Below are 114136 nucleotides of genomic sequence, written 5' to 3'. Positions count from 1 at the left end.
GGTCGACCTCCTTGATCAGTTCGCCGTGTCCGACGGTCGGGTGTCCGACCGTCGTGTCAGCGTGCCCCGTCGCCACCACCACGCACAGCACCAGCCTCTCGCTTGCCCGCTCCTGTGCCCTTCCTGTGAGACGCGACAATACGAGGTCGGATGCCCGGCGGACCCGGATTGTGACGCAGATTCCAGTCACGTGACAGGAAAACCCGCCGGACCTGCCGATACGTGGGGTATCGGCGGGTCCGGCGGGCTCGTTTGGTCCGTACTATCGGCCCGTCAGGGGCAGTTCCGGCGCGGGTGGGACCGGGCTCAGAAGCCGAGGCTCCAGGAGTCGATCTTGCCGATGTCGCCGCCGGCGTTGTCGTTGACGCGCAGCTTCCAGGTGCCGTTCGCGACCTCGGTGGAGGCGTTGACGGTGTAGGTCGTGGCGATGTTGTCGGCGCTGCCGCCGGTCCGGTTGTGCACCGTGTAGACGGTGCCGTCGGGGGCGACCAGGTCGACCTTCAGGTCACCGATGTAGGTGTGGACGATGTTCACGCCGACCTTGAGGGTGGCCGGGGCGTTGCCGGTGACACCGGTGACGGTGATCGGACTCTCCACGGTGGTGTTGTCACCGATCGCGAAGTCCGTGGTGTTCTCGAAGCCCGGGGTGGGCGGGGTCGAGGTCACGGCGGCCACGGTCGCGGCGGCGTCGGCGAGGCCGGTGCCGCAGCCGCCGGTGCAGGTGCCGGCCAGCGGGCGGGCGTTCGTCTTGATCGCGGACTCGATCTGGGCCGGGGTCAGCGCGGAGTTCGCCGACTTCAGCAGGGCGGCGAGGCCCGCGACGTGCGGGGCGGCCATGCTGGTGCCCTGGTAGGGCTCGTAGTTCTCGGCGCCGGGGGTGGTGGCGCCGGTGTTCAGGGTGGACCAGATGCCGTTCTCGGGCGTGGTGATGGTGCCGGGCGTGTCGGTGGCGCGGCGGGTCTCACCGCCCGGGGCGGCGACGTCGATGATCGCGCCGTAGTTCGAGTAGAAGGAGCGGTCGCCGGTGCGGTTGCTGGAGGCGACGTTGATCACGTTGTTGCAGCTGGCGGGCGAGAAGCCGGCCGCGTCGGAGTTGCTGTTGCCGGCGGCGACGACGACGGTCGTGCCGCGGCCGACGGCGGCGTTGATGGCGTTCTGGTACGTGGCGGTGCAGGCGCCCGAGCCGCCGAGGCTCATGTTGATGACCTTGGCCGGGGTGGCGTTGGCCGGGATGCCCGAGACGGTGCCGCCGGAGGCCCAGGTGATGGCGTCGACGATGTCCGAGGTGGCACCGCCGCACTTGCCGAGCACGCGGACGGGCTGGATCTTCGCGCCGTACGCGATGCCGGCGATGCCCTTGGAGTTGCTCGTGGCGGCGGCGATGGTGCCGGCGACGTGCGTGCCGTGCCAGGAGGAGTCACTGGCCTTGGAGCCGGTGCCGCACTCGCCGGCCGCGCTCCAGTCACCCTGGTCGGCGGGGTTGTTGTCGCGGCCGTTGCCGTCGCGGGCGGCGGTGGAGCTGGCGATGAAGTCGTAGCCCGCGACCACGTTGGCGGCCAGGTCGGAGTGGGCCACGTAACCGGTGTCGATCACGGCGACCGTGACGCCGGAACCGGTGGTCTTGTCCCAGGCCGCCGGAACGTTCATGCCGGCGGTGGGCTCGAAGAGGTCCCACTGCTTGGCGTACTCGGTGTCGTTGGGGGTGACGGCGAGGGCGTACGCGCGGGAGTCGGCCTCGACGTAGGCGACGTCGGGGTCGGCACGGAACTGGGCCATGACGGCGGCCGCGTCGGCCGGGGCGCCGAGGTTGACGAGGGCGGCTCCGGTGCCGAGGCGGCGCTCGAACTTCGCCTTCTTCGACGCCTTCTTGCCCTTGGCCTCCACGTCGGCGGCAGCGGCGGAGTTGGAGCCCGCCTCGGCGGCCGAGGCCTTGTACCCCACGATGAGGTTCTCGACCGGGGCTGCGGCGGCGGGGGCGCCGGCGGCCGGGAGGGTCTGCGAGCCGGGGGCGGGATCCGCGGCGGACAGCGCCAGGGAGGTGGTGGCGGTGCCGGCGAGCAGGGTGACGGACATCGCCACCACGGATATGAGCCTGCGTCGACTGGATGCGTGCACGGTGTTCCCTTTCGCGGGCCGCCACAGAACGCTCCGGGACGGCCGGTTGGTGCAGTGTGGGAGGTTGACCGGCGGCCGCGGGACCGGAACAGGCTGGTCAAGCCCGCCCGGCCACCGCTGCTGCACACCACGTCGTCGCCCGCCGCAGCGTCGGGGCTGGGCAACGGTGGCCCCGGCGAAGGACCGACCCAGAGCTTCGCGCCATGTGGGGTTGGCGCGGGGGCTGTTCGGACGGGGAGGATCGCCGGTGGGCAGACAGTAGGCAAAGCGGGGATGAACGCGATACGGGGAAAACCCTTGTCCGGACCCTGGCGAGGGCGCCGTAGGGTGGCCGGAACCCGACGGACCCCGACGGACCGCCGGCAAACGGCCGTCCGGGACGAGGGAATGAGGAGGTGGGACGTGGGAGAGCTCCATCCGCCGGTCGAGCCCTACGACAAGGGGATGCTCGACGTCGGCGACGGAAACGCCGTCTACTGGGAGGTCTGCGGCAATCCTGACGGAAAGCCCGCACTCGTCGTCCACGGCGGTCCGGGATCGGGCTGCACCGAGCACGCCCGACGGCTCTTCGATCCGGCCCGCTACCGGATCGTCCTGTTCGACCAGCGCGGCTGCGGTCGCAGCACCCCGCACGCGAGCGATCCGGCGACCGACATGCGGCACAACACCACCGGCCACCTGGTCGCCGACATGGAGCGGCTGCGCGAGCACCTCGGCATCGGCAGCTGGCTGCTGTACGGCGGCTCGTGGGGCTCCACCCTGATCCTGGCCTACGCCGAGCGGCACCCGGAGCGGGTCTCCGAGATCGTCATCGCGGCCGTCACCACCACCCGGCGCTCGGAGATCGACTGGCTGTACCGAGGCGTCGGCCGGTTCTTCCCCGAGCAGTGGGAGCGTTTCCTCGCCGGCTCCGGCACCACCGCGCGCGACGGCGACCTCGTCGGGGCCTACGCGCGCCTGGCCGCCGACCCGGACGAGGAGGTACGGGCGAAGGCCACGGCGGACTGGTGCGCCTGGGAGGACGCGGTGCTGTCCGGCGAGACCAAGGGCGCCTCCCCGCCGTACACCGGGCGGCCTCCGGCGGCCCGGGTCGCCTTCGTCCGCATCTGCTCGCACTACTTCTCGCACGGTGCGTGGCTGGAGGAGGGCGCGCTGCTGCGCGGGGCCCACCGGCTGGCAGGGATCCCGGGCGCCTTGATCCACGGCCGGCTCGACATGGGCAGCCCCCTCGACACGGCGTGGGAACTGTCCCGCGCCTGGCCGGGGGCGGAGCTGACCGTGGTGGAGGAGGCGGGTCACACCGGCGGCCCGACCACCCTCGACCACGTGCTGCGCGCCCTCGACCGCTTCGCGGCCGCCGGCTGAGGGGCGGCCCCGGACCGGGCGCCGCCCCGAACGGCGCGGCCCGGCACGGCGCCGAGCTCAGGCGCCCGGTCCGTCCACCGGCGGGTTGAGGCGCCGGAAGTACGTCCAACTGGTCTCGTTCGGCTCCGTCCACTTCTCGGGGGCGTGGGCGAACTCCGGGTGGCGGGCGGCGACGTACGCGCGGGTCCGCTCCGGGGCCTCCGCGTAGGAGGCGAGTTTGCGGCCCCGGCAGTGGAAGGCCAGCCCGCCGGGGCGCGGCCCCTGTTCCATCCAGGGCAGCCAGGGGGACATCCGGCTCCAGGACATGGTGGACGGGACGCTGGGCGCGTCGGTGGCGAGGACCGATGCTGGGGCGAAGAACTGGAAGAGCTCCAGGGCCCGGTAGGTGTCGTCGGCCGAGTTCGCCGGGTACTGCGCGATGGGCAGCGGGGAGGGGTAGGCGAGCGGGATCTCCAGGCTGAAGCAGACCTGGTCGCCCAGTTCGGTCATGGGGACGGGGAAGGGACGCCACCTCTGGTTCGCGGGGTCGTTCCAGACGTGGACCACGGGCTTGTCCTCCCAGGTCTCCAGGATCTCGCGGGTCAGCGGGTCCAGGTAGAACGCGGCCTCGCGGGTGAGGAGCTGGTAGGTCCCCGGCTCCTCGCCCTCCACCAGCCGTGCCACGTTGAGGCCTTCGAATCCAAAGAGCCGCCGGTAGGGCTCACCGGGGGCCCAGGAGTGGACGTCGCCCGTCCACCAGAAGGTGACCTCGGTTCCGTCGAGGGAGGCGCGGGTACGGGCGAGGGCCTGCAGGAGGTCTTCGGGTGTCATACCGGGCCACTCTGCGCGGTCGGCGCGGACCGGGCAAGGACCGGACCGGCCATGCGGGGCGGAACGGCCGGGCGGGCAAGGGCCGGTGGGTGGCGGGTTGGGTGGGTGGCGGATGGAAAAACCTTTCCGCCGCCCACTCCGGTCGATCTAGTCTTCGGCCCATGCCATCGACAGTTCGACTCCTGATCCTCATCTCCACCCTCCCGGGCCGCGGCCGGGAGCAGATCAACACCTACGAGCGCCTGGCGCCGGTCGTGCGGGCCGAGGAGGGTTGCGTCCGCTACGACATGCACGCGGTGGGCGGCGATCCGGACCGGTTCGTCCTCATCGAGGAATGGTCCTCGCGGGCTGCCCTCGCCGCGCACGATGCCACCCCGCACATGATCGAGGCGGACGCGGCGAGCCCCGCGTTCCGCGTGGGCCCCGCGGAGGTGATCGAGCTCGACGCGGGCCCGCTGGCCTGATCCGGGCCGGCGGAAGGTTTCGGCCCGCACCCCGGGATCACCGGGGATGCGTGCCCGGTCCGAGGAGTTCGATCTCGCGGGCCGCGCGCGGGGAGTGGACGCCCCGGTTGAGGGCTTCGGCGTACCGCAGTTCGGCGGCGGCCTCCCGCTCCTGGCCGCCCAGCCGGTACAGCCTGGCCCGTTCCACGTGGGTGAGCATGATCGCGCGCTCCTGCTGGGCGGGACGGGAGGCCAGCGAGGCGTCCAGGGCCGCGTGGGCCGCGGGGTGGTCTCCGAGCAGACCGAGGACCACCGCGCGCTTGAACTCCAGGGCGGCCGGGCGGTAGGTGTGGAAGGGATCCGGCTCGCCCACGGCGCCGCCCTGCGCCCGGTCGGCGGCGTCCAGCCAGGCGATGGCCTCCGCCCGGTGCCCCAGGGCGGCGTGCACCTGGGCCGCCTGGGCCGCCACGAAGGCCCGTACGGCGCCAGGGGCGTTCGGGGCGGTCTCCAGCGCCTGGCGTACGTAGGCGAGCGCGACGGCCGGCTGCTTCTGATCGAGGGCGTCCTGGCTGAGCATGCGCAGGGCGATGGCCCGGGTGGAGGGTTCCCCGGCCAGCTCCGCGAGGGCGGCGGCCCGGCTCAGGGTCCGCCGCGCCTCGGCGAAGGAGCACTGGTCGGCGTAACTGCGGGCCAGGAGCAGCACCGTGCGCGCCGCGTGGCCGATCTCCAGGGCGGACAGGGAGCCTTCGTCCCCGGTGGCGGTGAGGGCCGTACGGAAGGTGCTCTGGAGGTACGCGAGGAGGACCGGCGCGGTGGCGTCCCCGCCGAGGGCGTCGACCTGGCCGGTGAAGAAGCTCTCGGCGGCCCGGCGCAGTTCGGTGTGGGACAGGGCGGGTACCCGGCCGGCGTCGGGCTCCGGCTCCGGGCCGTCCCCGGCGCGGGCGTCCCCGGGCGGGGCTCCGACGCGGTCGCGCTGTTCCGGGACCCGGTGCGCCCCGCCGGCGCCGCGGGGCCTGCGGTGCGGGTGCAGACCGGGCACGCCGGCGAGGAGTTCCGCCGCCAGGGCGTGGAGTCCGGGGGCCGGTTCGCGGCCGGACGGGGCGGTGCCCGGATGCCGCGAGTCGGTGTGGTTCACGCCGGCGTGGTGCAAGCCGATGTGGTGCATGCCGATGTCGGCCGGGCCGACGGGCCGGTTCAGCCGGCCGGCGAGGATCTCGCAGAGGAGGCCGGGCACCGGGTCGCGCGGGGTGCTGCCGCGCAGCCAGTGGGCGACCGAGGTCCGGTCGTACCCGGTGGTGAGCCCGGCCGCCCGCGCGCTCGTGTTGAGCCGCCGGGCCAGGGCTTCGTAGGTCCAGCCGGTTTCCCTGATCAGGCGGTGCAGGAGGTGGTTGGCAGCGGGCACGGCGGTCGTCCTTCCTTGCGATGCGGGCCGCTCGAGAAGGTTGCTTTGCCGTATGAACAGCCAAACGGGGGCAAAGGTTGCGGGCGCCTGGGCGCGGGGCCCGCGCGTGCAACACCTTCAACGGATCCGGGCGCCGCGGCCGGGCGGTGACCGCCCTGCGGACGCCCGGTTGACTCAGGCGGGGGTGGGCGGGAACCGTGACCCGCATGGGGAACGAACGCCGACTGCTCACGCTGCTGATCTGCCTGGTCCTGGGCACCGGGCTGACCGCCGCCGTGCTGGGGGCCGCGCGCGCGGGCGGGCCGCACCCGGCGGCGGGTGCGGCCGGTCCCGTGCCCGCAGACTTCGTGGACATCCGGGAGGTCCCGCCCGGGCCCGCCGAGCCCCCCGCGGCCGGTCCGCAGGCCTCCGCCGGCCGGGTGTCGGTGGATTGCGGCCGCAACGAGGAGGGCCACTTCAACGAGGACAACCTCGTCGTCTCGCCGGGGCTGCGCTCCGGCGCCCACCACACGCACGGCTACGTGGGAAACCTGTCCACGGACGCCTTCTCCACCGAGGCCTCCCTGGACGCGGCCGCCACCAGCTGTGCGGGCGGGGACCGTTCCACGTACTACTGGCCGGTGCTGCGCCGCACGGACCGGCCGGGCGACCGGCCGCACGAGGGAGCGGCGGGCCACGGCAACGCGGGCGCGATCCTGCCCGAGTCGGCGGTGTCGGTGGAGTTCCTCGGCAGTCCGGTGAGCAAGGTGGTGGCGATGCCCCGGTTCCTGAACGCGATGACCGGCGACGCGGTGGCCTTCACCGCGGACTCCGACGAGGACGTGCGGGCCCGCTGGGGCTGTTCGGGCTCCCCCGACCGGTCCACCACCCGCTATCCGCGCTGCCCGCGGGGCGAGCGCCTCACCCGTACGCTCACCTTCCCGAGCTGTTGGAACGGTCTGGACACCACCAGCCCCGGACACCGCTCGCACCTGCGCTTCCCGGCGGCGAACGGGGTCTGCCCGCAGGGCACGTTCCCCGTGCCGCGCTTGCGGATCTCCCTCGCCTACGACGTGCCCGCGGGGGCGCCCATCTCCCTCGACTCCTTCCCCGAGCAGCGGCACAGCCCCAAGACGGACCATGGGATGTTCGTGAATGTGATGACCGGCCCCCGGATGGACGAGGTCGTGGCCTGCCTCAACCAGGGCCGCACCTGCCGGACCTGAGCGGTACCGCGAGCCGCGATCTCCCGGGTGACGCAGGTCACGTGAACCCGGTGCCCGTGCGTCGCGTGTTGTGACCGCACCACGTAAGCGAGGAAGACGGAGAGGGTGAGATGGCCGGACCACTGTGGCCCCGCACTCGGCGGGGCTCGACCGACGAGGCACTGATCAAGTCCGTGTACGAGGAGCACGGTCACGCCCTGCTCGCGTACGCGACCCGGCTGACCGGGGACCGCGCCGCGGCCGAGGACATCGTCCAGGAGACCCTGATCAGGGCCTGGCGCCACTCCGAGGTCCTGGTGAACGGGAAGGGTTCCGTACGCGGCTGGCTGCTCACGGTGGCCCGCAACATCATCACCGACCGGTACCGGGCGAAGGCGGCCCGCCCTCCGGAGGTGTCCGGATCCCCGGCCCATCCGCCGGTGGAGGCGGACCACGCCGACGCGGTGGTGGACACCATGACCGTACTGGGCGCCCTGGATCAGCTGTCACCGGAACACCGGGACGTGCTGACGGAGTTGTACTACCGCCAGCAGAGCGTCGCCGAGGCGGCGGACGCCCTCGGCATCCCGGCCGGCACGGTGAAATCGCGCTCGCACTACGCGCTCAAGGCGCTCAGAGAAGTCTTCAGGGAAAGCTCACGCACGGGCGGCCCGTCTCCGCGGCCCGGCGGACTGCAGGAGGTGGTGGCATGAACGGGCAGCGGCACGAGGAGGAACTGCTCGGCCCGTACGTTCTCGGCGTCCTGGACGACGCGGAGGTCCGCCGGGTCGAGGAACACGTGGACGGCTGCGTGCAGTGCCGTCAGGAGGTGACGGCTTTGCGCGAGATGGAGGCGGCGCTGGGCGAAGTGCCCCCCGAGGCGTTCCTCGACGGTCCGCCGCAGGGCGGGGACCTGCTGCTCCAGCGCACCCTGCGCCAGATGCGCCAGGAGGTCGACGGGGCGCGCCGGCGCCGGACCGTGTTCACGGGACTGGCCGTGGCGGCCTCGCTGACCGCCGTCTTCTGGGCCGGTACGCAGCTGGGCGGCGGGAGCACCGGCGTCGAGGCCCGGCCGCGGCCGACGGTCTCGGCCGAGCCGTCCGCGCCGCCGGCGGGGACCAAGGTGGCCTCCGCGACGGATGCGGGCACGGGCGCGCGGATGACCGTACAGGTGACGCCCGCTGCCAAGTGGGTGCGGGTGCACGCCGCGGTGACGGGGATCCCGCCGGGCGAGCGCTGCCGGATCGTCGTGGTCTCCCGGGACGGCACGCGCACCACGGCGGGCGGCTGGGTGGTGGGCACCGCGGAGCACGGCGAGGGCAAGGGCGCTGCCCTGGACGGCTCGGCGGCGGTGGACCCGGCGGACGTCCAGTCGGTCCTGGTGGAGAACGAGTCGGGCACCGCGTTCGTGTCCGTACCGGTGCCCACGTAGTTGAACCGGCGCCGCGTCGCCCCGGCACCGCGCCGCGCGGCGGACGTCGGGAAACGTGACGGAGCCCGGGAGCATGTCCAGCTCCCGGGCTCCAGCTTGCCACCCATTTGCGCACACCGGCGGCGTTTAAGAACCGCGGGTCATCTTGAGATCGACGTGTTCTGCCGTTGAACTACAGCGCCACGGAAGAGGCGCCGAGGGGACTTGAACCCCCATCCGTCGATGTTCGCCCGCGCTCGGTCGATCCGGTGTTCGGCGGCGAATACTGAGACTGGAGCGAGAATCTGAGTGTGACGGGGCCGCCTCTGCCGGGCTTGGGCCACCCCCGCACGTGGTGCGGGGGGAGGGATTCGAACCCCCAACTGACACCCCGTGATCAGCTTCAACATCAGTTTCAGCTTGCGCTCATCGCGCACCCCCCGCTCGCGACGGGGGGCGAATGTGGGGGGCTACCCGAAGAGGTAGCCGAATACCGCGTCACCGGTCCGCTGGTCGGTGACCTCGGTGTTGTTCGCCTCCTCGCGGGCGAACTTGACGGACTGCTGGAGCTTCTCGACGCGGTCGAGGAGCTCGTTGACCCGCCGGGCGGGCAGCGCTCCGGAGAACTTCACGGTGGTCCAGTAGCCGACCGCGACGTCCTCGTAGTACACCTCGACCTGCGCCGGGTGCTTCTCCGTGGCCTCGGCCTTCACGTGGTTGCGCGGGACCTTCTTCGTGCGGATGGTCCGTACCGCGTCCGTCTTCCACGCGTCCGTCGAGGGGTCGAGGTTCCACGACTCGGAGGCTTCGAGCACCGGCAGCTTGCGCACGAAGGTGTGCAGGTCGGTGAGCTGCTTCTCCAGGAACAGCAGGTACGGGACGGGCACCTGGGGCAGCAGGACCGTGCCGTCGACCACCACGTCGGCGACCGCGGACCGGTTCGCCCAGTCCTTCGTCGCGGTCACGTCGAAGAGCCGGGTGAGGGTCGAGGCGGTCGCCCGCAGGGCGTCCTCGGCCTTGATCTGGACCCGGGTGGACTCGGGCGGGAGCTGCTCGCCCTCCTCGTCCTTGGGCTGGTAGGTCCGGGAGATGCCGGCCAGCAGGGCGGGCTTCTGCACGTCCTGGTGAGCCTGGGTGAGCTCCTGGAGGGCCTTGGACTTGACGCCCTTTTCGACTGCGATGATCTGATTCAGCTTCGGCACACCGCGAACCTAACAACCGTGCTCCGTCAGCACATCCGATTAAAACGGCGGCCCCGCCCCCCTGTCGGGTCGAGGGGGCGGGGCGGCGGAGGTCAGGCCAGGCGGACCGGGAGGTCGAAGAGGTCGTTCTGGGTGAGGATCGGCTTGTTGCGGAGTTCGGCCGGGGCGACGGCCAGGGTGAGGTCCGGGAAGCGGGCGTAGAGGGCCGGGAGGGCGACCAGGGCCTCCAGGCGGGAGAGGGCCGCGCCGGGGCAGACGTGGGGGCCGTGGCCGAAGGAGATGTGCCGGTTCGGGGTGCGGGTGGCATCGAACTCGCCCGCCGTCTCGCCGAACTGGGCCTCGTCGCGGCCGAGCGCGCCGAAGGAGACGATCAGCCCCGCGCCCTTGGGCAGGATCCGGTCGCCGACCTCCACGTCCTCGGCGGCGAAGCGGATCAGGACGTGCGAGGTGGGGCTCGACCAGCGCAGGGTCTCCTCGATGACGTTCTCCCAGGAGACCTCGCCCTTGAGGACGAGGTCGCGCTGCTCCGGGTGGGTCTCCAGGGCGACGACCGCGTTGACGATCAGGCTGATGGTGGTCTCGTGGCCGGCGGCGACGATCAGCTGGAGGGTGTTGGTGATCTCCTCGGTGCTGAGGTGGTCGCCGTCCTCCGAGGCCTCGATGAGGGCGCTGGTGAGGTCGTCGCCCGGGTTCTCGCGCTTGGACTCGACGATGCGGGAGAACAGCGCGCCGAGGTCCTCCATCATCTGCGGCACCTCCTCGGGCAGGGTCTGCGTGGAGAAGAACTTCTCGAACAGGGCCTTCAGGCGCGGGTGTTCCTCGGCGTCGACGCCCATCAGGTCGCTGATGACGTTCATCGGCAGCGGGTACGCGAACTGCGCCTTGAGGTCCACCGTCTCACCGGCCGGCAGCCCGGCCAGCTTGTCGAGCATGCCGGTGGTCAGCGCCTCGATGCCGGCGCGCAGCTTTTCCACCCGGCGTACGGTCAGTGCCTGCGCGACCAGGGTGCGCAGCCGGCGGTGGTCCTCGCCGTCCACGGTGAGCATCGAGCGGCCGGGGTTGGCGAGGCCGATCAGCGGCCAGTCCATGGGGATCTCGCCGCGCTGCCAGGCGCCCCACACGTTGATGTCCTTGACGATCCGGGGATCGGTGAGCAGCTTGCGGGCCTCGGCGTGGTGCGTGACGGCGTACACGCCCACGTCACCGGGGAGGACCACCTGGACCAGCGGCCCGGCGGCGCGCAGCGCGGCGCTCTCGGCGTCGAGGTCGGCGACGAAGGGGTCCAGGACGATGGCCGCGGGGCCGGAGTGGTCGATCGGGCACGTCATCGGTTGGCTCCAAGGGCGGGGGTCGGGGTGTAGGTCACGGGAAGGGCTGTGAGGCCGCGCAGCCAGGGCGAGGGGCGGCGGGCCAGGTCCCCGGCGGGCCCGGCGAGGTCCACGTCGGGCAGCCGGTCGAGGAGCACCTCGATGCCGGTGCGCGCGATGACCTCGGCGACTTCCTGGGCGGGGAAGGGGCAGCGGTGTTCGCCGTGCCCGAAGGAGAAGAAGGCGTTGTTGCCGCCGGTCAGCGCTCCGGCGTCGGTGCGCACGTGCGGGTCCGTGTTGGCGGCGCCGATCCCGAGCAGGACGAGGTCGCCGCGGCCGATGCGCCGGCCGCCCAGGTGGGTGTCGCGGGAGGTCCAGCGGCCCGCCACGTTCTGGGTGGGGGTGTCCTCCCACAGCACCTCGTTCATGGCCTCGCCGACGCTGTGCCGGCCGCCCGCGAGGGAGGCGGCGAAGCGGTCGTCGGTGAGCATGAGGCGCAGGGAGTTGCCGATCCAGTCGGCGGTGGGCTGGTGGCCCGCGGCCATCATGACCATGAGGTCCTGGGCGACCTCCTCGACGGTGAAGCCGGACCGGTTGGCGAGCATCCGGGAGACCACGTCGGGTCCGGGCTCGGCGAGTTTGGCGGAGAGCAGCGCGAACATCGACTCGGCGAGGTGGCGCTGTCCTTCCAGGGCGCCCTCCCGCCCGTTGATCATGTCGTTCATGGCGTGGACGAGGCCGGGGCCCTGTGCGTCGGAGAACCCGTAGAGCCGGGCGAGGACGCGCAGGGGCAGCAGCATGGTGTACTCGCCGACGATGTCGCAGGAGCCCTTGCCGCACAGTTCGTCGATCAGCTCGTCGGCGAACCGCTCGGCGTGCCCCTTGAGTTCGAAGGGGTCGACGGCTTCGAGGGCGTCGGAGATGACGGCGGCCCGCTCGCGGTGGCGTTCGCCGACGGTGTAGAGGATCGACGGCTGGCGGCGGCCGATCATCGGGAGCAGCGGCCAGTCGGCGGGAATGCGGTCCCACTGGTTCCACAGCTCGGAGTCCCGGGAGAAGAGCACCGGGTCGCTGGTGACCTGGTGCAGTTCGCGGTAGCCGAGGACCAGCCAGGCCGGTACGTCTCCGTCGAGGACGACCGGGGCGACGGCGCCGTGGTCTCGGCGCATCTCGCGGTACAGCTCGCCGGGGTCGGTCTGGAACCGGGGGCCGCCGAGGTAGACGGGCTGGTGCTCGGGGGCGGCGGGGCAGGTCACGGGGTGGGCTCCGGGGTCTGGGACAGGGGGCTCGGCTGGAGGCTCGGCTGGAGGCTCGGCTGGAGACTCGCCTGGAGGCTCGGCCAAGTGCTCGACAGGGCGGCCGTCTGGAGGTGCTGGACGAGGGAGATCAGGACCTGCTTGCTGGACTCCCGGGAGCGGGCGTCGCAGAACACCAGCGGGATGCCGTCGGGCAGGTCGAGGGCGGCTCGGATCTGCTCCGGGGTGTGCTCGGGGCCGCCGAAGTCGTTGCAGGCCACGACGAAGGGCGTGCCGTGGTGTTCGAGCCGGTCGATGGCGTACCAGGAGTCCGCCAGGCGCCGGGTGTCGACGAGGACGACGGCGCCGAGGGTGCCGGAGAAGAGCCGGTCCCACAGGAACCAGAACCGCTCCTGGCCGGGAGCGCCGAACAGGTAGAGCACGTTGCGGGCGTCGAGGGTGATGCGCCCGAAGTCGAAGGCCACGGTGGTGGCGCTCTTCCCGGCGATCCCCTGGGTGTCGTCCACGGCCTCGCCGGCCTTGGTCATGGTCTCTTCGGTGTTCAGCGGGCGGATCTCGCTGACCGAGCGGACCATCGTGGTCTTGCCGACGCCGAAACCGCCCACGATGACGATCTTCAGTCCGTTGTCGGCGGTGCTGCGCAGTGCCTGGCGGGGCCGTAGCGGTTCGGCCGCGCCAGGCGCTGCGCTCGCCGGAGACGCGGCTTCGGGGATCGTCGCGTCAGAGATTGCGGAGTCCAACGAGCACCTGCTCCAGGATGTCGGGGTCGGTAAAGCTGTACGCGGAGTTCGCCGTACGCGGGTGCCGGGCGCGGATCTGCCCGGTGGCGAGCAGGTCGGCCAGCAGGATCCGTACGATCGACACCGGCAGTCCGAGATCGGCCGCGATCTCCACCACCGCCGTCGGGAACTGACACATCCGCAGGATCGCCGCGTGCTCGGACTGCATGCCGGGCACCGGATCGCTTTCGGCGACGACCAGGGTGACCAGGTCGAAGACGTCCGAGCCGGAGCGGCTCCGGCCACCGGTGAGGGTGTAAAGCCGGTCCGGCGAATCGTCCCGGCCCGGCCGGGTCCGGCTCATCCCCGGGGCCTGGCGATGAGGTGTTCGCCGAGCTGCTCGACCAGTTCGGACATGTTGTGGCCGACGAGTCCGGCGTCGGCCTCCTCGTTGGCGACGAGCGCGAGGTGCGCCCCCTCGCCGGCCTCGACGATGAAGAGGATCCCGCCGTAGAACTCGGCCATGGCCGAGCGGACTCCGCCGGTTCCGTCGCCGAACTCGACGGACGCCCCGTGGGAGAGGCTCTGGATGCCGGCGGCGATCGCGGCGAGCTGGTCGGCCTGGTCGACGGAGAGCTCGGGCGTGCGGCACAGCTTGAGGCCGTCGCGGGAGAGCACGAGGGCGTGGCGGGCGCCCGGTGTGCGCTCCAGGAGGCCTTCCAGGAGCCAGTTGAGCGTCTCGTCGGTGGTGAAGCCGGTCATGATCGCGTGTTGCCTTCCGAGTCTGGGGTGTGCGCGGGCTGCTGCTCGTCGCCGGGGCCGCCGGAACCGCCGGAGGCTGCTTCGCCCGGGGCCGCGGCGCCGCGGACGGCCTGGCGGAAGCTGCCGAACCGCGCGGCCGACCGGGAGGCCCCACCGGGCGCGGAGGCCGTGGCGGAGCCCGTACGGGTCTCGGTGCCCGCGCCGTCCGTGCCCTCGGGGTGCGCCGCCGCCAGGGTCCGGCCACGGCGGCGCTGGGGCAGGCCGCTGTCGCCGAAGTGCGGGTGCTCGCCGGTGGATTCGGACTCGGAGCCGGTGTCGGTGCCGGCGGGGCCGGGGCCCGCTTCGCCGGTTGCTCCGGTCCCGCGGTCCTTCGTCGTACGGTCCTGCGCGCGGACGGAGTCGTCCCGGCCCGCGGCGGTGTCGTGCACGGCCTCGGGCTCGGACTCGGGCGCGGCCGCAGCTGCGAGCGCCGCGGGAGCCTCCGGCGCGACCCGGGCGGACGGCTGCGCCGGGATGGCGAGCGGCGCGGCGGGGGCTTCGGCGGGCGTGCGGCTGATGAGCTCCTGCGGGAGCATCATCAGCGCGCCCGTACCGCCGCGGGCGGAGGGCCGGAAGGAGACGGTCAGTCCGTGCTTGCGGGCGAGCCGGCCGACGACGGCGAGGCCGAGCCGGGTCCCGGACAGTCCGGCCAGGTCCAGGGAGGCGGCGGTCACGGCCTGCTCGGCGCGGCGCAGTTGGACCTCGCTCATGACGAGGCCGCTGTCCTCGACGGTGATGACGATCCCGGACGGCACCTCCTCCACGTAGACGTGGACCTCGGCGGTCGGCGGGGAGAAGTTGGCCGCGTTGTCGAGGAGTTCGGCGAGTGCGTGCATGACGCCCTCGGCCGCGTGCCCGGCGACGGCGGCGTCGCTGGTGGAGTGCAGCCTGACCCGCTGGTAGCCGCCGATGCGGCCCATCGCGCCGCGCAGGATCGACTCCATGACGATCGGCTTCGCCCAGCGGCGACCCGAACGGGCCCCGGTCAGCACGGCGATGGAGTCGGCGAGGCGGCCGGCCTGTGCGGTGCGGTGGTCGAGGTGGAGCAGGTCGCCGAGGACGTCCTCGTCGGCGTGCCGTTCCTCCATGTCGCGCAGGTCGGCGAGCATTCCCGTGGCCAGGGCCTGCATCCGGCCGGCGGCGTTGGCGGCCGCGGCCATGGCGGCGGCCCGGCCGGACTCGGCTCGGCGCAGCTCTCCGCCGAGCCGCTCGCGGGAGGCGTTCTGGGCGGCGGCCAGTCCGTCGAGTTCGGCGGCGTGCACGCCCGCCAGGTGTTCCAGCGTGGCGGCGTGGTCGCCCGTCAGCTGCTCCAGCACGGCGGTGTGTTCGCCGGTGAGACGGGAGCGTTCGGCGGTGCGCGCGGCGGCGTCACGGGTCGCGTCGGCGATCAGCCGGGCGATGTGCCCGTCACGGGCGGCCAGTTCGGCGGTGAGCCCGGTGATCCGGGCACGCTGGATCCGCGAGGTGCGCGCGCACCAGGTCACGGCGAAGGCCGCGACCGCGAGCAGCAGGACGCCCGCGCCGGCGAACCAGCCCAGGGCGGTGGCGATGGACGACGGGGCCGCGGCCACCGCCGCCGTGGTGAGCGCGCCGCCGGCGACTGCGGTGATCAGCAGGGCCAGCGCGGAGGGGCGAAGGGGGGAGGGCGACGCCGTCATCAATCAAAGCCTCATACCGGGCGTAAATGGAGGAGAAGGTTCCTGGCAACGAGGCATCACTATAGGAGAGTTGTTGATCGCTTTGGGCAGCCTCTGACAAGTTTTCCGCTCAACCGCGACCGGTAAGTCGCCTTCTGTAGCGCTTTGGCCGGAAGGGAAATCGGCGGCTCGCGACATCCGATCCGCCCCGTCTCGGTGGCCGGACGGCGGCCCGACACCAACCGGACGGCGACCGCGGGCGAATCCCGACCCGGCGGCGCCGTTGCGGATGGCTGCGTACACGGACCGATCATCACATTGGGGCCCATGACATCCTGTGACGTCACAACTCGCCGGACGGGATCGGCGGACGTCCGGGGAATATGGGGAAGGTCCATGAAGCTCTGCTTCCTGGTGGAGGAGCACTACCGCCACGACGGCATGCCGAACGAGGTGGTCCGGCAGCTGAAGGCCTGGGGCCACCGGGTAGAGGTACTGCGGCCCGGGGGCTCGCTGCTGCGGATGAGCGAGGCGGTGGATGCCGGCGCCCATGACGCCTGGGTCCTCAAGACGGTGTCCGGCGGGCCGGGGCTGACCCTGCTCGAAGCCGCCGCCGCGGCCGGGGCGACCACCGTCAACGACGCCCGCTCCATCCGGGGCGTACGGGACAAGGCGCTGGCCGCGGCCATCGGGCGCGGCCGGGGGCTGCCGCTGCCGCCGACGTACGCGGCGGCCCGGCCGGAGCTGCTGGAGCAGATCCCGGCGTCGGACTACCCGCTGGTCGTCAAACCCGCCGACGGCAGCTCCGGACGGGCCGTACACCTGGTCCCCTCGCCGGAGCGGCTGGCCGCGATGCTGCCCGAACTGGCCGGCGAGGGCATGCTCGTCGCCCAGCCGTACGTACCGAACTCGGGCACCGACCTCAAGGTGTACGCGGTCGGCGGGGAGCTCTTCGCCACCGAGCGCCGCTCCCCCCTGCATCCGGACAGCCCCGTCCCGGAGCGCCTCGTCCCGCTGTCCGCCGAGATCGCGGAGATCGGCGCGCGGGTCGGGGAGGTGTACGGGCTCGACCTGTACGGGGTGGACGTGCTGCTGGGGCCCGACGGGCCGGTGGTCGTGGACGTGAACGACTTCCCCAGCTTCCGCCAGGTCCCCGACGCGGCGGCCCGTGTGGCCCGCGCGGTACTGGACCTCGCACGGGGCGCCCGTTCGGGACCGGGCACCGGAGCGGGGGCCGGGTCCGCCCTCCCCCGCCCGCCCGGGCCGGCGATGTCGATCCCGCTCCAGGCCACGGCTGCCACGGTGGCGGCCGCGGCCGTGGCCGTCGCCCCGGCCACCCCCACGGGAGAGCCCGTATGAGGGTCGGCCTGATCACGGACAACCCCGGGCATCCGCTGCTCTCGGCTACGGCCGGACACCTGCGGGCGGCCGGACACCGGGTGGAGCTGCTGGATCCCGGCTCGCCGGACGCGGCCGCCGGGGCACCGGCCGACGTGTACCTCCTCAAGGCGCACACCCCGCGCGGCCTGGAACTGGCCCGGCGCCTGGAGCGGCTCGGGGCGCCCGTGGTGAACTCCGCCGCGGCCACCACGCTCTGCCAGGACCGCACCCTGATGGCGGAGCTGGCGGTACGGGCCGGGCTGCCGTTCGCGGGAACCCGTACCGTGGGCGCGCTCGCGCCGTGGGCGGCCGGGATCTCGCTGGGCTCCCCCGTCGTCGTCAAGAGCCGCCACAACCGCCGCGCGGACCTCGTGGCCCGGGTCGACGACACCGCGCTCCTCGCAGAGTTGGCACAGGACTGGCCCGACGAGCCGGTGGTGGTACAGGACTTCGCCCCGAACAGCGGCTGGGACCACAAGCTCTGGGCGATCGGAGACCGGATCTTCGCCGCCCTGCGCCGTTCGGAACTCTCCCCGGAAGGCCGCGGCCCGACCCTGCCGCTGCCCCGGCTCCCGGAGGGATGGGCCGACCTGACCCGCAGGGCCGGCGAGGTCTACTCCCTGGACGTCTACGGCGTGGACATCATCGCCACGGCCGACGGCTCGCCCCTGATCGTGGACGTCAACGCCTTCCCCGGCATCCGCGACCAGCCGGGCGCCCCCGAAGCCCTGGCAGAACTGACCCTGCGCCGGGCCAAGGGCTAGGGGGTGTGCCCCGTGTACGGCGCAGCGGTGGCGGCCGTACGTCATGGGCGCGTCACGGAACCGCCACAGCGGCGTGTGGCGGGAACCTGCTCGGGTCAGGGTTCCGTGTTCCTGCACGCAAGTGCCGGCGCGGGACCGGTCGTGAACCTCGGGGAGCACCCAATGCAGTACACAGCAGGCACCGGTCGGACCGCGGCGGCTCTGGCGACGGCCCTGGCGGCCGCAACCCTGATGACGGGCTGCACGCCGACCGGCGACGGCGGCGGAGCCGCCGCCCCGTCGGCGCCGGCCGCGGCCTCTCGGCCGGCCGAGCCGGCACCCACCGGCGGCGACAAGGGTGGAACGACCAGCGGCGGCGGGAGCGGCGGTTCCACGGGCGGCGCGTCGCCCTCGGCCGGCTCCTCCTCCGGCGGCACCGGCGGCGTGACGAAGAAGCCCTGCACGGCCGCCGACATCAAGGTCTCCGAAGGGCACCAGGCCGACGTCCGCCCGCCGGGCACCGGAACCGGGGCCGCCGTCGTCTCCGTCACCAACACCTCCGCGTCCCCCTGCAAGGTGTACGGGTACCCGACGGTCGCGGCGGCGGGCAACGGCTCCCCAGAGAAGAACAAGCCTCTGGCCACCACCCACACCGGCCCCGACGCGGCCAACGTGATCCTGGCCCCGGGCGCCCGCGCCTGGACGAAGCTCACGTTCGTCCAGGTCCAGGGCGAGGCGGACGGCTACTGCGCGTCCGGCGCGACCCCGGGCTCCTACCCGACGGTGGTCATCGGCGTTCTCGGCGCCGGGAAACACCAGATCGCCATGGACGACGGCGTGTTCGCCTTCTGCGACGACAAGGTGACCGTCACCGCCTGGTCCTCCGTCAAGCCGTCCTAGTCAGAGGGGATTCAGGCGCGTGCGCAGGAGGCAGAACTCGTTGCCTTCCGGGTCTGCCAGGGTGTGCCAGCTCTCGGCGCCGGTCTGGCCGACGTCGGCCGGGCGGGCGCCGAGGGCGAGCAGGCGCTCCAGCTCGGCGTCCTGGTCGCGGTCGACGGGGTTGACGTCGATGTGCAGGCGGAGCTTCCCGGCCCGCGGGTCGCTGCTCGGACTGAGGACGAGGGTGGGCTGCGGACCTCCGAAGCCGGCGCCGGGCGGGCCGATCTCGATGCTTCCGTCGCCCTCCCGGGAGAGCTCCACGTAGCCGAGGGCCTCGCTCCAGAACGCGGCGAGGCGCTCGGGGTCGGCGCAGTCGATGACCAGCTCACTGATGCGGCTTACCATGCCCGCCAGTGTACGGAGAGCGCCCGGGAGGTCTTGCGGGTCACGGGTCCCCCTGATGGTGTGTGGTGGTCGTCCCGGCAGCTTCGCATCCGGGCCCGGGGCCGACAAGGGAGCCCGGGGCGGACCAGGCAGGCGAGTGGAGGCGGTCGGCGTGCGCGCGGTGGTGTTCGAGCGGTACGGGGAGCCCGGCGAGGTGCGGGACGTGGCCGATCCGGTGCCGGCCGCCGGTGGGGTGGTCGTACGGGTCGAGGCGACGGGTCTGTGCCGCAGCGACTGGCACGGATGGATGGGGCACGATGCGGACATCACGCTCCCGCACGTGCCCGGCCACGAACTGGCCGGTGTGGTCGAGGCGGTGGGACCGGGAGTCGCCAACTGGCGCAGCGGGGACCGGGTGACGGTGCCGTTCGTCTGCGCCTGCGGAAGCTGCGCCGAGTGCGCCGCGGGGCAGCACCAGGTGTGCGCCCTCCAGACGCAGCCGGGATTCACCCACTGGGGGTCCTTCGCCGAGTACGTGGCGCTGGAGCACGCCGACGTCAACCTGGTGGCCGTGCCCGAGGAGCTCTCGTACGACACCGCGGCCGGGCTGGGCTGCCGGTTCGCGACGGCCTTCCGGGCCGTCGTCGCGCAGGGGCGGGCGGCGCCGGGCGAATGGGTCGCCGTACACGGCTGTGGCGGCGTGGGGCTGTCGGCCGTGATGATCGCGGTGGCGGCGGGAGCCCGGGTGGTGGCCGTGGACACCGCGCCGGCGGCGCTGGAGCTGGCACGGGCCTTCGGGGCCGCGCACTGTGTGGATCCGCGGCGGGCCGACGCGGCCGAGGCCGTACGGGAGTTGACCGGAGGCGGTGCGCACCTGTCGCTCGACGCACTGGGCTCCACGGCCACGGCGGCGGCGTCGGTGGCCGGGCTGCGCCGGCGCGGGCGGCACGTACAGGTCGGGCTGCTGCCCGCGGCGCGGGGGGCCGTGGCGCTGCCGATGGAGCGAGTCATCGGGTGGGAGCTGGAGATCCTCGGCAGCCACGGGATGGCGGCGCACGCGTACCCGCCGATGATGGAACTGGTCCGCTCCGGGGCGCTGCGGCCCGACCTGCTGGTCACCTCCACGATCCCGCTCGACGCGGCGCCGGCCGCGCTGGCGGCGATGGGCACGGCGCCGGGATCCGGAATCACGATCATCCGGCCGGGGGCCGACGCGGGGAACTGACCCGGACGGCCGGGCTGCTGGGCCCGCGGGGCTTGTGGTGGGGGGAGGGCATGGCTACATTCCTTGATTACACGTGTAAGCACGCGATGTGGCCACACCGCGATCGGCCACACCTCCCTGCACACGCCGCTCTTTCCCCACACCCTCCCTTCCCCTCGTCACCCCTCTTTTCCCCCGCCGCGAGAGGCAGCACAGCCATGTCCACGATCCCCGTCGACCCACCCCTCGAAGCCGGCGCACCCGCGTCCGCGCCGGACCGGGGCAGCCGTCGCACCGGCACCCTGACCCTCGGAATCGCGCTGCTCGGAGCCGCCGCCGCGCTCGCGTTCGTCGTGCGCAGGGACGTCACGCAGCCGCCCTTCCAAGGGCTCGACGACCGCTGGCTGTCCTGGATGGGCGGACCGCACGAGGGGTTCCCCTCCGTGGTCGCCACGCTGCTGAACTGGTTCGGGGGCCCGGTGGGCGCCATCGTCCCGCTCGCGCTGCTGACCTTCCTGCTCGTCCGGCGGCGCTGGGTGTCGGCAGGGTTCCTCTTCGGCGTCTACATGGCCGGAAACATGCTCGTCATCCAGGGCCTCAAGCAGCTGGTGGACCGGCCGCGTCCGGAGAATCCGCTGGTCCGGGTCGACCACGGCTCCTTCCCCTCCGGCCACGTGGCCAGTGCGGCGCTCCTGGTCGTCATCGTCGGCGTGCTCCTCGTCCCGGCCGCCCGGCGGCGGGCGTGGTGGATCGGCGGCGCGGTGTTCACGCTGGCGATGATGTGGAGCCGCACCTGGCTGCACGCGCACTGGCTCAGCGACACCGCCGCCGGGGCAGTGGCCGGTGCGGGTGCCGGGCTGGTCGCCTGGTGGCTCTGCGCCCCGGCCCTGGCCCGGGAGGCCGGACGGGCCGCGGAGCGCACGCACACCCGCCGACGGGCGGCCGAAGCGGCGTCCCCCGCCCGCTGACGGCAGGGCCGCGCGGTTACACGTGCGGGGCGCCCCGGTACGGCCCTCCGTCCGCGGCGCATCCGCAGCGCGGTCAGGACGGCCGCCAGGGCAGCCGCCACCAGCGCTCCCCCGAGCGTGAGGATCCAGACCGGGACGCCGCCGGCCGTGAGCAGCTCGTCGGAGTACTCGATCCGGCGGTACGGGGCGTCCCCGGCGGCGGCGCGCAGTTCGTGGTCTCCGTCGATCCGGGACGGGTCCGGGAAGCTCTGGTCGATCGCCGTCAGGAACAACGGCTCCGCGCCCGCGAATTCGGCGACCGGACCCGTCGGGGTGATCCGCCCGGCGAAGGTCACCTCGGGCGCGTTGCCGCCGATCGCGGAGACGGGCTCCATGCGGTGCTCCGCCAGGACGTACAGGCCCAGGGACTGGGCGGTCGAGGCCAGTCGCGACAGCCGCATCGGGTAGACGAGCCGGTCGCTCTCGAAGCTGATCAGGAGCGGGTCCAGGGTGCCGCGCAGGGTGGCTCCCGGCTCCCGGGGGGCGAGCCGTACGGCGACGTACTCCCAGCGCTGGTCCACGTACGGCTTCAGCTCGGCGGAGAGGCGGTCGGGGAGCACGAAGCCGTTGGCCTCGAGCCAGTCGCCCAGCGCCTCGGGGTCGGTCGCCGTCAGGCGGGCGACGTCGAAGTCCCCGAGCCGCTCCCGGCCGATGACGCCGACGCGGGCCTCGCCGCTGCCGGGGGGCGCCGCTCCGGCCGCGTCCCCCCGGCCGGAGTCGAAGGGCCAGTCCCCGTGGCGGGGCCACAAGTAGCCGCGGGTGCGGTACTCGGGTCCGGTCAGGTCGACCAGCTGCGAGAACAGCCCCGCGTCGCCGAGGCGCACCGTGGCCCGCCCCGGCACCGGCATGATCCAGGCGGCCCGCTTGGCATCGCCTCCGACCGTGAACCGCATCGTCACCTGTTCGGTCCGGCCGTCCCAGCGGACCACGGAGGCCTCCCGGGAGACTCCGATCCGGGAGCTGCCGTCGGGGACCATCGCCCCGCAGCCGCAGGCGTGGGCCGGGCTGACGAGGGACCCCACCTGGGTCGCGAACAGCGCGAACAGCAGGAGTCCGACCCTTCGCCTGATCCACCGTGCCGTCCGCGCCAGCGGCGTCCACACCCTTGCCGTCCGCACCGTCTCCCCCACACCCCTCGCTCGACCGCCCGCGGGCCCATTCGCCGGCGGGCCCGTCCAACCAGGGCGTTCACCCCGGTCTCAGACGGCCCGCGCCGCGATCCGGTTCCGGCCACCTGTGCGCCACCTGCCGGTCACCTGCCCCTGTCACGCTCCGGGCATCCCAGAGTTGTATATACAACTTCCCCAGGATTTGCAGGAGCCACGATGTCCGTACCGGCGATCACCCGCCCGCCCGCGCCCTGGCTGCGCGACAACTGCCCCTGCGCCGAGTGCCGTGACCCGCGCACCGGCCAGAAGCTGTTCCAGATCACCGAGCTGCCCGCCGGCCTGGCCGTCGGCTCCGTGCGCGAAGCGCCCGCCGCCGACGGCGGGCCCGGCTGGGAGGTGGTGTGGCAGCCGGACGGCCACCGCTCCGTGTACCCCGCCGGGTGGCTCGAAGCCCACGGCCCGGACGGATCGGCGTACCGCGCGGCCGGGGACGGGCGGACCGAGGCGGACAAGGAGCTGTGGGCGGCGGGGGACCTCGACGGGCGGATCCCGCAGGCCGGCTGGGACGCGTACATCAGCTCCCGCGAGGTCCGCGAGCAGGTCCTCCACAGCGTGGTCCGGCTGGGCTTCGCCCTCCTGCGGGAGGTTCCGTGCCGGGACCGGATGGTGCTGGACGTGGCCCGCACCTTCGGCTTCGTCCGCGAGACGAACTACGGGGAGCTCTTCGAGGTCCGCGTGGAGGCCGACCCCAACAACCTGGCCTTCACCGGCGCGCTGATCACTCCGCACACCGACAACCCCTACCGGGATCCCGTACCGACCCTCCAACTGCTGCACTGCCTGCGCAACGAGGCCCGGGGCGGCGACTCCGGGCTGGTCGACGGCTTCCACGCGGCCGCGCTGCTGCGCGAGCGGGAACCGGAGGCCTTCGGGGTGCTGACCCGCGTGCCGGTGGAGTTCGCCTTCGCCGACGCGCACTGCGAACTGCGGGCCCACCGGCCGCTGATCGACGTGGACCCGCTCGGGCGGATCCGCGAGGTCCGCTTCAACAACCGCTCCATCTCCACGCTGCACCAGCCGGCGGCGGTGCTGGACGAGTTCTACGCGGCCTACCGCCTCTTCGGCGAGCTGCTGGAGCGGCCGGAGCTGCGGCTCGACTTCCGGCTCGCGCCCGGCGACTGCGTGGTCTTCGACAACACCCGGCTGCTGCACGCCCGTACCGCCTTCGCCGAATCGGGCGGACGCCACCTCCAGGGGACGTACGCCGATCTCGACGGGCTGCTCTCCACCCTGGCCGTCCTGCGCCGCGAAGGAGCCTCCGCGTGAACGCCTACGACACCACGGGCCCTGTCGGCGCCATCGACGCGCTGGCCCGCCTCTTCGAGGGCGAGGGCAGCGCCGAGTACTTCGGTGAGGCCGTCACCCAGGCCGGGCACATGCTCCAGGCCGGGGCCCTCGCCGAGGCCGCCGGGGCCCCCGCCCACCTGGTGGCGGCCGCGCTGCTGCACGACATCGGGCACTTCCACGGAACCGTGACCGGCCGCGACCTGATGGAGGGCGGGCAGGACAACCGGCACAGCCACACCGGGGCCGACTGGCTGGCCCGGTGGTTCGGGCCGGAGGTGACCGAGCCGGTCCGGCTGCACGTGGCCGCCAAGCGCTACCTGTGCACCGCGGAGCCGGGGTACTTCGACCTGCTCTCGGAGGCCTCCGTACACACCCTGCGCGTCCAGGGCGGCCCGATGACCGCGGAGCAGGCCCGCGCGTTCGAGGCGCTGCCGGGGGCGGCCGACGCGGTGGCCGTGCGGCGCTGGGACGAACAGGCCAAGGACCCCGGGACGGCCACCCCGGACTTCGACCACTTCCGGCCCCTGCTGGGGGCCCTGCTGATCAAGAACGCCTGATCAGGGGCCGAGCAGGCGGCCCAGCGCGCTGGCGGCGGTGGTGTGCACGGTGAAGGCGACCGTGCCCGGCAGGTAGCGGTCCTGCGACCACTCCACCGGGATCCCCGCCGGGTCGGTGGAGCGGCGCCGTTCGCGCAGCAGGGCCTCGCCCTCCGGGCAGCCCAGCAGCCGCGCGTCGTCGGAGTCGGCCGCCGCGAGGTCGATGGTGTGGTGGGCGTCGGCGAAGAGGACTCCGTGCCGGGCGAGTTGCTCGGAGTACGAGACCGTGTCCGGCGGCATGTCCGCGACCAGGGCGCCGACCGGCTCCGGGTACGTCGTACGCTCCACCATCACGGGGGCTCCGGACAGGGTGCGCCGCCTCAGCACGCGGTACACGGGGGCTCCCACGTCGATCCGTAGCTGCTCCGCCTCCTCGGCGTCGGCCTCGCCCCGGTCCACGGCCACGGTCCGCCCCCCGGGCTCCTGGCCGAGCGAGCGGGCCCACCGGGTGAAGCTGCGGAGCTCCGCGACTCCTCCGGCCTCCCCGGCGCCGCCGCCGAGGACGACCCGGCGGGTGCCGCGCCGCGAGGTGATCAGCCCGTCGGTGCGCAGGGCGGCGAGGGCCTGGCGCACCGTACCCCTGGAGACCCCGTAGCGGCGGGCGAGCTCGTCCTCGGCGGGCAGTCGCGCGCCGGAGCCGTACTCGCCCGCGGTGATGGCGGTCCGCAGGTCCCCGGCGACCTTCAGGTAGAGCGGGGTCCTGGGTGCTGGGTCGCGCGGTGCCTCGTTCACGGGGCCAGCCTGTCACGGCCCGGCCCGGGCGAGGCGAAAGGCCCGGGAGGTCGGGACGTTCCGCCCGGTATTGAGATGATGTCCGTCGTCTAAATTCGAAGCGTGACCGGAAGGACCGGTGGCCGTGGCCCGGCCCGCGCGGCGGGAGCCGCACACCAACGCGTAGAGGAACCACCCATGTTCGGCATGACCATCGACACCGCCCCCGACACGACCACCGGCGGCCCGGTGCTCCGCCTCGACCCCGAGGGCGGTCCGTTCCGCGCGCTCGCGGCGGTCCGGATCCAGGTGCCGGCGGGCGGAACGATCCCGGCCCACGCGCACGGGTCGTCCGAGCTGCTGCTCACGGGCGTCGCCGGGACGGTGGAGGCCTCGTGCGGGTGCGGGGCCGAGACGGTGGCCCCGGGCACCTTCGCGATGCTGCCGGCCGGCAAGGAGATCACCCTGGCCAACCACGGCACCGAGCCGGCGACGGTCCTCGCGGTGTTCTCGCAGAGCGAGTTCACGGAGGGGCTGCCGCGCGCCGCGGCCAAGGGCTGCGGCTGCCACGGGCACGGCGGCTGACCTCGCGGTCCGCTTCGGGCGGGCCGCTCTGGACGGGCCACCGGCTTGATCCCATACTTCTCCCGTGAGAACGACGGAAAAGCAGCCCCGCACCAGCCCGCTGGTGCCCGACGCGGTGGCCCGGGAGATCGCCCGGCACGACTGGAACGCCGTCGAATGCGGCTGCGGCCGCCCGGCCGGTCACCTCGGTCATCTCCCGGACACCTTGTGGGACGCGGCCGAGGGACACCCGGCCGCGTTCCGCGCCCTGGAGGGCCACGCCTTCCACACCGGAGTGCTGCGACCGCCCGCCCCGGCGGTGTGCGGGGTCCTGATGGCCGTCTGGTTCGCCGGCCCGCCCCGGCAGTCGACGCGCGAGGCCCTGCTGTGGGCACTGCTGCGCCTCCTCGGCGCCGAGGACGACGGTTCCTCGCACGAGGCCGGCCTGTACGGCCAGTGCGCCGCGCACATCCGCTCCGGCCTGCCCGGACTGCGCGAGACGGTGGCCCGGTGCCCCGGCTCCGAATCGGCCGCCTACGCGGACGGAATCCTGAACCTGCTCGACCTGACAGCCTGACGGCCGATGGCCCGGCCGCCTCACGGCCCGACGCCGATGTGGCCGGAGAAGACATGTTCATCCGGCTCCAACTCCCCCTAAAATGCGCCAACTTACGTGGTGCACGCATGCTTGGGGGGAGGCTGGTGACACTGACAGCGGAACAGCTCGTCCTGATCTTCTTGCTCGTCCTGGCGGTGCGCGGGCTGTTCACATGGGCCCGCGGGGCGGTCCACGGAGCGCGGCTGCCCGCGCCCACGCTGACCTCGGGGCAGGTGGACACGTACCAGAAACAGGCGTTCCGGGAGCTGTGCCGGCGGGTCAACGATCACGGGCACGCGGTGGACATGGCGGACTACTTCGCGGGCCGCGGTTGGAACAGGGCCGATGCCCGGGCCGTGCTCGGAGAACCGGTCAGGCTCGGGCTGGTCAAGGTCCGCGGCTGGCGCTTCGGCGTGTACAGCGTGACGAAAAGGGGCTTCACCGAGTACCGGCAGAACTTCATGTGGTCAGGAGGGGGTGACGGGGTGAACATCTCCGCGTCGCAGGGCGGTTTCGTGGTGGCGAACGTCAACAGCCCGCAGGCGGTGGCCCACGGGGGCATCGGCAACCGCGGGGACCAGCACGACGTCTCCCACCGGCAGCTGATCGACGCGCTCCGGACGGATGCCCTCAGCGCGGAGCCCGCCGAGGCCGTCCGGGCGCAGGAGTACGCCGACGACCTGGCCTCGGCGGTCGGGGCGCAGGACTCCGACAGGGCGGAACGGGTCCTCGCCAGGATCAACACGTTGCTGTCGACGGCCTCGGCGGCCTTCGCCCTGACGCGGTCCCTGCTGTCTCCCGGGCCCTGACTCCGGGCCGTGACTCCGGGCCCTGACTCCGGACCTGGCTCCAACCCCGGTGCCGGGCCCGGCCGGGCCCGGCACCGGGGCACTTCAGGACCTCGGTGCGGGCACCAGGCAGCCCCGGAGGGTGGCCGGGGTCACCTCGGCGAGGGAGGGCGCGAAGGTGCGTACCGGCGAGGCCGGGACGGGGAGCAAGGAGGGGACCACCAAGAGTCCGCAGCCCGCGGCCTCCGCCGAGGCCGCGCCGTCCGGGGAGTCCTCGACCGCCACGCACGCCCCGGGGGCCGCGCCCAGCCGCTCCGCGGCCGCCCGGTAGGGGTCCGGGTGCGGCTTCGTCAGGGTGGTGTCGTCCGCCGACAGCGTGAAGGCGAAGGGGACGTGGGCCAGGGAGCCGCCGACCACCGAGTCCACGACCACCCGCGGTGAGGCGCTGACCAGGGCGAACGGTACGCCTTCCGCCTGCAGGGCGGTCAGCAGGGCCTGTGCGCCCGGCCGCATCGGAGCGCCCTCCTCGACGCGGCGGAAGAAGTTCCCGGTCAGCGCCTCGGCCACCTCCGCCGGGTCCCCGGCGCGGGAGACCCGTACGAGGTGTGCGGCGGTGTCCTCCACCGCCCGGCCGACCACCTCGGGCGCGTCCTCCTGGGTCAGCGCGTATCCGAGGTCCGCGGCGATCTCCTCGGCGGTGGACCACCACAGGACCTCGGTGTCGACGAGGGTGCCGTCCATGTCGAAGAGGACGGCGGCGAGTTCTGTCATGAAGCTTCCCCCGGGTCTGAGGCGGTGGCCGCGGCCGTGGCGGCCGCGGTGGCGACGACGAGGACGGGGCGTTCGGCCAGGCCCACGGCCGCCCGCGCGCCCGGTGCGAGGGCTCCGGCCTCGCGCGAGGGCAGGTCGGCCTTGATCCGGGTGCCGTCGGGCAGATCCAGGTGGAGCCGGGTCACCGAGCCGAAGAACGAGGCCGATACGACGGTGGCCGCGCCCTCGGCGCCCTCTGCGGCCGCCGTCACCGTGATGTTCTCGGGGCGTACGAGGACCTCGACATCGGAGGTCGAAGGCACCGGGCCGTCCACCGGCAGCCGGGAGCCGGCCACCTCGACCGTGCCGGAGCCGGCCAGGCGTCCGGGGAGGCGGTTCATGGTGCCGACGAACTCGGCGACGAAGGGGGTCGCGGGCCGTTCGTACAGCTCGGCGGGGGCGGCGCACTGCTCCAGGCGGCCCGCGTTGAGCACGGCGACCCGGTCGGCCATGGACAGGGCCTCCTCCTGGTCGTGCGTGACGAACACGGTGGTGATGCCCAGGGAGAGCTGGAGCCGGCGGATCTCCTCGCGCAGGCTGACCCGTACCTTCGCGTCGAGCGCGGAGAGCGGCTCGTCGAGCAGCAGGACCCGGGGGCGCAGGGCGAGGGCGCGGGCGAGCGCGACGCGCTGCTGCTGGCCGCCGGACATCTGGTGCGGGTAGCGGTCGCCGTGGTCGGGCAGGCCGACCAGGTCGAGGAGTTCGGCGGCGCGCTCGCGGCGCGCGGCCGCGCCGACCTTGCGGACGCGCAGGCCGAAGGAGACGTTGTCGCGGGCGTTGAGGTTCGGGAAGAGGCTGTACGACTGGAACACCATCCCGGCGTCACGGCGGTTGGCCGGGATCCGCGTGATGTCCTGTCCGTCGAGCAGCACTTCGCCTGAGTCGGGCTGTTCGAAGCCGGCGACCACGCGCAGCGCCGTGGTCTTTCCGCAGCCCGACGGGCCGAGCAGGGCGACGAGTTCGCCGGGCTCGATGGTGAGGTCGAGTCCGTCGAGGGCGACGGTGGAGCCGAACGCCCGGCGCAGGCCACGGAATTCGACGCGCGCTCCGCCGGGGGCCGCTTCGCTTTCCGCGGGCTGCCTGGCCTCGGGAAGGGTGAGGGACATGCGGGTCAGGACTCCTTGCCGGAGGTGCGGGAGGTGCGGGAGGTGCGCGAGGGGCCGGGAGACACGGTAGCGGGGGTGGTACCGGCCCGGGAGAGGAGGAGCAGCAGCAACCAGGTGATGAGGAGGCTGAGGACGGAGACGGCCACCGACATGCGGGCGTGCGCTCCGGAGATCGACACGATCCACACGGCGAAGGGCTGGAAGCCGAGCAGCGAGGCGATCGTGAACTCGCCGAGGACCAGGGCCAGCGTGAGGAACCCGGCTCCGGCCAGGGCGGCCCGCAGGTTCGGCAGGATCACGCGCAGGACCACGTACGGCCAGCTCGCGCCACAGCTCCGGGCGGCTTCGACCAGGGTCGGGACGTCGACGGCGCGCAGTCCCGCGTCGAGGGAGCGGTAGACGAAGGGCAGGGCGAGCACGGTGTAGGCGAGGACCAGGACGACGGGGAAGTCCGGGTTCTGGACCGCGAGGAAGGTCTGGTAGAGCGCGGTCCTGGAGAGGTGTTCGGGACCCCAGCGCAGCACCGTGGTGATCCCGGTGACCAGCGCGATCGGCGGCACGACCAGCGGCATCATGCACATCACCTCCACGACCGGGCGCAGGCGCGGCGAGCCGATGCGTACGGCGACCAGCGCGGGCACGGCGAGGAGCAGCGACGCGGCGATGGTCGCGGCGGCGAGGCCCAGCGAGAGCAGCAGGCTCTCGGTGAACCCTTCGGCGGAGAGCAGTTGGGTGTACGCCTCGAAGCTGACGCCCTGGCCGGGGACGTGCACGGTGAACACGAAGGAGGCGAGGAGCGGGAGGACGAAGTACGCGCCCGCGAGCGCGAGCACGGCTCCGCGCCATACCCGGGGCCGGGAGCGGGGGCGCGGCCGGCGCGGTGCGCGGGCCGGGGGTTCCTGCCGGTCCCGCTGCCCGTCCGGGCCCGCGGCGGCCGGACCGGCGGCCGGGGCGGCGGCCGCGGGAGCCGCAACGGCGGTGGCGTTCGCAGCCGCCGGGGCGGCCCTGTCGTTCGGGGCGGGCGTCGGGGTCATCGCAGCCATCGGGCGCTCCGTCGCTGGAGGGGCAGGTAGACCGCCATGACCAGGCCGGCGATCACGATCATGTCGAGGCCGAGGGCCAGGGCCACGTTCTCCTGGCCGGTCAGCACGTTCCCGGACAGGGCGTCCGCGATCTTCAGCGTGACCAGCGGGACGGAGCCGCCGACGAGTGCGGCGGCCGTGGCGTGCGCGGCGAAGGCCGTGCCGAAGAGCAGCACGAACCCGCCGAGCAGGGAGGGCGCGAGGACGGGCAGGCCGACGTGGCGCCAGAACTGCCATGTGCTCGCCCCGTTGTTCTGGGCGGCCTCGCGCCACTGCGGGCGCAGTCCGTCCAGCGCGGGGACGGTCACCAGCACCATGAGCGGGGTCAGGAAGTAGAGGTAGACCACGGTGAGGCCGGTGAAGGAGTACAGGTTCCAGCCGAGGCCGGTCAGGTCGGCGAGCTGGGTGACGACCCCGGAGATCCCGACGGTGGCGATGAACGCGAAGGCGAGCGGGACCCCGCCGAAGTTGGCGAGGACGCCCGAGGCGGTCAGCGTCGCTCCGCGCAGGGCGCGGGAGGGAGAGGTGACGACGGCCTGCGCGATGAGGACGCCGAGCACCCCGGCCACGAGTGCGGTGAGGGCGGAGAGCTGGACGCTGCCGACGAGCGAGCCGAGGTAGGGCCCCTGGAGCGAGCGGGCCAGGTGCTCGCTGGTCGCTTCGGTGGCCCCGCTGACCGGGTTCGTACGGGTGACCGCGCCGAAGGCGATGGCGCCCAGCGGGACGCCGAAGCACAGTCCGGTGAAGGCGAGGAGCGGGAGGGCGGCGAGCCAGGTGCGCGGGCCGCGCCGCCGGCGGCGGGTGGCGAGGCCGCCGGCGGTCCCCTTCGAGTGGGGGGTGGTGGTGGAGGCGGACATCAGCTGAGGGCCTTGTCCCACTTCTCGGAGAGGGTGGCCTTGGCCTTGTCCAGCTCGGTGGAAGCCGGGAAGGTCGGGGTGCCCTGGACCTGCGGGAGCTTGGTGACGGCTTCCTTGTCGACGGTGCCGGCCTGGGTCATGGCGGGCAGCAGCACGGGGCGGGCGTAGCCCTTCAGCCACAGGTTCTGGCCCTCGGTGCTGTACAGGAACTCCATCCACAGGCGGGAGGCCGCGGGGTGCGGGGCGTCCTTGTTGATGGCCTGCGAGTAGTACTGGGCGTAGACGCCGTCGGTGGGGATGGCCACCTGCCAGTCGACGCCCTTGCCCTTGAACTGCTCGGCGTAGCCGGCGTTCAGGTAGTCCCAGTCGATCGAGATGGGGGTCTCGCCCTTCTCGACGGTGGCCGGGGTGGACTCGACGGGGATGAAGTTGCCGCTCTTCTTCAGCTGGCCGAAGAAGTCGATGCCGGGCTGGATGTCCGCGAAGGAGCCCTTGTTGGCGAGGGCCGCCGCGTAGACGCCGCCGAAGGCGGAGCCGGACTTGGTCGGGTTGCCGTTGAGGGCGACCTTGCCCTTGTACTCGGGCTTGGCCAGGTCCGCGAAGGAGTTCGGGCAGTTCGGGATGCGGGCCGCGTCGCAGCCGATGGAGACGTAGCCGCCGTAGTCGTTGTACCAGCGGGCGTCCGCGTCCTTCTGGGCGGCGGGGATCTGGTCCCAGGCGGTGACCTTGTACGGGGCGAAGAGGTTCTCGGCGGCGCCGCTGCGGGCGAAGGCGATGCCGAGGTCCAGGACGTCGGGGGCGCGGGTCTGGCCCTTGCGGGACTTCACGGCGGCGATCTCGTCGGCGCTGGAGGCGTCCGGGTTCTCGGCGTTGATCTTGACCTTGGGGTACTTCGCCTGGAACGCCTTCTGGATCTCGCCGTAGTTCGCCCAGTCGGCGGGCAGCGCGATGACGTTGAGCTCGCCCTCCTTCTCGGCGGCCGCGACAAGGCCCTCCAGGCCGCCGAAATCGGCGACCGAGGTGGCCGCGCCGGGCTGGATCTTGTTCTTGCCGTCGCCACCGGCGGAGCCGGCGGACTGGTCGGGTGCGGCGCCGCACGCGCTGAGCGTGGTGAGCACGGCGGCACTGAGCAGAACGGCCGCACCGCGACGGGCGGAGGAACTGAGCACGGTCTCTCCCGGAGACGAAAACGCATGAAGAACGCTTGGAGGGTGGGTTCACTTGTCTGAACAAGTTGGCTCCAGTTCGCCCTGGGTCGCTGTACGGACGGTGAACGGCGGCTGTCCCGTGGAGCACGTCTCGACGAAGACCGGAGACCGGCCGGGCACAACCGTGCCGGACAGCCCTCAAGATGATCTTCAGGACCGGAACGGCCTAGGCTTGAGCGGCCGCGACGGGCACCGGGCAGCAGGGCCGGTGCACACATCCACGCAAGGGGGAACAGGACAGCATGGCTACAGTGCGGTATCTGGAGATCGCCGAGGCGCTGCGCCGGTCGATCCTCTCCGGCCAGTACCCGGTGGGCGCCCAACTGCCCTCGGAGAGCGATCTGGCGGCGCGCTGGTCGGCCTCCCGCGGCACCGTCCGCCAGGCCGTGGCGACGCTCGCCGCCGAGGGGCTGATCGGTTCCCGGCAGGGGGCCCGCAGGATCGTCCTGCGGCACGAGCGCAAGCACAGCTTCGGCGAGTTGAACAGCTTCGCCCAGTGGGCCGAGGGGGTCGGCCACCAGGCCGCGAGCCGGTTCCTGTCGCGCACCCGCCGCCCTGCCACCGCCGAGGAGGCGGACCGGCTGGCCCTGCCGGAAGGCACGGAGATCCTGGCCGTGCTGCGGCTCCGGCTGCTCGACGGGGAGCCGACGATGGTCGAACGGACGGCCTACGCCGACTGGGTCGCGGCGGCGGTGGAGGCGATGCCCGAGGACTGCCGCTCGGTGATGGACGGGCTGGCCGACGGCTCCGGCATCGTCGCCCATTACGGTGAGCACCTCATCGACGCACTCCCCGCCGGCAGCGAGGACGCCCGGCTGCTGGAAATCCGCCGCGGCAGCCCGCTGCTGCGCCAGCGGCACGTCTCCGCGACCCGGACGGGTCGCCCCATCGAGTGGTCCGACGACCGCTACCGGGCGGGCAGCGTCACCTTCAGTGTGAACAACTCGGCGGTAGCAACTCCCCTGGAGCGCCGCACCGGGGACCGTTAGCCGCCGGGGGCCGCGCACGGGGAACGGCGCTGGTGGCGCACGGTACGGCAGCAGGGCCCGGACCGCGCGTCGCGGTCCGGGCCCTGCCCCGTGCGGTGCCGCCCTGCGGCGGCGGTGCGTCAGCTCTGTGCGGTGTCGTCGCCCGTCTGCCCGGCGCCCTCGGCCGCGCCCGCCTTCTCGCGCATCTTGCGCAACAGCTCTGCCCGCTGGTCGGCCGCGCCCTGGCGGTCGAGGTTGCGGTGGGGGCCGTTGTTCTGCCGTTCGGCGCGGGACTGCCGCTTGCGCTGGCCGCCGCCCTGGCCCACGGGGTTGTTGATGTTCTTGCTCACGGTCACGGGTTCTCCCGGTCAATGATGTGAAGTGATCTACGGATGCGTCGGTGGGGGACGGGCGGCGACGTCGAAGGACGTCAGCAGGGGCCCGTCACGCTCTCACTCGTAAATCGGCGTCTGGAAGAACATGACAAAGACGTTACCCGGTCCCCTCGGCCCCGCGCACCAACCTTTTCGCCGCCCCGGCACCGGCGGGGCCTTCGGCGCCGGCATGAGAGACATCTCACGTGCGTCCGGTCGTTACGGGACGACCTCGAAGGGCCAGTCGGCTGCCCGGAGCACGGCCTCGGCGGTGGCCCGGACCGGAGTGTCCGTGGCGTCCACGACGAAGTCCTCGACCCGGGCCCGTTCGAGGATGCCGTCCAGTTCGCCGGACCTGTCCAGGTGCCAGCGGAGCCCCTCGGGGTCCTCGGCGTGGCGGCGGGCCAGCCGTTCGCGCACCGTGGGCATCGCCACCCGGAGCCGGCACACCGACAGGTCGATCCCGACCGCCTCCTCGAACCGGAGGCGGTCCTCCCGGGACTCCGCCACTCCGGCGAGGACGAGCCGGCCGGCCCCGGCGTCGAGGTAGTTGCGGGCCACGGCGCGCAGGTTGCGCAGCAGCAGGCCGAAGTTGAACGGATCGTCCGCGGGGGCCGGCCAGGACTGGCACAGCCAGTCCAGGTCCACGACCGCGGTCGCCGTCCCGGCATCGCCGAGCCGCGCGCCGATGGCATCGGCGACCGAGGTCTTGCCGGCGCCGACGGTGCCGGTGATCAGCAGGGCGCGCGGGCCCGGGCGGGTCTCTGAGTGCATGCCGATGATCATAGTGAGATCCCCACGAACGGCCGCAGGACGGCCGGGGCCCCTACGCCCGGAGTGCGGCGGCGCTCTCCCCGATGGCCTCCGGGAGCCAGTCCGTGAGCCTCCCGAAGCGGAAGCCGAGCGCGGCGGCCCGGCCGTTGTCCATCGCGTAGGCCCGGTCGAAGGAGAACGGCGAGGCCTCGGAGCCGGCCGCGACGGTGCGCAGGAGCGGCGCCCGCCCGACCCGCTCGGCGACGGCCCCGGACAGCCCGAGCACGTCGAGCTCCCCGTGCGAGGCGGCGTTCACCGGCCCGGTGAACTCCCGCTGCCCGGCCCAGTGCAGGAAGCGGGCGATCTCGTGGTGGTGGATGAAGGAGGTGGGGTACGGGGCCTCGTGCACGGCCACCGGGATCCCGGCGCCGATCCGCTCCACGTAGTGCGCGAGGCGGCCGGTGAACTCCGCCCGGCCGCCGCCGAGTACGTGCGCGGCGCGGACCGCCACGTGGCCGAAGGCGGGCTCCGCCCCCAGCACCTCCTCGGCCCGCCGCTTGCCCTCGGCGTAGGCGCGCGCCTCGGGGGTGGGCGGCGCGGGGTCGTGGACCTCCATCGTCGAGGTCATCACGTACCGCCCGGTGCGGCCGGCGAAGACGCGGCGGGCGATCTCCGCCTGCCGGGGCGTGTAGCAGACCTGGTCGAAGACCACGTCGAAGGTGCGCTCCCCCAGCGCCGCCCGCAGTCCCGTTTCGTCCTCCCGGTCGGCGGTCAGGTGGCCGACGCCCCGGGGCGGGGCCGCGGAGCCCCGGTTGAGGACGCTCACCTCGTTCCCGGCGTCCCGCTCCAGGGCGACCAGGTGCTTTCCGAAGTAGCGGCTGCCGCCGATGACGAGGATCTTCTTCATGTCCGGGACTCTGCCGCTGTACCGTCCCCAGCGGAACTACCGGAATGCTGATCGCGTTGTAAGGGAAACTGATGATCGATGTGCAGCGGCTGCGCATCCTGCGCGCCGTGGCCGAGCACGGCAGCTTCAACAAGGCCGCCGGGGCGCTGCGCCTGACGCCGTCCGCCGTCTCCCAGCACATCGCGGCGCTGGAGCGCGCCCTCGGTCACCCCGTCGCCGTGCGCAGTACCCGCGGGATCACGCTCACCGAGCCGGGCCGGCTGCTGGTGGAGGCGGCGGAGGCGGTGTCGGCCGAGCTCGACCGGGTGCGGCACGAGATCGACCGGGTCACCGCCGAGCGGCCGCGGCTGACGGTCGCCACCTTCGTGAGCGGCGGCCGGAGGCTGCTGCCGGGCGCGCTCGCCGCGTTCGTCGCCGCGCATCCGGAGGTGGAGCTGACGGTCCTGGAGGCCGAACCGGAGGAAGCGGTGCCCATGGTCCGCTCGGGCGCCGCCGATCTGGCGCTGACCTACCACTTCGACGGGCCGCTGCCGCTGCCTCCCGGGGCGGCGCTCGACTGGCTGCCGCTGATGGAGGATCCGCTGGCGCTGGTCCTGCCGCCGGGGCACCGGCTCGCGGGGCGCGCGTCGGTCGCTCTCGCCGAACTCGCCGCCGACCGCTGGGTGCTGGGCTGCCTCAAGACGGAGGCGTACCTGCGCCGGTACGCGGACCGGGCCGGCTTCGGCCTCCGGGTGGCGGCTTCCACCACGGACTACTTCTTCGCGCGCTCCCTCGTCGAGGCGGGCGTCGGCGTCGCGCTGATCCCCCGGGTCGCCCTGCCGCCGGGGGACGGGGATCGCGAGGGAGATGCCGACCGCGTGACCGTCGTACCGGTCGAACGCCCTTCCCCCGCACGGCACGTAGGGGTGCTGTCGCCACGACGGCGCCGTCCCCACCCCTACGCGGCGGCCCTGGCCGAGGCCCTCACCGCGAGCGCCTGACCAAGCCCGGGAGGGGGCCCGGGAGGGGGCCCGGCAGGGCCCGTCAGGTCAGGGAGCGGCGGTCATCGTACCCTCCAGGGTCGTGGGCCGCTCGCCCTTCGTGACGGTGACGGGGATGCCCCCGGTGGCCTTCTCCAGCCGCGCCTTGAACGCCGCCGACGCGGCGCCCTCCTGCGTGGAAGTGACCTCCACCGCCGCGCCCCGGCTGCCGGAGACGCTGTAGACCGGGAATCCCGCGTCCAGCCCGATGAGCTTGTCTCCGGCGGCCTGGAGGGTCCGGTGCGCGTACCTGCTCAGGTACAGGTCGACCCGGGCCGGGTCCGCTTCCGGGTGCGCCGCGTGCGCCGCTGCCACGAGCAGCCGGCCGCGGGCGAGGTCGGTGACGCAGAGGGCCACCCGGCCCGCCGGGTGGTCGACGATCTGGGTGGAGTAGACGTCGGCGAAGGCGCCGTCGCCCTGTTCCCCGACGGCCTGCGAGAGCCGTTCGCCCTCCGGGGTGTTGGCTGGGGTGCCGTCGATCAGCACCGGCGGCGACTGCGGTGCGGCGGGGTCGGTCACCGGGCAGGACGCGGCCGGCACGGGCCGGGCGGCCGCCGCACCGGGATCCACCGGGTCGGCCACGACGGCCTTTTCGCAGCCGGTGAGCAGGGCTGCTGCGGCGCCCGCGCTCACGGCGAGGGCCACGGCGGCGTTCAGGCCGGCCTTCCCCTTCGCACTCGGGCTCGCGTTCACGACGCGCAGGCATCGCTGGGTGGTTCGACGCACCATCGGTTCCCCCTCTTCTCCGGCACGGCACGGCACGGCTGTGACGCGTGCCCGGCTCCGCCGGTTCCCCCGGGCCGGGGCCCCACAGCGGGGCGGTCCGGTGTGTGCCCGGCCGCCATGGCCAGGGCGGGCCGGCGGTTCCTAGGGTCGGTCGGGCCGGCCCGGCCGCGCGCCGGCCCGTTCGGGGTGGACGGCGGCCCGGGGCCGGGCGGAGGAGGGTGTGCGATGGGGCTGGACAAGGAGGTCGCGAGCGCGGCCGGGGCGGTGGCGGACATCCCCGCCGGAGCCTCGCTCGCGGTGGGCGGCTTCGGCTTGTGCGGGGTGCCGGGCGTGCTGATCGGCGCGCTGCTGGAGCGCCCGGAGGTGCGCGGCCTGGAGGTGGTGTCGAACAACTGCGGGGTGGACGACTGGGGTCTGGGACTGCTGCTGCGCGAGGGCAGGATCGCCCGGATGACCAGCTCGTACGTGGGCGAGAACAAGGAGTTCGCACGGCAGTACCTGAGCGGCGAGCTGGAGGTGGAGCTGGTCCCGCAGGGCACCCTCGCCGAGCGGATGCGGGCCGGTGGCGCGGGCATCCCGGCGTTCTACACCCCGGCCGGTGCCGGTACGCAGGTCGCGGAGGGCGGCCTGCCCTGGCGCTACCGCCCCGACGGGGGCGTCGCCGTGGCCTCGCCGCCCAAGGAGCTGCGGAGCTGGGGCGGCCGGGAGTACCTCCTGGAGGAGGGCATCACCACCGATTTCGCCCTGGTCCGGGCCGCGGCCGGGGACCGGCACGGCAATCTCGTCTTCCATTCCTCGGCCCGCAATTTCAATCCGCTCGCCGCCATGGCGGGGCGCATCACCATCGCCGAGGTGGAGGAGCTGGTGGAGCCGGGCGCACTGGATCCGGACAGCGTCCACCTGCCGGGCATCTTCGTCCAGCGGGTGGTCCACGTACATCCCGGCGATCCGGCGGCGGAGCGGCGCGTCGAACGCCGCACGGTCCGGACGGGCCTCCTCCCCGACGAGCAAGGCGGCGTGTGACATGGCTCTGACACGTGAGCAGATGGCGGCCCGCGCCGCCCGCGAGCTGACGGACGGTACGTACTTGAATGCTCCCCTCCCTGAAGGGAGGCATTCTCTCCTTCAGGGTCGTTGGGGGATTTTCGGCTCACGCTGCCTTACGAACCAGCGGTTCGTCGGGTCTTCCACGATCAACACCGACCGGGTTCAGACCTGCCCGGACGAGCATCACGCGCGCGGAGTTCTTATCCCGGGGAGATACGGCTCCGCACGCGGTGCAAGTGTAGGTGCGCATACCTAGCGGCAGTGCGTGCTTGGCTCTCGCTCCGCAGTGCGCGCAATCCATCGTGGTGTACGCGGGATGTACCAGGTGCACGACCCGGCCGTGCTTACGACCCATCTCGACCAAAGCCGTCTTGGTGGCGCCGATGGCGGCGTCAGCGGCCTTCCTCGCCATGCTGGACCTGGCGAGAAACTTGGGGCGGAAGTCCTCGACGGCCAGCGCATCGTGATCGCGGACCACACGCTTGGCCCACTTACGGGCGGTGTCCTGCCGCTGCCGGGCGACCTTCTTGTGCAGCTTCGCCGCCTGCCGCCGTGCAACCCGGTACCCCTTGGACTGCTTCCTGCCCCGCGGGGCACGGCGGCGCGCCATCATCCGCTGGTACCGGGCCAGCCTCACCGCGACCCTCTTGCCGTGTTTTGGGTGCGGCAGATCATGGGCATCGCTGGTAGTCGTCGCGGTCTCGGCCACGCCCCAGTCGATACCGATCACCCGTCCTGTGCCGGGTAGGGGTTCAGTCTGTGCGGGAGCGACGAAGGAGCAGTACCAGTGGCCGACACTGTCCCGGTAGACGCGCACGGACGACGGATCGGAGGGAAGATCCCGCGACCACACCACCGTCAGCACGATCCCACCCGCCAAGTGCAGGCGTCCGTCCTTTAGCCGGAACCCGCGCTTCGTGTAGTTGAGGCTCGGATCCGCATCGCGCTTCTTCTTCCACCCCGGCATACCGGCCCGCTGCCGCACCGGAACCCTGTCCTTGACGTCCTTCTGCGCCTTCGCCCGCGACTTCCCGAAATCCCGAATCAGCTGCTGCTGCGGAACACTCGCCCCCTCCCGCAGCCACACAGCGTGGGTGCGGGCCTCGGTCAGCATCCGGTCGAGCTGCGCCGGACCACACGTCCGCCGCTCCTCACCCTCCGCGCGTGCCCGGTTCAAGGCGTGGACCTGCTTCGACTTGGCCACGCACTCGTTCCAGACCCACCGGCACCGGTCCCACTCCGCCACCAGCGCGGCAAGCGCGGTCGACGACACACGGAGCCGATAGGTAAACCGGGCACGCCCGGCTTCCTCCGATATCGCTGTCCCCAATGTCGTCACCACGACAACGTAGAACCACAACCCGCCCCACGGCCCAGAACGCGGACACCCCACCCGAACGAGTGACCGACCACCCCCACACCGACCGGCACACCATCAACGCCGGGAACCCACACCCTCGGCAGATGGTCGCCTACGCCTAGGCACCGACCCCGCCCGCACCTTCGTCACGGGCCTGTCGGCCGGCGGCGCCATGACGTCCGTGATGCTCGCGGCCTACCCGGACGTGTTCGCGGCCGGGGCGGTGATCGCCGGGCTGCCCTACGACTGCGCCCAGGGGACCAGCCCCTACACGTGCATGAACCCCGGGGTGGACAAATCCCCGGCGGCCTGGGCCCAGTTGGTCCGAGAGGCGTATCCGGCGTGGTCCGGCCCCTGGCCCCGGGTGGCGATCTGGCAGGGGGACGCGGACACCACCGTCGTTCCCCGCAACGCCGATGAACTGCGTGACCAGTGGACGGCGTTGCACGGGATCCCGCAGACCCCTGCCCGCACCTCCGTCATCGGACCGAACGCGACCCGCCAGGAGGAGTACCGGGCCGCCGACGGCACGGTGGCCGTCGAGGTGGACCGGGTCCCGGGCATCGGGCACGGCACCCCGGTCGATCCGGGCACGGCTCCCGGGCAGTGCGGGCACACGGGGGCGGCGTACTTCCTCGCCTCGATCTGCTCCGCCCACTGGATCTCGGAGTTCTTCGGTCTGGACGGCTCCACGACCGGCCCCGGCCCCGGCCCCGGCACCCTGCCCGCGCCCTCCGGCCTGGCCGCCTCCGCCGTCGGGGACACCAGCGTCACCCTCACCTGGGACCCGGTGCCCGGCGCCGCCGACTACTCCGTCCACCGGGACGGGATCCTGGTCGCCACCCCGACCGGCCCACCTCACACGGACGGCGGCCTCGCCCCCGGTACGGGTCACACGTGGACCGTGGCGGCCCGCGACGCGGCGGGGGCGGCCGGGGCCCGCTCCGCACCGCTCACGGCGAGCACGACCGGCGCGCCCGCCACCTGCTGGAAGGCGAACAACTACCAGCAGGTACAGGCGGGCCGGGCCACGACCGACGGGAGCTACGCGTACGCCAAGGGCTCGGGGCAGAACCTCGGCCTCTACAACCTCTACGTCACCCACACCCTCAAAGAGGCACCCGCCGGCTACTTCGTCATCGCCGACGCCGGCTGCCCCTGAACCCCCCTGCCCCGTCCCGACGCGCCCTGGAGCCTCCCCCATGCCACCGGCCATCCGTTCCGTCACCCTCACCGCCGCCGCGGCCGTCGCCCTGCTGGCCTCGGTCCTGCCGGCGCTCCCCGCTCCCCCGGCCGCCGCCGGCGGGAGCGACACGCACTGCGCCCGCCTGGCCCGCCTTCACGTACCGGGGGCCGAACACCAACAGGCGGACTGTCTCGAAGAGTTGACGACGGCCGGCACCGCGGCCTCCGGGCACACCGATCCGGCCGACTGGGCCGGGCTCACCCCCAGGGACCTGGCCGTCCCCACGGGTGTGCCGGGCATCCAGATCGACGGCTACTTCCCCGACACCGCCGCCCCGGCCGCCGTTCCCAACACCAACCACGGCTGGAACCACGACGCGCAGTTCGTCATCCGGCTGCCCGACCGCTGGAACGGCGGACTCGTCGTCGCCGGCTCCCCGGGCGTGCGCGAGCAGTACGCCAACGACCGGGCCATCGGCGACTGGGTGCTCGCGCGCGGCTACGCCTTCGCCGCCACCGACAAGGGCAACACCGGCGCGGCCTTCCACCGCGACGGGCGGGCTCCGGGCGACGCCGTCGCCGAGTGGAACACCCGGGTCACCGAGCTGACCCGGGCCGCCCGCGCGGTCGTCGCGCAGCGCTACCACCGGGCCCCGGACCGCACCCTCGCCACGGGCATGTCCAACGGGGGCTACCTGGTGCGCTGGCAGCTGGAGAACCATCCGGAGCTGTACGACGGCGGGGTGGACTGGGAGGGCACCCTGTGGCGGGCCGACGGCCCCAGCCTCCTCACCTTCCTGCCCCCGGCACTGGCCGCCTACCCCGCGTACGCGGCCGGCGGCCCGCAGGCCGGGCAGGCGCACGAGGCGATGCTCGCAGCCGGATTCCCGGCCGGCTCGGAGTTCCTGTGGCCCTTCCACCACAGCTACTACTGGGACCTCACCCAGCGGATCTACCGCGAGGAGTTCGATCCGGGCTTCGACGGTCCGGCCGAGGCCGGAACCCCCTTCTGCGCGCCCGGCACCCCGGCCTGTGACGCCGACTACGCCTACGCCGACCGGCCCGCGGAGGTCCGCCGCGCCGTCCAGCGGATCGCGCTCACCGGCCGGATCGGCAAACCGCTGATCACCCTGCACGGCACCCTCGACGTCCTGCTCCCCATCTCCCGGGACTCCGACGTCTACGCCGAGATGGTCCGCCGGGCCGGCCGCGGCGCCTTGCTGCGCTACTACCGCATCGAGGGCGGCACCCACGTGGACTCGCTCGTCGACGCCTTCCCCGACCGGCTGCGCCCCCTCACGCCCTGCCATCGCGCCGCCTTCACCGCCTTGGAGGACTGGATCGGCCGCGGAGTGCGGCCGCCGCTCGGCCGCACCGTCCCCCGGGACCCGTCGGCCACCCCGGCGACCCTGCTGACCAGTTGCCCGCTCGACGCTTGAGGACGCGGCCGCCCCCGGTCGCGTACGCCGTCGGGGCGCACGGTGACCGCATGGTGACCGCCTCCATACCGGCGGGTCCGGGTATGGGGTGCGACACCGTGGGCGCCGCCCGCGGCCCTCCCTACGCTTCCGGACATGACGAGCGAACTTCCTTCCCCCTCCGGCCCCCGGGGGCGTGTCGCCCTGGTGACGGGCGGCGGCAGCGGCATCGGCCGGGCGTGCGCGGTGGCCCTGGCCGAGGCCGGGGCCGTCGTGCACGTGGCCGATGTCGACGCGGCGGCGGCCGAGGCCGTCGCCGGCCTCGTCGGCGGCCACGCCCACGTCGTCGACCTGGCCGACCCCGGCGCCATCGGGGGGCTGCCCGCCGCCGTCGACATCCTGGTCAACAGCGCCGGGCTCCAGCACGTCGCCCCGATCACCGAGTTCCCGCCCGAGCGCTTCGCGCTGATCCAGCAGGTGATGGTCACCGCACCCTTCCTGCTGCTGCGCCACGTGCTGCCGCACATGTACGCGGCCCGCTGGGGCCGGGTGGTCAACATCTCCAGCGTGCACGGGCTGCGCGCCAGCGCGTACAAATCGGCCTACGTGGCGGCCAAGCATGCGCTGGAGGGGCTGAGCAAGGTCACCGCGATCGAGGGGGCCCCGTACGGGGTGACCAGCAACTGCATCAGCCCCGGCTACGTCCGCACCCCCCTGGTCGAGGGGCAGATCCTGGACCAGGCCGCCGCCCACGGCATCGACGCCGGGGACGTCGTCTCCGAGGTGCTGCTGACCCGGTCGCCGATCAAGCGGCTCATCGAGCCCGAGGAGGTCGCGGCGGCCGCCCTGTGGCTGTGCGGTCCGCACACCGGCTACGTGACGGGCTCCTCGCTCCCCCTGGACGGCGGCTGGGGCGCCAACTGACCCCGTCCGGGTGACAGCCCGTGCGCCGCGCCGCGGTGACCCCCGGCTGGTCCCGTACGGTCCCGCACGTGACCGATGCGAACCAGTCCCAGAGCCCGAAGTTCCCGACGGACCCGGCCGCCCCGGATCCCCTGAACGTCACCACCGGTCCCGAAGCGCTACGGGTCCTCGTCCTCGCGGGGTCCTCCCGCGAGGGCTCCGTGAACGCCCGGCTGGCCGCGCTCGTCGCCGGTCAGGTCGAGCGGTCGGGCGCCGTCGCGGACCTCGCCCGGATCGGGGACTTCGTGATGCCCACCTACGACGGAGACGCCGAGCAGGCGGACGGCCAGCCCTCGGGGGCAGCCGCGCTGCGCGAGCGGCTGCTGGCGGCGCAGGCCCTGGTGATCGCCTCGCCCGAGTACAACGCCTCCGTGCCCGGCGTCCTGAAGAACGCCGTCGACTGGGTGTCCCGGTTCCGGCCGCAGCCCTTCAAGGACAAGCAGACCCTGCTGGTGTCCGCCTCCCCGTCGATGGTCGGCGGGAACCGCGGGCTCTGGGCGCTGCGCGTCCCGCTCGAACACCTGGGGGCCCGGGTGTACCCCGACATGTTCAGCCTCGCCATGGCGCACTCGGCCTTCGGCGAGGACGGCGAGCTGACCGATCCGGGCCTGCGCGAGCGGCTGGGCGACACGGTTGATTCCTTCCTCGCGCTCGCCGAGGCGGACACCCGCTACCTGTGCCTCCAGCGCCGCTGGTACGAGTTCCTGGGCGACGAGAGCAACGCTCCCGTGACCCAGCGCGCGGAGGGCTGACCGTCAGCTCAGGGGGTGCCTGAAGGAGCGATCCGCGCGCGGGTTAGCATATGAGCGCCGCCTAGCTCGAAAGATAATTCTGTGACTGTCAATGACGACTCGTTCACCAACTGGAAGAACCGCGAGAAGATCGCGGAGTCGATGATCCCGATCATCGGCAAGCTGCACCGGGAGCGGGACGTCACGATCCTGCTGCACAGCCGCTCCTTGGTGAACAAGTCCGTGGTGAGCATTCTCAAGACCCATCGTTTCGCCCGCCAGATCGACGGCGAGGAGCTCTCGGTCACCGAGACCCTGCCGTTCCTGCAGGCGCTGACCACCCTCGACCTCGGTCCCTCGCAGATCGACCTCGGCATGCTCGCCGCGTCGTACGCGGCGGACGACCGCGGTCTGTCGGTGGAGGAGTTCACCGCCGGCGCCGTCTCCGGTGCCACGGGTGCCAACAAGATCGAGCGCGGCGAGGGCCGCGACGTGGTCCTCTACGGCTTCGGCCGCATCGGCCGCCTCGTCGCCCGCCTGCTCATCGAGAAGACCGGCTCCGGCAACGGCCTGCGCCTGCGTGCCATCGTCGTCCGCGGCGGCGGTGAGGCGGACCTCGTCAAGCGCGCCTCGCTGCTGCGCCGCGACTCGATCCACGGCCAGTTCCAGGGCACGATCACCGTGGACGAGGCGACCAGCACCATCATCGCCAACGGCAACGAGATCAAGGTGATCTACGCCAACGACCCGTCCGAGGTCGACTACACGGCGTACGGCATCAAGGACGCCATCCTGATCGACAACACCGGCAAGTGGCGCGACCGCGAGGGGCTGTCCAAGCACCTGCGCCCCGGTATCGACAAGGTCGTCCTGACGGCTCCGGGCAAGGGCGACGTCCCGAACATCGTGCACGGGGTCAACCACGACACGATCAAGCCGGACGAGCAGATCCTGTCCTGCGCCTCCTGCACCACCAACGCGATCGTCCCGCCGCTGAAGGCGATGGCGGACGAGTACGGCGTTCTGCGCGGCCACGTGGAGACCGTCCACTCGTTCACCAACGACCAGAACCTGCTGGACAACTACCACAGCGCCGACCGCCGCGGCCGTTCCGCGCCGCTCAACATGGTCATGACGGAGACGGGCGCCGCCTCCGCCGTCGCCAAGGCGCTGCCCGAGCTCAAGGCGCCGATCAGCGGCAGCTCGATCCGCGTCCCGGTGCCGGACGTCTCGATCGCGATCCTCAGCCTGCGCCTGGGCCGCGAGACCACCCGCGAAGAGGTGCTCGACTACCTCCGCGACGTGTCGCTGACCTCGCCGCTCAAGCGCCAGATCGACTTCACCACGGCGCCCGACGCGGTCTCCAGCGACTTCATCGGCTCGCGCCACGCCTCGATCGTCGACGCGGGCGCCACCAAGGTCGACGGGGACAACGCGATCCTCTACCTCTGGTACGACAACGAGTTCGGCTACTCCTGCCAGGTCGTCCGGGTCGTCCAGTACGTCTCCGGAGTCGAGTACCCGACCTACCCGGCGCCGGCGGCCTGATCCCCAGGCCCCGCAGGACCGGATGCGCCGAACGCCCCCCGGGTGACCCCAGGTCACCCGGGGGGCGTTCGTCCGTCCCGGCCCGGGGCCGCGGCGGCACGGGCGGCCGCGAGCTGGGTGCGCGAGCGGACGCCGAGCTTGCGGTAGACGCGGCTCAGCATGCCCTCGACGGTCTTGACCGAGATGAACATGTGCTGGGCCGCCTGCTGGTTGGTGGCTCCCTGGCAGATGAGGTCCGCCAGGCGCGACTCGGACTCGGTCAGCCTGCTCGCGCCCGGGGCCGGGCCCGCGGCCGGAGCCGATCCGCCCGCCCGGTCGAGCAGCTCCCGGGTGAGCTCCTGCCAGGGGCGGGCGCCGGTGTCGTCGAAGACGGCCCGGGCCGCCTCCCAGGCCGCGCGGGCGGCGGCCTGGCGCCTGCGGGCCCGTTCGACCCGGCCCAGGGCGAGGAGCGTACGGGCCTGCTCCAGCCGCAGCCCCAGCCGTTCGAAGGCGGCTGCCGTGCGGTGGAGCAGGCCGCTCGCCTCCTCCACGGCGCCGCCGCGGGCCAGCAGGATCCCGTGCGCGCGGTCCAGCGCCGCCCCCGGTCCCGAGTCTGTGCCGGCCGGGCCCGGGGCGGGCCGTGCGCGCTCCAGCAGTGCGCGGGCCAGGTCGAGCCGGCCCGCGCAGGTGAAGGCCTCCACGGCGTCCGGCTGCCAGCGGAACATGCCCGGGTCGGCCGACGGGACGTGCCGCTCGGCCTCGGCGACGGCCGTGAGCGAGGCCACGGCGTCGGCCACGTCCCCGGTGTGGAGCTGGACCGCTCCCATGACCCAGAGGTTCCGCGACACGTACAGTCCGTCGCCCTCCTCCTGCGAGGCGCGGGCCCCGCAGGAGGCGGTGCGCAGGGCGGCCGCGAAGGATCCGGCGGCGCTCTGCGTCAGCGCGGCGGTGTACCAGGCGGGTCCCATGGACAGCCCCGCCGCGGTGGACAGCCGTACGGCCTGATCGGCCCAGGCGAGCGCCGGGGCACACGCGCCGAGGCGGGTGTCGACCTCGGCGAGGCTGCGCCAGATGTCGACCAGGTCCTCGGAGTCGCCCCCGTGCTCGGCGAGCGCGAGCAGCTCCAGGAGCCGTTCGCGCGCTTCGGCCAGCCGGTCGTCGAAGACGGCGTGCCGGGCGGCGAGGTACTGGGCGCTGTTGCGGATGCCGGAGTGCTGGGCCGGGACTCCCAGGGCGAGGGCCTCGGCGAGGGTGCCCGGCGCGTCGGCGGTGCCCAGGACCCGTTCCATCCGGGCGCGCATGGTCAGGGCTGCCGCCTGCAGGGGGCGGTGGCCGCCGGCGGCGGCGAGTTCGGCGGCCCGGCCGGCCGCGCGCAGGGCCCGCTCCGGAGCCGCGTGCGCGACGTTGGCGGCGATGGCCGCACGGAGCTCGACGGCGGCGAGGAGGTCAGGGTGGCCGGCCGCCAGTTCCCGGCAGCGTGCGAGCAGCGGTTCCAGGTCGGAGATGGCCTGGCCGTGGGCGTCGACGACGGCGAGCAGCGCGGTGACCTGGTCGGTGGGCTCGGCCCTGCTGGCGGTCAGGGCGTCGGCCGCCTGCCGGGCGGTGTCGACGGAGCCCGCGCAGGCCGCCTCCTGGGCCGCGTACGAGAGCCTGCGGATGCGCATGGCGGAGCGGGCCGGCGGGGTGATCTCGGCGGCGAGGAGGAACAGCTCGGCGGCCAGGGCCCGTTCGCCCGCTTCGCGGGCGGTGGCCGCGGCGGTCTCGGTGTCCTCGGCCAGTCCCTGGTCGGGCAGGTCCGCGGCCAGGGCCCGGTGGCGTACCTCGTGAACGGGGTCGCCGACGGCCCGGGCGAGCGTCAGGTGGGCGGCCGCGCGAAGGGGCCTGGCCCCGGAGCGGGCGGCGGCCCGGGCCAGGGCCGCCGCGGCGAAGTGGACGGCGCTCGCCGGGTCCACGCTCAGCACCCCGGCGGCTTGGGCCTGGGCCAGGTGTTCCTCCGCGTCGGAGCAGCCGGCCCGCAGGAGGAGCGGCAGGGAGGGCCTGCTCGTGAGGGCGGCGAGCATCAGGGTGTGCCGGGCCGGTTCGCCGAGCGTGGCGTGCAGCCAGGCCGCGGCCGCGTCGACCGCCTGCTCGGCCATGGCGGGCCGGTGCCGCTGTGACGCGGGCAGCCGCGCAAGCGCCGTACAGGACACGGTGGTCAGCAGGGGGTGGCCGCCGCAGTGGCCCTGCAGGGGGCCCGCCCAGCGGGTGGGCAGGCCGTGCGCGTCGAGCAGGGCGGCCGTCTCCTCGGCGTCGAGCGGGTCCACGTCGATCTGGGCGGGGTGCCCGCCGAGCAGCCGGGCGGCGGCCTGCGCCCGGCCGTGGACGCGTTCGGTGACGATCGCGGTGAGCCCGGGTGCGGCGAGGGTGCGCAAGGCGTAGCCGAGGACGTCGGCGCTGGCCGGGTCGAGCCATTGGGCCCCGTCCACGGCGAGGATCCAGCGGCCCGACGCCAGCAGCGCGGTCACCGCGAGGCGGGCGGGCAACTGCTCGGAGGCGGCGAGCGGTTCGTCGGCGCCCCGGTGCAGAATCCGGTCGACCACCTCGTTCTGCCTGCCGGAGAGCGCCGCGAGCTGGGCCGCGCCGCAGTGGGACAGCATCTGGGCGAGCGCGCCGAAGACGTGGCCCTGGTCCTCTTCGACCGTCGTGACGCGCAGCACCGTTCGCGCGGAGCCGGAGCCGGAGCCGAAGCCGGAGGGGAGGGTGTGCAGCACGTCCTCCAGGACTGTGGTCTTGCCCGCGCCCCAGGGGCCGGCGAGCGCCACCCGCCCCTCGCGCTCCAGAACGCCGGAGGCGTGGGCGGCCGCGCCCGACACCGCGCGCCGGGCCCCTGCGACCGGCGCGGGGTGGGCGGTGGCGGTGTTCCCCAAGTCAGTGTCTGGCGTCACGAGGAGGCACCGTAGGCGGCGTTGGTTCCGGTGACAACGCCGGGCGCCGCCGGGCCGGGGGATCAAGGGTTTCCCCTGATGCCAAGGGGTGCCGCTCCCGGCGAAGGTGGTGCGACGGCGGGCCGTCCGCGCTCCGGGTACGGGGTGGCAGACCCGGAGCACCACTGCCCTCCACGGGAGGAGCGGGGGCGTGGTCCGGACGGCCCGCCGTACCGCGTGTCGGGCCCGGCGCGACGGGCCCGACACGCCGTACGCGCGCCCGCGCGGGCCGCCGCCCGCGCCGCGCGCGTGAGCCCCGCCCCAGTCCATGTGGGAAGACAACACGGGCCGGGGCGGGGCGGGTTGGGGTGGATGGGCGCGGGTCGGGCCAAGTGGTCCTCGCGGTAGGCAGCAAGGGATTCCTCCGATGCTCCCGGCACCGGCCCGGGATCACTCTGTTGGCCACCCCGGAGTCCGCAGACGAGGCTCCCCCAGATGCGTGCTCCGGGGATGTGAACGGTCCCGTGCTCCCCCACGGGGCCCGCATCCGTACCGGCCCGGCCTACCCATCCGGCCCGCCCCCCCATGAAGGGATTTCCGTGCGAAATCTGTCAACCAGGTCCAAGTGGGCCTCCATCACGGCGGCCTCGGTCACGGCCGTGGTCGCACTCGGTGGCCTCGGAGCCCTCCCCGCGCACGCCACTGCGACCGCCGAGCCCGGACCGTCCGTGAACCCGCAGCTCCTCCAGGCCATGCAACGCGACTTCGGGCTCTCCGCCGACCAGGTGCGCGAGCGGATCGCCGACGAGGCGGCCGCCGGCAAGGCGGCCACCCTCGTCCGGGGCCGGGTCGGCGACCGGGTGGCGGGCCTGTGGTTCGACTCCTCCACGGGACGGCTGAACGCGGCCGTCTCCACCGCGGCGGATGCCGCACTGGTACGGGACGCGGGCGCCGTCGCCCGGCAGGCCCGGTACAGCCAGGCCGAACTGGCCGCCACCGCCCGGACCGTGACGCGCGAGATCGGGTCCGGGATCGCGGGTGTGGTGTCGTGGGGCCCCGACGTCCGGAACAACCGGATCGACGTCACGGTGGACCGGACGGCGCGCAACGCGTCCACGGACGCCTTCGTGGCCCGCCTTGCCGCCCTGGGTGGCATCGTCCACGTCACGGAAGGCTCCGACAGCCCGCGGCAGCAGGCCGACGTGACCGGCGGCGAGAAGTGGGTGCCGGGCAGTGAGAGTCCGTGCTCCATCGGCTTCGCCGCCACCCGGGTCACCGGGGGCGCCAAGACCTTCCTGACGGCCGGCCACTGCACCAACGACGTCAACCAGCCCGCCTACGGCAAGGACGGGACCCGCGTGGGCACGTCCAACAAGGACGGGCAGAGCAGCGTCAACGCCCGGGAAGGCGACATGGGCGTCGTCGACGTGGACCAGTCGGGGTGGAACCTCTCCCCGTACGTCGCGGGCGACGCGACCCACACCGCCGTGGCGGTCACCGGCTCGGCCGATGCCGTGGTCGGCACCGCGGTCTGCCGCTCCGGGCAGACCACGGGCATGCGGTGCGGCGAGGTCACCAAGGTCAACCAGAGCGTGGACTACGGCAGCGTGGTCATCGACGGACTGTCGTACTCCAACGCCTGTTCCGCGGGCGGCGATTCGGGAGGCGCGTACGTCACCGCGACCGGCGGCAAGGGCGTCGGCCTGCACTCCGGCGGCGGCAGTGCCACCTGTACCTCGGGCAGCGGTGAGAAGTTCACCATCTTCCAGCCCGTGGTCGAGGCCCTGGCCAAGTTCAATCTGACCCTGGTCGTCACCACCCCGCAGCCCGGCAACGTCACCGTCGCCGCGGTCTCGGCCCAGAACGGCGTCATCGGCGCCCGGATACCCGAGCTGCGCAACAGCGCCGAGGGCGGCACGGCCCCCTACACCTGGTCCGCGACGGGCCTGCCCGCCGGGCTGGCCATCGCCTCCTCGACCGGAACCATCACGGGCACCCCCACCACGGCCGGAACCTCCAACGTGACCGTCACCGCCACCGACAACGCCGGCAAGACCGGCTCCGCCTCCTTCTCGTGGACGATCACGACCGCGGGTACGGCGCTGTCCGTGACCAACCCCGGCAGCCAGAGCTCCGCCGTCGGCGCCGCGGCCGACCTGACGGTCAAGGCCGCCGGTGGCACCGCGCCCTACGCCTGGTCCGCGGCGGGTCTGCCCGCCGGCCTGAGCATCGGCTCCGCGACCGGCACCATCACGGGCACGGCCACCACGGCCGGTACCTCCAACGTGACCGTCACCGCCACGGACAACGCGGGCAAGGCCGCCTCCGCGACGTTCTCCTGGACGGTCAGCACCGTCACGGGCACCAGCCCGGTCCTGACGAACCCGGGCAACCAGACCGTCTACATCGGCAAGCCCGTCACCCTCGCCCTCCAGGCCACCGGCGGCACCAAGCCGTACGCCTTCAAGGCCACGGGCCTGCCGGCCGGCCTGAGCATCAACGCCGCCACGGGCCTCATCACCGGCTCCCCCACCACCTGGGGCTTCGGCGGGAGCACCCTCACCGTGACCGACTCGGCGGGCAAGTCGGCCTCGGTAAGCGTGACCTGGAACGTCTACTTCTAAGACTTGATCCGCGATTCCAGTGGGGATGACGGATTGCAGCCGGGGCGGTTCCTGGGCTGTCCGGCGTGGTCGCCCGAGGGCGGCTCATCCGGGGTCGCTCAGGGCGCTGGTCCGGCATTCAGGGAGCAGAGGCACAGCTCAAACGCTGTACTGCCGCGCGATCCGTACCGGCAAGCCGGGGACAGACACAGTGCGGTTGACTCCGCAGGGCGTCTTCTCGCCCTATCCCTTGCGGGACTTGGCGGGCCTAGTGGAATTACGCTACGCCTCTTAGCCGTTCATCCGATTCACCTCACCCGGCTGCTCCCTCACCAAGGGGGCAGCCGGCACCACCCGGCGGGGCCCCGGCCGACACCCTGGCCAGGGCCCTGCCCCGGCGCGGGGCGCGCCCCGGTGTGTCTCGGCTCAGAGCCAGGCGGGCCGGTCCGTCCCCCAGCGGGAGGGGCCCCGCTCCCACCCGCGGCCCCCGAGCGGCGAGGCCGCGTACCGCAGCGGCCCGTACCCCGATCCGGTCTCCCGCAGCCACGGTTCGGGGGTGTACCCCGGTACGGCGGCGCCGGCCCGCGGGACCTCGCGGACCAGCCACGACGCCGTCCCCGCCAGGGAGAACCGCAGGGCCTGCCCACCGCCCTCCGCGAGGGCCCGAAGCACCCCGGCGGCCGCCAGGTACCCCGTGCCGTGGTCCAGTGCCTGCGCCGGCAGCACCCCGGGGCCGTGCCCGTCACCGCAGGCCGCGGAGATCCCGTACCCCGCCTGCACGAGCGAGTCGAACCCCCTGCGCCCCGCCCAGGGCCCCCGCCACCCCCACGCGCACAGCTGGGCCACGACCAGCCCCGGGCGCCGCGCGAGCAGTTCCTCCGCGCCCAGCCCGTACCGCTCCAGTGCTCCCGGCCGGTATCCCGTCACCACCACGTCCGCCCCGGCCAGCAGCCCGTCAAACACCGCCCGGTCCCCCGCTTCCCCCATGTCGAGGAGGGCGGAGCGCTTCCCGAATCCGGTGTCCGCGTAGGCGTCGTCCGATTCCGGGAGTCCCGGGGGGTCGATCCGCAGGACGTCCGCGCCGAGCAGTCCGAGGGTCCGGGTGGCCACCGGCCCCGCGATGACCCGGGTCAGGTCGAGCACCCGTACCCCCGCCAGCGGCAGTCCGGCGCCCTCGGCGACCGCCCCGAGGGGCCGTCCGCGCAGGCCCGAGACGGTGCGTTCCACGAGGGGTTGCGGCGTGCCGTACCCCTGCGTCATCACAGACACCGCCAGCCCGCCGGCCGCGTAGACCTCCTCCTGGACGTCCACCGCCCGGCGGCGGGCGATCGCCCCGGCCACGCCCTCCCGGGTCCCGGCACCGAGGACGCGTACCAACGCGGACTCGTGGTGCGGATAGTTGGCGTGCGTACGCACCCACCCGTCCGCGGCCCGCCAGAAGCCCGACAGCGGCGCGAACGACACGGGCGCCCGGCCGTCCACCAGCAGGTGGCGCTCGCTGACGAAGGCCGTGGCCACAGCCCCTTCGTCGACCAGCAGCGGAGCCACATCGGCCGCACCGCCACCGGCCCGTACGGCGGCCAACTCCGCGGCGGCCAGCGCGCACACGCCCACGGTGGCCCGCGCGAGTTCCCGTACGGGCAGCGGCCCGTCCCCCAGCCCGCTGGGCCCCTGGTAGCCGACCCGCCCCGCCAGCTCCTTGGGGCCGCCCAACGCGGCCCACGCCTGTCCGGTCCCACCGTCACGACTCGTCATGCGCCCATCCTGCACGCCGGGCCCCGGCCCCGCGGGAGGGGCCGGGGCCCCGATCGGGCGATGTAGCGCTCCAGGGCGTCTCGAATTCGCCCGTACGGCGTTACACGACCCGGAACATGAACATCGCCTCGGCTGCCTCGTCTTCCGTCGCGGCGCAGCCGGCGCGTGCGGGGCCGGCGGCGGCCGGCGGCCCGTACGAGGGAGCACGATGACCGACCCGACCGCGGTGGACACCTGGCGTGGAAGGCTTGCCGCGCCTTGCCGTGACGTGTGCGAGGCGCCCGCGTTCTCGCTCACCGTTTTCGCGGTGATCCTCTTCAACGCCGCGCTTCTGGGGGCCGAGACCTACAGCGGCTTCTCCGCCGAGTACAGCGGCCTCCTGTCGGCGACCGAGCGCTTCTGCGTGATCGCCTTCACTCTGGAGATGCTGATCCGCCTCGGCGCGCACGCCGACCGGCCGAAAGCTTTCTTCCAAGACCCCTGGAACATCTTCGACTTGGTGGTCGTCTCCTCGGCCTTCATCCCGTTCCTCCGGGAGAACACCACGCTCCTGCGGCTGCTGCGGCTGGCGCGGGTCCTGCGGACCGCCCGGTTCATGCCCCAGCTGCGGGTCCTGCTGGTCGCGGTGGGCCGCAGCCTGCCCGGTACCGTCAGCTTCCTGTTCGTGGGCGCGCTGATCGTCTACGTGTACGCGATGATCGGCTGGATCTGCTTCGCCGACCACGACCCGCAGCACTACGGGTCCATCGGCCGGGCCGCTCTGACCCTGTTCCTGCTGATGACGCTCGAAGGGCTGGGGGACGCCGTCCACGCGGGGCTGGCCATCTCCCCGCTGAGCCTCCTCTACTACGCCTCCTACGTGCTCTTCGGCTCCTTCGTGCTGGTCAACGTCCTGATCGGCGTGGTCCTCAACGCCCTGGAGGAGGCGCGGGAGATGGAGGACGAGGCCGAGAAGGAGGAGAAGCGGTCCCTGCTCCTGGCGAAGCAGTCGCCGTCGGACGCCGCCGACGAGCTCCTGCTGCGCATCGCGGCGGTGCGCAGCGCCCTCGACGACATGGAGACCCTGCTCGACACCGTGCACGCCACGTCCGCGGCGGCCGGGGCTTCCGGCCCGCCGGTCCACGCCTCGGCGGGCGCCCGCTAGCACCGGCCGGGCCCGGCGGACCCGCCGGGCCCGGCCGTCCGCCGCCGAGGGGGCCGCACGCCGCCCCGGGGGTACCCGTCAGCGAGCGGCTCGGCGCGCGTCGAGGACTTCGGCGAACTCGGCGAGGGTGAGGGCGCGGAGTTCTTCCTCCTCGACCTTGATGCCCAGCCTCTCGTGCAGGACGATCGCCATCTCCACCACCATGAGCGAGTCGGTGAGCAGATCACGCATCAGCGTGGCGCTCTGGACCTCCTCGGCCGGGAATTCGAACAGGTCGATGAGGATCGCACTGATCAGGTCGATCGCGGATTCAGGTGCGGAAGTCGTCATGGGATCTCTCATTTGCGGTACTGCGGCCTGTACGCCAGGGTGACGCCGGTGACCGGGGAATGAAGGAGAATGCTCGTGCCGGAAAGTGTGACCGATGTGATCGAGGCCGGGACCGCCGAACTCCGGTACGCGAGGGAGCGGGTCGGCGAGGCGGGTGAGGGCGCCTGGGACCGGCTGCTCGACTGGCTGATCGACGACTACTTCCGCCTCGATATCACGGGATGGGAGAATATTCCGGCGGAAGGGCCCGCCCTGCTCGTGGCCAACCATTCGGGGGCCTGGGGGCTCGACGCCTTCGTCCTCATCAAATCCCTTTCTCGTCATATGGACCGCCCCCTGCACGTTCCGGCCGCGGCTCTGACGTTCCGATTTCCGGTCATCGGTTCGTACGCCCGAAAAGCGGGAGCGTTTCCGCTCGATCCGACGCTCGGACTGGAACATCTGACCGCCGGGGAACTCGTGGGTGTGTTTCCCGAGGGGACTTCCGGCCTGGAGAAGCCCTTCCGTGAGCGCTACCGGCTGCGCCCCTTCAGCCCCGGGTTCGCGGTGACCGCCGTCCAGGCCGGGGCGCCCGTCGTTCCGGTGTCCGTGATCGGAGCCGAGGAGGCCTGCCCCAGGCTGGGTGAAGTCCCGGCCCTGGCGCGCCTGTTCGATCTTCCTTTCTTTCCGCTCACCCCGCTCTTCCCGCTGCCCTCGAAGTGGCTCGTGACCGTGGGCGAGCCGATCCCCGCGCCACCCCGGCCCGAGTCCTTCGCCGCCCGGTCGGCCGCCGCCCGGCGGCTGTGCGCCCAGGCCCAGGACGCGGTGCAGTCCCTGGTGGACCGGGAACGCCGCAGGCGCGCGACACCCTTCTGGTAGACCGGCCGCGCCGGGCACCGCCCGGCGGCCGGTCGAATGCCGCCCGGACGGCGCCCGGTTCACGGCTCAGTCCGCCAGCCGGCCCGCGGCCCGCCGTACGCCGTCGGCCGCGTGCGCGCACCGCCCCGCGTGGTCCAGGAGGATCATGCGGAAGCCCTCCCCCGCCTCGTCCCGGTCCCAGCCGTCCGCCTCGGCGCAGGCCGCGAGGCTCTCCGCGTGCGCCGCCAGCCGCTCCGCGCTGGCCCGCGCCAGGGCCCCGTACGCCTCGGGTGCATAGCCGCGTACCGGTACCGGTACCGCCGACGGGCTGCCGCCCGTCACCCGCCCGTCGCCCGGGCCACCGGGGAGTTCCGCGAGCGCCACGAGCAGCGAGCGCGGGTCGAGCGTGCCCGGCGGCCGCCCCGCGGTCAGCCTCGGGTAGACCACGAAGGGCCGGGCGACCGCGGTGATCGCGCGTACGAGCTCCTCGGCGACGACCACCGCGAACCGGGTCGCCGCGCACGCTCCGGGTGCTCCGCACAGGGCCGACGGCCAGATGCCCGGGCCCACGCCCTCCTTCGGCGCGGAGAGCCAGCCCGGCGCGCACAGGATCTCCGTGCCGGCGCCGATCCCGAGACCCTCCCAGACGAACGGCGCCCGTACCCGGTGGACGGAGGCGGCCACCGGAGGGTAGTGACGCAGCGCCCGGGCCACGGCCTCTTCCGGGGCGGCCGCCGGCTCCACCGTGTGCAGGGCCAGGGCCTGCAGGACCGTGGTGGCGGCGGCCGTGGAGGCGAGGGCGAGCGCATGGGCGAGCGCCGCGACCGCGGTCTCCGGGCAGGTACCCGCCGCCACCAGACGGCCGGCCAGGGAGGCGGGCTCCGCGCTCTCCAGGTAGCGGGCCGCGCAGCGCCGGAGGGCTGCCGCCAGGTCCGCGCGGGCACCGCGGTCCTCCGCCGCCGCGGCCCGCGAGACGATCGCGCTCAACAGGGTGTCCTCGGCGGCCGCTTCGCCCGCCACCAGGCGCCGGCTCAGCCGGGTCATCACCTCGTGCCAGCCCTGCCACGCCACTGTGCCGTCCCCGCGCCGGCCCGCGACGGCCTCGTCCACGTCCCGGGTCACGAGGGCGGACAGCTCGCCGCCCGGTGCGGTGACCTCCCAGGGCACGTCGGTGTGCGGGGAGAGACCGTACCGGTGCCCGCCGGCCGTGAGCCCCGCGGCGGGCTCCAGCACGCCCTCGTCGCCGGCCCGGACGAGGAGGGCCTCGGACACCGCGGGGGTCAGCGGTACGAGGAAGCTCCCGAAGGGGGTGCGCACCAGGACCGGGCGCCCGGAGCGGGTGCGCCGCAGGTGATCCAGGAGGGAGCGCGTCACCCCTTCACGGGTCAGCACGTCCAGTCCCAGGGCACGGGCCGCGACGTCGGTCCACGGCAGCCGCTGGGCGACCATGGCGGCGCTGAACACGGCGTTCTCCAGGGCCCAGGCGGTCTCGGGGGCAGGGGTCATCTCGGGGGCAGGGGTCATCTCGGGCTCTCCCGGGGTCACTTGTCGCGCAGCATGTAGGGCTGGTTGCCGGTGATCCGGCCGTCGTAGGCGCCGATCAGCGCGTTGACCGTCTCCCGGTGGTGCGCCATGGGGCCGCGCAGGGTGTCCGAGTAGGCCTGTGGGGCGTGCGAGAGGGGGTAGTCGTACGACTCGTCCAACCAGGCCAGCTCGACCCCGCTGTCGGGGATCCCGTTCGGCGAGGCGGGGCCGCAGCCGTCGAGCATCGGGATCACGTCGTGCTTGTTGACCAGGCTGATCACCTGAGTGGTGTGGTCGGCGGGCCGCTTTCCGTCGATCGGCGAGCCCAGGGTGATCACGTGCGTGACCTGGTAGCGGGAGGACACCTCCACGTCGGCCGCGAGGTTCATCGCGGTCAGCCCGCCCAGGCTGTGCCCGACGAGCATGATCTCCGACCCGGCCGGCACCCCTGCCCGCAGCAGCAGCAGCTTGCGTGCGGCGCGGGTGTACGTCGTATCGGTGCGCAGCAGTCCGTCGAACGCTCCCACCAGGTCCTGCGGGGTGCTGTTGCTCAGCAGCGCGAAGCTCGTTCCCGGCAGCAGCAGGACGTACCGTACGGCGCCGTCGGTGCATTCCACCCGGCGCAGCAGCACCAGTCCGTGGTTGCCGAGGGAGCCGATGTCGGTGACGTAGCTGACGATGTCGTTGGCGGAGGTGGCCAGCACCTTGGCCAGGATGGAGTCGGCGTCGGCCCGCTCGGCCCGGCCGGGGCCGGGGTTGAGGTACTTCAGCAAGGTGCTCGGCAGCCCGAAGAGCGGATCGGTGGTCGGCACTCCGCCGGCCAGCGTCACCCAGGAGAAGCCGTCGTTGACGGGGTTCTCGTCGAGCAGGCTCTGCAGGGCGAGCAGTTCCGTGATCACGGGGCTCACGGTGGTGAGGGCGCGGGTGATCCCGAGGAGCTCGACGAGCGCGTACGCGGCGCGCAGCGCCTCCATCCGGTTCCCGGCCACCACGGCGTCGGTCAGCCGCCTGGCGAGCGGCGCGTCCAGGTTGGGGTGGTCGGAGGCGACCGCGCTGATCCGCAGGGCGAAGGCGTCCACGGCCAGGGCCACGGCGGCCGGGCGCCGGTAGGTCACGCTCCCCGCGAACCGGGCCAGTTCCCCGGCCAGTCCGCCGTTGGCGCCGAAGCCGAGCCCCGACGGGCTGATCAGCGCCCGGGCACAGGACACGGCCGTACCGAGGGCCCAGCCGGGGCGGCGCAGGGCCTCCAGCGCCACCCGCGGGCTGCTGAGCGCGCCGGCCAGCTCGGCGCCCGCCTGCTTCGCCGTGAGGGCGGCGTCCGCGAGCAGGACCGACGCCGCGAGCAGCAGCTCCGGATCCGTGCGGTACGGGCGAGGCCGGGCGGCTTCCGGGGGGCCGGTGGCCGGTGCGCGGGTTGGCGGCACCGCGGGGCCGGTGGCCAGTGCGGGCCCGGCAGTCGCCGCGGGCCCGGCAGTCACCGCAGACCCGGCGGTCACCGAAGGCCCGGCAGTCGCCGCAGGCCCGGCAGTCGCCGCGGGGCCGGTGGTCACCGCGGGCCCGGCGGTCACCGAAGGCCCGGCAGTCACCGAAGGCCCGGCGGTCACCGAAGGCCCGGCAGTCACCGAAGGCCCGGCAGTCGGTCCAGGCCCTGCGGTCACCGCGGGCCCGGCAGTCGGTGCGGGCTCGGCCGCCGCCGCAGGCCCGGCCGTCGGTCCAGGCCCGGCAGTCGCCGCGGGCCCGGCAGTCGCCGCGGGCCCGGCAGTCGCCGCGGGCCCGGCAGTCGCCGCGGGCCCGGCAGTCGGTGCGGGCTCGGCCGCCGCCGGGTCCGCTGCGGCCTCCGTGGACAGAGGCGCCTCCGCGGTCCCGTCCGCTTCCGCGAAGCGGTGCTCCGCTGATGTCGAGCGAGCCTCCGCGTCCACCGCTGGAGCGGTCACGTTTCCCACCTCCGGTGCCTGCGCAACGGCTTCGCCTGGGTTCCGTTGCCCGAACGGGCATGCTGGCACCGCGCGCGGCCCGTTCCGCGCGGCGATCCCCCGTCTCACCCCGCCTCCCACCCGCGCCGCGGACGCGGGGAACCGCCGGATGCCCGTGGGGACCGTGGCCCTCGGGGCATCCGGCGGCGTGGCGGCACCCCCCGGGCCGCCGCCGGTTCGGTGATCACCAAAGGATGAGCCCCGCGTTGACGCGAGCGCGGATCATCCCCCGTACGGACCACCGGGTCTCGTCTCCCGTCAGAGCGGCCGGGAGGGCTGGTCGCGCCAGAAGCCGCATTGGTGCTCGGCCGCGAACGCCCGGTCGAGCCGGTCCCCCGCGGGCGCCAGGGTCAGCACCGTGCCACCCGGTCCGGCCACCGGCCAGGGGCTCTGGCCCGCGACCGCGGGAACCCCGTGGCGGGCGAAGGCACCCCAATAGCGCTTCATCCGCGTAGCCAGGGCGACTTGGACGGAGGTCAGGGGCCGCTCGCCCATGGTGAAGTCGTGCAGGTAGGCGAGTTCGGCGCTGTGTGCGTTCGACTGGTCCAGGCCCGGAACCTGCGCGCCCGCCAGGGTCGGCGACTCCGGGTCGTCGAACTCGTAGACGAAGGTGGGTACCTGGCGTGCGAACAGTTGCGCCGTCCAGGCGGTTTCACAGGCGAACGTCGAATCGGTCATGACCGCCGACAGCGCCAGGTACGGGGATCCGTGCGCGGCGACCGGATAGCGGGCGAGGACCTCCGGCCCGGCCGCGCCGTAGCTCGCGAGGACCTGATCCGCGTACTGCCCGGCCGTCAGGCCGGGCTGGGTCAGCGCGACGAAGAGGCGTGCCTCGGAGCGGGTGCTCCCGATCAGGACCGGGACCTTGTTCCACGACCCGGCCGAGATCGCGGCGGCCGGGTCCCGCGGGAGCAGCCCGTCGCCCGACGCGGGACCCGAAGTGGCCCGCGTACGGGCCGCGTCCACCAGCGACCGTCCGGAAGCGGCGCGCAGGCACGCCACGACCCCGGCCGGATCGGGGCAGCCCGCGCTCGCGGCGAAAGCTCGCGCCTCGGACTCGGCGCGCGCGCCGTCGGGGGTACGCAGCAGCGTGCACGGCCCGCTCTGCAGCACGGCCCGGTGGAACAGCCCGGCCGCCGACGGGGCGGCGAGCAGCCCGCACACCGAACCGCTGCCCGCGGACTGGCCGGAGAGCGTGACGTTGCCCGGGTCCCCGCCGAAGGCCGCGATGTTCTCCCTGGTCCAGCGCAGCGCCTGGATCTGGTCCATCAGGCCGAAGGAGCCGGAGCGCAGCGCGTTCTCCCGGCCCAGTTCGGGAAGGCCCAGGTAACCCAGCTGGCCGAGGCGGTAGTTGATGCTGATCACGACGGAGCCGGTGAGCTCCGCCATCGTGCGGCCGCCGAACTGGGTGCCGGTTCCCTGGCTGTACGCACCACCGTGCATCCAGAGGATCACCGGCAGCCGGGCCCCCGCGCGGGTCCGGCCGGGCCGGTACACGTCCAGGTACAGGCAGTCCTCGCTGACGGCCGAGGGATCGCGCAGCCCGAACGGCGAGAACTGCAGGCAGGCCGGGGCCTGTTCGACGGCCTCGCGCACCCCGTTCCAGCGCCGGGGCGCCTGCGGGGCGCGCAGCCGGTTCTCCCCGACCGGCGCGGCGGCGTAGGGCACACCGAGGAACTCCTGCGCCCCGCCGTGGGCGCGGCCGCGCAGCGCGCCCTGCTCGACGGACACCACCGGGCGGGGCGAACCGGCCGGCGGGCCGCCCGGGGCTCCGCCGGGGAGGCCGCCGGGAGAGGCGGCTGCCGGGAGTGCGGTGGCGATCAGTGCGGTGAGGGCGAGTGCCGTGCCGAGTAAGGGTCTTGCCGTGAAAAGCCGGGTGATCCGGCGCGAGAGCCGCTGCATCCGTACTCCTGGGTTGGGGGCCGTCCGGGGCGGGACGGGGCGCGGACGCCCGCCCCGCCTCCGGAAGGCCGGCGGGTGTGGTTTCGGCGGGACTTGGCCCTACGGGCGAGGCTCGCCCTGGGGACGAGGCCTTGCCCGCGAGCGCGCCCGACCTACGGGCGGAGCCCGGTGAGCAGGGCGGCGGTGACGGCGAAGTCGGCCGGTCCGGTGTTCCAGTCGGCGTTCATCGGGCTGACGGCGATCTTCCCGGCGCTCACGGCTTCGACGTCACTTCCCCGGGCCGGTGTCTTCAGGTCCACCGTCACGCCGACCTTCCAGGTGCCGTCGCCGGCGTCGGTGAAGTCGGCCTTCAGGAGCGCTTGCGCGTCCTGGAAGGTGGTGGCCACCCCGGCGGGGGTGCCCTTGCCGTCGGCGCCGACGGCGGGGTGGTTCACGTTGAGGCCGATGCCCTTGGGCAGCAGGGGGCCCGAGCGGGCCCGCGAGCGCAGCCGGTCGATGAGCTTGACGGCGAAGTCGAGCGTCGGACCCATCGCGTTGACCGTGGTCACGGGGTCGGGAGCGACGAGGCCGCCGGTGCTCAGGGCGATGGCGGGTACGCCCGCGTCGAGTGCGGCGACGGCGCCGCCGACCGTGCCGGAGTGGCTGGCGAGCGCGGCCACGTTCGGCCCGTAGTTGGTGCCCGACACGACGAGATCGGGCGCTCGCCCTTCGAACACCTCGGAGAGCCCGAAGTTCACCGAGTCACCGGGGGTTCCGTCGACCGCCCACACCTTCGGCTCCGGGTGGCGGACCGTGAGGGAGGGGGAGTTGGACGTCTTCGTGCCGGCGCCGCTCTGGTTGGTCAGCGGGGCCACGATGGTGACGTCGTGCCCGGCGGCGGTCAGCCGCGCGAAGGCCAGGCGGATGCCGGGCGCGTTGTAGCCGTCGTCGTTGGTGAGCAGGATCCGCAGCGGGCCCGCGGGGACCGGTGCGGGCACCGGCCCGGCCAGTGGTGCGGCCGCGGCGGCGGGCACCGTACCGGCGAGGGCCGGCGCGCAGAGCAGCAGGGCGGCCAACGGCAGAACTCGCTTGCGTTGCACGGAACGCTCCTTGGGAGAGGGAAGGGAAACGGGGACGGGTGAGGGTCGGCAAGGGTGGTGCCCGGCGGACTCGCGACCCTCGGCGCGAGCCCGCCGGAGTGCGGGCCGGGCCGCCGCCCGGGAGGGGCGGCCCGGAGGCTGCGGGGACCTCGGGACCCCGAGGCCGGAGGCCGGAGGCCTTTACGGCGCCTCGGGGCCCGGCGGGATCAGCGCACGCTGCGGATGGGGAGGATCGCCAGCGCGCCGATCAGCGAGAGGGCGCCACCGACCAGGAACAGCGGCGTGTACCCGCCCAGGGTGGTGACCACGGCGGAGGCGACGAACGGGGCGATGATCTGGGGCCCTGCGTTCGCGATGTTCAGTACGCCCATGTCGCGGGCGGCATCCTCGGCCCGGGGCAGCACCAGGGTGACGAGCGCGGTGTCGACGGCCATGAAGCATCCGAAGGCCAGGCCGTTGAGCGCGCTGAAGACGATCATGCCCATCCACGTCGGGCTGACGACGGGGACCACCATGACCAGCCCGGCGAGGGCCGCCGAGACGCCGACGAACACCTTGCGGCGGTTCCAGCGGTCGGACAGCAGCCCTCCGACCACCGTGGAGACGGCCATGGCGACCATCGACACCGGGGTGAGGACCGCCATCGCGGCGGGCGGGGTCATCCCCTCGGGGAGCGTGATGTGGTCGCCCAGGATGTAGAGCTGGTAGCCGACCACCGAGAAGTACCCGAGGACCATCAGGGCGCGCCCGATGAAGGCCCATCGGAAGTCGTGGTTGGCGAGCGCCGAGAGGAAGGCCTTGATCTGGGCCCCCTTGGGCGCGGCGGGCGCGTCCGCGGCGGGCTCGGAGCGCGGTACGTCCCGGCAGAAGGTGGTGAGCAGCAGCGCGGCTCCGGCGATGACACCGCCGAAGACGAGGTAGCCGGTGCGCAGGTGTTCCGACGTCTGGGAGGCGATCAGCACGCCGACGGTGCCGCCGATGGGCAGGCCCAGTCCCACCAGCGCGGACGCGGTACCGCGCCGGGCCGCGGGCACCCGGTCGGGCACGATCGCGGTGACGGCGGCCTGGTAGACGTTCATGGTCGCCTGGACCAGGCACCAGCCGATCCCGACGAGCAGGGCGGTACTGACGCTGCCGAGGACGGCGAGCCCCGCGAGCGAGCCGAGTGCGCCGCCGAGGACCCAGGGGTTGCGGCGGCCGCTGCGGTCGGAGAGGGCGCCGGCGATCGGGTTGAAGGCGGTGGCGAAGATCGCGCTGATTCCGCCGATCAGACCCAGGACGGCCACCTTGTCGTCGCCGGCGATCGCGGCGATCTGGGTGGGCAGGAGGACGGAGCCGACGCCCATGTAGACGGCCATCATCGCGGAGTTCGCGACCAGCAGGAGGAGCAGGAGCCCGCGTCCGCGGGAGGGTTCGGGATCCGCCGGGGCGGCGGGCGGGTCGATGATCTCGTTCGTAGCCATGACGACTCCTCGGGGGACGGAGCGGGGAGGTGGCGTGGGGGGGACCGCCGGTGCGGTGCGCGGGGAGGACGGAGACGCCGTGGGTGCTGTCGCGCACGGGGGCGTCGCCGGGGGAATGCCGCGCCGAGCGCGAGGCGGCTGACGCGGTGCGACTGCTCGGTGCGGTGCGTGCGGTGCCTGCGGTGCGGTGCGGTGCGGTGGGGATGCAGTGCGGTGCGGTGCGGTGGGGATGCGGTGCGTCGGGGATTCGGTGCGGTGCGGCACGGCGGGGTGCTGCGTGACGCTGTGCGGTTCACACGATGTTGTTACACGTGTCACTTGAAGTGCTTGGACACTGTGTAGCACTCGATCCCCGGTCTAGCCAAGGGTTGGCGCAGGCCTCCGTACGGATCGTGACCCGTACGCGAACTCCAGGTCGATCACGTGTAACCAGCTAAATCAGGGCTCAGGAGGGGTCCGACCCGACCGAGAACCCTCTTGCCCTTGTGGCGGCGGTCACGCTTCCGCAATACTCCGTGCCGCACCGCACCACGCCGCCCCCACCACCGAGCCCCCCGGCGGAGCCCGCCCACCCCTGCGGGCCTCACCCGCCGCACCGCGGGCCGGCGCGCCCGGCGCACGCACGCACCCAGAGCCGCTCAACCGACCCGGGCCGCCCCGGGCCGACCCGGCCGCCCCTGCCTATCCCACCGGCCCTGCCGGTCCCGCCGATCCCGCTGGCCCTGCCGATCCGGCCGATCCCGCCGGTCCCGCCAACCTTGCTCTCCGGCCTATCCCGCCGGCCCTTCCTATCCCGCCCATCCACCCATCCCGCCGGTCCCGCCGACTTGCTCTCCGGCCTATCCCGCTGGCCCCTCCTATCCCGCCTATCCACCTATCCCGCCGGTCCCGCCGACCTTGCCGTTCCGGCCTATGCCGCCGACCCTCCTATCCCGCCCATCCACCCATCCCGCCGGTCCCGCCGACTTGCTCTCCGACCTATCCCGCTGGCCCCTCCTATCCCGCCCATCCACCTATCCCGCCGGTCCCGCCGACCTTGCCGTTCCGGCCTATGCCGCCGACCCTGCTGATCCGGCCGATCCGGCCTTCCCGGCCTTCCGGCCGATCCGGCCGATCCCGGCTCGCCGGGGCTCCCGCTCACCGCCACACTTGGGGCCGCGCGCCGACTGGCCAGCTAGAAGCCGGTTCCCCTACGCCCCCGCCACTCCGACGCGCACGGCCCCCTTCCGCCCGCCTCCGCACGCCCCTGTGCACCCCCTCCGCCACGCCGCTCACGCTCGGCTCAGGCCATCCCCGTCACCCCACCGTGTTCCGCGCGCCTCCACAGCGGGCGTCCGCAGGGCTCCACCTATCCCTCCCACTCAACTGCCGCTCGGATCTACCCCTCCCGCACGCCGCCGTGCGTCCGCTCGGCTCCACCCACCCCCTCCCGCACGCCTCCGCTGCGCGTGTCCGCAGGCCGCCATCGCCGCGCCCGCGACCGCAGGGGCTCCACCCATCCCTCCCGCAGCCACTCCCGCACGGCTCCGCCCATCCCCTCTTCCGTACGCCTCGGCGGGGCTCCATTCCTCTCAGCCCGGCCCCGCCCGCACGCCGACGCACATTCCCTCCGCTCGGCTACACCCCTCCCGCTCCGGTGCCGCCCGGCCCAACGCATCCGCGCCCGCACGCCTCCGCGCATCCCCTCCGCTCGGCTCCGCCCTGCGCATCCGCGCGCCGCCTTCGGCACACCGGTCCGGGCGAGCCCTCGTAGCCACGCCCGCCTCCGCTCGTCCCCGCGCTTCGCGCCCGTCCGCCGCCCTCCCATGAGCCCCCCATGCGTGGGAAGGCGGTCGCGAAAGGTTTCTACATGTCCGACTTCTTCGGTCACGCCGTCACCCCGCCCCCGCCCCCGCTCCCCGTCCGGCCGCCCCGGAGGCAGGTCCCCGCGGCTCCGCCCCGCCATGCCCTCGCCTGGGGCGTGGCACTGGTCCTGCTGTCCGTGCTGACGGGACTGCTCCTGCGCGTGGACGAACGGCCCTTCTTCCAGGGCCTCGACGACGCGTGGGCCGCTTCGCTGAAGGGCTCGCCCGCGGACACCGCCAGCGGGTTCGCCACCGTTCTCGACCGCCTGGGCGGACCACTCGGCACGGTCGTGCCGCTGCTGCTGATGGGCTGCCTGTGCATGTACGGGCGCTGGCGGTCGGCGCTCTTCGTCTTCAGCACCGCGGTCCTGGCGAACATGCTCCTGGTGCTGCCGCTCAAGCAGTTGGCCGACCGGCCGCGACCCCCGCACACCTGGGTCCTGGTCAACGACGGCTCGTACCCCTCCGGCCAGGTCTTCAGCGCGGTGGCCCTGGTGATCGCGGCCGCGGTGGTGCTGTTCCCGCCGGGCGGGCGGCGCTGGTGGTGGCTGTTCGGCGCGGGCTACACCGGCGCCATGATGTGGAGCCGCACCTGGCAGCACGCCCAGTGGCTGAGCGACACCTTCGCCGGTGTCCTGGCCGCCGTAGGGGCCTGCCTGCTCCTGTGGCGGGCGTTCGCGCCCCTGTTGGAGACGGAGGCGGAACGCATGGCCTCCGACACGCTCTGGACGTGACCGACCTGCGCAGTGCTCAGGCCGACCCAGCCTGGCCGTTCACCCGGGCGAGCCGGCGAGCTGTCCGCGCCGCCCCGACGGCCCGGTCAGCACGCCGGGCACGCCAGGCCCGTCACCCACGCCTCAGGCCACCCGGACACGGGTCAACCGGGCGGTACCGAGCCGACCAGGCAGGCAGGCAGGCAGGAGAGCAGTTCCTACGGAACTGCCAAGTCGTCAGGGCATGACAGTCCGACCGACACCAGACCTCGGGGCGACACGACCGATCCGAGCGCGCCCGGTGGGGGCAAGCCCAACCATCCGGGCGGGCAGGCCCCGTTGGCCCGGCGACACGGCCGCCGGCCTGCGGGCTGCTTCAGGCCGTGCCCGCCATCCAGGCGGCCAGGGTGTCCACGCCCTCCCAAAACGACCCCTTGGCGTGGGTCGCCGAGTCGCCTGCTCGCCTCGGCAGAATCTCAGCCGTGGATGCCAATATCAGCGGCATGACGCTGTGCGACTACTTCTCCGCTGCTGACGACCAGGCCGCCATCGCGGTCCTGCACTCTCCGGGAGGACCCGGTCGAACCGAGCACGACGTGTTCCCCCTGAAGAACATCGACCCGGTCGTCGCGATGGCCCAGCTCGAGGCCATCATGACGGGCTGCAGCTACGAGGAGGCCTGCGAACGCCCACGGTCCGGTGACTTGCTGTCATCGCCGGAGGACGGCCCGCCCTTTGTGGTCAGCTTGTCGGACACCCTGGTCGATGCCATCGCGACGGCTGCGGAGGACGACCTCGTTCGCTTCGCTTGCCCCTGGTCGAAGACCGACGAACTCCAGCAGATTCGGATCGGCGTTGAGGGCGTGGTAGATGTTCTGAAAGGTCTGGCCGGACTGGCGCAGCGCGCTCATGCCTCCGATCAGCGGTTGTATTGCTGGTGGGCACTGTGAGCTGCGACGTTCACCCCATCTCCCCTGGTGAGGGGTTCGCGTCGTCGGCGCGTGCGGCACGCACGTCCCCGGCGCAGGGTGGGTGAGGACGTCACGCCGCAGCGCTGGAGCCAGCCGGGCGGGAGGTTCCGGGTGAGACGAGCCACATGACGCGGCCTCATTCAGGCGGGCAGGGCCGGCGCAGGCACCCAGACCAGCCGACGGCCGCCCTCCCGCCCGCCGCCCGGCCGCCACGAGGCACATCGATGGTCGGGGTCGTCGGGTGCCTGGCCCCACTAGGTGTTCCTGCCGTCCAGGCCGTCCGGACGGCCCCGCGGGCGAACCAGAGAGACGGCCCCGACAAACCAGCCCTTCCGGCCGGGCCCATCCATCCCAGGCCGGTGGGGGGACCATCCGGGCCGGTCGACGACCCCTGGCACCCGATCGGGGATCCCCCGCCCAAGCGCGCGTGCGGGCGGCGGGCCGCCCTGACCCCAGCCACGCCCCCAGACCCCCGCCAGGCGCGGCTCAGGTCTCGCCGCGACCCGGTGCGGACGGGCATCCCTGCAAGCCCGCGCGCCGTGTGCAGGACACCCCTGATATCGCGCAACATTGACGATCGGCGAATTTTCGCAATATTCTCGACGGGTCGGCACGCGTTCGGCGCGCGGCCCAGGAAGGATCGACTCATGGCACCCACCCCAGGACCCGATCACCCCGTGGCACATCCTCCCGCGGGCAAGCTCCGTGGCGCGGTCGAGGACGGGCTCGCCGTTTTCCGGGCCGTGCCCTACGCCGCGCCCCCGGTCGGCGGGCTGCGCTGGCGGCCCGCGCGGCCGCATCCGGGCTGGAGCGGCACCCGGGACGCGACCGCCGACGGGCCCAGCGCCCCGCAGATGTACGTGGAGGGCGGCGACCCCGTCCTCGGCGGGCACGGTTCGCCGCCCTTCGACGAGGACTGCCTGACCCTGGACATCTGGACGCCCGCGGTCGACGACGCCCGGCGGCCGGTGCTGGTCTGGATCCACGGCGGCGGCTTCGTCTCCGGCTCCGGGTCGCTGCCGAACTACTCCGGCGCGACCTTCGCCCGCGACGGGGACCTGGTCGTCGTCAGCATCAACTACCGCATCGGACCGCTCGGTTACCTCTACACCGGCTCCGAGGACGAGCCGGACGGCTCCGGCGCCAACCACTGGCTGACCGACCAGCTCGCCGCCCTGCGCTGGGTACGGGAGAACATCTCCGCCTTCGGCGGCGACCCCGACTCGATCACCGTCGCGGGCCAGTCGGGCGGCGCGGTGTCCACCGCCGCCCTCGCCGGACTGCCCGAGACCCAGGGCCTGATCCGCCGGGTGATCCTGATGAGCCCGCCCTTCGGGCTGGACCTGCCCGTGCCCGACGCCTATCGGGAGCGCACCGCCGCATACCTGGAGCTCGCCGGGGTCAAAACCCTGGCCGAGCTGCGCGCCGTGCCCTGGCCCGAGCTGATCGGCGCCATGGGCGGGCTCTTCGCGCTGACCACGCGCTGGGGGTACTGGCCCACACCGTTCCTGCCCGTGATCGACGGCGTCACCCTGCCCCGCCACCCGGCGCAGGCGCTGCTGCAGGGCCCCGCCGCGGGCATCGAGGTGATGATCGGCTGGACCCGGGAGGAGGCCAACTTCGGCTTCGCCCTCAACGAGGCCTACGCCTCGGCCTCCCGGGAGCAGGTGACCGACCGGATCGCGGACACTTTCGGCCCCGAGGCCGCGCCCGGGGTCTACGCGGCGTACGAGCACGCCCGGCCGGGCGCCGGGGCGACGGGCGTCCTGATGGACCTCATCACCGACGAGCTGTTCCGGGTGCCGGCCCTCCGGCTGGCCGAAGCGCGGGCCGCGGCGGGCCGCCCGGTGTGGGCCTACCAGTTCGACCTCCCCGCGGCCGCCTACGACGGCCGGCTCGGAGCGGCTCACTGCCTCGAACTGCCCTTCGCCTTCGCCAACTTCGACCAGGGGGCCCACGCACCCCTGACGGCCGGGCTCGACCCCGCCGTCCGGGACGGCCTCGCGCACACCATGCACGAGGCCTGGATCGCCTTCGTCCGCACCGGCGACCCGAACCATCCGGACATGCCGACGTGGAACCCGTACGAGAAGGACACCCGCACCACGATGCGCTTCGACTCCGTGGTGACCGCGCTCGACGACCTCGCCGGTGACTCCCTGCGCCTGCACGAAGGGGCACTCGACCGACCCGAGTGACCCTTCCCCCTCCCTGCCCCCTCCCCGCCCCTCCCTGGCCCGCCCATCCGGGCGGGCCGGCGCTCCCTTGATCTAACTCGTGTAACCTTCGAAAGGAAGGCATAGAGCCGATCAAAAGGAGCGTCGATCGTCGTCATGGCCAAAGACACTCCTGTTCCGGCGTCCCCGACCAGCGCCGACGTGGCCCGCCTCGCCGGGGTGTCCCGCGCCACGGTCTCCTTCGTCCTCAACGACACCCAGGGACACCGCGTCGGCGAAGCCGCCCGCGCGCGCGTCCTCGACGCCGCCCGGCAGCTCGGCTACGTACCGCACGCCGCCGCCCGGTCCCTGCGGGCCGGCCGCAGCAATCTCGTCCTGATGCCGTCGTCGATCTCCGCGGTCGGCCGCCTCGTCAGCGACTGGGTCGACGACCTGCACAGCGAGCTGGACCGGCACGGCTACACCGCGGTCCTGCACGCGGGACGCTTCGCCGATCCCCTCGACGCCGCCCGCGCCTGGGCCGAGCTGCGTCCGGCGGCCGTCATCGCCCTCGACGGCGACCGCCTCACCGCGCAGGCCGCGGAGCTGCTGCGGCGCGCCGGGGTACGGGGGCTGATCGCCTTCGCCGCACGCCCCGTACCGGGCGTGCACACCATCGGCTTCGACCACGCCGTCATCGGCGCCACCGCCGCGGAGCACCTGATCGCCCGCGGCCGGACCCGTATCGGCGTGGTCATGCCCCAGGAACGCGGCCTCGCCACGCTCGCCGCGCCGCGGCTCGCCGGCGCCGAATCGGTCGCCGCCCGGCACATGGCCACGGTGACCCCGGTGGAGCTCTCGTACACCCGGGAGTCCGCGACCGCGCTGGCCCGGCGCTGGCGGAGCCTCGGGCTGGACTCCGTGTTCGCGTACAACGACGAGTACGCCGCCCTGCTCCTCTACGCGCTGCGGGCCGAGGGGATCTCCGTACCGCGGGACGTGGCGGTCGTGGGCTCCGACGACCTGGTCCTCGCCGGGCTCCAGGAACCCCCGCTGACCTCGATCCGCCTGGAGCTGGCCTCGCCGGCCCTGGTCGCCGACGCCGTGCACGACCTCATCGAGACGGGCACCACGGCGCCCGTACCCGAGATAGAGGCGATCCTCGTCCAGCGCGAGACCTCCTGAGAACCTGAGAACCCCACGCACTCCTTGGCCCGTTCGCACGCCTTCGTGCTCCGTCCGGGCTGTCCGCCCGCCTGTACGGATCAAGCCCGGAAGCCGAAGGCGGTCGGGCGTGGTCGGCTGGGCGCGGCTGGTTGCGGTCCCCCGACGGCCGGCCCACAGCGCAGAAGGAGGAGTCCCCCGATGTCTCGTCGGCATGTCCCGGCCGTCCTCGGCCTCGTCGCGGGCGCGTTGGTGGCGGTCCCCGCCCCGGCCGCTCACGCCGCCACGGTGCAGGTTCGCTGCTCGGTTCCCGATCTCGTCGCGGCGATCAACGCCGCGAACGCCTCACCCGGACCGGACACCCTCCGGCTGGCGCGCACATGCACGTACAAACTGACGGCGCCGGACCCCGAGAACCCCGCAAACGGGCTACCGGTGATCACCAGTGAGATCACCATCGACGGACGTGGGTCCACGATCCGGCGGGACGGGCGCGGGCACAAGGTGCCGAAGTTCCGGATCCTCCTCGTCGACCCGACGGGGAACCTCACGCTCGCCCGCACGACGATCAGCGGCGGCTTCGCCACCGACTGCCCCGCCTTCCCCGATCCCCCGGGCCTGGCCTGCGGCGGCGGCATCTCCAACACCGGAAAGATGAGCGTGACCCGCAGCAAGATCACCGGCAACACGTCTCAGTCCGACGTGTTCGCCCAGGGCGGCGGAATCGACAACCCCGGCACCGGAACCGTGAGCGAGACCGAGGTGACCGAAAACAAGGTCATCTACACCGGCAGCGACCTCGGCGGCGGCGCCGCGGGCGCCGCGATCGTCAATGACGGTCCGCTCACGGTCACCGACTCCCGGCTGACCGGGAACACGGCGACCGTCACCAAGGACACCCAGAGCTTCGCCTTCGGAGCCGGCCTCATCAGCTTCGCCGAGACCACCGTCAAGAACACGGTCATCAGCGAGAACCGCGCCTTCGCCCCGGGCGGGTTCGCGCGTGCCGCCGTCGCCAACGGCATCCCGGCGCCCGGAAGAATGACCGTCACAGGCGGCGCCATCACGGACAACACCTCGGACGCTCCGCACGGCTTCGCCCAGGGCGGTGGCATCGCGAACAACGCCCTGATGACCGTGAGCGACGTGAAGATCAGCGCGAACCGGGCGGTCGCGAAGAACGGCACCGCGCGCGGTGGCGGCGTCCGCGTGGGCCCGTTCGGCACGCTCGACCTGACCGACAGCCAGATCACCGGCAACACCGTCGAGGCACCGGGCGGAACGGCTCAGGGCGGCGGCCTCGACAACCCCGACGGCGGCACGCTGACGGCCGAGCGCAACAAGGTCCTGCGCAACACGGCCACCGCGAAGGACGGCACCGCGCAGGGCGGCGGCCTCTACCACGCAGGGGGAGCCGAGGGACTGGGCACCACCACGCTGGAGGAGAACACCATCAGGCACAACCGGGCGGGTGACGGCGGCGGCATCTTCAAGGCGTCCGGCGTCCTCACGCTGAACGGCGATGTCGTCCGCGCCAATCAGCCGAACAACTGCGGCCCGACCGGCGCCGTCCCCGGCTGCACCGACTGAGGGTCCTCCAGGAGCCGGGCCGTCCCGTTCGGGCTGCGAGGCCCGTGCCTCCCGGCGGGAAGCCTCCCGCGAGCCGGTCGCCCGCCGTCTCCAGGTCCCCCCTCCCGCCTACGGGGCGGGGAGGGGGGAGGCGACCGGTCCGGCGGCGGCAGCGGGCGCCCCGGTGCCGGAACACCCACCGCCGGCGCCGTCCCTTCGCCGGCTACGGGACCTCAGGCGGCCAGGTGTCGGGCGAGGAAGGCGACGCTGTCGGCCACGATGCGGTCGATGTCGGGTGAGCCGAGGAAGATGTGGTCGGCGCCTTCCACGGGGGTCAGGACGACCTCGCCCCCGGCCTTCGCGAGAGCCGCGGCGAGCTCCTCGCTCTGGCTGTACGGAACCAGTCCGTCCAGGGTTCCGTGGACGAGGAGGAACGGCGGCGGGTCGGAACCCTCGACGGCGTACGTGACGGGGCTCGCGGCCCGAGCCAGCTCCGGGCGTTCGGCGACGGACGCGCCGAGGAGGGCTTCGTACGGGTCGGGGAACTCGGCTCCACCGGGCATCGGCGGGAACGCCGGCATGGGGTGATCGGCGAGGGTGAGCAGGTCGGAGACCCCGTACCAGTCGACGACGGCCCGTACGGCGGTGTCGCCGGCGCCCACTCCGTGCGCGCCCTCCAGCTCCGCGGCGTCCGGGGTGTCCGCGCCGACGACTCCGGCGAGGGCCGCCAGGTGGCCGCCTGCGGACTCGCCCCAGACCCCGATCCGGTCAGGGTCCACACCGAGGACGGCGGCGAACTGCCGGACGTAGCGGATCGCGGCCTTCACATCGTGCAGCTGTGCCGGGAACGGGGCCTCCAGGCTGTGCCGGTAGTCGATCGAGACGAGGGCCAGCCCCGCCCCCAGCACGGTCCCGTGCAGCAGCTCGACGGGCACGGTCGGCGGCGGATAGCGGCGGTCGCCGTCCAGCCAGCCGCCGCCGTGGATCCACACCACGGCCGGGAAGGGGCCCTCACCCGCGGGTACGTGGACGTCGAGCAGCCGGGGGCGGTAGCCGGGCGAGGTCGCGTAGGTGATGCCCTCGAAGCGGCGGATCCCGTCCGCGTCCACAACGGCGGACACGGGGGTCCGGAACGGCGGCGGCGGCCAGGTCATGTCCGCCGGATCGATCGCAGCGGGGAGCGATTGCGTCATTGCGGCCCTTCCAATCTGCCCGGCCCGGGGGGCCGAGGGGTTCAGGTGCGACTCCCGCCGGGGCCGAGCGAGCACCGAGCGCTACGGACAAGGCTTCGTAACGTATGTCCGAAATGCTTGCGCGGGCCGGGGAGGAGGCTTAGCGTGTTACACGTGTAATCACGACTCTAGCGACGCGTTTCCGCAGACCACAAGAGCACGGGCAGTCCGAGTTCCCCGGCAGTTACACGAGCCACCGCGCGAATGTCGTCGCCTTCCCCTCCGGGAGCACGCCATGCTCACCTCCACACCCCCCTCCGCACCCTCCCCCGCGGCCCCCTCCACCCGGTCCGCCGCCGACCCGGCCGACCCGGCCGCTTCCCGGGCCCGGGGCTTCGGCCACTGGGCCGCGGAGCCCACCGCGGCGACCGTCCCCCTGGTCCGCTCCCGCGTGCGCTCGGTGCTCGACGGCTGGGAAATCGCCGCCGAGATCGCGGACGTCCTGCTGCTGGCCGTGAGCGAGCTGGTCGGGAACGTCGTCCTGCACGCCGCCGACGCGGGCCGCCTGCGCGTCGGGATCTCGCTGCGCGGGGGATGGCTCCAGCTCGAGGTCGCCGACGGAGCCTCCTCGCTGCCCCGGCTGCCGCACCCGCGGGGCGAGGTCGACCCGGACGCCGAGGACGGGCGCGGCCTGCTGATCGTGCACCTGATGGCCACCGAGGCGGGCGGGCAACTCAGCGTCCAGGCAGATGAGTTCGGCAAGTCCGTGCGCGTGCGGGTGCCGGCCGCCTGACGCGCGGCTCGGCGCGCACCGGAGACCTCCCGGGAGTCTTCCGGAGGCCCTCTGGGAGGCGCTCACGAGGGGGCCCGGGAGGCCGGCCCGAACGGCGACCAAGGGAGTCGCCAGGGAGTCGCCAGCGGGCCACCAGGGAGTCACCGGGGGGTCGATCGCCTCACAGAAATATAGCGAGGAATTGACGGCAGCCAATTTATCGAGATACTTGCCCCATCTCCCCCGCTGCTCCCTGATTGAGGTGCCGCCCCATGGAGCTCTCCCCTTCGGCGCACGCCGATACCTTCTGCCGCGACCGGCTTCCGCCGTTCGACCTCTGGCCCGAACTCCACTTCGACCTGCCGGAGTTGGACTACCCGGACCGGCTCAACTGCGCCCACAGCCTCCTCGACGACGCCGTCGAGCGCTGGGGACCCGACCGCCCCTGCCTGCTGACCACCGAAGAGCGCTGGACCTACGGTGAACTACGGCAGCGGGCCAACCAGGTCGCCCAAGTGCTCACCGAGGACCTGGGCCTGATCCCCGGGAACCGTGTGCTGCTGCGCGGCCCGAACAACCCCTGGCTCGTCGCAGCCTGGTTCGGCGTGCTCAAGGCGGGCGGGGTGGCCGTCACCACGGTGCCGCTGCTGCGCGCCGCCGAGCTCGCCGCACTGTGCGAGATCAGCCGGCCCGCCGTCGCCCTGTGCGACCACCGCTACCTCGAGGAACTCGAGGCCGCGGCCACTGCCGCTCCCGATACCACCGCCGATACCGAAACCGATACGGATGCCGATACCGAAGCGGGCCCCGGTGCGGGCATCGCCCCGCGGGTGGTCGCGTACGGCGGTCCCGGCGAGGACGACCTCACCGTCCGCTGCTCGGCCAAGGCCGGTGTCTTCACCTCCGTGGACACCGCAGCGGACGACGTGGCCCTGATCGCCTTCACCTCCGGCACCACCGGGCGCCCCAAGGCGACCCTGCACTTCCACCGGGACGTGCTCGCCAACGCCGACACCTTCTCGCGGCACGTGCTGCGGCCGCAGCACGACGACGTGTTCACCGGCACCCCGCCGCTCGCGTTCACCTTCGGGCTCGGCGGGCTGGTCGTCTTCCCGCTGCGGGTCGGGGCCGCCACCCTGCTCGTCGAGACGGCGACGCCGGGGCAGCTGGCCGACCTCGTCGCCGCACACGGGGTGACCGTCCTGTTCACGGCGCCCACCGCCTACCGCGCGATCCTGGCCGCGGGTGCGGCGGACCGGCTGGCGGGGCTGCGCCGCTGCGTCTCGGCGGGCGAACCCCTGCCCGCCGCCGTGTGGGAGGAGTTCCACGCCGCCACCGGGCTGCGCATCATCGACGGCATCGGCGCCACCGAGATGCTCCACGTGTTCATCTCCGCGGCCGACGAGGACATCCGACCCGGCTCCACGGGCCGGCCCGTCCCGGGCTACCGCGCCGCCGTGGTCGACGGGAACGGGGCTCCCGTCCCCGACGGGCAGCCCGGCCTCCTCGCCGTCACCGGGCCCACCGGCTGCCGCTACCTGGACGACCCGCGCCAGTCCGCGTACGTCCGGGGCGGCTGGAACATCACGGGCGACACCTACGTCCGCGACGCCGAGGGCTACTTCTGGTACGTGGCCCGCAGCGACGACATGATCATCTCCTCGGGCTACAACATCGCGGGCCCCGAGGTCGAGAAGGCGCTGGCCGACCACCCGTACGTGGCGGACTGCGGTGTCGTCGGGGTCCCCGACGAACGGCGCGGCATGCTCGTCAAGGCGTACGTGGTCCTGCGCGACGGGGTCCCGGCCGCCCCGGAGACCGTCCGCGAGCTCCAGGAGCACGTCAAGGCGGCCATCGCCCCGTTCAAGTACCCGCGTGCGGTGGAGTTCGTCACCGAGCTCCCGCGTACGGAGACCGGCAAGCTCCGGCGCGCCGAACTCCGCACCCGGGGAGGGGAACCAGCCGAGGCCGCTCCCGGCGCCCCGGCACCGGACGACGGCGGCTGCGCCGCCGGGTGTCCCGAGGCGCAGGTGCCGCACCTGCCCAGCGTGGTCGTCGAGCGCCGGGTCGAGTGGACCGACACCGACGCGGCGGGCCACTACCACCACTCCACGGTGATCCGCTGGGTCGAGGCGGCCGAGGCCGTGCTGCTGCGCCGCCTGGGCCTGTCGCACCTCTTCGGCAGCACGCCCCGGGTCCACTTCGAGGCCGACTACCGGGCCCGGCTCTGGTTCGGCGAGGCCGTACGGACCGAGCTGCGGGTCACCAAGGTCGGCACCAGCTCCCTCCACTACGCCTTCACCGTCCACGGCGAGCCGGGCCCGGAGGGCCCAGACGGCACAGCGGGCCCGGACGGCACGGCGGCCGCCACCGGCCGCATGGTCATCGCCCACTCCGCCGCCCGCGCGACCGGGACCACCCCCTGGCCCGCCGAGGTCCGCGAGGTCCTCACGAAGGCCGGCCGGCAGGCCCCCGAACTGATCGAGAACCACCGAGGAGGCGCCCCGTGCGCATAGCAGTCATCGGAGGCGGGCCGGGCGGCCTGTACTTCGCCGCCCTGGCCAAGCAGATCTCCCCGCACTGGGAGGTGACCGTCTGGGAGCGCAACGCTCCCGACGACACCTTCGGCTTCGGAGTGGTCTTCTCCGACGAGACCCTCGACGGCATCGCCCAGGCCGATCCCTTCGTACACGCCGCGATGTCGGCGGAGTTCGCCCGCTGGAGCGACATCGACGTCCGCCACCGCGGCCGGACCCTCACCTCCGGCGGGCACGGTTTCGCCGCGCTCGGCCGCCGACGGCTGCTGGAGATCCTCCAAGAGCGCTGCGCCGCCCTGGAAGTGGACGTCCGCTATCGCACGCAGGCTCCCGCGCCGGAGCGACTGGCCGCCGAATACGACCTGGTGGTCGCCTGCGACGGCGTCCGCTCGGCCACCCGGGCCGCCTACGCCGACACGTTCGGAGCCGATCTCGACGAGCGCGCGGGCCGCTACATGTGGCTCGGCACGGACAAGGTCTTCGAGGCCTTCACCTTCATCGTCGAGGAACGGGACTTCGGCACCCTCCAGGTGCACGCGTACCCGTACGACGACACCCGCTCCACCTTCATCGTCGAGATGGACGAGGACACCTGGCAGCGCGGCGGCTTCGCCGGGTCCGCCGGCCTCGACCTGGCGCCCGGCGCCAGCGACGAGGAGGGCATCCGGCGCTGCGAGGAGATCCTCGCGGAGCACCTGGAGGGCCACCGGCTCATCCCCAACAACTCCAAGTGGCTGCGCTTCACCACCGTGCGCAACCGCACCTGGCGCCACGGCAACACCGTGCTGCTCGGGGACGCCGCGCACACGGCCCACTTCTCCATCGGCTCGGGCACCAAGCTCGCCATGGAGGACGCCCTCGCCCTGGCCGCCTGCCTGCACGAGCACCCCGACGTGGAAAGCGCGCTGGCCGCCTACGAGGCCGAGCGCAGGCCGGTGGTGGAGTCCACGCAGCGGGCGGCGCAGGCCAGCCTGGAGTGGTTCGAGAACATCGACCGGTACACCGGCCAGGAGCCGCACCAGTTCGCCTTCAACCTGCTGACCCGCAGCCGCCGGGTCACCTACGACAACCTGCGGGTGCGCGACGAGGAGTTCACCACCGCGGTCAACGCCTCGGCGCCGGTCCCGCCCATGTTCCGGCCCTTCCAGCTCGGCGGCCTGCGCCTGCGCAACCGGATCGTCGTACCGCCCATGGCCCTGTCCACGGCCGTCGACGGAGTCCCCGGCGACTTCGACCTCGTCCACCTGGGCACCCAGTCCCTCGGCGGCGCGGCCCTGGTCATCGCCGGCATGACGGCGGTCAGCGCCGACGGACGGGCCGACGCGGGCTGCCCCGGCCTGTGGACCGACGAGCAGGAGGCCGCCTGGCGGCGGATCACCGCCTTCGCGCACGGGCAGTCCGACACCTGCCTCGGCATCCAGCTCACCCACGCCGGCCGCCGGGCCGCCGGGGGGTCGCTGCTGGCCGCCTCCCCGCTGCCCTGGGACGAGGGCGCCCGGGTGCCCCGCGAGGCGGGCCGCGCCGATATGGACCTGGTCGTACGGGACTTCGTGCGCGCGGCCGAGCGCGCCGACCGGGCCGGCTTCGACGTCCTGGAACTCCAGTACGGGCACGGCCATTTGATGTCCGGGTTCCTCTCTCCGCTGACCAACCGGCGCACCGACGCGTACGGCGGAGCGGTGGCGGGCCGGCTGCGCTTCCCGCTCGAAGTGCTGGGCGCGGTACGGGCGGTGTGGCCGGCCGGGAAGGCCCTCGTGGTCCGCGTCTCGGCCGCCGACTGGGCCGAGGGCGGCCTCGACGAGGCGGACGCCGTGCACATCGCGCGCGCCCTGGCGGCCGCGGGCGCCGACGCGATCGACGTCTCGACCGGCGAGGTCGTGTCCCACGAGCGGCCCCCCTTCGGCCGCAGTTACCAGACCCCGTACGCCGACCTGATCCGCAACACCACCGGGGTGGCGACCATCGCCGTCGGTGCGATCTCCACCTACGACGACGTGAACTCGGTGATCCTGGCGGGCCGCGCCGACCTGTGCGCGGTGGGCCGCGCCCAGCTCCACGACCCCCTGTGGACCCTGCACGCGGCCGTGGCCCAGGGCTACCGCGGCCCGGCCGCGCCGTGGGCCCGGTCCTGGCGGGCCGGCAGCGCCCGGCCGCCGGCCGCGCGCACCGACCGGGTGCCGCCCCGCCTCGAACTGCTGCGGCGGCCCGCCGCACCGGTGCACCAGCGATGGCTGCCGCGCGTCGCCGCGCCGGCCCTCTGAAACGGAACGGCCGAGATCCCATGGAGACCCGTACCCCGAACGACCTGCCCCGCTTCACCGCGGCCGCCGTCCAGGCCGCTCCCGTCTACCTCGATCCCGCCGCCACCGTCGACAAGGCCGTCTCCCTGATCGCGGAGGCAGCCGGGAAGGGCGCGGAACTCGTCGTCTTCCCCGAGGCCTTCGTCCCCGGCTACCCGTACTGGAACTGGACGATGAACCCGGTCCAGGGCTCGCCCTGGTTCGAGCGCCTGCAGCGCGCGTCCATCGACGTCCCCGGCCCGCACGTGGACACCCTGCGCGCGGCGGCCCGCCAGTACGGGGTCGTGCTGGTCATCGGCGTCAACGAACGCGCCCCGCACAGCCTGGGCGTGCTCTACAACACGCTGCTGACCATCGGCCCCGACGGCGAACTGCTCGGCGTGCACCGCAAGCTGGTGCCCACCTGGGCCGAGAAGCTCACCTGGACCGGCGGCGACGGCAGTTCCCTGCGCGTCCACCAGACCCCCGTCGGCCCGGTCGGCGCCCTCGCGTGCGGGGAGAACACCAACACCCTGGCCCGTTTCACGCTCCTGGCGCAGGGCGAACTCGTGCACGCGGCCTGCTACATCGCCCTGCCCGTGGCACCCGCCGACTACGACATGGCGGAGGCCATCGCCGTGCGGACCGCGGCCCACAGCTTCGAGGGCAAGGTCTTCTCGGTCGTCGCCTGCTCCACCGTCTCCCCCGAGATCGTCGACGCGGTCGCCGGTGAGGACGAGGCGGTCCGGGCCCTGTTCGCCCGGCCGCGCAGCGCCCTGTCGGGCATCTTCGGCCCCGACGGCCGGCCGGTCACGGAGCCGCTCGTCGACGTCGAGGGCATCGTTTATGCGGAGATCGACCTGAACCGGTGCATCCAGCCCAAGCAGATGCACGACATCACCGGGCACTACAACCGCTTCGACGTCTTCCGCCTCGAAGTGGACAACCGGCCGCGCCTGCCGGTCACCTTCACCGTCCCGCACACGGCCCTGCCGACCACCGCCACCCCCGAGGAGGACGCATGACCACCGACCAGGACGACACCGCGCTCGGCCGCGCCCGGGTCTCCGACACCCCCGAACTCACCGCCTACTACGGCGAGCTCGAAGCCTTGGAAGCCGGTGCGCTGTGGACCGTCGCCAACGACATCGAGCCCTGGTATCCGCAGCCCAAGTCCGTTCCGGTGCTGTGGCGTTACGAGGAGCTGCGGCCCCTCGTCCACAAGGCGCTCGGGCTCGTCCGGGCCGACGACGCGGGCCGCCGCGTCGTGATGCTGGTCAACCCCGGCCGCAGGGACGTCAGTGCCGCCACCGGACTCCTGTACACCGGGCTGCAGATCATGGGTCCCGGCGAGGCCATGACCGCCCACCGCCACCAGGCGGCGGCACTGCGCTTCGTGCACGAGGGCACCGGGGCGTGGACGATCGTGGACGGCCAGAAGCTGAAGGTCGGCCCGCGCGACTTCGCCATCACCCCGAACGGCACCTGGCACGAGCACGGCAACGACGCCGCCGACGCCCCGGTGATCTGGCAGGACGGCCTCGACATCCCGCTGGTCAACGCCCTGGACGCCGGGTTCTACGAGGTCCACCCCGAGCTGTACCAGCGGCCCGGGAAGGTGGTCAACTCCTCGGTCCTGAGCTACGCCGCGAACCTGCTCCCGTACGGCTCCGAGAAGTGGACCCGGCCCTACTCCCCGCTGCTGGCCTACCCCTGGGAGCAGACCTACGAGGCCCTGCTCGGCCTGGCCTCGGCCACCGAGGGCTCCCCGTACGACGGGGTCATCGCGGAGTACACCAACCCGGTGACCGGCGGCTCGGTGATGCCCACCATGAGCGCCCACATGCAGCTGCTGCGCCCGGGCCAGGCCACCCAAGCCCACCGCCACACCGGGTCGGTGATCTACACGGCGGCGAAGGGGCGCGGAGTCTCGGTGGTCGCCGGGCAGCGCTTCGAGTGGAAGCAGGGCGACGTGTTCTGCGTCCCGTCCTGGGCCTGGCACGAGCACCACAACCTCGACCCGTCAGAGGACGCCTGCCTGTTCTCCTTCAACGATTTCCCCGTCATGCGCTCCCTCGGCTTCCACCGCGAAGAGGCGTACCCGGACAACGGCGGGCACCAGCCCGCCTCCTGAGCCGCGTCGCCGCACCGGACCGCCGGCCCTGACACCGGTCCCGGTGCGGCGGCGCACCCCGCCGGGCCTCCGCCCGCACCCCCGAAGCCCCCTCTCTTCTAGGAGCCACCAATGCGACTGGTGACCTACACGACCGCGCCGATGACCGCCACCGCCGACCGCCTGGGCGCCCTGGCCGACGGCCTGGTGTACGACCTCGCGGCGCTCGCCCGGCACGCGGGCGTCGAACTGCCCGCCGACCTGCTGTCGTTCGTCCGGGCGGGCGCCCCCGCCCGCGAGGCGGCCGCCCGCCTGCTGGCCGGGGATCCCGCGGACCGGCCCGCCGGGGCCGTCCACCGGCTGGAGGAGGTCACGCTGCGCGCCCCGCTGCGCCCGGGCAAGATCATCGGGGTCGGGCTGAACTACGTGGAGCACGTGGAGGAGTCCAGCCGGAGCCTGGACACCGACAAGGACCTGCCCCCGCGTCCGGTGCTGTTCAGCAAGCCCGCCACCGCCGTCACCGGCCCCGGGGCGCCGATCCTGCACAACGCCGACCTCACGACGCAGCTCGACTGGGAGTGCGAGCTCGCCGTGGTCATCGGCACGACCGCGTTCCGGGTGACCGAGGAGGAGGCGTACGACCACATCTTCGGCTACAGCATCGTCAACGACATCAGTGCCCGCGACCAGCGCCGCTCGGGCCAGTGGTTCTTCTCCAAGGGCCAGGACTCCTACGCCCCCTTCGGCCCCGCCGTGGTCACCGCCGACGAGGTCCCGGACCCGATGGACCTGGACCTCGAACTGCGCGTGAACGGGGTCACCAAGCAGAAGTCCAACACGCGCCACATGCTGTTCCCGATCGCCCGGCTCATCGCCGACATCAGCTCGGGCGTGACCCTGGAGCCCGGCGACGTCATCGCGACCGGCTCGCCCTCCGGCGTCGGGGCCGGCATGGTCCCGCCCGAGTTCCTCGTGCCGGGCGACACCGTCGAGGCCACCGTCGAGATCATCGGCACCCTCGCCAACCCCGTCGTCGACGCCCGCTGAACCCCGGCGGACAACTCATCCGAAATCCCCGCCCGAACCATCGAGGAGCACCCGTGCCGCCCCGTACCTACCGCATCGGCCAGATCGTCCCGAGTTCCAACGTCACCATGGAGACCGAGGTGCCCGCGATCCTGCGGGCCCGCATGGAGATCGCGCCCGACGACCGCTTCACCTTCCACTCCAGCCGCATGCGCATGACGCATGTGACGCCGGAGCAGCTCAAGGCGATGGACGCCGATTCCGACCGCTGCGCCGTGGAGCTCTCGGACGCGCGGGTCGACGTGCTCGGCTACGCCTGCCTGGTCGCCATCATGAGCATGGGCCTCGGCTACCACCGCGCCTCCGAGGAGCGCCTGCACACGCGCACCGTGGAGAACGGGGCCCCGGCCCCGGTGGTCACCAGCGCCGGCGCCCTGGTGCACGGGCTGCACACCATGGGCGCCAAGAAGGTGGCCCTGCTGGCCCCGTACATGCGCCCGCTCACGCAGACCGTCGTCGACTACCTCACCCACGAGGGCATCGAGGTCCTCGACCACCACGCCCTGGAGATCCCGAACAACCTCGACGTGGCCGCCCACGACCCGGCCAGGCTCCCCGGCCTGGCCCGCGCCCTGGACTACGCCGACGCGGACGCGGTCGTACTGTCGGCCTGCGTGCAGATGCCCTCGCTCGGAGCCATCGAGGAGGCCGAGCAGCTCCTCGGCAAGCCGGTCGTCTCGGCGGCCGTCTGCACCGCCCACCAGATGCTGCGCGCCCTCGACCTGCCGGCCGTCGCCCCCGGCGCCGGCCACCTCCTCTCCGGCGCGTACGCGGAGGCTCCCCTGCACCCGGGAACGCCGGCCGCGGGATGAGCGAGGGCGGTCCGGCCGCCGCCCCTCGATAGGATCACCACCCCACACCACGGGAAGGTGATCATGTCGGACAGTCCCCTCAGGCCCAGCTCGCTGATCAGTACGGTCTACGGGGCCTTCGTGCGCGGGAGCGGCGGCTGGATCTCCGTCGCCGACCTGATCACGCTCATGTCCGAGCTCGGCGTGGAGAGCCAGGCGGTGCGCTCGGCCATCTCCCGGCTCAAGAAGAAGGGCGTCCTCGAACCGGAGCGGCGCGGAGCCACCGGGTACCGGCTCAGCCCGGCCGTCCACCCCGTCTTCGACGCCGGCGACCGGCGCATCTTCGCCAGCCTCGAACCGGCGGACCTCGCGGACGGCTGGGCCATGGCGGTGTTCTCCGTACCGGAGTCCGAGCGCTCCCACCGCTACCAGCTGCGCACCAGGCTGACCTGGCTCGGCTTCGGCAACATCGCCCCCGGCGTGTGGCTGGCGCCGGGCCGGCTACTGGAGGACGCGCGCGACATGCTCGTCCGGCTCGGCCTCAGCGAGTACGTCCACCTGTTCGCCGCCGCCGACTACGCCGCGTTCAGCGACCTGCCGGAGGCGGTGAGCTCCTGGTGGGACTTTCCCGCGATCCAGGCCCAGTACGCCACGTTCACCGGCTCGTACGCACCGGTCGCCACGAAGCTCGCCGCGAAGGACGGCATCGACCCCGGCGAGGCCTTCCGCCACTACGTGCCGATGCTCACCGAGTGGCGCCGGCTGCCCTACCTCGACCCGGGTCTGCCCGCCGAGCTGCTCCCCGCCGACTGGAACGCCGTGGGCGCCCGGCAGGTCTTCCAGCAGTTGCACGAGGTCCTGGCGGGGCCTGGCCTGCGGCACGTACAGGACGTGACGGGTTCTTCCGAGGGCCACAGGCCCTGAGGGAGCGCTCCCTCAGGAGGATTCGCGGATCACGAGGTCGTTCGGCATGACCACCCGGTCCCTGGAGCCGCCCTCGATCAGGTCCAGGAGCAGTCGCACGGTGGCCGTGGCCTGGTCGGCCATGGGGCTGCGTACGGAGGTGAGGGCCGGGACCGTGTAGGCGGCGGCCTCGATGTCGTCGAAGCCGACGACGGCCACGTCCTCGGGGACCCGCAGGCCCACCTGCCGCAGGGTGCGCAGGGCGCCGATGGCCATCAGGTCGTTGGCCGCGAACACCGCGTCCAACTCCGGGTCGTCCTCCAGGAGCTGCCGCATGGCCTCGGCTCCGGAGGCCCGGGTGAAGTCGCCCAGCGCCACGATGGACCGGCGGCCGGTGTCGCGCAGGGCGGTGCGGTAGCCGTCGAGGCGCTCGCGGGACTCGAAGAGGTCCAGCGGTCCGGTGATGGTGGCGATCCGGCGCCGGCCCCGTTCCAGGAGGTGGCGTACGGCGAGCGCGGCGCCGGCCGCGTTGTCCAGTTCCACGTACGGCACGTCCGGGGCGCAGGTGCGGTTGAACGAGGCGACCGGCAGGCCCGTCCTGGCCAGGGCCGCGGGCAGGGGGTCCGTGCCGTGCAGGGCGACGAGCATGACGCCGTCCACGTGTCCGCCGGCCACGTACTCCTCGACCCGGGCCCGGCTCCGGTCCGATTCGGCGAGCATGAGGACGACCTGTTTGTCGGCGGTCTCCAGTTCCCTGCTGACGGCGCGGACCACGGTGGAGAAGAGGGGGTCGTCGGAGACCACTCCCTGGGGCGGGTCGGAGACGACCACGGCCACCGCGTGGGTCCGGCGGGTGACCAGGTTGCGGGCGGCGGCGTTGGGCACGTAGCCCAGTTCGCGCACGGCTCGCAGGACGACCTCGCGGATCTCGGGCGCGACCGTGGTCTCCCCGTTGACGACGCGGGAGACGCTCGATCGGGAGACGCCCGCGCGGGCGGCGACCACTTCCAGCGTGGGTCTTCTCATACCGGCCCGTTCCGTTCGGCGGCGCCGCCGCCGGGTCGGGCGGACGGCCCGCGGGGAGCGTTCTCCCGCGATGGTGGACCGGAGCCTGATCGACTGTCAACAGTCCGTGTTTCGGGGGATGTTGCCGGCGTATGCGGACCGGCCGCGGCCTGCGCGGGATTCTCCCTGGTCAGCACGGTTCACCGGGAGACGTACGGGCATCGAGAGAACGCTCCATCAGTGGACGAACCGGAGTCGCCGGAATGTCCACCGGGTGACGCGACACCTTGACAGTGGTGGGGGCCCGCCCCATCCTCACCCCTCAGGGAGCGCTCCCCGACCCCCTCTCCGCCCCCGTGCTTCGCCCTCCCCCCTCGCTTCCAGGAGCCGCCGTGCCTCCGTCGCTGCGCCGCCTCGGCTTACTCGTCGCCGTCGCGCTCACCCTCCTCACCTTCAGCACCCTCCCCACCTCTCCCGCCCGCGCCGCCGAAACCCTGCTGTCGCAGGGCAGATCCGTCACCGTCTCCGGCAGTGAGCCCGGCTACAGCCCGGCGAGCGCCGTCGACGGGAACGCCGGCACCCGCTGGTCCAGCGCCTTCGCGGACCCGCAGTGGATCCAGGTGGACCTGGGTGCCGCCGCCACGGTCGGCAGGGTCTCCCTCGCCTGGGAGGCCGCGTACGCCAAGGCGTTCCAGATCCAGGTCTCGGACGACGCCGCGAACTGGACCACGGTCTACGCGACGACCGCCGGCGCCGGAGGCACGCAGAACCTGACCGTCTCCGGAACCGGCCGCTACGTACGGATGTACGGGACCCAGCGCGCCACCGGATACGGCTACTCCCTCTGGGAGTTCCAGGTCTACGGGACCCCCGGCACCGGCGACGGCGGCGACGCGCTGCTCTCGTACGGCAGGACCGGCGCGGCCTCCTCCTCGCAGGCGGACGGGAACTGCTGGGAGTGCACTCCGGCCAGGGCCTTCGACCGCGATCCCGCCTCCCGCTGGGCGACCAGCCCCGCCACCGGCTGGACGGATCCCGGCTGGATCTCCGTGGACCTCGGCGCGCCCGCGCAGATCCACAAGGTGGTCCTCCAGTGGGACCCGGCCTACGCCAAGTCCTTCCAGATCCAGGTCTCCCCGGACGGGAACGCCTGGACCCCGGTCTACTCCACGACGGCGGGCACGGGCTTCAAGCAGACCCTCACCGTCTCGGGCACCGGGCGGTACGTGCGGATGTACGGCACCGAGCGCGCGACCCCGTACGGCTACTCCCTGTGGGAGTTCCAGGTGTACGGCACCAGCGGCGCCCCGGTAACTCCCCCGCCGCTGCCGCCGGACCCCGCGAACCCGCCGCGGCTGGTGTGGAGCGACGAGTTCGACGGCCCCGCGGCCGGCAAGCCCGATCCGGCGAAGTGGCGGGCGGACCCGGGCACCGGGCAGAACGGCGAGCTGGAGTACTACACCGACCACCAGAACGCCGCGACGGACGGCGCGGGCCACCTCGTCATGGAGGCCCGCAAGGAGGCCACGCCCGGCAAGGGCTGCCCGCCCGACCCGCTGACGGGCAGCACCACCTGCCAGTACACCTCGGCGCGGATGAACACCGGGGCCACGTTCCAGTTCACGTACGGGCGCGTCGAGGCCCGGATCAAGGTCCCCAAGGGCAACGGGCTGTGGCCGGCGTTCTGGATGATGGGCGGCGACTTCCTGACCGGGCGGCCGTGGCCGTACAACGGGGAGATCGACATCATGGAGGTCCTCGGCAAGGACGTGAAGACCTCGTACTCCACCGTCCACGCACCCGCCTACAACGGCGGCGGCGGGATCGGCGGTCCGTACAAGCTGCCCCAGGACGCCGATTTCTCCGACGACTTCCACGTCTGGGCGGCCGACTGGAACAGCAAGGGCATCGTCTACAGCCTGGACGGGCGGACCGTCTTCACGCTCGACAAGGAGACGGTGGAACGCACGCGCGGCCCGTGGATCTTCGACCACCCCCACTACATGATCCTCAACCTCGCGGTGGGCGGTGACTGGCCCGGTCCGACGGACGCCACCACGCCGTTCCCGGCCCGGATGCTCGTCGATTACGTGCGCGTCTTCCAGTGACCCGAAGGGGGCTGCCCGGTCCACCACCGGGCGGCCCCGGTCCGCCGCTTCCGCCCTTCCCCCCTCTACCCGCAGGCAAGGAACCACCGTGCGAAAACCCTGGTTCACGCTGCCCGCCCTCCTGGCCGCGGGCCGGGACGCCGGTGCCCGGTACGTCCGGGCTGGGACCGCTAACGACACCAACATCGCCTCGATCCAGCTGATGATCCCGGTGACCCCTCCCCCTCCTGAGGAGGGGGCTTCTCGCTATGCCGTGTTGGCGTTGCGACGGACCAGCCCGGCCCGTAGAACGTTGATTGCGCCCACCGTGTCCGCGTGCGCCTGGTGGCCGCACGACATGCATTTGAACTTTCCCTGTGTTAGCCGGTTCTCCTTGGCGACGTACCCGCACTCGGGGCAGGTCCGAGAGGTGTTGCGGGGGTCCACGGCGATCACTTCCCTACCGGCGCTTTCAGCCTTGCTGGTGAGGATCGTGAGGAACACCCCCCAACCGGCTTCCGAGATCGAGCGGTTGAGCCCCGCCTTGGCTGTGGCCCCGTTGGGCAGGAAACCACCCGGCGCCTTAGGGTCGGGCTTCGGGGCGGGGGCCTTGACCATGTTGCGGATCTTGAGGTCCTCATGCGCGATGAAATCGTGCTTACGGACCAGATCCAACGCGCTCTTGTGCGCGTGATCAAGGCGCTGACGCCGGACCTTGCGGTGCAGCTTGGCGACCTTCTCAACGGCCCTGCGGTGATTGGCGGTGCCGCTTCGCGCGGCCAACGCGCGGGAACAGCGAGAGGGCCCGCTGTGCGGCTTGCAGCCGGGCGGCTGCGCGCCGGCCGTGGCGCGGGCTGGGCGCGAACTCGCCGTTGGAGTCGGCGAGGAAGCTGGCGATCCCGGGGTCGATGCCGACCACGGACCCGGTTGCGGGCAGCGGTTCCAGCTCAGCCTGTCCGGTGGTGAGGACGACGTACCAGCGCTTGCCCTCGCGCTTGACCGAGACGGTCTTGACCTTGCGGGGTGGCATCCCACCGGCAGCCGTCCCCGTCCTTGGGGAAGTCCACGGTGTCGAACCAGTTCACCCCACGAAAGCGCGGGTAGCCGGGCGTGTCACCGGACTTGATCCGGCGGAAGAACGCGGCGAACGCCTTGTCCAGCCGGCGAAGCGTCGCCTGCTGGGAGGAGAACGACCAGCGGCCCTGACGCTCCGGATCGAACCCCCGGATCTCCTTGAGCTGCACCGACTGCATCCCGTACTTGACGGACGTCTTCGACACATGCCGGTACGCGCCACGACGCTCCTGCAACGCCCCGTTGTAGAGCGAGCAGTGATCGCGCAGCATCTCGCCGAGCGCGATCGCCTGGCCCACAGTGGGCCGCATGACGAACCCCGACGCTCCACGCTTCCGGGCCAAGGATGCGCTTCCGTCCCCGGTTTAGGCCGGGGTTCCCCACACAGGAACAGGACCAGGGGTGGACGAGCGGGCCCGGCTGCTGACGGACCTCGCGCCGGCCCGGGCCGGGGATCCGGCGCCGGCCCGGTTCGCGCAGCGGGCGGCGGACCGGCAGGGGGCCGAACTCGCGCGGCTGCGCGCACTCTTGGCCCTCTCCGGAGCACCCGACACCCGCCCCCACGAGGGGCACGACATGCCGGGCATGGTCGGCTCCGACACCGTACGGAGGGCCGGAGCGCTGTCGGGGGCGGAATTCGACCGGGTCTTCACCGCCGCCCTGCGCGCCCACCTCACCCAGTCCCTGCTGCTCTGCGCGGGTGAGCGCGCCTCTGGCGGGGCCGCGGAGGCCCGGGAGCTCGCCGGGGAGCTGGAGAAGGCAGGCGCCGAGCAGCTCGCCCTGTTCGACGCGGCACGCTCCGGCAAAAGTTGAGAATTGTTCACTTTCCATTGACAGGGCGGGTTCGGGGACCCGAAAGTGCCGTGAACAGCGCGCCCGACGGCGTGCGTCCCCGTACTCGCGCGTGCCGGGGATTCCGTGCGTCCCCGACCGAAGCGAGCCCGCATGACCACGTCCGTACCGCCCGTTCCGCCCGTTCCGCCCGCACAACAGCCCGTACCGCCCGTACCCCGTTTCCCGGCCGGCTTCCGCTGGGGGGTCTCCGCCTCCGCCTTCCAGATCGAGGGCTCGCCCACCGCCGACGGCCGGGGTCCCTCCTCCTGGGACGCCTTCACCCGGGAGCAGGGCCGCGTCAAGGACGGCTCGCACGCGGAGGTGGCCACCGACCACTACCGCCGCTACCGCGAGGACGTGGCCCTGATGGGCGGACTGGGCGTGGACGCCTACCGGTTCTCCGTCTCCTGGTCCCGGGTCCTGCCCGACGGGCACGGGACCGTCAACCGGGCGGGGCTGGACTTCTACGACCGGCTCGTCGACGAGCTGTGCGCCGCGGGGATCGATCCGGTGCCCACCCTCTTCCACTGGGACACCCCGCTCGCGCTGGAGGAGCGGGGCGGCTGGCTGGAGCGCGACACCGCCGAGCGGTTCGCGGCGTACGCCTCGGTGGTCGCGGAGCGGCTCGCCGACCGGGTGCCCATGTGGATCACCATCAACGAGCCCGCCGAGGTGACCCTCCTCGGCTACGGCCTCGGCGAGCACGCCCCCGGCAAGCAGCTCGTCTTCGACGCCCTGCCCGCCGCCCACCACCAGCTCCTGGCCCACGGTCTGGGCGTACAGGCCCTGCGCGCGGCGGGCGCCCGCCACATCGGCATAGCCGCCTCGCACAGCCCCGTGTGGGCCGCCGGCGAGAGCGAGGAGGACCAGGCCGCCGCCGCGTTGTACGACACCCTGACCAACCGCCTCTTCGCCGACCCGATCCTGACCGGCGCCTACCCGGACGGCCTGGCGTCCCTGCTGCCCGGCCCGGTGGCCGAGGACCTCAAGGCGATCTCGGCCCCGCTGGACTGGTACGGGGTCAACTACTACAACCCGATGCTCGTCGGCGCCCCCGCCCCGGCCGGCGGCTCCGCCTTCGGCGGGATCGAGATACCGTCCGGACTCCCCTTCGGCATCCGGGAGATCGAGGGGTACGAGCGCACCGACTTCGACTGGCCGGTGGTCCCGGACGGGCTGCGCGAACTGCTCGCCACCCTGCGCGAGCGCTACGGCGACCGGCTGCCGCCGCTGTACATCACCGAGAACGGCTGCTCGTACGGGGACGGGCCGGACCCGGGCACGGGGCGGATCAAGGACGCGCGCCGGATCGCCTACCACGAGGGCCACGTGCGCGCCCTGCACGAGGCGATGTCCGAGGGGGCCGACGTCCGCGGCTACTTCATCTGGTCGATCCTCGACAACTTCGAATGGGCGGAGGGCTACCAGCAGCGGTTCGGCCTGGTCCACGTCGACTACGCGACCCTCGCCCGGACCCCCAAGGAGTCGTACGCCTGGTACCGCGACCTGATCAAGAGCGGCAGGTGACCGCCGGGCCGAAGGCCGCCCCGGCGGAGGAGACCGTCACGCCGCCCGGCGGCCGGTGGGTGAGCGCGCTGTCCCTCGCCAACCTCGGGGTCTGGGTCGGCTGGTTCGGCCCGCTGCAGCTTCTCCTGGCGCGCCAGGCCGAATTCCTCACCCCGGACCACAAGGCGTCCACCCTCGCGCTGGTGACGGGACTGGGGGCGGCCGTCTCGATGGTCGCCAATCCCGTCTTCGGAGCCCTGTCCGACCGTACGACGGCGCGCGCGGGCCGCCGCATCCCCTGGGTGGTCGCCGGGGTGGCGGGCGGGGCGGCCGGCCTGGTGGTCCTCGGGTTCGCCCAGAGCGTCGCGGTGGTGGTCGCGGGCTGGTGCCTCGTGCAGCTCGCCCTCAACGCCGCCTTCGCCGCCCTCACCGCGGCCGTCCCGGACCAGGTACCGGTCCGGCAGCGCGGGCTGGTCGGCGGCTGGCTCGGCGTCTCGCAGGTCATCGGGATCCTGGTCGGCACGGCGCTGGCCACGGTCGCGGGCGGCATCACCGCCGGCTATCTGTCCTGCGCGGCCTTCTGCGTGCTCGCGGCGGTGCCGTACGTGCTGATGCGGCGGGACTCGGTGCTCGCCCCCGCCGCCCGGCCGGCCTTCCGGTGGCGCGGCTTCCTGACCGGCTTCTGGATCGACCCGCGCCGCCATCCCGACTTCGGCTGGGCCTGGCTGACCCGGTTCCTGATGAACCTCTCGTACTCGATCAGCACGATGTACCTGCTCTACTACCTGACCGACGCCGTGCGCTACCGGGGCGACGCGGACACCGGCGTCCTGATCCTCACGGCGCTCAACGCCCTCACCCTGCTCTCCACGGTGGTGATCAGCGGCATCCGATCGGACCGCAGCGGCCGCCGGAAGTCCTACGTCATCCGGTCTGGGCTGGTCATCGCCGCGGCCACGCTGCTGCTCGCCGGCTGGCAGACCTGGACCGGCGCCGTCGTCGCCTCGCTCATCCTGGGCCTCGGCTTCGGCGTGTACACGGCGGTGGACTTCGCCCTGCTCACGGACGTGCTGCCGACGGCCGAGGACCGGGGCAGGGACCTGGGCGTCATCAACATCGCCAATGCGCTGCCGCAGGTGCTGGCCCCGGTGATCGCGGCCCCGGTCGTCACCCACCTGGGCGGGTACACGGCCCTGTACACGCTGGCGGGCGTCCTGGCCGTGGCGGGATCGCTGCTGGTCCGCCGGATCCGCTCGGTTCCGTAGGCGGTTCACCTCCGCCGCCCGCCGCCCCGCTTCGCTTCGTGAAACCGGGCACATTTCTCACCCTTTTGGTCCGATTTGGACCAAACTTGTGTAGTTCGGATTCCGAAGCGACAGGGAGAGACATGCGACGCGCCCACGGCCGTACGGCCACCACGCGGATCGCCCTGATATCGGCCGGTACGGCCGCCGTGCTCGGCCTCGGCGGCCTCTCCGCCGGTTCCGCGGCCGCCGCGGGCACGCCCGCCCCGGACCGGACCGCCGAGTCCACGGCCACTGCCGCCGCCACCGCCGCCCCGGCCCCGGCCCCGGAAGCCGTCGGACAGCAGGTCCTCTCCACCTTCACCGTCGCCTATCCCGCCGCGCCCTACCGCACCCACAACATCGCGCGCGCCGTGGAACTGATCAACGGGGCCGTCGTCGAGCAGGGCGACGTCTGGAGCTTCAACCAGGCGGTGGGCGAGCGGACCGAGGAGAACGGCTTCGTCGACGGCATCATGATCAACGACGGCCGTTACGTGAAATCCCCCGGCGGCGGGGTCTCCGCGGTCGCGACGACCATGTACAACGCCATGTTCTTCGCGGGCCTGAAGCCCGTGGAGCACGGGGCCCACTCCTTCTACATCGAGCGGTACCCGGAAGGCCGCGAGGCCACCGTCGCCTGGGGAACCCTCGACCTGCGCTGGCAGAACGACTCGGGGCATCCCGTGACCGTCCGGGCCTCCTCCACCTCCACCTCGGTGACCGTCACCCTGCTCGGAACGAAGCAGTACGACGAGATCCGCGCGACCAAGGGCCCGCGCACGAACGTCACGCCGCCGGCGAAGCGCACCGTGACCGGCCCCACCTGCGAGGCGCAGACCCCCCTGGAAGGGTTCGACGTCTCCGTCGACCGCGTCTTCGTCCGCGGCGGCCACGAGGTCGGCCGCGAGACCTTCCGTACGCACTACACGCCGCGCGACGAGATCATCTGCGCTCCGGAGTCCCCCACGGCCACGCCCGGCGCCACTCCGTCGGGCTCCCCCGGGACCCCTGCCGCGCCCGCGGCCACCGCCGCACCCGGCACGCCCCACGCGCCCGGCACCTCCGGCGCACCCGGCACGCCGGCCGCGCCCACCACGCCGGCCGCGCCCGGCGCCTCGGCCGGCTCCACCACTCCGAACGCGTCCGCCGCGCTCACCGCGCCCACCCCGTCCACCCCGTCCGGCACCGGTGCGGCGCCCACGCCTTAGGGCGTGATCAGGACCTTTCCGCGGGCCTCTCCCCGGTGGAGCCCGGCGATGGCGTCGGGGGCCTCGGCGAGGCTGCAGGTGCGGTGGACGGCCGGGGACAGGGTGCCGTCCTCGACGTGCCGCCCCAGGACCTCCAGGTCGGCCTGGCGTTCGGCGGAGATGAACCCCTTGAGGCCATGGCGCACGAAGGGGTTCAGCAGCGCGGCCCACAGGACTCGGCCCATGCCGCCCAGCCAGGGGCCGCCGCCCTCGCCGCCGACGATCACGAGCGTCCCGCGCGGGGTCAGCGCGCGCCGGAGCCGGGCCAGGGGGCGGTTGCCGGCGATGTCCAGGATGAGGTCGTAGCGCAGGGCCCCGTCCGTGAAGTCCTGGCGGGTGTAGTCGATGACCTCGTCCGCGCCGAGCCCGCGCACCAGCTCCGTCTTCGTGGTGCTGCACACTCCGGTGACGTGCGCCCCGTACGCCTTGGCCAGTTGCACCGCGAAGGTGCCGACCCCGCCCGCGGCTCCGATGACCAGGACCCGCTGCCCGGGTCGTACGCGCCCCGCGTCGCGCAGCGCCTGGAGGGCGGTGAGCCCGGAGATCGGGAGGGCGGCCGCCTCCTCCAGGGGCATCCCGGCGGGCTTGTGCGCCAGCTTGTCCTGCCGGGCGGTCGCGTACTCCGCGAAGGAGCCCTCGCAGATGCCGAACACCTCGTCCCCCACCAGGAAGGCGGTCACCCCCTCACCGACCGCCTCGACCCGCCCGGAGAGCTCCCGGCCGCGTACGGGCACGCTGGGTGCGCGCAGTCCGTAGCCGAGGAGCCGCAGCAGGTAGGGCTTGCCGCTCATGAGGTGCCAGACCCCCGCGTCCAGGGCGGCGGCCCGGACGGCTATGAGCACCTCTCCCGTGCCCGGTCTCGGCGTTTCGATCTCCCTGAGCTCCAGCACTTCGCTGGAGCCGTACGTGTCCTGCACGATCGCCTTCACGGCGCCGTCCCTTCCTCGTCCCCATATTGGAATACCCGTTCGAGCGGTACGGCGAAAACGCGGGCGATCTTGAAGGCCGTCTCCAGTGAGGGCGAGTAGCGGCCCTTCTCGATGGCGATGACGGTCTGGCGGGTCACGCCGATGCGCTCCGCCAGCTCCGCCTGGGTCATCTCCCCGCGCTCGAAGCGCAGGATCTTGATCCGGTTCGTGATGCCGGTCGGCTTCACCACGACTGGTATCCCCAGCGGTAGGCGGCGAGCTTGACGGCCGAACCGAGCACCGCCGAGAGGACGAAGCCCAGGTAGAGGGCGTTCGAGATCCAGAAGTGGTCTGCGCCGGTCATCGAGAGGATCAGCGCGGTCACGGCGCCGATGACGAGGAAGGACTGCCCGGCGTGCTCGCCGAGGCGGCCGATCTCCTTGTCCCGCTGATCCCTGACGTCGGCCTCGGCGGGCTTGGCCGCCGACACGGCGATGTTGAGGAGGAGCGCGGCAACGCCGGCGCCCCCGACCGTCCGGAGCAGCGGCGTGACGTACGGGACCTCCGTGAGGGGGACGCCGTCGCCGGACCCGCCCAGCACGAGGGCCAGGTAGACCCCGTACCCGGCGATCGCGACCACCCCCATGATCCATGCACGCTTCTCATCGAAGGTCACGACCGCACCCACCCCATGTAAAAGAACTTTGACATCACGAAGGTAAAAGAATCCACACCTGGTGTCAATGATTCCTTACATGGGTCCCGCGGGAGCGGGGCCCGGCCCCCCTGTCACCCGGGCGCGCGGCCCCACTGGCACCCAGGCCGTACCCCGGGCTTGCTGGACGGATGAGACTAGGAGCACCGGGGACGCCCCCGGGACAGAGCCTGAGCACCCCCAGGGCGGCGGGGCTCGCGGGGATCCTCTTCGCCGTCCTCATGGCTGCGGCGATCGTGCTGGCCCGGATCGGCCTGCCCGAGGGAGGCGGCGCGGCCGAGATCGAGGTCACCCCGGGGCAGCGGGACGCGGTGACGACAGCGCTGGAGCTCGTCCCCTTCGCGGGCATCGCCTTCCTGTGGTTCATGGGCGCGCTGCGGGAGCACTCCGGCGAAGCCGAGGACCGGTTCGTCGCCACCGCCTTCCTGGGCAGCGGGCTGATCTTCGTCGCCAGCCTCTTCGGCGCCGCCGCGGCAGCCGGGACCGTACTGGACGCCGATCAGCCCCAGGAGTTCGGCCGCCACTTCGCCTACACCCTGCTGACCACGTACGGGATGCGGATGGCCGCCGTGTTCGTGTTCGCGACCTCCACGATCGGCCGCCGGCTCGGGGTCTTCCCGCGCCCGCTGGCCCTGGCCGGGTACCTCGCCGGCCTGGTGCTGCTGGTGGCGGGCTCCGCCGTGCCCTGGTCCGAGCTGGTCTTCCCGGCCTGGGCCCTGCTCGTGAGCCTGTACATCCTGCGGTCGGGCCGGGGCCGCCCCCGCCCGGCCCCCTGACGGGCGGGGCGGGGGCCGAAACCTCACTCCGATGGCCGCCGCGGACGGGCCCCCGGACACCACCGCGCGCACGCTGGTCCGGGAAGCCCAGGGGGGCACCGAAAGGACCACACCTTGCTGAGGCTCGTCGTCGATCTCAACCGGTGCCAGGGATACGCGCAGTGCGCCTTCCTCGCCCCCGACGTCTTCGCGATGCACGGGGACGAGGGACCGCTCTACGATCCGCAGGCCGAGGAGGCCCAGCGCGAGCGCGTGGCCCAGGCCGCGGCCGCCTGCCCCGTGCAGGCGATCCTCGTGGACGATCTGGACCGCTCCAACGGCACCGCCCCGCGTACCCCGGCGGCCGCGACCGCTGCCGCGGGCGGGGAGGCCTCCGATGGCTGACACCGCGCTGGACCAGCTGAAGCGCTCCGGCCGGATCGTGGTCGTCGGCGCCTCGCTGGCCGGCCTGCGCGCCGCCGAGGTCATGCGGGAGAAGGGCTTCGCCGGCTCACTGACCCTGATCGGCGACGAGCAGCACGAGCCGTACGACCGCCCGCCGCTGTCCAAGCAGGTGCTGCTGGGCAAGGCCGACGCCGACCACACCCTGCTCCCCCGACGGCGCGACATCGACGCCGAATGGCGCCTCGGCGTCGCGGCCACCGGGCTCGACATGGCGGCCCGTACGGTCGAGCTCGCCGATGGCGACGAGGTCCCGTACGACCGTCTCCTGATCGCCACCGGGGTCCGGGCCCGGCCCTGGCCGAACGAGGCCGAGGGCGAGCTCGGCGGGGTCTTCACCCTGCGCACCCGCGAGGACGGCGCGGGCCTGGCCCGCGCGCTGGCCGCCGGACCGCGCCGGGTCCTGGTCATCGGCGCCGGGTTCACCGGCTCCGAGATCGCCTCGGCGTGCCGGGAGCGCGGGCTGGACGTGACCGTCGCCGAACGCGGCGACGGCCCCCTGGTCGGCGCCCTGGGCGGGGTGATCGGGGCGGTCGCCGCCGAGCTCCACCGGGAGAACGGCGTGGACCTGCGGACCGGGATCATGGTGACCGCGCTGGAGGGCGACTCCACCGGCCGAGTGCGGGCCGCGCACCTCTCCGACGGCACCACGCTGGAATGCGACGTGGTGGTCGTCTCGCTCGGCGCCCAGCGCAACACCGAGTGGCTGACCGGCTCCGGACTCGGCGCGGGTCCGCGCGGCATCGCCTGCGACGCGGGCTGCCGGGCCTTCGACCTCCGCGGGATCGTCACCGACGACATCTACGTGGCGGGCGACGTGGCCCGCTCCCCGCACGCGCTGTTCGGCTACCAGTTCCTCTCCCTGGAGCACTGGGGCAACGCAGTGGCGCAGGCCGAGACCGCCGCCCACAACATGATGAGCGAGAGCACCGACCGCCGACCGCACCTGTGGGTGCCGGCGTTCTGGTCCTCGCAGTTCGGGGTGAACATCAAGTCCGTGGGCGTGCCCTCCATGGGCAGCGAGATCATGTTCACCCAGGGCTCCCGGGCCGAGCGCCGGTTCACCGCGGTCTACGGCTACCAGGGCCGGGTGATCGGCGCGGTCACCTTCGACAACGGGCGCTGGCTGCAGTTCTACGAGAAGCAGATCGAGGCCTGCACGCCCTTCCCGCCCCCGTTCACCACGGTGGACCGGCGTCCCGACGGGCAGCGGCCGATCCCGGCCGACTTCCCCGACCCCTCCGTGCCCACGCACGGCCCGACCATCACCCTCAGCGGGTACTCGCCGGCCGACCGCCGGATCGCCACCTTCACCCCCGCCGGGCACTGACCCGCACGTTCCCGGAGGACCCCCATGGCCCACGGCATCCTGAGCCAGATCCTGGACTATTCCAGCCGCGCGAACCCGTACCCGCTGTACGAGGAGCTGCGCAAGACCCCCGTCTTCCACGACGGGACCGGACCGTACGTCATCAGCACCTACTACGACATCCAGAGCCTGCTGCACGACCCGCGGCTCAGTTCCGACGCGCGCAACCTGGCCGCCACGGCCGGGGACCCGCTGGCCGAGGGCGGGGAGTCGGAGGAGACGGCGCTGCCGCCGAGCTTCCTGAAGCTGGACCCGCCGGAGCACGACCGGCTGCGCCGGATGACCAACCGGCCCTTCGGGCCGCCGCACTCCCCGCGCCGCGTCGACGGGATGCGGGGCGGGCTGAAGGACATCGTCACCGGCCTCATCGACAACCTCGGGGACACGGAGAACATCGACCTCGTCGACCAGTTCGCCTACCCGTTCCCGGTGACGATGATCTGCCAGCTGCTCGGCGTACCGCGCGAGGACGAGCCCAAGTTCCACGTCTGGGCCGACACCCTCGCCGCGAGCCTGGACCCCGATCCGGACGCCGATCCCGCCGAGCGGCAGCGCAAGACCCACGACTCCCGCATGGAGCTGGGCATGTACCTGGCCGGGCTGATCGAACAGCGCCGCAAGGATCCCGGCGAGGACATGCTCTCCCAACTGGCCGTGGGACACGGCCCGGACGAGTCCATGTCCACGATGGAGCTGCTCAGCACGTCGGCCCTGCTGCTGATCGCCGGCCACGAGACCACGGTCAACCTGATCACCAACGGGATGCTGACCCTGCTGCGCAATCCGGACGTGCTGGCGCAGCTGCGGCAGGAGCCCGGTCTGGCCGTGCCGCTGGTGGAGGAGCTGCTGCGGTTCGAGCCGCCGGTGCAGCTGCTGCCGCAGCGCACCCCGCTCGTGGACATCGAGGTCGGCGGGGTCACCATCCCCAAGGGCTCCTCGATGTGGCTGATCCTGGCCTCGGGCAACCGGGACCCGAACCGCTTCGAGAACCCGGACCGCTTCGACCCGCACCGCAAGGACATCCAGCACCTGGGCCTGGGCAGCGGCATCCACAGCTGCTTCGGCGCCCCGCTGGCGCGGCTGGAGGCCCAACTGGCGCTGACCGAGCTGGCCCGGCGGCTGGAGAACCCGCGCCTGCTGGAGGATCCGCCGCCCTACCGGCAGAACGCGGTGCTGCGCGGGCCCCGGCACCTGCGGATCGCCTGCGACGGGATCCGCGACTGATCCAGGGTCCAGGGTCCAGGGTCCAGGGATCAGGGTTCAGGGTTCAGGGCCCGCTCGCGGCTACCAGCCGAAGCGGCGGTCGACCTCGCGCTCGAACTCTTCGAAGGTCAGTACGTCGTCGCCGTCCGCGTTCGCCTGGTCGAAGAGGGCCGAGGAGGTGTCCACGTCGCCCACGGCCCAGAAGGGCAGATCGCCCTGGGCGGCGAGGGTGGGGCCCTTGCTGCGCAGGGCCGTGATCACCTCCACACGGGTCAGGACCCCGTCGCTGTTCAGGTCGAGCGCGTCGAAGAGCTTGCGGGCCTTCTCACTCATGACATGGTCCTTCCCCCGGGAGGCCGGCGGACGGAAGCCCGCCGGACCGACAGCCTATGACCGTCCCCGCAGAAGTGGACCACCGGGGAGGGTCCGGGTGGGCGGGATCGCCAGGCCCGTGGGCGTGTTCAGGCCGGTGACGGGGAGGGTGGTCTGCCCGCTGCCGTCCGGGGCGAGGCGGACCACCCGGTTGTTGAAGGCGTCCGCGACGTAGAGGCGGCCCCGCCCGTCGAGGGCCAGGCCCAGCGGGTCGTTCAGCCCGGCCGCGGGGACGGTGCTCTGGCCGGAGCCGTCGGCCGCCAGCCTCAGCACGCGGCTGTTGCCGGTGTCGGAGACGTAGAGGTTGCCCGCCGGGTCGAGCACGATGCCGGCCGGCTGGGAGAGCCCCGTGATGGGGAGGGTGCGCTGTCCACCGCCGCCGGCCGGGAGCGTGACGACCCGGTCGTTGACGAAGTCGGAGACGTAAAGGGAGCCTGCGGAGTCGAAGGCGAGGCCCCACGGGTGAAGGAGTCCCTCGGTGGGAACGGTGCGCTGCCCGCTGCCGTCGGCGGGTACCTCGACGACGCGGTCGTTGAAGCTGTCGGCGATGTACAGGTCGCCGTCGCCGTCCAGGGCCAGCCCGAGGGGGCGGGACAGGCCCTCGGTCTCGACGGTGACCTGGGGGCCGCCGTCCGAGGGGATCCGTACGACCCGGTTGTTCCCGGTGTCGGCTACGTAGAGGTCACCCGCGGCGTCGACCACCATGCCGGTGGGCCGGACCAGGCCGATGGCGGGCACCACGGCCTGGCCGCCGCGGGCCGGCAGCCGCAGGACCCGGTCGTTGCCGTAGTCGGAGACGTACAGCGGGCCGGGCGCGGCCCCCGGTCCCGGGTCGGAGGCGGCCGCCGTCCCGGCGGGGCCGACCCCGATCGCGCACAGCGCCAGCAGCACCAGGACGGAGCCCGCCCTCCGGCCGGCGGCGCGGCCCGCGCGGCTCGCACGGGCAGTGGGCAGCGTCTCGGGAACTGCGGAACGGGGCACGGCGCACCTACCTGTCCTGGTCGTCCGGCCGCCGAGGCTAGCCCCGGCGACGCGTCGGCTCCCGGGCACCACGCCACGTCCCGGCCGCCTTGCACACGGACGGCGGGGCGGCGGGGCGGCCGGGGTGCGGCTACCCGAGGGGGTCCAGCTCGCGGCGGCGCCGGCTGATCGAGTCGGGGTCCCAGCCCGGACGGGGTACGGAGGCCAGCAGCAGCCGGGTGTAGGGGTGCGCGGGATCGGTGAGGAGCTCGGTGACCGGGCGGTGTTCCATCGTGCGGCCGCGGTACATGACGAGCGCCTCGTCGCAGACGTAGCGGACGACGGCCAGGTCGTGGCTGACGAAGACCAGGCCGATCCCGGTGTCGCGCCGGATGTCGGAGAGCAGGTTGAGCACCTGCGCCTGTACGGAGACGTCCAGGGCGGACACCGCTTCGTCGAGCACCAGGACGGCCGGTTCCACGGCCAGCGCCCGGGCGATCGCGGCGCGCTGGCGCTGCCCGCCGGAGAGCCGGCGGGGCAGGGCGGCCGCCTCGCGGTCGCCGAGGCCGACTTGGGCCAGCAGTTCCCGTACCCGGGCGGCCCGGGCCGTCCGGTCGGACATCCCGTGGAGCCTGAGCACGCCGTCGACCGTCGCGCCGATGCTGATCCGCGCGTCCAGGGAGAGGTAGGGGTCCTGGAAGACGATCTGGACCGCCTTGGCGCGGGCCAGCCGGGCCGGCCTCCCCCGTACGGAGGCCGCCGGCGGCCGGCCCTGGACCAGGATCTCGCCCGCGTCGGGGCGTTCCAGGCCGATCAGCATCCGGGCCGTGGTGGTCTTGCCCGATCCGGACTCCCCCACGATGCCGAGCGCCCCGCCGGCCCGCACGGAGAACGAGAGGTCGTCGACCGCGACGACCTCCGTCCCGCCGGTCCGGTAGGTCTTGCGCAGTCCGGTCACCCGGAGGAGTTCCGCGGGAAGCTCCGGGGGTAGTTCCGGGGCGGTGTCCTTGCTCGGACGGTTGCTCAACTGTCCTCCTTGGGGCCGATTTCGGCGGCACGGTGGCAGGCGACCTCGGCCGGTCCCTGCCGCAGGAGCTCCGGCGGGGACTGGTCGCAGCGGCCCGGCTCGGCGAACCGGCAGCGGGGTGCGAAGGCGCAGCCGGGGGCCGACTCCAGGAGGCCCATCGGGGCGCCGGGGATGGGGGTGAGGCGGGCGAGGGGGCCTTCGAGCGGCGGGGAGGATCCGAGCAGGCCGGCGGTGTAGGGGTGCCGTGGGGAGGCGAAGAGTTCCGCCACGGGCGCCGTTTCGACGATCCGGCCCGCGTACATCACGTAGATCCGGTCGCTGACGGAGGCGGCGAGCTCGATGTCGTGGGTGATGAGGAGGAGTCCGAGGCCGCGTTCGCGCTGGAGCCGGCCCAGGACGGCCAGGATCTCGGCCTGGGTGCTGACGTCGAGCGCGGTGGTCGGCTCGTCGCAGAGCAGGAGCCGGGGTTCGGCGGTGAGGGCCGCGGCGATCACGACGCGCTGGAGCATGCCGCCGGAGAGCTCGTGCGGGAACTGGTTCAGGTGCCGGGCGGGGTCGGGCAGGCCGACCGCGTCGAGCAGTTCGGCGGCCCTGACGTTCGCCCGGGCCTTGGACCAGCCGTGCACCAGGCGCAGCGGTTCGGTGAGGAAGTCCCCGACCCGGCGCACCGGGTTGATGGCGGCCCGGGGGTCCTGGTAGATCATCGCCGCTTTGTTCGTGCGGACCTCGCGCAGGCTCGCGGGGGTGGCGCCGACCAGGTCGGTGCCGTCCACGCGGACCCGGCCGCCGGTCTCGGCGCCCGGCGGGAACAGGCCGAGGGCGGCGCGGGCGGTGACGGACTTGCCGGAGCCGGATTCGCCGACCAGGGCGACGACCTCGCCGGCCGCGACGGTGAGGCTGACGCCGTCGAGGAGGGGGCGGGCCATCGCGGGGAGGGTGACGCGCAGGTCTTCGTAGGCGAGCAGTGTCATCGGGAGTCCCTCCCCGCGAGCCGGTCGCCGAGGTCTTCCCCGACGACGTTGAAGGCGACCACGACCAGGACGACCGCCACGGCCGGCGCGATCGCGGAGAGCGGCTGGCCCTGCAGGACGGCCGCCTGCCCCTGGTTGATCATGGCTCCCCAGTCGGGGGTGGGCGGCTGCACGCCGAGCCCGAGGAAGGAGAGGGCGGCGAGGTCGAGCAGGGCGTAGCCGAAGTTCACCGTCGACTGCGCGAGCAGCGTCGGGGCGATGTTGGGCAGCAGCCTGCGGACGGTGACGTACAGGGGCGAGTGGCCCTGTACCTGGTAGGCGGCGATGTAGGGCCGGGACTTCTCCCGGACGGCCAGCCCCCGTACGAGGCGTGCGGTGTACGGCATGTAGGCGATGGCCATGGCGATCACCGGAGCCGTCATCCCCTTGCCGAACAGGGCCACCGCGAGGATCGCGAGGAGCAGCGCGGGGAAGGCGAACAGGACGTCGAGGACCCGGCCGACGGCGGTGTCGATCCAGCCGCCGCGCCAAGCGGTGAACAGGCCGACGGCGACGCCGAGGACGGTGGAGAACAGGACGACCGCGAGCGGACCGGCCAGGCTGGTCCGGGTGCCGACGATGAGCGCCGAGAGGGTGTCGTGGCCGCCCTGGTCGGTGCCCAGCCAGTGCTGGGCGCTCGGTCCCAGGAGGGTGTCGCCGAGCTGTCCGAAGGTGGGGTCGTACGGGGCGATCCAGGGGCCCAGGATCGCGACGAGCACGAACAGGACGAGGAGCGCCAGGCAGGTCCGCTGGAGCCGGCTGCCGCCGAGGCGGCGCAGCCGGGCGAGCTGGTCGCGCCGGGCGCGGGCGGTGCGGGCCGTCGTGGCGCCCGTTTCGGGAAGGGTGCTCATCGGGCGCTCCCCGCCGCGGCCGTGCGCGGATCGATCAGCGGGTGGACCAGGTCCACGAGGGCGTTGACGACGACGAAGGCGGCCACCACCAGCAGCACGATGGCCTGGACGACCTGGAAGTCGAGCTGGTCGACGGACTGCACCAGCAGGGAGCCGACGCCTGACATTCCGAAGGCGGTCTCGACGATCGCGGTGCTGACCAGCATGCCGGAGACCAGGAGCGCGGAGACGGTGACGATCGGTCCGAGGGCGTTGCGCAGGACGTGCCGCCGGATGACGGTGCGCCGGGGTGCTCCGCGGCTCAGGGCGACCTCGACGTGGTCGCGGCTCAGCTCGTCGAGCATGGCCGAGCGGGTCACGCGGGTCACCAGGGCGGTGAAGGTGACGGACAGGGCCGCCGCCGGGAGGACCACGTGGTGCAGCCGGTCCATGAGGCCTTCTCCGTTGCCGATGGTGGGGAACCAGCCCAGCTGCACCCCGAACACCGACCTGAGCAGCAGGGCGGCGACGAAGGCGGGTGCGGCCGCGCCCACCGTGACCAGGAGCATGAGGGAGCGGTCGGTGCGCGAGCCCCGGCGCAGCGCGCCGATGATGCCGGAGCCGATGCCGAACACGGCGATCATCAGGCCGGATACGGCGATCAGCAGCATGGAGGAGGGCAGCCGCGACCAGATGACCGCGGAGACGTCCTGGTGGAAGAGGTAGGAGCGGCCGAAGTCGCCGTGCAGCACCCCTTCGAGCCAGTTCCAGTACCGGACCAGGAAGGGTTCGTCGAAGCCGTACTGGCTGCGGAGCGCGGCGAGGTCCTCCGGGCTGGGGCTGCGTCCCTTGACGAGGAAGCTGGCCGGGTCGCCGGGGGCGAGGAACAGGGAGGAGAAGACGAGGAAGGAGGTGACGAGCAGGGTCGCCGCCATGCCGGCGAGCTTGCGGAGCATCCGTACGGCGCGGGCCGTCGCGGCCGTCGCCGCGGCCGTCATCCCTTGGCTCCGATCTCGGCCGCCCACGGGTAGTAGAGGTAGGCGATGGAGGGCTGGACGCCGGTGATCTTCTTGCCCATGAAGACGCTGACGGGCAGGGTGTAGAGGGGCAGCCAGGGCAGTTCGCGGGAGGCTATCTTCTGCGCCTCGGCGTTGGCGGCCGCGTGCTCGGCGGGGTCGTAGGCCCCGACGGCCTTCTCGACGGCGGCGTCGAAGGCCGGGTCGGACCAGTTGCCGTAGTTGCTGAAGGCGCCGGTCTCCAGTGAGCCGAACATGTCCAGCGGGTCGGTGATGGACGTGTACCAGAAGGTGAGGAAGAGGTCGATGCCCTCGCGGGCCGCTGGGTCGGTGAAGAGGGTCGTGTACTTCTCCGCGGAGAGGGAGTCGATCCGCGGCTTCAGCCCGATGGCGGTGGCGGCCTGGGCGATGGCCTGGGTGATGATCGTGGTCTGCGAGTCCAGCGGGCTGGTCGCGATCACGATCTCCTGGCCGTTCACTCCGGCCTCGGCGGCGAGCGCCTTGGCCTTGGCCGGGTCGTACGGGTACTTCGGCAGGTCCTTCATGAGCGCTTCGCGGGTCGCGGGGGGCGCGTCGGCCCACAGGTTGTCGGTGACGAGCGAGTCGGAGACCTCGCCGACCCCACCGGCGCCGGCCTTGACGATGCCCTCGCGGTCGGTGGCCATGAGGAGGGCCTGGCGGACCTTGGGGTTGCCGAGGGGGCCCTTGAGGTTGGCGACCACCTCGTCGGCGACGGTGGTGTTGCGGCCGAAGTAGAGCCTTCCGGCCTCGGTGGAGCCCAGTTGGGTGTAGGCGTTCGGCGGGACCATCCAGCCGCCGTCGACCTCGCCGCTCTGGAAGGCGTTGACGCGGGTGGTGGCATCGGCGAGGAAGACGAACTTCACCTCGCCGGACTTGGCCTTCAGCTCCTGGTTCCAGTACCCGTCGAACCGCTTGAGGGTGAGGGACTGGCCGGAGGTCCAGGAGGCGAAGGAGAAGGGGCCGGTGCAGTTCACGCCGGTCTGCGGATTGCCGTAGTCCTTGCCGGACTTGGCCAGAGTCGCGGCGGACTCCACGGTGCCGGGGCCGGCGGCCAGGTACTTGTTGAAGGTGGAGTCCGGCTTGGTCAGGGTGACGGTGACTTCCAGCGGGCCGGTCTTGTCGATGGACTTGACGTTCTTGTACTGGTTCGCCCAGACGCTGCCGGTCCCGGGGTCGAGGTTGCGGCTCAGGGAGGCGACGACGTCGTCGGCGGTGAGCACCGTCCCGTCGTGGAACTGCACGCCCGGGCGGATCTGGTACACCCAGGTGGTGGGCGTGGGGTTGGCGTACGAGGACGCGAGGCCCGGGGAGGTCGTCAGGTCGGGGTTCCAGCGCAGCAGGCTCTCGCAGACGTTGGAGAGGATCTGGTTGGGCGGGAAGTCGAAGGAGTACGCGTAGTCGATGGTGGTCGGCTCCGCGTAGACGGACCAGGTGAAGGAGTCCACGTTCCCGGCGGCGGCGGGCGTCTTGTCCGTGATCTCGTACGCGGTGGCCCGGTCCGCGTCCTTGTCGGGCGCGGCGCCGCCGCAGGCGCTCGTGACGAGTACGGCGGCCGCGGCGAGGGCGGCTGCGGCGCTGGTGCGGAGGCGGGGGGCGCGGCCGCGGTGCAGGGGGGATCCCGATCGGGTTGATGACATCGTCTGACTCCCTGAGGGATGAGCTCGGTGGGGTGGGTGACGCTCGGCCGGTGGCGGACCGGCCGGTGACTGCCCGGTCGGTCGCGACTCGGCCGGTGGGGATTCGGCCGGTGGGGATTCGGGCGGTCGCGGCTCAGTCGGTGGCGGCGAAGACCAGTTCGCCGTCGATGTACGTGCGCAGCACGCGGGTGTCGGCGATCTCCATCGGGGGGTGCGCGAAGGGGTCCCGGTCGAGGACGACGAGGTCCGCGTACTTGCCGGTCTCCACCGTGCCGGTGACCTCGTCGAGGTGGTTCACCCACGCGCTGCCGGCCGTGTAGGCGGTGAGCGCCTGCGAGAGGGTCAGGGCCTGCTCCGGGAAGAAGGGCGGCGCCGGTTCGAAGGTCCCTCCCGCGTTGGGTGCCTCGTCGGGTACGGAGCGGTTGACCGCGACGTGGATGCCCCACAGCGGGTTGGGGCTGCTGACCGACCAGTCGCTGCCCGCGACCAGGCGGGCCCCGGCGCGCTGGAGGTCGCCGAACGGGTACTGGAGGCGGGCCCGTTCCGGTCCCAGGAAGGGGATCGTGAGCTCGTCCATCTGCGGTTCGTGGGCGGCCCACAGGGCCTGGATGTTGGCGGCCGCGTCCAGGCTCGCGAAGCGCTCGATGTCCTCGGGGTGGACGAGCTGGAGGTGGGCGAGGTGGTGGCGGTTGTCGTTGGCCCCGTTGGCCTCGCGGGCCTCGGCGAGGGCGTCGAGCACCTCGCGCACGGCCCGGTCGCCCAGGGCGTGGAAGTGGATCTGGAACCCGGAGCGGTCGAGCCGGGCCACGGCCTCGGTGAGCACCTCGGGCTCGATGAAGCTGAGGCCGGAGTTGCCGGTGGCGCAGCCGCAGCCGTCGAGGTAGGGCTCCAGCATTCCGGCCGTGAAGTTCTCGGCGATGCCGTCCTGCATGATCTTCACGCTGGTGGCGTTGAAGCGGCCCACCTGTCCCCCGGCGCGGCGCTCCTCCAGTTCGGGTATCTGCTCCAGGCCGCGTTCGCGGTCCCACCACAGGGCGCCGACGACGCGGGCCCGCAGGGAGCCCTCGCGGGCGGCGCGCAGGTAGACGCCGTAGTTGTCGGGGTTGCCGGGGAAGGAGCCGATCATGGCGTCCTGCCAGCTCGTGACGCCGAGGGAGAAGAGGTGCTCCTGTGCGGCGAGCAGGCCCGCGTGCGCCTCGTCGGGGGTCGCGAGGGGCACGTGGTGGGCCACCAGCTCCACGGCGCCCTCCTGGAGGGTGCCGGCCGGGCTTCCGTCTTCCTCCCGCTCGATCCGGCCGTCGGCCGGGTCCGGGGTGGTGCGGTCCACGCCGGCGATCTCGAGTGCCCGGGTGTTGACCCAGGCGCCGTGGCCGTCCCGGTTGGTGAGCAGGACGGGCCGGTCGGGGACCACCGCGTCGAGCATGGCCCGGGTGGGCGTGCCGCCGGGGAAGATGTCCATCGACCAGCCCCCGCCGCGGATCCAGGCCGCGTCGGGGTGGGCCTCGGCGAAGGCGGCGACCACCGCGAGGTAGCCCTCGATGGTGCGCTCCTCGCTCAGGTCGCAGCCGAGCATCTGGACGCCGGCCACCGCGGGATGGACGTGGGCGTCCTGGAATCCGGGGATGAGCAGTCCGCCCGCGAGGTCGACGACCTCGGTGTCGGCGTCCGCGAGCGACCGTACGGCGGCCGCGTCGGCCACGGCGATGATCCGGCCGCCTCCCACGGCGACGGCGGCGTCGATCGGGGTGGGTGAGGTCCCGGTGAAGACCCGTCCTCCGACGAAGACGGTGTCGGCACGCTGCCTGATCGGCTGCCTGATGTTGCCCATCGACGCATCCTTCGGCTCGGCGGGTGAGCCCCGCACGGCTGGTTCGTTGAGGAGGAGTGAACGGGAGCGCAACAATGTTGTCAACGGTGTTGCGCTCGCTCTGTTCCACATCGTTACACTGGCCCCACCATGCCGAAGTCATCCGACACACCCGCCCGGTCCAAGCGCGCGGGCAGCCAGCTCACACCCGACGCGATCATCGAAGCGAGCCTGCGCATCGCGGCTCGCGGCAGCGAGGACGCCTTCACCGTCCGGCGCCTCGGCGAGGAGCTCGGCGCCGACCCGACCGCGATCTACCGGCACTTCCGCGACAAGGACGAGCTGCTGCTCTCGGTCGCCGACCGCACGCTCGGCGAGGTGCTCGACCGCATCCCCGCGGGGCTCGACTGGAAGGACCGGCTGCGGGCACTCGCCGACGGCTCCCTCGAAGTCGCGCTCAGGTACCCGGTGGTCGGCTCGACCATGGCCAGCCGGACCACCCGCAGGTCCAACGAGTTCCGCGTCGTGGAGCTGATCCTCGGCGCGGTGACGGAAGCCGGCCTCGAAGGGGCCGAGGCGGCCGTCCACTACCGGATGGTCGGCGACTCGCTCCTCGCCTACGTCGGCCAGCGCGCCGCCTACCTGCTGTTCGACCCGGACGTCCGGGCCGCCGACGAGTCCTCGTGGAACCGCGAGTACCGCCTGGTCGACCCCTCGGGCTTCCCCAACATCACCCGGCTCGGAAGCCACCTGGCCGAGGTCACGGACGAGCAGATCTTCGAGGCCAGGGTCGAGGCGCTGATCACCGCGATCGAGACCCGGGTCGAGGCCCTGCGCCCCGCTTAGGCCCTGCGCCCCGCCTAGGACCTGCGCGAGGCCCCGCGAACGCGCCGCGGCCCGGGATCAGCTGCCAGATCTGATCCCGGGCCGCGCCGCACGCACGCACCGGTCACCTCTGCGGGGTCAGCCGCTCCCAGAGGAAGGTGTGGACCAGCGCCTCGTTGAAGGCGGTCTGCCCGTGGTCGGTGGCGCCCGCGTGGCCGCCGCCGAGGTGTTCGTGGAAGAGCACGGGGTGCCCCGACTCCCGCAGCCGGGCGGCCATCTTGCGGGCGTGCCCGGGGTGGACGCGGTCGTCGCGGGTCGAGGTCAGCAGGAGCAGCGGCGGGTACGGGGGCCCGTCCGTGCGGACCTGGTGGTACGGGGAGATCCGCTCCAGGTGGGGCTGGTCGGCCGGGCTGTCGGGGTCCCCGTATTCGGCGATCCAGCTCGCCCCTGCGAGCAGCTTGTGGAAGCGGAGCATGTCCAGCAGCGGCACGTGGGCGACGACCGCACCGAACAGTTCGGGGTCGCGGGTGAGCATCGCGCCCATGAGCAGTCCGCCGTTGCTGCCGCCTTCGATCCCGAGCTGGGCGGGGGTGGTGACGTCCCGGGCGATGAGGTCCCGGGCCACGGCGGCGAAGTCCTCGTAGGCCCGTACCCGGTTCGCTCCGAGCGCGGCCTTGTGCCATCGCGGCCCGTACTCGTGCCCGCCCCGGATGCCCGCCACCACATACGTGCCGCCGCGCGCGAGCCAGGCGCGTCCGGTGACGGCGCTGTAGCCCGGGACCATGGAGACCTCGAAGCCGCCGTACCCGTAGAGCAGGGTGGGCCCGGGGCCGGTGCGGTCCTCGGGTCCGACGACGAAGTACGGGATCCTCGTGCCGTCCGCGGAGGGTGCGAAGTACTGGCGGACCGCGAGGCCGGCGGTGTCGAAGAGGGCCGGGCCCTGCTTGACGGTCTCGTCGGCGCCGGCCGGGGCCGTACCCCGGTAGAGGGTGGACGGCTGGAGGTGGCCCGAGACGTTCAGGAAGAACTCGTCGCTCACGTCCGGATCGGTGCCGACCACGGAGGCCGTGGACAGCGGGGGTACGCCGGAGAGGGGGGTGCGGCTCCAGCCGTCGGGGCCGGGCCCGGGGGTCAGGATCTCCAGCCGGGAGGAGACGTCGGCGCTGGTGGTGAGGATCAGGTGGTGGCGGGTCCAGCTCCAGCCCGCGAGGGCGGTGTGCTCGTCCGGGGTGAAGAGCACGGCCGCCTCCCGCTCCCCCGCCCGGAAGGCCTCGAAGTCGAAGGCGAGCAGGCTGCCCGCGGCGTGGCCGAGCCAGGGCGACTTCGGCGCGACGAGCAGCCATTCGCGGTGGACTGAGGCACTGGCGTCGTCCGGGACGTCGATCTTCTCGGGGCCGGCCGCGTCCGGGGTTCCGTCTCCGGGGAGGAGCAGCATCTCCCCGTTCCAGAAGTCGATCTGCCGGTGGACGAAGTCCCGTTCGAAGCCGGGTGTGTCGTCGTGCCAGCCGGAGGCGGACAGGTCCGTCGGCCTGCCCTCGTAGACCGGTTCCGCCTCCGCGAGGGGGGTGTCGCGCCGCCACCGGCGGACCTGGAGGGGGTAGCCGGACGGGGACATCGAACCGGGGCCGAAGTCCGTGCCGATCCAGACCAGGTCCCGGTCGATCCAGCCGATCCGGGTCTTGGCCTCGGCGACTTCGAAGCCGCCCGCGACGAACTCCCGCTCCACGAGGTCGAACTCGCGCACGACACAGGCGTCCGCGCCGTCGCGCGACAGCATGACCAGGGCGTGGCGGTGATCCGGGGCGAGGACGGCGCTGCCCGCCCAGGCCCACTTCTCCCCCTCGGCCTCGGCGAGCGCGTCCAGGTCCAGGACCGGCTCCCAGTCGGGCCGCTCCTTGCGGTACTCCTCCAGGGTGGTGCGCCGCCACAGCCCGCGTACGTGGTCGGCGTCCTGCCGGAAGTTGTAGAGGTGGCGTCCCCGCCGGGTCGTGTACGGGATCCTGCCGTCGTCGTCGAGGACCTCGCGGACCTCCGACTCCAGCACCTTGAACCCGGGGTCCGAGGCCAGCGCGGACACCGTTTCTTCGTTGCGGTCGCGCACCCAGGACAGGGCGGCCTCGCCGGTGACGTCTTCCAGCCAGAGGTAGGGGTCTTCATCGCTCATCCGCCGATTGTGCAGGATCGGACGGCGGCCGCGAATCGCCCGGACCTGGGGCCTGTCGTCAGATTCCCGTCGTCGCCCGAAGGGCCGCGAGGCAGACGGGAATCTGACGGCAGGCCCCAACCCGGCCACGCGGGAAAACCCGTTGCCCGGGGACGGGCGGGCGCCGACCATGGCTCCTCGTGAGCAGATCCCGTTTCGCCTCCGTACTGCCCGACCTCAGCCCGCTGCGGTCCAGCCCCGATTTCCGGCTGCTGTTCTACCAGGGCACGGTCACCTTCTTCGGCTCGTTCATGGCGATGATCGCGCTGCCGCTGCAGATCAAGCACCTGACGGACTCGCCGCTGGCGGTCGGTGCGATGGGCGCCGTGGAGCTGCTCCCGCTGGTGGTCTTCGGTCTCTACGGGGGCGCCCTCGCCGATGCCGTGGACCGGCGGCGGATGATCCTGCTGACCGAGGCCGGGCTCGGGGTGCTAGCCCTGGTCCTCCTGGTGAACGCCGCCCTGCCGAGTCCCCTGCTGTGGCCGCTGTACGTGGTCGCGGCGTGCGTATCGGCACTGACCGGCCTCCAGCGGCCGGCCATGGACTCGCTGATGGCGCGGATCGTGCCGCACGACCAGCTCACGGCCGCCGCCGCGCTGAACGGGCTGCGCTACCAGTTCGGGGCCATCGCGGGTCCCGCGGCGGCCGGTCTGGTCGTCGCGTACGCCGGGTACGCCTCCGCGTACGCGGTCACCGTCGCGGGATTCTTCGTATCGGTGCTGCTGTGCCTGCGGCTGCGTCCGGCTCCGCCCGCGCGGGACGCCGAGCGGCCCTCGCTGCGGGGGATCGCCGAGGGGGCCCGGTACGCGTGGAGCCGGCCCGTGCTGCTAGGCACGTACGCCGTGGACCTGGCGGCGATGCTCTTCGCCTTCCCGAACGCCATCTTCCCCTTCCTCGCCGACGAGCTCGACGCCGTGTGGGCGCTGGGGCTGATGTACGCGGCGGGCGCGGTGGGCTCGCTGGCGCTGGGGATGACCAGCGGCTGGGTCTCGCGGGTACGCCGGCACGGGCTGCTGGTGGTGTGCGGGGCGGGGGTGTGGGGACTGGCCATCGCGACCGCGGGCTGGTCCGGGAACATCTGGTTCGTGCTGCTGTGCCTCGCGGTGGCCGGCGCGGGCGACATGCTCAGCGGGCTGGGCCGCGCCACCATCTGGAACCAGACCATCCCCGAGGAGCTGCGGGGCCGGCTCGCGGGCATCGAGGTGCTCTCGTACACCGTGGGCCCGCAGCTCGGCCAGGTCCGCGCGGGCGCCATGGCCGGCTGGACCGGTACCCGCTCGGCCTTCTGGGGCGGCGGGCTCGCCTGCGTGGCCTCGGTGGCGGTCCTGGCCGCCCTGCTGCCGAAGCTGATCTCCTACGACGCGGACACCGACGAGGACTCCCTGCGGCAGCGGGCCGCGAAGGAGTTGCAGTCGAACGGAGCGGCGGCCTGAACCTGCGCGCTCACGCCTCGGGGGATTCCTCCCCCGAGGCGGGGCCGTGGCCCGTGAAGGCGGAGGTGGCCACGGTCGTGACGGCCAGGGCCAGCAGCAGTCCGCCGGCCGCCGCGGCCAGCGCCGGGCCCGGGCCCCACAGGGTCCAGGCGGCGCCGAAGAGCAGGGAGCCCGCGAACCTGGCCAGGGCCTGCGCCGTCTGGAGCACCGCCAGCCCGGTGGTGCGCAGGCCGGGGGGCAGCAGCGGCCCGGCGGCGGCCATCAGGACCCCGTCGGTGGCCGCGTAGAACAGGCCGAGCAGGCCGAGGACCCCGCACACGAGCGCGGGCCCGGGCGGTACCGGAACCAGGAGCAGCAGGCAGGCGCCGAGCAGCAGCAGGTGGCCGCCGAGGAAGACCCGGTGGCGCCCCAGCCGGTCGGCGAGCCGGCCCGCGGGCACGGCGGCCAGCAGGAACACGGCCGCAGTGCCGACCGGCAGCAGCGGGAACCAGGCGACCGGCAGGTCCAGTCGCTGCTGGAGCAGCAGGTAGAGGAAGGCGTCCCCGACCGTGAACAGGCCGAGCCCTGCGGCGGTCAGGCAGAGCCGGCGCAGGCCGGGGATCCGCAGGAGGGTCCGGGCGGAGGGCGTCCCGGCCGCCGGTGCGGGCGCGGGGCTCTCCCGTACGAACAGGGCCAGCACCACGACGCCCAGCACCGCGAGGCAGCAGCTCACGGTGAAGACGGCCTCGTAACCGTCCACCGCCACCCACAGCACGCCGAACGCGGCCAGCGGACCCAGCAGGGCCCCGGCCGTGTCCAGCGCGCGGTGCACGCCGAAGGCGCGGCCCTGCTCCCCCGGCGGGCAGGACAGCGAGATGAGGGCGTCGCGCGGGGCGGTGCGCAGGCCCTTGCCGGTCCGGTCGGCGGCGAGCACCGCCGCCACCGACCAGGGGGTGGTGACCGCCAGCAGGGCGGCCTTGCAGGCGGCGGAGATCGCGTAGCCGGTGCCGGCGACGAGCTTGCGGCGGTGGGTGCGGTCCGAAACCCGTCCACCCACGAGGCGCAGCAGCGCGGTGGCGCCCTGGTTGAGCCCGTCCAGGGCGCCGAAGGCGAGCGGGGACATCCCGAGTCCGGCCACCAGGTACAGCGGCAGGACGGCGGTGACCATCTCCGCGGAGACGTCCGTGACCAGGCTGACCATGCCGAGGGCGAGCACCGTGCCGGGGACGGCCCGCAGGGGGCCCTTCGGAGCCGGAGGGCCTGCGGCGATGTCCGCCGCACGGCTGGTCGACAGGTACACGGGTGCCTCCTTTAGAACCAGGTGAGGGTGAGGGGGAAGGTGGTGGTGGCGGTGGCCGTGGTGGTGTCGGTGGCGGTGGCGGTGATCTGGAGGGTTCCGGTGGCCCAGGGTTTGCCGGTGATGCGGCCGGTGGCGGCGTCGAGGGTGAGGCCCCAGGGGAGTCCGGTGGCGGAGTAGCGGACGGGGGGTTTCCCGCCCGTGGTGGTGAGCTGGATGGTGCAGCTCTGGTTGAACTTGCAGGACTGCGGGCCGGGGTTGGCCAGCTTCAGCGCGGCCGAGGTCGGAGTCGGGGTCGGTGTGGGGGTCGGAGTCGGTGTGGGGGTCGGCGTGGACGTGGACGTCGGCGTGGGGGTCGGGGTGGGGTTCGTGGAGGCGAACACCTCGCTCATCGGCTGGACGTTGGCGGCGTTCCCGGCGTGCGTCGTGCCGAACAGGTCCTCGAAGGTGCGCAGCAGGTTGTGGTGGTTGAAGGCCGTGGAGTACGTGCCCGTTTTGACGTTCGCCCCGTAGAAGACGGTGGCGATCTGGTTGGAGCCGAGGAAGTTGTCCTCGTCCCAGGTCAGCACCAGCAGGCTGTTGTTGGCCTTCGCCCACTGCGCGTAGGCGTCGATGTTGTTCTTCGTCCAGGTGTCACCCGTGCCGACCGAGCAGGAGTGCATGTCGTTGCACTGGTTGGGGACGATGAACGAAAGGTTCGGCAGCGCCGCGAAATTGCCCTGCGGGAACTGGGCCCAGGTCTTCCCGGTGTTCAGCGGCACGTTCTTGAAGGCGAACCACGGGTTGTGCTTCTGGGCGTACTGGCCGTTGGTGCAGACGGTGGAACCCTCGCTCGGCAGGTCCTCGTTGTACGTCGCGAAGGTCTTGCCGGCCGCGATCAGCTCCTGGCCGAGGTTGGGCGCGGTCATTGACTGCGGGGTGTAGCAGCCGTCCCCGGTGATGCCCTGGGTGGCGCCGGAGAAGAGGTTGAAGTAGTTCGGCTGGCTGGGGTGGGTCAGGGCCTTCATGCCGGTCAGGCTCGCGCCGCCGCTCGCGAGCTGGTTGATGTACGGGGCGTTGGCGCTGCCGATGATCTCGCCGTACTGCTTGTTCTCGTAGACGACGACGACCACGTGGTCGTACGCGGGCAGCGCGGCCACGGCCGACGGCGCCGCGGAAATGCTCTCGGCGGCCTGGGAGTTGGCGATGGTGAAGGCGCCCAGCAGGGCGAGTGCGCCGATGCCGGCGACCAGGGCCGACCGGTGGACCCGGTGTCTCGCGCGAGCGGTCGCGCTCGTGCTCGTGCTCGCCGTTGTCGGGGGACGGAGGGGCATGGGTGGTTCCTCCTCGTGACGGGTGGTGTGGTGCTCGGTGGCAGGGCCCGGCACCAGGCCTGGTGCCGGGCCCGGTGTCAGGACTCGCGGCGGGCCGGGCCGGCGACGGTGATGTTCAGGAACCGGGGCACGGGCAGCCCCCGGTCGCGGAAGTCCTCCGCGACCGCCGCCCGCACCGCCGCCGGCCGGGCCTCGGGCAGCAGGACCAGGACGCTCCGCCCCGGCCGCTGCCCGGGCGGCCAGGCACTCAGGGCCCCCGCCCGGCGGGCGCACCCGACGGCCCGGGCGAGTTCGGCCGTACGGTCCCGCGTGCCGTCGGGGTCCGGCCGCAGGGCCAGCAGCACCAGGCGGGCCCCCGAACCGGCCGGGTCGAAGACCACGTACCGCTGTCGTTGCCGCCGGGGCTCCGGCCGGGGCGGGCCGTGGCCGAGCAGCAGGGCCCGGCCCGGCCGGGCGAAGAGGGCGCCCCGGCGCAGGGCGTCGTCGCCGTCCGGCAGCGCCTCCGCCATCAGCCGGGCCAGCCGTACCCGGTCCGGGTCCTCGCCCGCCGGGGTGTGGACGTCGGCCACCGCGAGCGCCATCGCGCAGTCGGCGGCCTCCTCCGTGGCCAGCCCGGCGGCCGGGGTGAGGGAGCCCTGCACGTGCAGGTCGGTACCTCCCCGGCCGTACCCGGCCCGGGCCAGTGCGCGCAGCAGCGCGTACGGGCGGGCGGCCCAGGCCGGGGTGGCGGGCGGCGGCCCGGACAGGGTCAGCGGCAGGTCGCAGCCGTCCGCCGGGTGGGCCAGGGAGCTGAGCCGTACCAGGCCGTCGGTGCGCGGGGCCGCGGCGGCCGAGACGGGCCAGCCGGCCGCCGCCACGAGGCCCGGGGAGCCCAGGTGGAAGGTGTACGGGGCGCTCCAGACGGCGGCCGGGGGCCGACCGTGCGCGGCCTCCAGGGCGTAGGCGACCAGGCGGAAGAGCGGGTCGGCGGTGGCCCGGCGGGCGAGGTCGCCTCCGGCGGGGGCCTCGGGGCCGGTGGGGGCGGGGCTGGTGGGGGCCTCACCGGGACGGGCGACGACGGGGCCGGTGGCGGCCGGTTCGGTGGCGGCCGGGCCCTGGCCGGTCCGCGCGCCGGGGGCTGTCATCGCTCGTCCTTGCGGGCCAGCATCCGGTAGGCGTTGCCGCCGTCCGTGCGGCGGCGAAGCAGGGCAGCGAGGCCAGCCGTACGGCGCCGGTGAGGGCGCGTCGGCCGGTGCCGGCCGGGGGCGCCCAGGGCCGGTCCGGGTCGGGGGCCAGCCGGGTCGCGGTCAGGGCCACCGCGCCGAAGAAGTCGTTGCCCTGGTGGGCCGGGCCGTGTTCCTCGGCGAGGACGGTGAAGCCGCGGTCGGCC

General features: G+C 73.2%; 98 protein-coding genes and 5 pseudogenes (2 of these 103 cut by a window edge). 51 read left to right on the top strand and 52 right to left on the bottom strand.

The window, feature by feature from the left end:
* Both AC061S_RS11470 and AC061S_RS11465 read right to left on the bottom strand, forming a co-directional pair.
* Positions 1 to 82: the 5' end (the start) of a helix-turn-helix transcriptional regulator gene (locus tag AC061S_RS11470; RefSeq protein ID WP_478685775.1), read on the bottom strand. The gene continues 2711 nt to the left of window position 1, outside the view; the window shows 82 of its 2793 coding nt (coding positions 1-82); its start codon is at positions 80 to 82; its stop codon lies beyond the left edge, outside the window.
* A gap of 224 nt (positions 83 to 306) precedes the next feature.
* Positions 307 to 2073 carry a S8 family serine peptidase gene (locus tag AC061S_RS11465; RefSeq protein WP_478685792.1) on the bottom strand — a complete coding sequence of 589 codons (1767 nt, stop codon included), beginning with the start codon at positions 2071 to 2073 and terminating at the stop codon, positions 307 to 309.
* A 429-nt stretch (positions 2074 to 2502) separates the two neighbouring features.
* Between AC061S_RS11465 and pip the strand changes: the two genes are divergently transcribed.
* Positions 2503 to 3480: a prolyl aminopeptidase gene (pip, locus tag AC061S_RS11460; protein ID WP_478685774.1), complete on the top strand. Its 978-nt coding sequence runs from the start codon at positions 2503 to 2505 to the stop codon at positions 3478 to 3480.
* Between the two features lie 57 nt (positions 3481 to 3537).
* On the opposite strand, the gene AC061S_RS11455 is transcribed toward pip, so the two are convergent.
* Complete coding sequence (locus tag AC061S_RS11455) at positions 3538 to 4290, bottom strand: DUF1838 family protein (protein WP_478685773.1); 753 nt, start codon at positions 4288 to 4290, stop codon at positions 3538 to 3540.
* A 161-nt stretch (positions 4291 to 4451) separates the two neighbouring features.
* Here AC061S_RS11455 and AC061S_RS11450 point away from each other — a divergent pair, with 161 nt between their 5' ends.
* The gene (locus AC061S_RS11450; RefSeq protein WP_478685772.1) at positions 4452 to 4754 is read left to right on the top strand and encodes a putative quinol monooxygenase; all 303 of its coding nucleotides are present in this window, start codon (positions 4452 to 4454) and stop codon (positions 4752 to 4754) included.
* A 37-nt stretch (positions 4755 to 4791) separates the two neighbouring features.
* Here AC061S_RS11450 and AC061S_RS11445 read toward each other — a convergent pair whose 3' ends face one another.
* Entirely contained in the window at positions 4792 to 6135 is a 1344-nt protein-coding gene (locus AC061S_RS11445; protein ID WP_478685771.1) for a hypothetical protein, read from the bottom strand.
* 206 nt (positions 6136 to 6341) lie between these two features.
* Here AC061S_RS11445 and AC061S_RS11440 point away from each other — a divergent pair, with 206 nt between their 5' ends.
* From AC061S_RS11440 to AC061S_RS11430, 3 genes are all read left to right on the top strand, one after another.
* Positions 6342 to 7340: a DUF1996 domain-containing protein gene (locus AC061S_RS11440; protein WP_478685770.1), complete on the top strand. Its 999-nt coding sequence runs from the start codon at positions 6342 to 6344 to the stop codon at positions 7338 to 7340.
* Between the two features lie 110 nt (positions 7341 to 7450).
* On the top strand, positions 7451 to 8032 hold the full coding sequence (locus AC061S_RS11435) for a sigma-70 family RNA polymerase sigma factor (protein WP_478685769.1): 582 nt from the start codon (positions 7451 to 7453) through the stop codon (positions 8030 to 8032).
* Positions 8029 to 8751, top strand: a complete 723-nt coding sequence (locus AC061S_RS11430; protein WP_478685768.1) for a zf-HC2 domain-containing protein — start codon at positions 8029 to 8031, stop codon at positions 8749 to 8751. Before AC061S_RS11435 ends, AC061S_RS11430 begins: the two co-directional genes overlap by 4 nt.
* Positions 8752 to 9083: 332 nt before the next feature.
* Here the strand turns inward: AC061S_RS11430 and AC061S_RS11425 are convergent.
* The 8 genes and pseudogenes from AC061S_RS11425 to AC061S_RS11390 form a co-directional block, all read right to left on the bottom strand.
* A pseudogene (locus tag AC061S_RS11425) lies at positions 9084 to 9174 on the bottom strand.
* 26 nt (positions 9175 to 9200) lie between these two features.
* Complete coding sequence (locus tag AC061S_RS11420) at positions 9201 to 9932, bottom strand: DUF7873 family protein (protein WP_478685767.1); 732 nt, start codon at positions 9930 to 9932, stop codon at positions 9201 to 9203.
* Positions 9933 to 10024: 92 nt separating this feature from the next.
* The gene (locus tag AC061S_RS11415) at positions 10025 to 11260 is read right to left on the bottom strand and encodes a cytochrome P450 family protein (protein WP_478685766.1); all 1236 of its coding nucleotides are present in this window, start codon (positions 11258 to 11260) and stop codon (positions 10025 to 10027) included.
* Positions 11257 to 12495: a cytochrome P450 gene (locus tag AC061S_RS11410; protein ID WP_478685765.1), complete on the bottom strand. Its 1239-nt coding sequence runs from the start codon at positions 12493 to 12495 to the stop codon at positions 11257 to 11259. The genes AC061S_RS11415 and AC061S_RS11410 overlap by 4 nt, the downstream gene beginning before the upstream one ends.
* Complete coding sequence (locus AC061S_RS11405) at positions 12492 to 13235, bottom strand: GTP-binding protein (protein ID WP_478685764.1); 744 nt, start codon at positions 13233 to 13235, stop codon at positions 12492 to 12494. Before AC061S_RS11405 ends, AC061S_RS11410 begins: the two co-directional genes overlap by 4 nt.
* Complete coding sequence (locus tag AC061S_RS11400) at positions 13216 to 13578, bottom strand: DUF742 domain-containing protein (RefSeq protein ID WP_478685763.1); 363 nt, start codon at positions 13576 to 13578, stop codon at positions 13216 to 13218. The genes AC061S_RS11405 and AC061S_RS11400 overlap by 20 nt, the downstream gene beginning before the upstream one ends.
* Positions 13575 to 13976 (bottom strand): roadblock/LC7 domain-containing protein, encoded by a 402-nt coding sequence (locus AC061S_RS11395; RefSeq protein WP_478685762.1) that lies wholly within the window; start codon positions 13974 to 13976, stop codon positions 13575 to 13577. The genes AC061S_RS11400 and AC061S_RS11395 overlap by 4 nt, the downstream gene beginning before the upstream one ends.
* Positions 13973 to 15673, bottom strand: a complete 1701-nt coding sequence (locus AC061S_RS11390) for a sensor histidine kinase (protein ID WP_478685761.1) — start codon at positions 15671 to 15673, stop codon at positions 13973 to 13975. The genes AC061S_RS11395 and AC061S_RS11390 overlap by 4 nt, the downstream gene beginning before the upstream one ends.
* 375 nt (positions 15674 to 16048) lie before the next feature.
* Here AC061S_RS11390 and AC061S_RS11385 point away from each other — a divergent pair, with 375 nt between their 5' ends.
* From AC061S_RS11385 to AC061S_RS11375, 3 genes are all read left to right on the top strand, one after another.
* On the top strand, positions 16049 to 17011 hold the full coding sequence (locus AC061S_RS11385) for an ATP-grasp domain-containing protein (protein ID WP_478685760.1): 963 nt from the start codon (positions 16049 to 16051) through the stop codon (positions 17009 to 17011).
* Entirely contained in the window at positions 17008 to 17796 is a 789-nt protein-coding gene (locus AC061S_RS11380; RefSeq protein WP_478685759.1) for an ATP-grasp domain-containing protein, read from the top strand. The genes AC061S_RS11385 and AC061S_RS11380 overlap by 4 nt, the downstream gene beginning before the upstream one ends.
* A gap of 162 nt (positions 17797 to 17958) precedes the next feature.
* Positions 17959 to 18675, top strand: coding sequence for a DUF4232 domain-containing protein (locus AC061S_RS11375; protein ID WP_478685758.1), 717 nt, complete (start codon positions 17959 to 17961; stop codon positions 18673 to 18675).
* Here the strand turns inward: AC061S_RS11375 and AC061S_RS11370 are convergent, their stop codons facing one another.
* The gene (locus AC061S_RS11370; protein ID WP_478685757.1) at positions 18676 to 19059 is read right to left on the bottom strand and encodes a VOC family protein; all 384 of its coding nucleotides are present in this window, start codon (positions 19057 to 19059) and stop codon (positions 18676 to 18678) included.
* A gap of 151 nt (positions 19060 to 19210) precedes the next feature.
* On the opposite strand from AC061S_RS11370, the gene AC061S_RS11365 reads away from it, so the two are divergent.
* Complete coding sequence (locus tag AC061S_RS11365) at positions 19211 to 20263, top strand: zinc-dependent alcohol dehydrogenase family protein (RefSeq protein ID WP_478685756.1); 1053 nt, start codon at positions 19211 to 19213, stop codon at positions 20261 to 20263.
* 50 nt (positions 20264 to 20313) lie between these two features.
* On the top strand, positions 20314 to 21210 hold the full coding sequence (locus AC061S_RS11360) for a phosphatase PAP2 family protein (RefSeq protein ID WP_478685755.1): 897 nt from the start codon (positions 20314 to 20316) through the stop codon (positions 21208 to 21210).
* A 215-nt stretch (positions 21211 to 21425) separates the two neighbouring features.
* Here AC061S_RS11360 and AC061S_RS11355 read toward each other — a convergent pair.
* Positions 21426 to 22271: pseudogene (locus AC061S_RS11355) on the bottom strand (DUF2330 domain-containing protein); the annotation flags it as partial.
* Positions 22272 to 22574: 303 nt separating this feature from the next.
* Here AC061S_RS11355 and tmpA point away from each other — a divergent pair.
* Entirely contained in the window at positions 22575 to 23684 is a 1110-nt protein-coding gene (gene tmpA / locus AC061S_RS11350; RefSeq protein WP_478685754.1) for a 2-trimethylaminoethylphosphonate dioxygenase, read from the top strand.
* Positions 23681 to 24262 (top strand): phosphonate degradation HD-domain oxygenase, encoded by a 582-nt coding sequence (locus AC061S_RS11345; protein WP_478685753.1) that lies wholly within the window; start codon positions 23681 to 23683, stop codon positions 24260 to 24262. Before tmpA ends, AC061S_RS11345 begins: the two co-directional genes overlap by 4 nt.
* Here the strand turns inward: AC061S_RS11345 and AC061S_RS11340 are convergent, their stop codons facing one another.
* The gene (locus AC061S_RS11340) at positions 24263 to 25033 is read right to left on the bottom strand and encodes a GntR family transcriptional regulator (protein ID WP_478685752.1); all 771 of its coding nucleotides are present in this window, start codon (positions 25031 to 25033) and stop codon (positions 24263 to 24265) included.
* A gap of 177 nt (positions 25034 to 25210) precedes the next feature.
* Between AC061S_RS11340 and AC061S_RS11335 the strand changes: the two genes are divergently transcribed.
* From AC061S_RS11335 to AC061S_RS11325, 3 genes are all read left to right on the top strand, one after another.
* Complete coding sequence (locus tag AC061S_RS11335; protein WP_478685751.1) at positions 25211 to 25597, top strand: cupin domain-containing protein; 387 nt, start codon at positions 25211 to 25213, stop codon at positions 25595 to 25597.
* A gap of 64 nt (positions 25598 to 25661) precedes the next feature.
* The gene (locus AC061S_RS11330; protein WP_478685750.1) at positions 25662 to 26153 is read left to right on the top strand and encodes a hypothetical protein; all 492 of its coding nucleotides are present in this window, start codon (positions 25662 to 25664) and stop codon (positions 26151 to 26153) included.
* A gap of 125 nt (positions 26154 to 26278) precedes the next feature.
* Positions 26279 to 26983 carry a hypothetical protein gene (locus AC061S_RS11325; RefSeq protein WP_478685749.1) on the top strand — a complete coding sequence of 235 codons (705 nt, stop codon included), beginning with the start codon at positions 26279 to 26281 and terminating at the stop codon, positions 26981 to 26983.
* An 84-nt stretch (positions 26984 to 27067) separates the two neighbouring features.
* Here AC061S_RS11325 and AC061S_RS11320 read toward each other — a convergent pair whose 3' ends face one another.
* The 5 genes from AC061S_RS11320 to AC061S_RS11300 are packed head-to-tail and all read right to left on the bottom strand — an operon-like array spanning position 27068 to position 31986.
* Positions 27068 to 27733, bottom strand: a complete 666-nt coding sequence (locus AC061S_RS11320; protein ID WP_478685748.1) for an HAD family hydrolase — start codon at positions 27731 to 27733, stop codon at positions 27068 to 27070.
* Complete coding sequence (locus AC061S_RS11315) at positions 27730 to 28878, bottom strand: ABC transporter ATP-binding protein (RefSeq protein ID WP_478685747.1); 1149 nt, start codon at positions 28876 to 28878, stop codon at positions 27730 to 27732. Before AC061S_RS11315 ends, AC061S_RS11320 begins: the two co-directional genes overlap by 4 nt.
* 5 nt (positions 28879 to 28883) lie before the next feature.
* Entirely contained in the window at positions 28884 to 29921 is a 1038-nt protein-coding gene (locus tag AC061S_RS11310; protein WP_478685746.1) for an ABC transporter permease, read from the bottom strand.
* Positions 29909 to 30817 (bottom strand): ABC transporter permease, encoded by a 909-nt coding sequence (locus AC061S_RS11305; RefSeq protein WP_478685745.1) that lies wholly within the window; start codon positions 30815 to 30817, stop codon positions 29909 to 29911. The genes AC061S_RS11310 and AC061S_RS11305 overlap by 13 nt, the downstream gene beginning before the upstream one ends.
* Positions 30817 to 31986 (bottom strand): ABC transporter substrate-binding protein, encoded by a 1170-nt coding sequence (locus AC061S_RS11300; protein ID WP_478685744.1) that lies wholly within the window; start codon positions 31984 to 31986, stop codon positions 30817 to 30819. Before AC061S_RS11300 ends, AC061S_RS11305 begins: the two co-directional genes overlap by 1 nt.
* Before the next feature lie 281 nt (positions 31987 to 32267).
* Here AC061S_RS11300 and AC061S_RS11295 point away from each other — a divergent pair, with 281 nt between their 5' ends.
* On the top strand, positions 32268 to 33014 hold the full coding sequence (locus AC061S_RS11295) for a GntR family transcriptional regulator (RefSeq protein ID WP_478685743.1): 747 nt from the start codon (positions 32268 to 32270) through the stop codon (positions 33012 to 33014).
* A gap of 119 nt (positions 33015 to 33133) precedes the next feature.
* Here AC061S_RS11295 and AC061S_RS11290 read toward each other — a convergent pair whose 3' ends face one another.
* The 3 genes from AC061S_RS11290 to AC061S_RS11280 form a co-directional block, all read right to left on the bottom strand.
* Positions 33134 to 33349 carry a DUF6243 family protein gene (locus tag AC061S_RS11290; protein ID WP_478685742.1) on the bottom strand — a complete coding sequence of 72 codons (216 nt, stop codon included), beginning with the start codon at positions 33347 to 33349 and terminating at the stop codon, positions 33134 to 33136.
* A gap of 237 nt (positions 33350 to 33586) precedes the next feature.
* Positions 33587 to 34141, bottom strand: coding sequence for an AAA family ATPase (locus tag AC061S_RS11285; RefSeq protein WP_478685741.1), 555 nt, complete (start codon positions 34139 to 34141; stop codon positions 33587 to 33589).
* A gap of 52 nt (positions 34142 to 34193) precedes the next feature.
* Positions 34194 to 35027 carry a Rossmann-fold NAD(P)-binding domain-containing protein gene (locus AC061S_RS11280; protein WP_478685740.1) on the bottom strand — a complete coding sequence of 278 codons (834 nt, stop codon included), beginning with the start codon at positions 35025 to 35027 and terminating at the stop codon, positions 34194 to 34196.
* Positions 35028 to 35098: 71 nt separating this feature from the next.
* Between AC061S_RS11280 and AC061S_RS11275 the strand changes: the two genes are divergently transcribed.
* Entirely contained in the window at positions 35099 to 36007 is a 909-nt protein-coding gene (locus AC061S_RS11275) for a LysR family transcriptional regulator (protein WP_478685739.1), read from the top strand.
* A gap of 48 nt (positions 36008 to 36055) precedes the next feature.
* On the opposite strand, the gene AC061S_RS11270 is transcribed toward AC061S_RS11275, so the two are convergent.
* Positions 36056 to 36775 (bottom strand): hypothetical protein, encoded by a 720-nt coding sequence (locus tag AC061S_RS11270; protein ID WP_478685738.1) that lies wholly within the window; start codon positions 36773 to 36775, stop codon positions 36056 to 36058.
* Positions 36776 to 36997: 222 nt separating this feature from the next.
* Here AC061S_RS11270 and AC061S_RS11265 point away from each other — a divergent pair, with 222 nt between their 5' ends.
* The gene (locus tag AC061S_RS11265) at positions 36998 to 37795 is read left to right on the top strand and encodes a CoA transferase subunit A (RefSeq protein WP_478685737.1); all 798 of its coding nucleotides are present in this window, start codon (positions 36998 to 37000) and stop codon (positions 37793 to 37795) included.
* A gap of 127 nt (positions 37796 to 37922) precedes the next feature.
* Here AC061S_RS11265 and AC061S_RS11260 read toward each other — a convergent pair whose 3' ends face one another.
* A complete protein-coding gene (locus AC061S_RS11260) occupies positions 37923 to 39137 on the bottom strand; it encodes an RNA-guided endonuclease InsQ/TnpB family protein (RefSeq protein WP_478685791.1) in 1215 nt (404 codons plus the stop codon).
* Between the two features lie 172 nt (positions 39138 to 39309).
* Here AC061S_RS11260 and AC061S_RS11255 point away from each other — a divergent pair.
* The 5 genes and pseudogenes from AC061S_RS11255 to AC061S_RS11235 form a co-directional block, all read left to right on the top strand.
* Positions 39310 to 40341: pseudogene (locus AC061S_RS11255) on the top strand (extracellular catalytic domain type 1 short-chain-length polyhydroxyalkanoate depolymerase); the annotation flags it as partial.
* A 40-nt stretch (positions 40342 to 40381) separates the two neighbouring features.
* Positions 40382 to 41803, top strand: a complete 1422-nt coding sequence (locus AC061S_RS11250) for a 3-hydroxybutyrate oligomer hydrolase family protein (protein WP_478685736.1) — start codon at positions 40382 to 40384, stop codon at positions 41801 to 41803.
* 135 nt (positions 41804 to 41938) lie between these two features.
* The gene (locus AC061S_RS11245) at positions 41939 to 42706 is read left to right on the top strand and encodes a 3-hydroxybutyrate dehydrogenase (protein WP_478685735.1); all 768 of its coding nucleotides are present in this window, start codon (positions 41939 to 41941) and stop codon (positions 42704 to 42706) included.
* 131 nt (positions 42707 to 42837) lie between these two features.
* Entirely contained in the window at positions 42838 to 43497 is a 660-nt protein-coding gene (locus AC061S_RS11240) for an NADPH-dependent FMN reductase (protein WP_478685790.1), read from the top strand.
* A gap of 81 nt (positions 43498 to 43578) precedes the next feature.
* Positions 43579 to 45024 carry a glyceraldehyde-3-phosphate dehydrogenase gene (locus AC061S_RS11235; protein WP_478685734.1) on the top strand — a complete coding sequence of 482 codons (1446 nt, stop codon included), beginning with the start codon at positions 43579 to 43581 and terminating at the stop codon, positions 45022 to 45024.
* 53 nt (positions 45025 to 45077) lie between these two features.
* Here the strand turns inward: AC061S_RS11235 and AC061S_RS11230 are convergent, their stop codons facing one another.
* Positions 45078 to 47927, bottom strand: coding sequence for a helix-turn-helix transcriptional regulator (locus AC061S_RS11230; protein WP_478685733.1), 2850 nt, complete (start codon positions 47925 to 47927; stop codon positions 45078 to 45080).
* Between the two features lie 578 nt (positions 47928 to 48505).
* On the opposite strand from AC061S_RS11230, the gene AC061S_RS11225 reads away from it, so the two are divergent.
* Positions 48506 to 50530, top strand: a complete 2025-nt coding sequence (locus AC061S_RS11225) for a putative Ig domain-containing protein (protein WP_478685732.1) — start codon at positions 48506 to 48508, stop codon at positions 50528 to 50530.
* Between the two features lie 405 nt (positions 50531 to 50935).
* Here AC061S_RS11225 and AC061S_RS11220 read toward each other — a convergent pair whose 3' ends face one another.
* Complete coding sequence (locus AC061S_RS11220; protein WP_478685731.1) at positions 50936 to 52264, bottom strand: CoA transferase; 1329 nt, start codon at positions 52262 to 52264, stop codon at positions 50936 to 50938.
* A 208-nt stretch (positions 52265 to 52472) separates the two neighbouring features.
* Here AC061S_RS11220 and AC061S_RS11215 point away from each other — a divergent pair, with 208 nt between their 5' ends.
* Entirely contained in the window at positions 52473 to 53408 is a 936-nt protein-coding gene (locus AC061S_RS11215; protein WP_478685730.1) for an ion transporter, read from the top strand.
* Positions 53409 to 53486: 78 nt separating this feature from the next.
* Here the strand turns inward: AC061S_RS11215 and AC061S_RS11210 are convergent, their stop codons facing one another.
* A complete protein-coding gene (locus AC061S_RS11210; RefSeq protein WP_478685729.1) occupies positions 53487 to 53738 on the bottom strand; it encodes an acyl carrier protein in 252 nt (83 codons plus the stop codon).
* A 75-nt stretch (positions 53739 to 53813) separates the two neighbouring features.
* Between AC061S_RS11210 and AC061S_RS11205 the strand changes: the two genes are divergently transcribed.
* Positions 53814 to 54596: a lysophospholipid acyltransferase family protein gene (locus tag AC061S_RS11205; RefSeq protein ID WP_478685728.1), complete on the top strand. Its 783-nt coding sequence runs from the start codon at positions 53814 to 53816 to the stop codon at positions 54594 to 54596.
* A 66-nt stretch (positions 54597 to 54662) separates the two neighbouring features.
* On the opposite strand, the gene AC061S_RS11200 is transcribed toward AC061S_RS11205, so the two are convergent.
* From AC061S_RS11200 to AC061S_RS11180, 5 genes are all read right to left on the bottom strand, one after another.
* A complete protein-coding gene (locus tag AC061S_RS11200) occupies positions 54663 to 56099 on the bottom strand; it encodes a hypothetical protein (RefSeq protein WP_478685727.1) in 1437 nt (478 codons plus the stop codon).
* 17 nt (positions 56100 to 56116) lie between these two features.
* The gene (locus tag AC061S_RS11195) at positions 56117 to 57523 is read right to left on the bottom strand and encodes a lipase family protein (RefSeq protein ID WP_478685726.1); all 1407 of its coding nucleotides are present in this window, start codon (positions 57521 to 57523) and stop codon (positions 56117 to 56119) included.
* An 807-nt stretch (positions 57524 to 58330) separates the two neighbouring features.
* Positions 58331 to 59974, bottom strand: a complete 1644-nt coding sequence (locus AC061S_RS11190) for a carboxylesterase/lipase family protein (RefSeq protein ID WP_478685725.1) — start codon at positions 59972 to 59974, stop codon at positions 58331 to 58333.
* Positions 59975 to 60126: 152 nt separating this feature from the next.
* Positions 60127 to 61053, bottom strand: coding sequence for a 5'/3'-nucleotidase SurE (gene surE / locus AC061S_RS11185; protein ID WP_478685724.1), 927 nt, complete (start codon positions 61051 to 61053; stop codon positions 60127 to 60129).
* Positions 61054 to 61259: 206 nt separating this feature from the next.
* Positions 61260 to 62516, bottom strand: coding sequence for an MFS transporter (locus AC061S_RS11180; RefSeq protein WP_478685723.1), 1257 nt, complete (start codon positions 62514 to 62516; stop codon positions 61260 to 61262).
* Positions 62517 to 64365: 1849 nt separating this feature from the next.
* Between AC061S_RS11180 and AC061S_RS11175 the strand changes: the two genes are divergently transcribed.
* From AC061S_RS11175 to AC061S_RS11155, 5 genes are all read left to right on the top strand, one after another.
* Positions 64366 to 65094: a phosphatase PAP2 family protein gene (locus AC061S_RS11175; RefSeq protein WP_478685722.1), complete on the top strand. Its 729-nt coding sequence runs from the start codon at positions 64366 to 64368 to the stop codon at positions 65092 to 65094.
* 461 nt (positions 65095 to 65555) lie between these two features.
* A complete protein-coding gene (locus AC061S_RS11170; protein WP_478685721.1) occupies positions 65556 to 66023 on the top strand; it encodes a hypothetical protein in 468 nt (155 codons plus the stop codon).
* A gap of 698 nt (positions 66024 to 66721) precedes the next feature.
* Positions 66722 to 68242 carry a carboxylesterase/lipase family protein gene (locus AC061S_RS11165; RefSeq protein WP_478685720.1) on the top strand — a complete coding sequence of 507 codons (1521 nt, stop codon included), beginning with the start codon at positions 66722 to 66724 and terminating at the stop codon, positions 68240 to 68242.
* A gap of 135 nt (positions 68243 to 68377) precedes the next feature.
* The gene (locus tag AC061S_RS11160; protein WP_478685719.1) at positions 68378 to 69385 is read left to right on the top strand and encodes a LacI family DNA-binding transcriptional regulator; all 1008 of its coding nucleotides are present in this window, start codon (positions 68378 to 68380) and stop codon (positions 69383 to 69385) included.
* A gap of 180 nt (positions 69386 to 69565) precedes the next feature.
* Positions 69566 to 70954, top strand: a complete 1389-nt coding sequence (locus tag AC061S_RS11155) for a hypothetical protein (protein ID WP_478685718.1) — start codon at positions 69566 to 69568, stop codon at positions 70952 to 70954.
* Positions 70955 to 71166: 212 nt separating this feature from the next.
* On the opposite strand, the gene AC061S_RS11150 is transcribed toward AC061S_RS11155, so the two are convergent.
* Positions 71167 to 72126, bottom strand: a complete 960-nt coding sequence (locus AC061S_RS11150; protein WP_478685717.1) for an alpha/beta hydrolase fold domain-containing protein — start codon at positions 72124 to 72126, stop codon at positions 71167 to 71169.
* Between the two features lie 274 nt (positions 72127 to 72400).
* Here AC061S_RS11150 and AC061S_RS11145 point away from each other — a divergent pair, with 274 nt between their 5' ends.
* From AC061S_RS11145 to AC061S_RS11105, 9 genes and pseudogenes are all read left to right on the top strand, one after another.
* Positions 72401 to 72898, top strand: a complete 498-nt coding sequence (locus tag AC061S_RS11145) for an ATP-binding protein (RefSeq protein ID WP_478685716.1) — start codon at positions 72401 to 72403, stop codon at positions 72896 to 72898.
* 251 nt (positions 72899 to 73149) lie between these two features.
* Positions 73150 to 74856: pseudogene (locus tag AC061S_RS11140) on the top strand (AMP-binding protein); the annotation flags it as partial.
* Between the two features lie 51 nt (positions 74857 to 74907).
* Positions 74908 to 75393: an acyl-CoA thioesterase gene (locus AC061S_RS11135; protein WP_478685789.1), complete on the top strand. Its 486-nt coding sequence runs from the start codon at positions 74908 to 74910 to the stop codon at positions 75391 to 75393.
* A complete protein-coding gene (locus AC061S_RS11130) occupies positions 75384 to 77675 on the top strand; it encodes an oxidoreductase (RefSeq protein ID WP_478685715.1) in 2292 nt (763 codons plus the stop codon). Before AC061S_RS11135 ends, AC061S_RS11130 begins: the two co-directional genes overlap by 10 nt.
* Before the next feature lie 20 nt (positions 77676 to 77695).
* Positions 77696 to 78718 (top strand): carbon-nitrogen hydrolase family protein, encoded by a 1023-nt coding sequence (locus tag AC061S_RS11125; protein ID WP_478685714.1) that lies wholly within the window; start codon positions 77696 to 77698, stop codon positions 78716 to 78718.
* Entirely contained in the window at positions 78715 to 79827 is a 1113-nt protein-coding gene (locus AC061S_RS11120) for a cupin domain-containing protein (protein ID WP_478685713.1), read from the top strand. Before AC061S_RS11125 ends, AC061S_RS11120 begins: the two co-directional genes overlap by 4 nt.
* Before the next feature lie 111 nt (positions 79828 to 79938).
* A complete protein-coding gene (locus tag AC061S_RS11115; RefSeq protein ID WP_478685712.1) occupies positions 79939 to 80853 on the top strand; it encodes a fumarylacetoacetate hydrolase family protein in 915 nt (304 codons plus the stop codon).
* A gap of 107 nt (positions 80854 to 80960) precedes the next feature.
* Entirely contained in the window at positions 80961 to 81704 is a 744-nt protein-coding gene (locus tag AC061S_RS11110; RefSeq protein ID WP_478685788.1) for a maleate cis-trans isomerase family protein, read from the top strand.
* Positions 81705 to 81767: 63 nt separating this feature from the next.
* Positions 81768 to 82607: a PaaX family transcriptional regulator gene (locus AC061S_RS11105; protein ID WP_478685711.1), complete on the top strand. Its 840-nt coding sequence runs from the start codon at positions 81768 to 81770 to the stop codon at positions 82605 to 82607.
* A gap of 12 nt (positions 82608 to 82619) precedes the next feature.
* Here the strand turns inward: AC061S_RS11105 and AC061S_RS11100 are convergent, their stop codons facing one another.
* Positions 82620 to 83612, bottom strand: a complete 993-nt coding sequence (locus AC061S_RS11100; protein WP_478685710.1) for a LacI family DNA-binding transcriptional regulator — start codon at positions 83610 to 83612, stop codon at positions 82620 to 82622.
* Positions 83613 to 83983: 371 nt separating this feature from the next.
* Here AC061S_RS11100 and AC061S_RS11095 point away from each other — a divergent pair, with 371 nt between their 5' ends.
* On the top strand, positions 83984 to 85699 hold the full coding sequence (locus AC061S_RS11095) for a discoidin domain-containing protein (RefSeq protein WP_478685709.1): 1716 nt from the start codon (positions 83984 to 83986) through the stop codon (positions 85697 to 85699).
* A 246-nt stretch (positions 85700 to 85945) separates the two neighbouring features.
* Here AC061S_RS11095 and AC061S_RS11090 read toward each other — a convergent pair.
* A pseudogene (locus AC061S_RS11090) lies at positions 85946 to 87063 on the bottom strand (RNA-guided endonuclease InsQ/TnpB family protein).
* A gap of 91 nt (positions 87064 to 87154) precedes the next feature.
* Here AC061S_RS11090 and AC061S_RS11085 point away from each other — a divergent pair.
* From AC061S_RS11085 to AC061S_RS11070, 4 genes are all read left to right on the top strand, one after another.
* Positions 87155 to 87565, top strand: coding sequence for a DUF305 domain-containing protein (locus tag AC061S_RS11085; protein ID WP_478685708.1), 411 nt, complete (start codon positions 87155 to 87157; stop codon positions 87563 to 87565).
* A gap of 132 nt (positions 87566 to 87697) precedes the next feature.
* A complete protein-coding gene (locus AC061S_RS11080) occupies positions 87698 to 89113 on the top strand; it encodes a GH1 family beta-glucosidase (RefSeq protein WP_478685707.1) in 1416 nt (471 codons plus the stop codon).
* The gene (locus AC061S_RS11075) at positions 89110 to 90357 is read left to right on the top strand and encodes an MFS transporter (protein ID WP_478685706.1); all 1248 of its coding nucleotides are present in this window, start codon (positions 89110 to 89112) and stop codon (positions 90355 to 90357) included. Before AC061S_RS11080 ends, AC061S_RS11075 begins: the two co-directional genes overlap by 4 nt.
* Positions 90358 to 90479: 122 nt before the next feature.
* Positions 90480 to 91586, top strand: a complete 1107-nt coding sequence (locus tag AC061S_RS11070) for a VanW family protein (RefSeq protein WP_478685705.1) — start codon at positions 90480 to 90482, stop codon at positions 91584 to 91586.
* Here AC061S_RS11070 and AC061S_RS11065 read toward each other — a convergent pair.
* From AC061S_RS11065 to AC061S_RS11055, 3 genes are read right to left on the bottom strand one after another with little or no spacing between them, the layout of a single operon-like run.
* Positions 91583 to 92554, bottom strand: a complete 972-nt coding sequence (locus AC061S_RS11065; protein WP_478685704.1) for an NAD(P)-dependent alcohol dehydrogenase — start codon at positions 92552 to 92554, stop codon at positions 91583 to 91585. The genes AC061S_RS11070 and AC061S_RS11065 overlap by 4 nt on opposite strands.
* Positions 92551 to 92784, bottom strand: coding sequence for a helix-turn-helix transcriptional regulator (locus AC061S_RS11060; protein WP_478685703.1), 234 nt, complete (start codon positions 92782 to 92784; stop codon positions 92551 to 92553). The genes AC061S_RS11065 and AC061S_RS11060 overlap by 4 nt, the downstream gene beginning before the upstream one ends.
* Positions 92778 to 93209, bottom strand: coding sequence for a hypothetical protein (locus tag AC061S_RS11055; RefSeq protein ID WP_478685702.1), 432 nt, complete (start codon positions 93207 to 93209; stop codon positions 92778 to 92780). Before AC061S_RS11055 ends, AC061S_RS11060 begins: the two co-directional genes overlap by 7 nt.
* A 170-nt stretch (positions 93210 to 93379) precedes the next feature.
* Here AC061S_RS11055 and AC061S_RS11050 point away from each other — a divergent pair, with 170 nt between their 5' ends.
* The 4 genes from AC061S_RS11050 (at position 93380) to AC061S_RS11035 (ending at position 97058) form a co-directional block, all read left to right on the top strand.
* A complete protein-coding gene (locus tag AC061S_RS11050) occupies positions 93380 to 94024 on the top strand; it encodes a hypothetical protein (protein ID WP_478685701.1) in 645 nt (214 codons plus the stop codon).
* 117 nt (positions 94025 to 94141) lie between these two features.
* Entirely contained in the window at positions 94142 to 94408 is a 267-nt protein-coding gene (locus tag AC061S_RS11045; RefSeq protein ID WP_478685787.1) for a ferredoxin, read from the top strand.
* Positions 94401 to 95795, top strand: a complete 1395-nt coding sequence (locus AC061S_RS11040) for an NAD(P)/FAD-dependent oxidoreductase (protein WP_478685700.1) — start codon at positions 94401 to 94403, stop codon at positions 95793 to 95795. The genes AC061S_RS11045 and AC061S_RS11040 overlap by 8 nt, the downstream gene beginning before the upstream one ends.
* Positions 95796 to 95819: 24 nt before the next feature.
* Positions 95820 to 97058, top strand: a complete 1239-nt coding sequence (locus tag AC061S_RS11035) for a cytochrome P450 (RefSeq protein WP_478685699.1) — start codon at positions 95820 to 95822, stop codon at positions 97056 to 97058.
* 60 nt (positions 97059 to 97118) lie between these two features.
* Here the strand turns inward: AC061S_RS11035 and AC061S_RS11030 are convergent, their stop codons facing one another.
* The 8 genes from AC061S_RS11030 to AC061S_RS10995 all read right to left on the bottom strand — a co-directional run bounded on the left by AC061S_RS11030 (position 97119) and on the right by AC061S_RS10995 (position 105738).
* Complete coding sequence (locus AC061S_RS11030; RefSeq protein ID WP_478685698.1) at positions 97119 to 97370, bottom strand: EF-hand domain-containing protein; 252 nt, start codon at positions 97368 to 97370, stop codon at positions 97119 to 97121.
* Positions 97371 to 97424: 54 nt separating this feature from the next.
* Positions 97425 to 98390 carry an NHL repeat-containing protein gene (locus AC061S_RS11025; RefSeq protein WP_478685697.1) on the bottom strand — a complete coding sequence of 322 codons (966 nt, stop codon included), beginning with the start codon at positions 98388 to 98390 and terminating at the stop codon, positions 97425 to 97427.
* A 130-nt stretch (positions 98391 to 98520) separates the two neighbouring features.
* Positions 98521 to 99396, bottom strand: coding sequence for an ABC transporter ATP-binding protein (locus AC061S_RS11020; protein ID WP_478685696.1), 876 nt, complete (start codon positions 99394 to 99396; stop codon positions 98521 to 98523).
* The gene (locus AC061S_RS11015; protein WP_478685695.1) at positions 99393 to 100367 is read right to left on the bottom strand and encodes an ABC transporter ATP-binding protein; all 975 of its coding nucleotides are present in this window, start codon (positions 100365 to 100367) and stop codon (positions 99393 to 99395) included. Before AC061S_RS11015 ends, AC061S_RS11020 begins: the two co-directional genes overlap by 4 nt.
* Positions 100364 to 101257 carry an ABC transporter permease gene (locus tag AC061S_RS11010; RefSeq protein WP_478685694.1) on the bottom strand — a complete coding sequence of 298 codons (894 nt, stop codon included), beginning with the start codon at positions 101255 to 101257 and terminating at the stop codon, positions 100364 to 100366. Before AC061S_RS11010 ends, AC061S_RS11015 begins: the two co-directional genes overlap by 4 nt.
* Entirely contained in the window at positions 101254 to 102234 is a 981-nt protein-coding gene (locus tag AC061S_RS11005; RefSeq protein ID WP_478685693.1) for an ABC transporter permease, read from the bottom strand. The genes AC061S_RS11010 and AC061S_RS11005 overlap by 4 nt, the downstream gene beginning before the upstream one ends.
* Positions 102231 to 103910, bottom strand: a complete 1680-nt coding sequence (locus AC061S_RS11000) for an ABC transporter substrate-binding protein (RefSeq protein ID WP_478685692.1) — start codon at positions 103908 to 103910, stop codon at positions 102231 to 102233. Before AC061S_RS11000 ends, AC061S_RS11005 begins: the two co-directional genes overlap by 4 nt.
* A gap of 133 nt (positions 103911 to 104043) precedes the next feature.
* Positions 104044 to 105738 (bottom strand): amidohydrolase, encoded by a 1695-nt coding sequence (locus tag AC061S_RS10995; RefSeq protein ID WP_478685691.1) that lies wholly within the window; start codon positions 105736 to 105738, stop codon positions 104044 to 104046.
* Positions 105739 to 105867: 129 nt separating this feature from the next.
* On the opposite strand from AC061S_RS10995, the gene AC061S_RS10990 reads away from it, so the two are divergent.
* A complete protein-coding gene (locus tag AC061S_RS10990; RefSeq protein WP_478685690.1) occupies positions 105868 to 106563 on the top strand; it encodes a TetR/AcrR family transcriptional regulator in 696 nt (231 codons plus the stop codon).
* Positions 106564 to 106666: 103 nt separating this feature from the next.
* On the opposite strand, the gene AC061S_RS10985 is transcribed toward AC061S_RS10990, so the two are convergent.
* Entirely contained in the window at positions 106667 to 108706 is a 2040-nt protein-coding gene (locus tag AC061S_RS10985; RefSeq protein ID WP_478685689.1) for a prolyl oligopeptidase family serine peptidase, read from the bottom strand.
* A gap of 179 nt (positions 108707 to 108885) precedes the next feature.
* On the opposite strand from AC061S_RS10985, the gene AC061S_RS10980 reads away from it, so the two are divergent.
* A complete protein-coding gene (locus AC061S_RS10980; RefSeq protein WP_478685688.1) occupies positions 108886 to 110178 on the top strand; it encodes an MFS transporter in 1293 nt (430 codons plus the stop codon).
* Positions 110179 to 110188: 10 nt separating this feature from the next.
* On the opposite strand, the gene AC061S_RS10975 is transcribed toward AC061S_RS10980, so the two are convergent.
* The 4 genes from AC061S_RS10975 to AC061S_RS10960 form a co-directional block, all read right to left on the bottom strand.
* Positions 110189 to 111457, bottom strand: coding sequence for an MFS transporter (locus tag AC061S_RS10975; protein ID WP_478685687.1), 1269 nt, complete (start codon positions 111455 to 111457; stop codon positions 110189 to 110191).
* An 11-nt stretch (positions 111458 to 111468) separates the two neighbouring features.
* Entirely contained in the window at positions 111469 to 112767 is a 1299-nt protein-coding gene (locus tag AC061S_RS10970; RefSeq protein ID WP_478685686.1) for an alkaline phosphatase family protein, read from the bottom strand.
* Between the two features lie 77 nt (positions 112768 to 112844).
* Entirely contained in the window at positions 112845 to 113891 is a 1047-nt protein-coding gene (locus tag AC061S_RS10965; RefSeq protein ID WP_478685685.1) for a galactokinase, read from the bottom strand.
* Positions 113806 to 114136: the final stretch of a methyltransferase domain-containing protein gene (locus AC061S_RS10960; RefSeq protein WP_478685684.1), read on the bottom strand. The gene runs 1682 nt beyond the window's last position; only the last 331 of its 2013 coding nucleotides appear in the window; its start codon lies off the right edge, out of view — the gene reads right to left on this strand; it ends in the stop codon at positions 113806 to 113808. The genes AC061S_RS10965 and AC061S_RS10960 overlap by 86 nt, the downstream gene beginning before the upstream one ends.

This window comes from Streptomyces sp. CA189 (assembly GCF_056428985.1).
Note: the sequence above shows the minus strand (reverse complement) of the source record. Positions and strands in the feature narration are given on the sequence as shown.

What these genes read in the sequence shown, in the direction of transcription:
- AC061S_RS11465 (WP_478685792.1), bottom strand. Translation starts at nt 2,073, where the DNA reads ATGTCCGTCACCCTGCTCGCCGGCACCGCCACCACCTCCCTGGCGCTG.
- pip (WP_478685774.1), top strand. Translation starts at nt 2,503, where the DNA reads ATGAGGAGGTGGGACGTGGGAGAGCTCCATCCGCCGGTCGAGCCCTAC.
- AC061S_RS11455 (WP_478685773.1), bottom strand. Translation starts at nt 4,290, where the DNA reads ATGACACCCGAAGACCTCCTGCAGGCCCTCGCCCGTACCCGCGCCTCC.
- AC061S_RS11450 (WP_478685772.1), top strand. Translation starts at nt 4,452, where the DNA reads ATGCCATCGACAGTTCGACTCCTGATCCTCATCTCCACCCTCCCGGGC.
- AC061S_RS11440 (WP_478685770.1), top strand. Translation starts at nt 6,342, where the DNA reads ATGGGGAACGAACGCCGACTGCTCACGCTGCTGATCTGCCTGGTCCTG.
- AC061S_RS11435 (WP_478685769.1), top strand. Translation starts at nt 7,451, where the DNA reads ATGGCCGGACCACTGTGGCCCCGCACTCGGCGGGGCTCGACCGACGAG.
- AC061S_RS11430 (WP_478685768.1), top strand. Translation starts at nt 8,029, where the DNA reads ATGAACGGGCAGCGGCACGAGGAGGAACTGCTCGGCCCGTACGTTCTC.
- AC061S_RS11415 (WP_478685766.1), bottom strand. Translation starts at nt 11,260, where the DNA reads ATGACGTGCCCGATCGACCACTCCGGCCCCGCGGCCATCGTCCTGGAC.
- AC061S_RS11400 (WP_478685763.1), bottom strand. Translation starts at nt 13,578, where the DNA reads ATGAGCCGGACCCGGCCGGGCCGGGACGATTCGCCGGACCGGCTTTAC.
- AC061S_RS11395 (WP_478685762.1), bottom strand. Translation starts at nt 13,976, where the DNA reads ATGACCGGCTTCACCACCGACGAGACGCTCAACTGGCTCCTGGAAGGC.
- AC061S_RS11390 (WP_478685761.1), bottom strand. Translation starts at nt 15,673, where the DNA reads ATGACGGCGTCGCCCTCCCCCCTTCGCCCCTCCGCGCTGGCCCTGCTG.
- AC061S_RS11385 (WP_478685760.1), top strand. Translation starts at nt 16,049, where the DNA reads ATGAAGCTCTGCTTCCTGGTGGAGGAGCACTACCGCCACGACGGCATG.
- AC061S_RS11380 (WP_478685759.1), top strand. Translation starts at nt 17,008, where the DNA reads ATGAGGGTCGGCCTGATCACGGACAACCCCGGGCATCCGCTGCTCTCG.
- AC061S_RS11375 (WP_478685758.1), top strand. Translation starts at nt 17,959, where the DNA reads ATGCAGTACACAGCAGGCACCGGTCGGACCGCGGCGGCTCTGGCGACG.
- AC061S_RS11370 (WP_478685757.1), bottom strand. Translation starts at nt 19,059, where the DNA reads ATGGTAAGCCGCATCAGTGAGCTGGTCATCGACTGCGCCGACCCCGAG.
- AC061S_RS11360 (WP_478685755.1), top strand. Translation starts at nt 20,314, where the DNA reads ATGGCTACATTCCTTGATTACACGTGTAAGCACGCGATGTGGCCACAC.
- tmpA (WP_478685754.1), top strand. Translation starts at nt 22,575, where the DNA reads ATGTCCGTACCGGCGATCACCCGCCCGCCCGCGCCCTGGCTGCGCGAC.
- AC061S_RS11335 (WP_478685751.1), top strand. Translation starts at nt 25,211, where the DNA reads ATGTTCGGCATGACCATCGACACCGCCCCCGACACGACCACCGGCGGC.
- AC061S_RS11320 (WP_478685748.1), bottom strand. Translation starts at nt 27,733, where the DNA reads ATGACAGAACTCGCCGCCGTCCTCTTCGACATGGACGGCACCCTCGTC.
- AC061S_RS11315 (WP_478685747.1), bottom strand. Translation starts at nt 28,878, where the DNA reads ATGTCCCTCACCCTTCCCGAGGCCAGGCAGCCCGCGGAAAGCGAAGCG.
- AC061S_RS11310 (WP_478685746.1), bottom strand. Translation starts at nt 29,921, where the DNA reads ATGGCTGCGATGACCCCGACGCCCGCCCCGAACGACAGGGCCGCCCCG.
- AC061S_RS11305 (WP_478685745.1), bottom strand. Translation starts at nt 30,817, where the DNA reads ATGTCCGCCTCCACCACCACCCCCCACTCGAAGGGGACCGCCGGCGGC.
- AC061S_RS11295 (WP_478685743.1), top strand. Translation starts at nt 32,268, where the DNA reads ATGGCTACAGTGCGGTATCTGGAGATCGCCGAGGCGCTGCGCCGGTCG.
- AC061S_RS11285 (WP_478685741.1), bottom strand. Translation starts at nt 34,141, where the DNA reads ATGCACTCAGAGACCCGCCCGGGCCCGCGCGCCCTGCTGATCACCGGC.
- AC061S_RS11280 (WP_478685740.1), bottom strand. Translation starts at nt 35,027, where the DNA reads ATGAAGAAGATCCTCGTCATCGGCGGCAGCCGCTACTTCGGAAAGCAC.
- AC061S_RS11275 (WP_478685739.1), top strand. Translation starts at nt 35,099, where the DNA reads ATGATCGATGTGCAGCGGCTGCGCATCCTGCGCGCCGTGGCCGAGCAC.
- AC061S_RS11270 (WP_478685738.1), bottom strand. Translation starts at nt 36,775, where the DNA reads ATGGTGCGTCGAACCACCCAGCGATGCCTGCGCGTCGTGAACGCGAGC.
- AC061S_RS11265 (WP_478685737.1), top strand. Translation starts at nt 36,998, where the DNA reads ATGGGGCTGGACAAGGAGGTCGCGAGCGCGGCCGGGGCGGTGGCGGAC.
- AC061S_RS11250 (WP_478685736.1), top strand. Translation starts at nt 40,382, where the DNA reads ATGCCACCGGCCATCCGTTCCGTCACCCTCACCGCCGCCGCGGCCGTC.
- AC061S_RS11245 (WP_478685735.1), top strand. Translation starts at nt 41,939, where the DNA reads ATGACGAGCGAACTTCCTTCCCCCTCCGGCCCCCGGGGGCGTGTCGCC.
- AC061S_RS11220 (WP_478685731.1), bottom strand. Translation starts at nt 52,264, where the DNA reads ATGACGAGTCGTGACGGTGGGACCGGACAGGCGTGGGCCGCGTTGGGC.
- AC061S_RS11215 (WP_478685730.1), top strand. Translation starts at nt 52,473, where the DNA reads ATGACCGACCCGACCGCGGTGGACACCTGGCGTGGAAGGCTTGCCGCG.
- AC061S_RS11210 (WP_478685729.1), bottom strand. Translation starts at nt 53,738, where the DNA reads ATGACGACTTCCGCACCTGAATCCGCGATCGACCTGATCAGTGCGATC.
- AC061S_RS11200 (WP_478685727.1), bottom strand. Translation starts at nt 56,099, where the DNA reads ATGACCCCTGCCCCCGAGATGACCCCTGCCCCCGAGACCGCCTGGGCC.
- AC061S_RS11190 (WP_478685725.1), bottom strand. Translation starts at nt 59,974, where the DNA reads ATGCAGCGGCTCTCGCGCCGGATCACCCGGCTTTTCACGGCAAGACCC.
- AC061S_RS11180 (WP_478685723.1), bottom strand. Translation starts at nt 62,516, where the DNA reads ATGGCTACGAACGAGATCATCGACCCGCCCGCCGCCCCGGCGGATCCC.
- AC061S_RS11175 (WP_478685722.1), top strand. Translation starts at nt 64,366, where the DNA reads ATGTCCGACTTCTTCGGTCACGCCGTCACCCCGCCCCCGCCCCCGCTC.
- AC061S_RS11160 (WP_478685719.1), top strand. Translation starts at nt 68,378, where the DNA reads ATGGCCAAAGACACTCCTGTTCCGGCGTCCCCGACCAGCGCCGACGTG.
- AC061S_RS11155 (WP_478685718.1), top strand. Translation starts at nt 69,566, where the DNA reads ATGTCTCGTCGGCATGTCCCGGCCGTCCTCGGCCTCGTCGCGGGCGCG.
- AC061S_RS11150 (WP_478685717.1), bottom strand. Translation starts at nt 72,126, where the DNA reads ATGACGCAATCGCTCCCCGCTGCGATCGATCCGGCGGACATGACCTGG.
- AC061S_RS11145 (WP_478685716.1), top strand. Translation starts at nt 72,401, where the DNA reads ATGCTCACCTCCACACCCCCCTCCGCACCCTCCCCCGCGGCCCCCTCC.
- AC061S_RS11125 (WP_478685714.1), top strand. Translation starts at nt 77,696, where the DNA reads ATGGAGACCCGTACCCCGAACGACCTGCCCCGCTTCACCGCGGCCGCC.
- AC061S_RS11120 (WP_478685713.1), top strand. Translation starts at nt 78,715, where the DNA reads ATGACCACCGACCAGGACGACACCGCGCTCGGCCGCGCCCGGGTCTCC.
- AC061S_RS11115 (WP_478685712.1), top strand. Translation starts at nt 79,939, where the DNA reads ATGCGACTGGTGACCTACACGACCGCGCCGATGACCGCCACCGCCGAC.
- AC061S_RS11110 (WP_478685788.1), top strand. Translation starts at nt 80,961, where the DNA reads ATGGAGACCGAGGTGCCCGCGATCCTGCGGGCCCGCATGGAGATCGCG.
- AC061S_RS11105 (WP_478685711.1), top strand. Translation starts at nt 81,768, where the DNA reads ATGTCGGACAGTCCCCTCAGGCCCAGCTCGCTGATCAGTACGGTCTAC.
- AC061S_RS11100 (WP_478685710.1), bottom strand. Translation starts at nt 83,612, where the DNA reads ATGAGAAGACCCACGCTGGAAGTGGTCGCCGCCCGCGCGGGCGTCTCC.
- AC061S_RS11080 (WP_478685707.1), top strand. Translation starts at nt 87,698, where the DNA reads ATGACCACGTCCGTACCGCCCGTTCCGCCCGTTCCGCCCGCACAACAG.
- AC061S_RS11070 (WP_478685705.1), top strand. Translation starts at nt 90,480, where the DNA reads ATGCGACGCGCCCACGGCCGTACGGCCACCACGCGGATCGCCCTGATA.
- AC061S_RS11050 (WP_478685701.1), top strand. Translation starts at nt 93,380, where the DNA reads ATGAGACTAGGAGCACCGGGGACGCCCCCGGGACAGAGCCTGAGCACC.
- AC061S_RS11040 (WP_478685700.1), top strand. Translation starts at nt 94,401, where the DNA reads ATGGCTGACACCGCGCTGGACCAGCTGAAGCGCTCCGGCCGGATCGTG.
- AC061S_RS11035 (WP_478685699.1), top strand. Translation starts at nt 95,820, where the DNA reads ATGGCCCACGGCATCCTGAGCCAGATCCTGGACTATTCCAGCCGCGCG.
- AC061S_RS11030 (WP_478685698.1), bottom strand. Translation starts at nt 97,370, where the DNA reads ATGAGTGAGAAGGCCCGCAAGCTCTTCGACGCGCTCGACCTGAACAGC.
- AC061S_RS11015 (WP_478685695.1), bottom strand. Translation starts at nt 100,367, where the DNA reads ATGACACTGCTCGCCTACGAAGACCTGCGCGTCACCCTCCCCGCGATG.
- AC061S_RS11010 (WP_478685694.1), bottom strand. Translation starts at nt 101,257, where the DNA reads ATGAGCACCCTTCCCGAAACGGGCGCCACGACGGCCCGCACCGCCCGC.
- AC061S_RS11005 (WP_478685693.1), bottom strand. Translation starts at nt 102,234, where the DNA reads ATGACGGCCGCGGCGACGGCCGCGACGGCCCGCGCCGTACGGATGCTC.
- AC061S_RS11000 (WP_478685692.1), bottom strand. Translation starts at nt 103,910, where the DNA reads ATGTCATCAACCCGATCGGGATCCCCCCTGCACCGCGGCCGCGCCCCC.
- AC061S_RS10995 (WP_478685691.1), bottom strand. Translation starts at nt 105,738, where the DNA reads ATGGGCAACATCAGGCAGCCGATCAGGCAGCGTGCCGACACCGTCTTC.
- AC061S_RS10990 (WP_478685690.1), top strand. Translation starts at nt 105,868, where the DNA reads ATGCCGAAGTCATCCGACACACCCGCCCGGTCCAAGCGCGCGGGCAGC.
- AC061S_RS10985 (WP_478685689.1), bottom strand. Translation starts at nt 108,706, where the DNA reads ATGAGCGATGAAGACCCCTACCTCTGGCTGGAAGACGTCACCGGCGAG.
- AC061S_RS10970 (WP_478685686.1), bottom strand. Translation starts at nt 112,767, where the DNA reads ATGCCCCTCCGTCCCCCGACAACGGCGAGCACGAGCACGAGCGCGACC.
- AC061S_RS10965 (WP_478685685.1), bottom strand. Translation starts at nt 113,891, where the DNA reads ATGACAGCCCCCGGCGCGCGGACCGGCCAGGGCCCGGCCGCCACCGAA.